The sequence below is a fragment of the Sphingomonas sp. S-NIH.Pt3_0716 genome, assembly GCF_003950715.1.
GTDB lineage: Bacteria > Pseudomonadota > Alphaproteobacteria > Sphingomonadales > Sphingomonadaceae > Sphingobium > Sphingobium yanoikuyae_A.
On the sequence record NZ_QLJK01000019.1, the window covers coordinates 1 to 114,029 of the forward strand.

At 65.3% G+C, this 114,029-nt stretch carries 102 protein-coding genes, 1 tRNA gene, 1 other RNA gene and 1 pseudogene; 45 read left to right on the forward strand and 60 right to left on the reverse strand.

Annotation, left to right across the window (positions count from 1 at the left end):
• From alaS to BRX37_RS15800, 4 genes are all read right to left on the reverse strand, one after another.
• Nucleotides 1-2,330: alanine--tRNA ligase (gene alaS / locus BRX37_RS15785; protein ID WP_125988122.1), on the reverse strand; the 2,330-nt coding region annotated here is incomplete at its 3' end.
• Between the two features lie 205 nt (nt 2,331-2,535).
• Nucleotides 2,536-3,795 (reverse strand): M24 family metallopeptidase, encoded by a 1,260-nt coding sequence (locus BRX37_RS15790; protein WP_125988124.1) that lies wholly within the window; start codon nt 3,793-3,795, stop codon nt 2,536-2,538.
• A complete protein-coding gene (locus BRX37_RS15795; protein WP_017500908.1) occupies nt 3,782-4,408 on the reverse strand; it encodes a glutathione S-transferase family protein in 627 nt (208 codons plus the stop codon). The genes BRX37_RS15790 and BRX37_RS15795 overlap by 14 nt, the downstream gene beginning before the upstream one ends.
• A gap of 65 nt (nt 4,409-4,473) precedes the next feature.
• On the reverse strand, nt 4,474-6,588 hold the full coding sequence (locus tag BRX37_RS15800) for a malate synthase G (RefSeq protein ID WP_125988126.1): 2,115 nt from the start codon (nt 6,586-6,588) through the stop codon (nt 4,474-4,476).
• 96 nt (nt 6,589-6,684) lie between these two features.
• On the opposite strand from BRX37_RS15800, the gene BRX37_RS15805 reads away from it, so the two are divergent.
• From BRX37_RS15805 to BRX37_RS15815, 3 genes are read left to right on the forward strand one after another with little or no spacing between them, the layout of a single operon-like run.
• Entirely contained in the window at nt 6,685-7,602 is a 918-nt protein-coding gene (locus tag BRX37_RS15805) for a LysR family transcriptional regulator (RefSeq protein WP_125988128.1), read from the forward strand.
• Between the two features lie 27 nt (nt 7,603-7,629).
• Entirely contained in the window at nt 7,630-9,897 is a 2,268-nt protein-coding gene (locus BRX37_RS15810) for an NADP-dependent malic enzyme (RefSeq protein ID WP_004207688.1), read from the forward strand.
• Between the two features lie 60 nt (nt 9,898-9,957).
• Entirely contained in the window at nt 9,958-10,638 is a 681-nt protein-coding gene (locus BRX37_RS15815) for a L,D-transpeptidase family protein (protein ID WP_125988130.1), read from the forward strand.
• A 6-nt stretch (nt 10,639-10,644) separates the two neighbouring features.
• Here the strand turns inward: BRX37_RS15815 and BRX37_RS15820 are convergent, their stop codons facing one another.
• Nucleotides 10,645-11,532, reverse strand: a complete 888-nt coding sequence (locus BRX37_RS15820) for an EamA family transporter (protein WP_486056637.1) — start codon at nt 11,530-11,532, stop codon at nt 10,645-10,647.
• A gap of 169 nt (nt 11,533-11,701) precedes the next feature.
• Here BRX37_RS15820 and BRX37_RS15825 point away from each other — a divergent pair, with 169 nt between their 5' ends.
• From BRX37_RS15825 to BRX37_RS15840, 4 genes are all read left to right on the forward strand, one after another.
• Nucleotides 11,702-12,898 carry an MFS transporter gene (locus BRX37_RS15825; protein WP_069338111.1) on the forward strand — a complete coding sequence of 399 codons (1,197 nt, stop codon included), beginning with the start codon at nt 11,702-11,704 and terminating at the stop codon, nt 12,896-12,898.
• 40 nt (nt 12,899-12,938) lie between these two features.
• Entirely contained in the window at nt 12,939-14,075 is a 1,137-nt protein-coding gene (locus BRX37_RS15830) for an aspartyl/asparaginyl beta-hydroxylase domain-containing protein (RefSeq protein WP_125988132.1), read from the forward strand.
• Nucleotides 14,076-14,168: 93 nt separating this feature from the next.
• Nucleotides 14,169-14,828 (forward strand): YitT family protein, encoded by a 660-nt coding sequence (locus BRX37_RS15835; RefSeq protein ID WP_004207693.1) that lies wholly within the window; start codon nt 14,169-14,171, stop codon nt 14,826-14,828.
• Nucleotides 14,829-14,900: 72 nt separating this feature from the next.
• The gene (locus BRX37_RS15840; protein WP_099233130.1) at nt 14,901-16,205 is read left to right on the forward strand and encodes a M20/M25/M40 family metallo-hydrolase; all 1,305 of its coding nucleotides are present in this window, start codon (nt 14,901-14,903) and stop codon (nt 16,203-16,205) included.
• Nucleotides 16,206-16,241: 36 nt separating this feature from the next.
• On the opposite strand, the gene BRX37_RS15845 is transcribed toward BRX37_RS15840, so the two are convergent.
• Complete coding sequence (locus tag BRX37_RS15845; protein ID WP_206434166.1) at nt 16,242-16,775, reverse strand: hypothetical protein; 534 nt, start codon at nt 16,773-16,775, stop codon at nt 16,242-16,244.
• Nucleotides 16,762-17,148, reverse strand: a complete 387-nt coding sequence (hisI, locus tag BRX37_RS15850) for a phosphoribosyl-AMP cyclohydrolase (RefSeq protein WP_004207696.1) — start codon at nt 17,146-17,148, stop codon at nt 16,762-16,764. The genes BRX37_RS15845 and hisI overlap by 14 nt, the downstream gene beginning before the upstream one ends.
• Before the next feature lie 240 nt (nt 17,149-17,388).
• Between hisI and BRX37_RS15855 the strand changes: the two genes are divergently transcribed.
• Nucleotides 17,389-19,665 (forward strand): TonB-dependent receptor, encoded by a 2,277-nt coding sequence (locus tag BRX37_RS15855; protein WP_010337130.1) that lies wholly within the window; start codon nt 17,389-17,391, stop codon nt 19,663-19,665.
• 192 nt (nt 19,666-19,857) lie between these two features.
• Here the strand turns inward: BRX37_RS15855 and BRX37_RS15860 are convergent.
• The 11 genes from BRX37_RS15860 to BRX37_RS15910 all read right to left on the reverse strand — a co-directional run bounded on the left by BRX37_RS15860 (nt 19,858) and on the right by BRX37_RS15910 (nt 29,469).
• Nucleotides 19,858-19,934, reverse strand: a tRNA-His gene (locus BRX37_RS15860).
• An 82-nt stretch (nt 19,935-20,016) separates the two neighbouring features.
• On the reverse strand, nt 20,017-20,601 hold the full coding sequence (locus BRX37_RS15865; protein WP_206434167.1) for a septal ring lytic transglycosylase RlpA family protein: 585 nt from the start codon (nt 20,599-20,601) through the stop codon (nt 20,017-20,019).
• A gap of 240 nt (nt 20,602-20,841) precedes the next feature.
• Nucleotides 20,842-21,114 (reverse strand): HU family DNA-binding protein, encoded by a 273-nt coding sequence (locus tag BRX37_RS15870; protein WP_004207699.1) that lies wholly within the window; start codon nt 21,112-21,114, stop codon nt 20,842-20,844.
• A 162-nt stretch (nt 21,115-21,276) separates the two neighbouring features.
• Complete coding sequence (lon, locus tag BRX37_RS15875; protein WP_004207700.1) at nt 21,277-23,676, reverse strand: endopeptidase La; 2,400 nt, start codon at nt 23,674-23,676, stop codon at nt 21,277-21,279.
• Nucleotides 23,677-23,831: 155 nt separating this feature from the next.
• Nucleotides 23,832-24,155 (reverse strand): YbaB/EbfC family nucleoid-associated protein, encoded by a 324-nt coding sequence (locus BRX37_RS15880; protein ID WP_004207701.1) that lies wholly within the window; start codon nt 24,153-24,155, stop codon nt 23,832-23,834.
• A complete protein-coding gene (locus BRX37_RS15885) occupies nt 24,152-25,777 on the reverse strand; it encodes a DNA polymerase III subunit gamma/tau (protein ID WP_125988136.1) in 1,626 nt (541 codons plus the stop codon). The genes BRX37_RS15880 and BRX37_RS15885 overlap by 4 nt, the downstream gene beginning before the upstream one ends.
• A gap of 73 nt (nt 25,778-25,850) precedes the next feature.
• Nucleotides 25,851-25,948, reverse strand: an RNA gene (gene ffs / locus BRX37_RS15890) — signal recognition particle sRNA small type.
• Nucleotides 25,949-26,010: 62 nt separating this feature from the next.
• Nucleotides 26,011-26,991, reverse strand: a complete 981-nt coding sequence (gene blaSGM / locus BRX37_RS15895; protein ID WP_125988138.1) for an SGM family class A beta-lactamase — start codon at nt 26,989-26,991, stop codon at nt 26,011-26,013.
• Nucleotides 26,992-26,994: 3 nt separating this feature from the next.
• Nucleotides 26,995-27,330, reverse strand: a complete 336-nt coding sequence (locus BRX37_RS15900) for a 2Fe-2S iron-sulfur cluster-binding protein (RefSeq protein WP_010337134.1) — start codon at nt 27,328-27,330, stop codon at nt 26,995-26,997.
• A gap of 19 nt (nt 27,331-27,349) precedes the next feature.
• Entirely contained in the window at nt 27,350-28,468 is a 1,119-nt protein-coding gene (locus BRX37_RS15905) for a cysteine desulfurase family protein (RefSeq protein ID WP_125988140.1), read from the reverse strand.
• Entirely contained in the window at nt 28,435-29,469 is a 1,035-nt protein-coding gene (locus tag BRX37_RS15910; protein ID WP_125988142.1) for a cysteine desulfurase family protein, read from the reverse strand. Before BRX37_RS15910 ends, BRX37_RS15905 begins: the two co-directional genes overlap by 34 nt.
• Before the next feature lie 152 nt (nt 29,470-29,621).
• Between BRX37_RS15910 and BRX37_RS15915 the strand changes: the two genes are divergently transcribed.
• Both BRX37_RS15915 and BRX37_RS27340 read left to right on the forward strand, forming a co-directional pair.
• Complete coding sequence (locus BRX37_RS15915; RefSeq protein ID WP_004207708.1) at nt 29,622-30,278, forward strand: alpha/beta hydrolase; 657 nt, start codon at nt 29,622-29,624, stop codon at nt 30,276-30,278.
• A gap of 20 nt (nt 30,279-30,298) precedes the next feature.
• On the forward strand, nt 30,299-30,421 hold the full coding sequence (locus tag BRX37_RS27340; RefSeq protein WP_318276713.1) for a hypothetical protein: 123 nt from the start codon (nt 30,299-30,301) through the stop codon (nt 30,419-30,421).
• Between the two features lie 310 nt (nt 30,422-30,731).
• Here the strand turns inward: BRX37_RS27340 and BRX37_RS15925 are convergent, their stop codons facing one another.
• From BRX37_RS15925 to BRX37_RS26775, 5 genes are all read right to left on the reverse strand, one after another.
• Nucleotides 30,732-31,130, reverse strand: a complete 399-nt coding sequence (locus tag BRX37_RS15925; protein WP_125988146.1) for a hypothetical protein — start codon at nt 31,128-31,130, stop codon at nt 30,732-30,734.
• A gap of 413 nt (nt 31,131-31,543) precedes the next feature.
• Nucleotides 31,544-32,092 carry a hypothetical protein gene (locus BRX37_RS15930; protein WP_004207710.1) on the reverse strand — a complete coding sequence of 183 codons (549 nt, stop codon included), beginning with the start codon at nt 32,090-32,092 and terminating at the stop codon, nt 31,544-31,546.
• 156 nt (nt 32,093-32,248) lie between these two features.
• Nucleotides 32,249-32,623: an STAS/SEC14 domain-containing protein gene (locus BRX37_RS15935; RefSeq protein WP_125988148.1), complete on the reverse strand. Its 375-nt coding sequence runs from the start codon at nt 32,621-32,623 to the stop codon at nt 32,249-32,251.
• Nucleotides 32,624-32,688: 65 nt separating this feature from the next.
• Nucleotides 32,689-32,940: a hypothetical protein gene (locus BRX37_RS15940; protein ID WP_017503401.1), complete on the reverse strand. Its 252-nt coding sequence runs from the start codon at nt 32,938-32,940 to the stop codon at nt 32,689-32,691.
• Nucleotides 32,941-33,044: 104 nt separating this feature from the next.
• On the reverse strand, nt 33,045-33,209 hold the full coding sequence (locus tag BRX37_RS26775) for a hypothetical protein (protein WP_164522474.1): 165 nt from the start codon (nt 33,207-33,209) through the stop codon (nt 33,045-33,047).
• Between the two features lie 158 nt (nt 33,210-33,367).
• On the opposite strand from BRX37_RS26775, the gene BRX37_RS15945 reads away from it, so the two are divergent.
• Entirely contained in the window at nt 33,368-34,477 is a 1,110-nt protein-coding gene (locus BRX37_RS15945) for a sensor histidine kinase (RefSeq protein ID WP_069338686.1), read from the forward strand.
• 5 nt (nt 34,478-34,482) lie between these two features.
• Nucleotides 34,483-35,232, forward strand: coding sequence for a LytR/AlgR family response regulator transcription factor (locus BRX37_RS15950; protein ID WP_125988150.1), 750 nt, complete (start codon nt 34,483-34,485; stop codon nt 35,230-35,232).
• 147 nt (nt 35,233-35,379) lie between these two features.
• Here the strand turns inward: BRX37_RS15950 and BRX37_RS15955 are convergent, their stop codons facing one another.
• From BRX37_RS15955 to BRX37_RS15970, 4 genes are all read right to left on the reverse strand, one after another.
• Entirely contained in the window at nt 35,380-36,678 is a 1,299-nt protein-coding gene (locus tag BRX37_RS15955) for an OprO/OprP family phosphate-selective porin (protein WP_125988152.1), read from the reverse strand.
• 160 nt (nt 36,679-36,838) lie between these two features.
• A complete protein-coding gene (locus BRX37_RS15960; protein WP_004207717.1) occupies nt 36,839-37,183 on the reverse strand; it encodes a UrcA family protein in 345 nt (114 codons plus the stop codon).
• Between the two features lie 579 nt (nt 37,184-37,762).
• The gene (locus tag BRX37_RS15965; protein WP_318276714.1) at nt 37,763-38,503 is read right to left on the reverse strand and encodes a phosphotransferase; all 741 of its coding nucleotides are present in this window, start codon (nt 38,501-38,503) and stop codon (nt 37,763-37,765) included.
• A gap of 197 nt (nt 38,504-38,700) precedes the next feature.
• Nucleotides 38,701-41,847, reverse strand: coding sequence for an autotransporter domain-containing protein (locus BRX37_RS15970; protein ID WP_125988154.1), 3,147 nt, complete (start codon nt 41,845-41,847; stop codon nt 38,701-38,703).
• A 220-nt stretch (nt 41,848-42,067) separates the two neighbouring features.
• Here BRX37_RS15970 and uvrA point away from each other — a divergent pair, with 220 nt between their 5' ends.
• From uvrA to BRX37_RS16000, 6 genes are all read left to right on the forward strand, one after another.
• Nucleotides 42,068-44,983 carry an excinuclease ABC subunit UvrA gene (gene uvrA / locus BRX37_RS15975; RefSeq protein WP_125988156.1) on the forward strand — a complete coding sequence of 972 codons (2,916 nt, stop codon included), beginning with the start codon at nt 42,068-42,070 and terminating at the stop codon, nt 44,981-44,983.
• A gap of 356 nt (nt 44,984-45,339) precedes the next feature.
• Nucleotides 45,340-46,053, forward strand: a complete 714-nt coding sequence (locus BRX37_RS15980; protein ID WP_125988158.1) for a hypothetical protein — start codon at nt 45,340-45,342, stop codon at nt 46,051-46,053.
• A gap of 144 nt (nt 46,054-46,197) precedes the next feature.
• Nucleotides 46,198-46,368 carry a type II toxin-antitoxin system RelB family antitoxin gene (gene relB, locus BRX37_RS15985; RefSeq protein ID WP_010336649.1) on the forward strand — a complete coding sequence of 57 codons (171 nt, stop codon included), beginning with the start codon at nt 46,198-46,200 and terminating at the stop codon, nt 46,366-46,368.
• Nucleotides 46,365-46,634, forward strand: coding sequence for a type II toxin-antitoxin system RelE/ParE family toxin (locus BRX37_RS15990; protein WP_125988160.1), 270 nt, complete (start codon nt 46,365-46,367; stop codon nt 46,632-46,634). Before relB ends, BRX37_RS15990 begins: the two co-directional genes overlap by 4 nt.
• Before the next feature lie 287 nt (nt 46,635-46,921).
• On the forward strand, nt 46,922-48,118 hold the full coding sequence (locus tag BRX37_RS15995) for a hypothetical protein (RefSeq protein WP_125988162.1): 1,197 nt from the start codon (nt 46,922-46,924) through the stop codon (nt 48,116-48,118).
• A gap of 111 nt (nt 48,119-48,229) precedes the next feature.
• The gene (locus tag BRX37_RS16000; protein ID WP_004207726.1) at nt 48,230-48,445 is read left to right on the forward strand and encodes a cold-shock protein; all 216 of its coding nucleotides are present in this window, start codon (nt 48,230-48,232) and stop codon (nt 48,443-48,445) included.
• 61 nt (nt 48,446-48,506) lie between these two features.
• Here BRX37_RS16000 and BRX37_RS16005 read toward each other — a convergent pair whose 3' ends face one another.
• Nucleotides 48,507-49,109: a hypothetical protein gene (locus BRX37_RS16005; RefSeq protein ID WP_037491660.1), complete on the reverse strand. Its 603-nt coding sequence runs from the start codon at nt 49,107-49,109 to the stop codon at nt 48,507-48,509.
• A gap of 136 nt (nt 49,110-49,245) precedes the next feature.
• Here BRX37_RS16005 and BRX37_RS16010 point away from each other — a divergent pair, with 136 nt between their 5' ends.
• Both BRX37_RS16010 and BRX37_RS16015 read left to right on the forward strand, forming a co-directional pair.
• Nucleotides 49,246-49,452, forward strand: a complete 207-nt coding sequence (locus BRX37_RS16010) for a hypothetical protein (RefSeq protein ID WP_010336653.1) — start codon at nt 49,246-49,248, stop codon at nt 49,450-49,452.
• A gap of 179 nt (nt 49,453-49,631) precedes the next feature.
• On the forward strand, nt 49,632-50,015 hold the full coding sequence (locus tag BRX37_RS16015) for a glycine zipper 2TM domain-containing protein (protein WP_004207729.1): 384 nt from the start codon (nt 49,632-49,634) through the stop codon (nt 50,013-50,015).
• Nucleotides 50,016-50,130: 115 nt separating this feature from the next.
• Here the strand turns inward: BRX37_RS16015 and BRX37_RS16020 are convergent, their stop codons facing one another.
• The 4 genes from BRX37_RS16020 to BRX37_RS16035 form a co-directional block, all read right to left on the reverse strand.
• On the reverse strand, nt 50,131-51,063 hold the full coding sequence (locus BRX37_RS16020) for an electron transfer flavoprotein subunit alpha/FixB family protein (protein ID WP_037512249.1): 933 nt from the start codon (nt 51,061-51,063) through the stop codon (nt 50,131-50,133).
• Nucleotides 51,060-51,809: an electron transfer flavoprotein subunit beta/FixA family protein gene (locus BRX37_RS16025; protein WP_125988164.1), complete on the reverse strand. Its 750-nt coding sequence runs from the start codon at nt 51,807-51,809 to the stop codon at nt 51,060-51,062. Before BRX37_RS16025 ends, BRX37_RS16020 begins: the two co-directional genes overlap by 4 nt.
• A gap of 112 nt (nt 51,810-51,921) precedes the next feature.
• Entirely contained in the window at nt 51,922-53,121 is a 1,200-nt protein-coding gene (gene sucC / locus BRX37_RS16030) for an ADP-forming succinate--CoA ligase subunit beta (RefSeq protein ID WP_097384050.1), read from the reverse strand.
• Between the two features lie 147 nt (nt 53,122-53,268).
• Nucleotides 53,269-53,595, reverse strand: coding sequence for a hypothetical protein (locus BRX37_RS16035; RefSeq protein WP_125988166.1), 327 nt, complete (start codon nt 53,593-53,595; stop codon nt 53,269-53,271).
• A 66-nt stretch (nt 53,596-53,661) separates the two neighbouring features.
• Between BRX37_RS16035 and BRX37_RS16040 the strand changes: the two genes are divergently transcribed.
• Complete coding sequence (locus tag BRX37_RS16040; RefSeq protein ID WP_017502013.1) at nt 53,662-54,060, forward strand: low affinity iron permease family protein; 399 nt, start codon at nt 53,662-53,664, stop codon at nt 54,058-54,060.
• Between the two features lie 24 nt (nt 54,061-54,084).
• Here BRX37_RS16040 and BRX37_RS16045 read toward each other — a convergent pair whose 3' ends face one another.
• Both BRX37_RS16045 and nhaA read right to left on the reverse strand, forming a co-directional pair.
• Nucleotides 54,085-54,267 (reverse strand): hypothetical protein, encoded by a 183-nt coding sequence (locus tag BRX37_RS16045; protein WP_010336659.1) that lies wholly within the window; start codon nt 54,265-54,267, stop codon nt 54,085-54,087.
• Between the two features lie 113 nt (nt 54,268-54,380).
• Nucleotides 54,381-55,595 carry a Na+/H+ antiporter NhaA gene (gene nhaA / locus BRX37_RS16050; protein ID WP_125988168.1) on the reverse strand — a complete coding sequence of 405 codons (1,215 nt, stop codon included), beginning with the start codon at nt 55,593-55,595 and terminating at the stop codon, nt 54,381-54,383.
• A gap of 195 nt (nt 55,596-55,790) precedes the next feature.
• On the opposite strand from nhaA, the gene BRX37_RS16055 reads away from it, so the two are divergent.
• The 9 genes from BRX37_RS16055 (at nt 55,791) to BRX37_RS16095 (ending at nt 65,956) form a co-directional block, all read left to right on the forward strand.
• Nucleotides 55,791-57,176 (forward strand): glycosyl transferase family protein, encoded by a 1,386-nt coding sequence (locus BRX37_RS16055; protein ID WP_125988229.1) that lies wholly within the window; start codon nt 55,791-55,793, stop codon nt 57,174-57,176.
• A 26-nt stretch (nt 57,177-57,202) separates the two neighbouring features.
• A complete protein-coding gene (locus BRX37_RS16060; protein ID WP_318276715.1) occupies nt 57,203-58,213 on the forward strand; it encodes a hypothetical protein in 1,011 nt (336 codons plus the stop codon).
• 57 nt (nt 58,214-58,270) lie between these two features.
• Nucleotides 58,271-59,185: a sulfite exporter TauE/SafE family protein gene (locus tag BRX37_RS16065; RefSeq protein ID WP_004207740.1), complete on the forward strand. Its 915-nt coding sequence runs from the start codon at nt 58,271-58,273 to the stop codon at nt 59,183-59,185.
• Nucleotides 59,182-59,940 carry a TIGR02186 family protein gene (locus BRX37_RS16070; RefSeq protein ID WP_125988170.1) on the forward strand — a complete coding sequence of 253 codons (759 nt, stop codon included), beginning with the start codon at nt 59,182-59,184 and terminating at the stop codon, nt 59,938-59,940. The genes BRX37_RS16065 and BRX37_RS16070 overlap by 4 nt, the downstream gene beginning before the upstream one ends.
• 224 nt (nt 59,941-60,164) lie before the next feature.
• Nucleotides 60,165-60,902, forward strand: a complete 738-nt coding sequence (locus tag BRX37_RS16075; protein ID WP_125988172.1) for an AcvB/VirJ family lysyl-phosphatidylglycerol hydrolase — start codon at nt 60,165-60,167, stop codon at nt 60,900-60,902.
• A gap of 3 nt (nt 60,903-60,905) precedes the next feature.
• Entirely contained in the window at nt 60,906-61,316 is a 411-nt protein-coding gene (locus tag BRX37_RS16080) for a DUF2147 domain-containing protein (RefSeq protein WP_125988174.1), read from the forward strand.
• Nucleotides 61,317-61,322: 6 nt separating this feature from the next.
• Nucleotides 61,323-63,866, forward strand: coding sequence for a bifunctional lysylphosphatidylglycerol flippase/synthetase MprF (gene mprF / locus BRX37_RS16085; RefSeq protein WP_125988176.1), 2,544 nt, complete (start codon nt 61,323-61,325; stop codon nt 63,864-63,866).
• A gap of 39 nt (nt 63,867-63,905) precedes the next feature.
• Nucleotides 63,906-64,298, forward strand: coding sequence for an SMU1112c/YaeR family gloxylase I-like metalloprotein (gene gloA2 / locus BRX37_RS16090; RefSeq protein WP_125988178.1), 393 nt, complete (start codon nt 63,906-63,908; stop codon nt 64,296-64,298).
• A 53-nt stretch (nt 64,299-64,351) separates the two neighbouring features.
• Nucleotides 64,352-65,956 (forward strand): family 43 glycosylhydrolase, encoded by a 1,605-nt coding sequence (locus BRX37_RS16095; protein WP_125988180.1) that lies wholly within the window; start codon nt 64,352-64,354, stop codon nt 65,954-65,956.
• A gap of 365 nt (nt 65,957-66,321) precedes the next feature.
• Here BRX37_RS16095 and BRX37_RS16100 read toward each other — a convergent pair whose 3' ends face one another.
• From BRX37_RS16100 to BRX37_RS16115, 4 genes are all read right to left on the reverse strand, one after another.
• Nucleotides 66,322-67,815 carry a PepSY-associated TM helix domain-containing protein gene (locus BRX37_RS16100; RefSeq protein ID WP_125988182.1) on the reverse strand — a complete coding sequence of 498 codons (1,494 nt, stop codon included), beginning with the start codon at nt 67,813-67,815 and terminating at the stop codon, nt 66,322-66,324.
• Nucleotides 67,812-68,378 (reverse strand): hypothetical protein, encoded by a 567-nt coding sequence (locus BRX37_RS16105; RefSeq protein WP_017502002.1) that lies wholly within the window; start codon nt 68,376-68,378, stop codon nt 67,812-67,814. Before BRX37_RS16105 ends, BRX37_RS16100 begins: the two co-directional genes overlap by 4 nt.
• Complete coding sequence (locus BRX37_RS16110) at nt 68,372-70,654, reverse strand: TonB-dependent receptor (RefSeq protein ID WP_125988184.1); 2,283 nt, start codon at nt 70,652-70,654, stop codon at nt 68,372-68,374. Before BRX37_RS16110 ends, BRX37_RS16105 begins: the two co-directional genes overlap by 7 nt.
• A gap of 189 nt (nt 70,655-70,843) precedes the next feature.
• Complete coding sequence (locus tag BRX37_RS16115; protein WP_125988186.1) at nt 70,844-73,717, reverse strand: TonB-dependent receptor; 2,874 nt, start codon at nt 73,715-73,717, stop codon at nt 70,844-70,846.
• Nucleotides 73,718-74,084: 367 nt separating this feature from the next.
• On the opposite strand from BRX37_RS16115, the gene BRX37_RS16120 reads away from it, so the two are divergent.
• Together BRX37_RS16120 and BRX37_RS16125 are read left to right on the forward strand one after the other, a co-directional pair.
• On the forward strand, nt 74,085-75,488 hold the full coding sequence (locus BRX37_RS16120; RefSeq protein WP_125988188.1) for a pectate lyase family protein: 1,404 nt from the start codon (nt 74,085-74,087) through the stop codon (nt 75,486-75,488).
• Nucleotides 75,485-75,871 carry a cupin domain-containing protein gene (locus BRX37_RS16125; RefSeq protein WP_125988190.1) on the forward strand — a complete coding sequence of 129 codons (387 nt, stop codon included), beginning with the start codon at nt 75,485-75,487 and terminating at the stop codon, nt 75,869-75,871. The genes BRX37_RS16120 and BRX37_RS16125 overlap by 4 nt, the downstream gene beginning before the upstream one ends.
• Nucleotides 75,872-75,880: 9 nt before the next feature.
• On the opposite strand, the gene BRX37_RS26780 is transcribed toward BRX37_RS16125, so the two are convergent.
• The 5 genes from BRX37_RS26780 to BRX37_RS16145 form a co-directional block, all read right to left on the reverse strand.
• Entirely contained in the window at nt 75,881-76,057 is a 177-nt protein-coding gene (locus BRX37_RS26780; protein WP_164522475.1) for a hypothetical protein, read from the reverse strand.
• A 74-nt stretch (nt 76,058-76,131) separates the two neighbouring features.
• A complete protein-coding gene (locus tag BRX37_RS16130) occupies nt 76,132-77,700 on the reverse strand; it encodes a carboxylesterase/lipase family protein (protein ID WP_125988192.1) in 1,569 nt (522 codons plus the stop codon).
• Nucleotides 77,701-77,787: 87 nt separating this feature from the next.
• Nucleotides 77,788-78,543 carry a 2-dehydro-3-deoxy-D-gluconate 5-dehydrogenase KduD gene (gene kduD / locus BRX37_RS16135; protein ID WP_125988194.1) on the reverse strand — a complete coding sequence of 252 codons (756 nt, stop codon included), beginning with the start codon at nt 78,541-78,543 and terminating at the stop codon, nt 77,788-77,790.
• A 49-nt stretch (nt 78,544-78,592) separates the two neighbouring features.
• Nucleotides 78,593-79,432: a 5-dehydro-4-deoxy-D-glucuronate isomerase gene (kduI, locus tag BRX37_RS16140; protein ID WP_017500956.1), complete on the reverse strand. Its 840-nt coding sequence runs from the start codon at nt 79,430-79,432 to the stop codon at nt 78,593-78,595.
• A gap of 75 nt (nt 79,433-79,507) precedes the next feature.
• Entirely contained in the window at nt 79,508-80,557 is a 1,050-nt protein-coding gene (locus BRX37_RS16145) for a LacI family DNA-binding transcriptional regulator (RefSeq protein WP_004207757.1), read from the reverse strand.
• A gap of 119 nt (nt 80,558-80,676) precedes the next feature.
• Here BRX37_RS16145 and BRX37_RS16150 point away from each other — a divergent pair, with 119 nt between their 5' ends.
• A complete protein-coding gene (locus BRX37_RS16150) occupies nt 80,677-81,474 on the forward strand; it encodes a 2-keto-4-pentenoate hydratase (protein WP_125988196.1) in 798 nt (265 codons plus the stop codon).
• 31 nt (nt 81,475-81,505) lie between these two features.
• Complete coding sequence (locus tag BRX37_RS16155) at nt 81,506-82,783, forward strand: MFS transporter (protein ID WP_010338012.1); 1,278 nt, start codon at nt 81,506-81,508, stop codon at nt 82,781-82,783.
• 66 nt (nt 82,784-82,849) lie between these two features.
• Here the strand turns inward: BRX37_RS16155 and BRX37_RS16160 are convergent, their stop codons facing one another.
• On the reverse strand, nt 82,850-83,716 hold the full coding sequence (locus tag BRX37_RS16160) for an SDR family NAD(P)-dependent oxidoreductase (RefSeq protein WP_125988198.1): 867 nt from the start codon (nt 83,714-83,716) through the stop codon (nt 82,850-82,852).
• Between the two features lie 282 nt (nt 83,717-83,998).
• On the opposite strand from BRX37_RS16160, the gene BRX37_RS16165 reads away from it, so the two are divergent.
• The gene (locus BRX37_RS16165; protein ID WP_125988200.1) at nt 83,999-84,775 is read left to right on the forward strand and encodes a sulfite exporter TauE/SafE family protein; all 777 of its coding nucleotides are present in this window, start codon (nt 83,999-84,001) and stop codon (nt 84,773-84,775) included.
• Nucleotides 84,776-84,785: 10 nt separating this feature from the next.
• Here the strand turns inward: BRX37_RS16165 and BRX37_RS16170 are convergent, their stop codons facing one another.
• Nucleotides 84,786-85,592, reverse strand: coding sequence for a LytTR family transcriptional regulator DNA-binding domain-containing protein (locus tag BRX37_RS16170; protein ID WP_318276717.1), 807 nt, complete (start codon nt 85,590-85,592; stop codon nt 84,786-84,788).
• 322 nt (nt 85,593-85,914) lie between these two features.
• Nucleotides 85,915-87,492 (reverse strand): hypothetical protein, encoded by a 1,578-nt coding sequence (locus BRX37_RS16175; RefSeq protein WP_318276718.1) that lies wholly within the window; start codon nt 87,490-87,492, stop codon nt 85,915-85,917.
• A gap of 282 nt (nt 87,493-87,774) precedes the next feature.
• Here BRX37_RS16175 and BRX37_RS26785 point away from each other — a divergent pair, with 282 nt between their 5' ends.
• Entirely contained in the window at nt 87,775-87,912 is a 138-nt protein-coding gene (locus BRX37_RS26785) for a hypothetical protein (protein WP_004207766.1), read from the forward strand.
• A 45-nt stretch (nt 87,913-87,957) separates the two neighbouring features.
• Here the strand turns inward: BRX37_RS26785 and BRX37_RS16180 are convergent, their stop codons facing one another.
• From BRX37_RS16180 to BRX37_RS16195, 4 genes are all read right to left on the reverse strand, one after another.
• Nucleotides 87,958-88,653 carry a carboxymuconolactone decarboxylase family protein gene (locus tag BRX37_RS16180; protein WP_125988202.1) on the reverse strand — a complete coding sequence of 232 codons (696 nt, stop codon included), beginning with the start codon at nt 88,651-88,653 and terminating at the stop codon, nt 87,958-87,960.
• Between the two features lie 83 nt (nt 88,654-88,736).
• Nucleotides 88,737-88,838: a cytochrome bd-I oxidase subunit CydX gene (gene cydX / locus BRX37_RS16185; protein WP_004207768.1), complete on the reverse strand. Its 102-nt coding sequence runs from the start codon at nt 88,836-88,838 to the stop codon at nt 88,737-88,739.
• An 11-nt stretch (nt 88,839-88,849) separates the two neighbouring features.
• Nucleotides 88,850-89,995, reverse strand: coding sequence for a cytochrome d ubiquinol oxidase subunit II (cydB, locus tag BRX37_RS16190; RefSeq protein WP_125988204.1), 1,146 nt, complete (start codon nt 89,993-89,995; stop codon nt 88,850-88,852).
• 24 nt (nt 89,996-90,019) lie between these two features.
• Nucleotides 90,020-91,600 carry a cytochrome ubiquinol oxidase subunit I gene (locus BRX37_RS16195; protein WP_004207770.1) on the reverse strand — a complete coding sequence of 527 codons (1,581 nt, stop codon included), beginning with the start codon at nt 91,598-91,600 and terminating at the stop codon, nt 90,020-90,022.
• 143 nt (nt 91,601-91,743) lie between these two features.
• Here BRX37_RS16195 and BRX37_RS16200 point away from each other — a divergent pair, with 143 nt between their 5' ends.
• Genes BRX37_RS16200 through BRX37_RS16210 form a run of 3 tightly spaced genes read left to right on the forward strand, consistent with a single transcriptional unit; the run spans nt 91,744 to nt 95,756 of the window.
• Nucleotides 91,744-93,258, forward strand: a complete 1,515-nt coding sequence (locus BRX37_RS16200; RefSeq protein WP_125988206.1) for an ATP-binding cassette domain-containing protein — start codon at nt 91,744-91,746, stop codon at nt 93,256-93,258.
• The gene (locus BRX37_RS16205; protein ID WP_125988208.1) at nt 93,255-94,880 is read left to right on the forward strand and encodes an ATP-binding cassette domain-containing protein; all 1,626 of its coding nucleotides are present in this window, start codon (nt 93,255-93,257) and stop codon (nt 94,878-94,880) included. Before BRX37_RS16200 ends, BRX37_RS16205 begins: the two co-directional genes overlap by 4 nt.
• Nucleotides 94,881-94,934: 54 nt before the next feature.
• Nucleotides 94,935-95,756 carry a universal stress protein gene (locus BRX37_RS16210; RefSeq protein ID WP_037522613.1) on the forward strand — a complete coding sequence of 274 codons (822 nt, stop codon included), beginning with the start codon at nt 94,935-94,937 and terminating at the stop codon, nt 95,754-95,756.
• Here the strand turns inward: BRX37_RS16210 and BRX37_RS16215 are convergent.
• The 3 genes from BRX37_RS16215 to BRX37_RS16225 form a co-directional block, all read right to left on the reverse strand.
• Entirely contained in the window at nt 95,753-97,489 is a 1,737-nt protein-coding gene (locus BRX37_RS16215; RefSeq protein ID WP_125988210.1) for an acyl-CoA dehydrogenase family protein, read from the reverse strand. The two genes, BRX37_RS16210 and BRX37_RS16215, sit on opposite strands and share 4 nt — an antisense overlap.
• 103 nt (nt 97,490-97,592) lie before the next feature.
• On the reverse strand, nt 97,593-98,186 hold the full coding sequence (locus tag BRX37_RS16220) for a TetR/AcrR family transcriptional regulator (protein ID WP_017502411.1): 594 nt from the start codon (nt 98,184-98,186) through the stop codon (nt 97,593-97,595).
• 58 nt (nt 98,187-98,244) lie between these two features.
• Nucleotides 98,245-99,171, reverse strand: coding sequence for a sugar kinase (locus tag BRX37_RS16225; protein ID WP_125988212.1), 927 nt, complete (start codon nt 99,169-99,171; stop codon nt 98,245-98,247).
• Nucleotides 99,172-99,318: 147 nt separating this feature from the next.
• On the opposite strand from BRX37_RS16225, the gene BRX37_RS16230 reads away from it, so the two are divergent.
• Together BRX37_RS16230 and BRX37_RS16235 are read left to right on the forward strand one after the other, a co-directional pair.
• The gene (locus BRX37_RS16230) at nt 99,319-101,280 is read left to right on the forward strand and encodes a hybrid sensor histidine kinase/response regulator (protein WP_125988213.1); all 1,962 of its coding nucleotides are present in this window, start codon (nt 99,319-99,321) and stop codon (nt 101,278-101,280) included.
• A 120-nt stretch (nt 101,281-101,400) separates the two neighbouring features.
• Nucleotides 101,401-102,285 carry an alpha/beta fold hydrolase gene (locus tag BRX37_RS16235; protein WP_125988215.1) on the forward strand — a complete coding sequence of 295 codons (885 nt, stop codon included), beginning with the start codon at nt 101,401-101,403 and terminating at the stop codon, nt 102,283-102,285.
• 9 nt (nt 102,286-102,294) lie between these two features.
• On the opposite strand, the gene BRX37_RS16240 is transcribed toward BRX37_RS16235, so the two are convergent.
• Complete coding sequence (locus BRX37_RS16240; protein ID WP_125988217.1) at nt 102,295-103,224, reverse strand: NAD(P)H-dependent flavin oxidoreductase; 930 nt, start codon at nt 103,222-103,224, stop codon at nt 102,295-102,297.
• Nucleotides 103,225-103,362: 138 nt separating this feature from the next.
• Between BRX37_RS16240 and BRX37_RS16245 the strand changes: the two genes are divergently transcribed.
• Nucleotides 103,363-104,418, forward strand: a complete 1,056-nt coding sequence (locus BRX37_RS16245; RefSeq protein ID WP_125988219.1) for a hypothetical protein — start codon at nt 103,363-103,365, stop codon at nt 104,416-104,418.
• A gap of 70 nt (nt 104,419-104,488) precedes the next feature.
• Here the strand turns inward: BRX37_RS16245 and BRX37_RS16250 are convergent, their stop codons facing one another.
• The gene (locus BRX37_RS16250; protein WP_125988221.1) at nt 104,489-105,712 is read right to left on the reverse strand and encodes a polyhydroxyalkanoate depolymerase; all 1,224 of its coding nucleotides are present in this window, start codon (nt 105,710-105,712) and stop codon (nt 104,489-104,491) included.
• A gap of 183 nt (nt 105,713-105,895) precedes the next feature.
• On the opposite strand from BRX37_RS16250, the gene BRX37_RS16255 reads away from it, so the two are divergent.
• Both BRX37_RS16255 and BRX37_RS16260 read left to right on the forward strand, forming a co-directional pair.
• Nucleotides 105,896-106,552, forward strand: a complete 657-nt coding sequence (locus BRX37_RS16255; protein ID WP_004207782.1) for a glutathione S-transferase — start codon at nt 105,896-105,898, stop codon at nt 106,550-106,552.
• Between the two features lie 43 nt (nt 106,553-106,595).
• Nucleotides 106,596-108,263 (forward strand): M28 family metallopeptidase, encoded by a 1,668-nt coding sequence (locus BRX37_RS16260; protein ID WP_125988223.1) that lies wholly within the window; start codon nt 106,596-106,598, stop codon nt 108,261-108,263.
• Between the two features lie 116 nt (nt 108,264-108,379).
• Here the strand turns inward: BRX37_RS16260 and BRX37_RS16265 are convergent, their stop codons facing one another.
• The 3 genes from BRX37_RS16265 to BRX37_RS16275 form a co-directional block, all read right to left on the reverse strand.
• On the reverse strand, nt 108,380-109,738 hold the full coding sequence (locus tag BRX37_RS16265) for a glycoside hydrolase family 27 protein (protein ID WP_125988225.1): 1,359 nt from the start codon (nt 109,736-109,738) through the stop codon (nt 108,380-108,382).
• Nucleotides 109,722-109,895, reverse strand: coding sequence for a hypothetical protein (locus BRX37_RS27090; protein ID WP_206434168.1), 174 nt, complete (start codon nt 109,893-109,895; stop codon nt 109,722-109,724). Before BRX37_RS27090 ends, BRX37_RS16265 begins: the two co-directional genes overlap by 17 nt.
• 356 nt (nt 109,896-110,251) lie before the next feature.
• A complete protein-coding gene (locus BRX37_RS16275; RefSeq protein ID WP_125988227.1) occupies nt 110,252-111,067 on the reverse strand; it encodes an IS5 family transposase in 816 nt (271 codons plus the stop codon).
• A gap of 898 nt (nt 111,068-111,965) precedes the next feature.
• On the opposite strand from BRX37_RS16275, the gene thpR reads away from it, so the two are divergent.
• Nucleotides 111,966-112,523, forward strand: coding sequence for an RNA 2',3'-cyclic phosphodiesterase (thpR, locus tag BRX37_RS16280; RefSeq protein WP_125988237.1), 558 nt, complete (start codon nt 111,966-111,968; stop codon nt 112,521-112,523).
• Between the two features lie 24 nt (nt 112,524-112,547).
• Here thpR and BRX37_RS16285 read toward each other — a convergent pair whose 3' ends face one another.
• Together BRX37_RS16285 and BRX37_RS16290 are read right to left on the reverse strand one after the other, a co-directional pair.
• On the reverse strand, nt 112,548-113,084 hold the full coding sequence (locus tag BRX37_RS16285; RefSeq protein WP_004207790.1) for a superoxide dismutase family protein: 537 nt from the start codon (nt 113,082-113,084) through the stop codon (nt 112,548-112,550).
• A 490-nt stretch (nt 113,085-113,574) separates the two neighbouring features.
• A pseudogene (locus tag BRX37_RS16290) lies at nt 113,575-113,904 on the reverse strand (OmpA family protein); the annotation flags it as partial.
• Nucleotides 113,905-114,029 lie beyond the last annotated feature (125 nt).

Genomic DNA, 114,029 nt, shown 5'->3' on the forward strand with positions numbered 1-114,029 from the left:
CTGCCGACCTTCTCGGGACCGGCCGCCTTGGCCGAACCGCCACCGCCCAGCGCAAGCGCCTTCTTGGCCTCGGCCAGTTCCCGCTCCAGCTTGCGGCTCTGCTCCACCAGCGCGGCGATGCGCGCGGGCACCTCTTCCGGCGTGGTCTTGAGCGCGGCTGCGGTCTGGCGCAGCTTCTCGTCACGCTCGACCAGCCACAGGCGCGCAGCCTCGCCGGTCAGCGCCTCAATCCGGCGCACGCCCGAAGACACGGCGCTTTCCGACACGATCTTGAACAGAGCAATGTCGCCCAGCGCGCGGACATGGGTGCCGCCGCACAGTTCGACCGAATAGCTATGCTCATCTCCCTTACCCATGGAGAGGACGCGGACTTCATCGCCATATTTCTCGCCGAACAGCGCCATTGCGCCGGCGGCGATCGCGTCGTCCGGCGTCATCAGCCGGGTCATGACCTCGTCATTATGACGGATCTGCGCGTTCACATCGGCCTCGACCTTGGCGATCTGCGCCTGGGTCAGCGCCTCGGGATGCGAGAAGTCGAAGCGCAGGCGGTCGGCCGCGACCATGCTGCCCTTCTGGGTGACATGGCCGCCCAGTTCCTTGCGCAGCGCGGCATGGAGCAGGTGGGTGGCGCTGTGATTGGCGCGGATGCGATCGCGACGCTCGACATCCACCGTCAGGTTGACGGTATCGCCAACCTTGACGCTGCCCGTGCTGATCGTCGCCTGATGCGCATGCAGGCGGCCGAGCGGCTTGGACGTATCGGCAACCTCGGCCACCAGGCCGCCCAGCGTGGTGATCGTGCCGGCGTCGCCATTCTGGCCGCCGCTCTCGCCATAGAAGGGCGTCTGGTTGGTGATGATCGTCACCTTGTCGCCGGCCGACGCCGCATCGACGCGCGCGCCATCCTTGATGATGGCCAGCACTTCGCCCTCGCCCTTGGTCGAGGCGTAGCCGATGAACTCGGTGCTGCCGAGCGTTTCGGCGATGTCGTACCAGATCTCGTCCGACGCCTTCTCGCCCGATCCCTTCCAGGCGGCGCGCGCGGCGGCCTTCTGCTCGGCCATGGCGGCATCGAAGCCAGCCCGGTCGACAGACAGGCCCTGGGTGCGCAGCGCATCCTCGGTCAGGTCATAGGGGAAGCCATAGGTGTCATAGAGCTTGAACGCGGTCTCGCCCGGCAGAGTCGCGCCCTCCGCCAGATCGGCGGTCGCCTCGTCCAGCAGCTTGAGGCCGTTTTCCAGCGTCTTGCGGAACCGGGTCTCCTCGCGCAGCAGCGTTTCCTCGATCAGCGGCTGGGCGCGGACCAGTTCGGGATAGGCGCCGCCCATTTCCGACACCAGGCTCGACACCAGGCGATACATCAGCGGATCCTTGGCACCGATGATGTGCGCGTGGCGCATGGCACGGCGCATGATCCGGCGCAGCACATAGCCACGGCCTTCATTCGCCGGCAGCACGCCATCGGCGATCAGGAAGCTGGTCGAGCGCAGATGGTCGGCGATGACGCGGTGGCTGGCCTGGAATTCGCCGTCGGTCGCGGTGCGGGTCAGCGCCCCGCTCTCTGCGATCAGCGCCTTGAACGTGTCGATGTCATAATTGTTGTGGACGCCCTGCATCACTGCGGCGATGCGCTCCAGCCCCATGCCGGTGTCGATCGAGGGCTTGGGCAGTTCCGAAACAATCTCGTTGGCTTCCTGCTCATATTGCATGAAGACCAGGTTCCAGATCTCGACGAAGCGGTCGCCATCCTCTTCCGGGCTACCGGGAGGGCCACCCCAGATATGGTCGCCATGGTCGTAGAAGATTTCCGAGCAGGGACCGCACGGGCCGCTGTCGCCCATCGCCCAGAAATTATCCTTGGTCGGGATGCGGATGATCTTGTGATCGGGCAGGCCCGCGATCTTCTTCCACAGGTCGAACGCCTCGTCGTCCGTGTGATAGACGGTCGTCGTCAGCTTTTCCGCGGGCAGGCCCCATTCCTTGGTCAGCAGGGTCCAGGCATGATGGATCGCCTGTTCCTTGAAATAGTCGCCGAAGCTGAAATTGCCCAGCATTTCAAAGAAGGTGTGGTGGCGCGCGGTATAGCCGACATTGTCCAGATCGTTGTGCTTGCCGCCGGCGCGGACCGACTTCTGGCTCGACGTCGCGGTCTTGTAGGGGCGCGTTTCCAGACCCGTGAAGACATTCTTGAACGGCACCATGCCGGCGTTCACGAACATCAGCGTCGGGTCGTTGTGCGGCACCAGCGGCGCGGACGGAACGATGGTGTGGCCATTGGCCCCGAAATAATCGAGGAAGCTGCGGCGAATGTCGTTGGTCGAGGTCATGCGCGCGATTTAGTGGGAAGCGGCCCGCCGCACAAGCGGGGGATTTGGTCTATTCCTCCCCGGCACGGGGAGGTGGCGGCGCGAAGCGCCGACGGAGGGGTATCGGCGGGCAGTCGGAGACTGTTAGTCACGCGAAGCGCTCATGGCGCCTGCCCCTCCACCACGCCCTTCCGGGCGCGGTCCCCATCCCCGTTCCTGGGAGGAATTACCCCATCGGCTCCTCAATCGACACCGGCGGTCTGGAGAACCATTGCGGCCCCTGTGCGGTCATGTGGAAGCAATCTTCCATGCGCACGCCCATCGCGCCGGGCAGGTAGAGGCCCGGTTCGTTGGAAAAGCACATGCCGACGTCCAGCTTCGTCGTTTCGCCATGGACGAGGTTGACCGGCTCATGCCCCTCCATGCCGATGCCATGGCCGGTGCGGTGGGACAGGCCGGGCAGCTTGTAGCCGGGGCCATAGCCCAGTTTCTCATAATAAGCGCGGACCGCATCGTCGACCGTGCCGGCCGCCACGCCCAGCTTCGCCGCCCGGATCGCGACCTGCTGCCCCTGCGCTACCTCGCCCCAGACCTTGCGCTGCTGCGCCGTAGGCGCCGCGCCGTAGACGAAAGTGCGACTGATGTCGGACTGATAATCCTCGACCGTGCAGCCGCAATCCATCAGCACCACCTCGCCCGCCCGCACCGACTGCGGCTTGCCCGAGCCATGCGGATAGGCGGCCGCTTCGCCGAGCAGGATCAGGTTGAACTCGCCCTTGCCGCCCAGCGCACTGGTCGCGGCCGTCATCAGCGCGCCGATATCGGCAGGGGTCATGCCCGCCTTCACCTGCGGATGGGTCCAGCGATAGGCGCCCATGGTGACATCCGCCGCCTTCTGCATCAGCGCGATCTCGGCCGCCGTCTTGCGCATGCGGATGGCGCGAGTGACGGGGTCTTTCACCAAAGTCGCGGCGGGCAGCGCAGCCTTCAGCCCATCGACCGCGAAATAGCGGACCGTCTCCTCGATGCCGATCCGCCCCTTGTCCAGGCCCCGCGCCTTCAGATAATCGGCGATCGGCGCATAGGGGCTTTCATGCTCCTGCCAGACGCGGACCTCGGCCGGAATGGCGAGCGATTCGTCGATCGAGGGCTTCTCGAAAAAGGGACAGACAACCAGAGGCGTGCCGCTGGCCGGAATGACCAGCGCGGTCAGCCGCTCGGAACGCCACCAGCGAATGCCGCTATAATAAATGAGGCTCGCGCCCGGCTCGACCAGCAGCGCGTCGATGCCCTGCGCCTGCATCATCTTCTGCGCCCGCGCCAGCCGGTCGGCGCGCTCGGCCTTGCCGATCGGGGTGACGTCGCGCGTGATCGACTGAAGCGCTTCGACCGCCTTTTCCTGCGCGAACAGGCGCGGACTGACCAGCGCGGTGGCGACCCCGGCGGCGGCATAGCGAAGCAAGGTGCGGCGATCAGGCGTAAGCATAATGTCCCCCGGTGCGCAGCGCAGCCTGATAGGCGGGCCGCGCCTGTATTCTCTCCAGCCACCCGATCAGATGCGGACGCGATTCGTCAAGCCCGCCGCGCGCCCGCGACGCCTCGATCGGAAAGCTCATCATCATGTCGGCAGCGGAGAAGTCCGGTCCGGCAAAATAGGGGCGGCTTGCCAGTTCGCTTTCCAGCCAGTCGAGATGATCGTCCAGCATCCCCTGAACCGTCGGCCGCGCCGGTCGGCCAAGCAGGCCCAGCTTGCCGACCACCAGCAGGGCCAGCAGCGGCGGCATCATCGATCCTTCGGCATAATGGAGAAACTGGCGCCAGCGGATCGCGCCCTCCGCCTCGGTCGGCGCGCCGAAGCGACCACCGGCCCGCGCGACCAGATATTCCATGATCGCCCCGGTCTCGATCAGCCGATGGCCATCCACCTCCACCACCGGCGACCGGCCAAGCGGATGGACGGCGCGCAGGGCAGCGGGCGCGCGCATCGTCTTGCGGTCCCGCTCATAGCGGCGCACGTCATAAGCCTCGCCCAGTTCCTCGAGCAGCCACAGGATGCGCTGCGAACGACTATTGTTCAGATGATGGACGATGATGGTCATGGCGCCTCTCCCATGCTGCGACCCAATCAGGGCTAACGCAGCATGGGAAAGAGTGACAGCGAAGTTTACGCTATCTCGAGGACTTCCTCCGCCTTGGCACGGGCGCGATAGGCGTGCAGCAGCGGCTCGGTATAGCCATTGGGCTGCGCGACACCCTCGAACACCAGGGCGCGCGCCGCCTGGAAGGCCAGGCTCTCGCCCTCCCGCCCGCTCATCGGCTGATAGAGCGGATCGGCTTCATTCTGCGCATCGACCTTGGCCGCCATGCGGGTCAGCGCGGCATCGACCTGTTCCGCGGTGCAGACGCCGTGCAGCAGCCAGTTGGCCATATGCTGCGAGGAAATGCGCAAGGTCGCGCGATCCTCCATCAGGCCGACATCATGGATATCGGGCACCTTGGAACAGCCGACGCCCTGGTCGATCCAGCGGACGACATAGCCCAATATGCCCTGCGCATTATTGTCCAGTTCCTGCGCGATCTCTTCGTCGGAGAAATTGCGGCCGACCGCGACGGGAATGGTCAGCAACTTGTCGAGCGACGCAATGCCCTCGCCCTTGCGTTCTTCCTGACGGGCGAAGACGTCGACGCGGTGATAATGGGTCGCGTGCAGCGTCGCCGCCGTCGGGGACGGAACCCAGGCGGTGTTGGCGCCGCTCTTGGGATGGCCGATCTTCTGCTCCAGCATGTCGGCCATGCGATCGGGCGCCGCCCACATGCCCTTGCCGATCTGCGCCCGGCCCGACAGGCCGCAGGCGAGGCCGATCTGGACGTTGCGGTCTTCATAGGCCGTGATCCAGTCGCTCGCCTTCATCTCGCCCTTGCGGATCATCGGCCCGGCCTGCATGGACGTGTGCATCTCGTCCCCGGTGCGGTCCAGGAAGCCGGTATTGATGAAGACGATCCGGTCGCGGACGGCATGGATGCAGGCCGCCAGATTGGCCGATGTGCGCCGCTCCTCATCCATCACCCCGACCTTGATCGTGTGGCGCGCCATGCCCAGCATATCCTCGATCGCGTCGAACAGGCGGTTGGTGAAGGCCGCTTCCTGCGGCCCGTGCATCTTGGGCTTGACGATATAGACGCTGCCCGCGCGGCTGTTGCCATCCGCCTTGGCCAGATCATGCAGCGCAATCAGGCTGGTGACGATGCCGTCGATGATCCCCTCGGGCGCGTCCTGCCCATCGGGCAGCGCGATCGCCGGCGTGGTCATCAGATGACCGACATTGCGGACGAACAACAGGCTGCGGCCCGGCAGCGTGAAGGCACTGCCATCGGGCGCAGCATAAGCGCGATCGGGATTGAGCGCGCGGGTCATCTGCCGCCCGCCCTTCTCGAACGTCTCGGTCAGGTCGCCCTGCATCAGCCCCAGCCAGTTGGCATAGGCGGTGACCTTGTCCGCCGCATCGACCGCCGCGACCGAATCCTCCAGGTCGCAGATGGTGGTCAGCGCGGATTCCAGGATGACGTCGGATATGCCCGCCGGATCGGTCGCGCCGATCGGATGCGCGGTATCGAAGACGACCTCGATATGCAGGCCATTATGGCGGAACAACCTGCCCTTCGCACTCGTGCCGACAAACTGCGCCGGATCGGCCAGGACGATTTCCTCGCCCGCCAGATCGGCCCAGCTTCCCATAGCCAGTGGAACGGCATCGTCCAGAAACGCCTTGGCCCAGGCGATGACCTGCGCCCCGCGCGCCGCGTCATAGCCCTTGCCCGAAGCCGCGCCCGCAATGGCATCCGTGCCATAGAGCGCATCATACAGGCTGCCCCAGCGCGCATTGGCGGCGTTCAGCAGGAAACGGGCGTTGAGGATCGGGACGACCAGTTGCGGCCCGGCCATGCGGGCGACTTCGGCATCGACATTCTTGCTGCCGATCCCGAACGGCGCCGGTTCCTCGACCAGATAGCCGATCTCGCGCAGGAAAGCCTGATAGGCGGCGGCATTATGCGCCTGTCCCCGGCGCACCTGATGCCAGGCATCGATCTGCGTCTGCAGCTCATCGCGTGTGCGCAGCAGCGCCGCATTGTCGGGGGTGAAGCGCGCCAATATGTCGGCAGTGCCCGCCCAGAAGGCGTCGGCATCAATGCCCGTGCCCGGCAGCGCGCGCTGCTCGATGAAGTCGGCCAGCGTTTGCGCAACCTTCAGGCCGGCGCGTTCGATCATGCGGTCGGTCATGCAATCCACTCCTTGCTATGCCGTTCTTTTACGCCTTTCCAATTATGCCGTGTAGACGCTATTATTCGAATAGAGACTTTCCTGTGGTGAACGAATATGATGGACCCGGACCATGAATTGTTCGTGAGCATCGTTGATGAAGGCGGGCTGGCGGCCGCTGGACGGCGGCTCCACATCTCGCCCGCAATGATGTCCAAGCGGCTGGCCCGGCTGGAGGACAGGCTGGGCGCCCGGCTGATCCACCGCACCACCCGCCGGCTCGCGCTGACCCCGGCGGGCGAGCGGCTCCATGGCGACCTGCGCGCGATCCTCGCCTCTCTCGACGAAGCCGAACGTCGCGTGTCGGGCGTGTCGGCGATTGCGTCCGGCCCGCTGCGAATCACCGCCCCGACCTCCTTTGGCCGCATGCATCTTGCCCCCTATCTCCAGCCTTTCCTGGACGATCATCCGCGCATCGACCTGCGGCTCGACCTGTCCGACGACTATGTCGACCTGATCGAAAGCCGGGCGGACCTGGCCATCCGCATCGCCGCCGATCCGGGCGCCGGCCTCACCGCCCGGCAGCTGGCGCCCAATCGGCGCATCCTGTGCGCCGCACCCGCCTATCTCGACCGCTTCGGCACGCCGCGCCGCATCGCCGACCTCAAGCAGCACCGCCTGCTCGCCGCCGATGGCCAGTTGCCCTGGCGCCTGATCGGTCCCAAGGGGCCGGTCGCGATCGACGGTCACAGCCATATCCGCACCAACAGCAGCGAAGTCGTGCGCGAACTGGCGTTGTCGGGCAGCGGCATCGCGCTGCGTTCGCTGTGGGACATCAGCGACGCGCTGGCGCAGGGCGACGTGCGCCAGATCCTGCCCGATCATGAAGGGTCGAGCGACGTCGCCCTCTATGCCGTGCAACTGCCACAGGCCAATCCGCCGCTGGCCATAACCGCCTTCGTCGACTTTCTTGCTGCGCAATATGCCCTTGCGCCGCCGTGGGAGTCGCGGACGGACCGCACTGGCTTGCCCTAGCGGAACACAGTCTCTAAGGCGCATCGCATGGACGATAACACCCGCCGCGCCGCCCTAGACTATCACCGCCTTCCCCAGCCCGGTAAGCTCGCGATCGAGCCGACCAAGCGCATGGTGAACCAGCGCGATCTGGCGCTGGCCTATTCGCCGGGGGTGGCCGCCCCTTGCGAGGAGATCGCTGCCGATCCCGCCAAGGCGCTGGACTATACCGCGCGCGGCAATCTGGTCGCGGTCATCTCCAACGGCACCGCCGTCCTCGGCCTCGGCGCGATCGGCGCGCTGGCGTCGAAGCCGGTGATGGAGGGCAAGGCCGTCCTCTTCAAGAAGTTCGCCGACATCGACGTGTTCGACATCGAAGTCGACACCACCGACACGGACAAGTTCGTCGAAGCCGTCGCCCTGCTGGAGCCGACCTTTGGCGGCATCAATCTGGAAGACATCAAGGCGCCCGAATGTTTCGAGATCGAACGGCGCCTGAAGGAACGGATGAACATTCCGGTCTTCCATGACGATCAGCATGGCACCGCCATCGTCGTCGCCGCCGCCGTGCGCAACGCGCTGGTGCTGCAGGGCAAGACCCTGGCCGACGCCAAGCTGGTCACTTCGGGCGCCGGTGCCGCCGCGCTCGCCTGCGTCGACCTGCTCGTCTCGATGGGCCTGCCGATCGACAATGTGACGATGACCGACAAGGACGGCGTCATCCATTCGGGCCGCGAAGGCATGCTGCCCAACATGGCGCGCTATGCCCGCGACACCAACGCGCGCACCCTGCCCGACGTGCTGCCGGGCGCCAACCTGTTCCTGGGGCTTTCGGCGCCGGGCGTGCTGAAGCCGGAATGGCTGCCGCTGATGGCGCCCAATCCGCTGATCTTCGCGCTCGCCAACCCGGAACCGGAAATCCGCCCGGAAGCCGCACGCGAAGTGCGCCCGGACGCGATCATCGCCACCGGCCGGTCGGACTATCCGAACCAGGTCAACAACGTCCTGTGCTTCCCCTATATCTTCCGCGGCGCGCTGGATTGCGGCGCGACCCAGATCAACGAAGCGATGAAGGTCGCCGCCGCCGACGCGATCGCCGCCCTCGCCCGCATGCCCGCGCATGACAGCGTGGCGCAGGCCTATGGCGGTCGCAAGCTGGTGTTCGGCGCCGATTACATCATCCCGACCCCGTTCGATCCGCGCCTGATCGGCGAGATTGCCGGTGCCGTGGCCAAGGCGGCGATGGACAGCGGCGTCGCCACCAAGACGCTGGACCTGGAAGAATATAAGCGCGCCCTGTCGCACCAGAACACCCGTTCCGGCCAGTTGATGCTGCCGGTCTTCCATGCCGCACGCGGCAGCCAGTGCCGCATCGTCTATGGCGAGGGCGAGGATGAGCGCGTGCTGCGCGCGATCCAGGACGGACTGGACGAAGGCATCGTCAAGCCGACCATCGTCGCGCGCCGCCGCCTGCTGGAACAGAAGCTGGCCGACATGGGCCTCAGCTTCCAGCTCGACCGCGATGTCGAGGTGATCGATCCCGAGACGGATCATGATATCATGCGTGAACTGGTCGAGGCCTATCGCGCGATCGCCGCGCGCAAGGGCGTGCCGCCAGACGAAATCCTGCGCCATGTCTATCGCCGCCCGACCGTCACCGCCGCCATGCTGCTGCGTACCGGCCGGGTCGACGCCGCGCTGGTCGGTGGCCGTTCCGAATATTGGGGCCAGGTCGAACATGTGCTGCGCATCATCGATCGCGCGCCCAACCACAGCCGCATCTATGCGCTGTCGGGCCTGATCCTGGACGCCGGCGCGCTGTTCATCACCGACACCCATATGGTGCCGGACCCGACGCCGGACCAGATTGCGGAAATGACGCTGCTGGCGTCGACCGAATTGCAGCATTTCGGCCTGAAGCCGCGCGTGGCGCTGCTGTCGCACTCCAACTTCGGTGCGTCGAACAGCCCCAGCGCCCGCAAGATGCGCGCCGCGCTCGACCTGGTGCGCCAGGCCGCACCAGAGCTTGCGGTCGATGGCGAAATGCACGCCGACGCCGCGCTCAGCCAGGCGCTGCGCGAACGGCTGATCCCCGACTCCCGGTTCGAGGGGCCGGCCAACCTGCTGGTGATGCCGAACCTCGACGCGGCCAATATCACGCTGACGGCGCTCGGCGCCTCGTCCAGCTCGCCCACGGTCGGGCCGATGCTGATCGGCACCGCCCAGCCGATCCATGTGCTGACGCCCGGCGTCACCGCGCGCGGCATCCTCAACCTGACCGCCATCGCCGCCGCCGAAGTGGCGCGCGAAGGCTGACCTTAACCTTTGCCGGTTAGGCTGTTAGCTTGACCGGCAAAGGATGAAGCGAGGAAGATCATGGCAGGCGTCATCGGCACATTGGCTCGCAGCCTTGGCCCGAAACTGCTGATCGGCGCCGTCCTGGGCGGCGGCGCGCTGCTGCTGACCGACAAGATCGATCGCAACGCCGGCACCGCGACCCAGGCCAAACCGGCCGAGGCCGCCGCCGTGCCCAAGCCGCTGCCGCTGGTCGAACGGCGCAGCGACCAGGGCATGAAGGTCGATCCCCACGCCCTGGCGGTCAAGCGCGTGCTCAAGATCGAGGGGCCTTTCGAGCATGGCGACTATGCCTGGGACGAGGAAGGCGCCCCGGCCAAGGGGCCGGTCATCATCACCGTCGACCTGAAAGCCCAGACCCTTTCCGTCTTCCGCGACGGCTATGAAATCGGCGCAGCCGTCATCCTCTATGGCGCGACCGACAAGCAGAGCCCGCTCGGCGCCTTCCCGATCATGCAGAAGGACGCCGACCATTATTCCAGCACCTACAACAACGCGCCCATGCCCTATATGCAACGGCTGACCAGCGACGGCGTCGCCATCCATGGCAGCGACGTCAAATGGGGCTATGCCACCCATGGCTGCATCGGCGTGCCCAAGGAATTTGCGCAGAAGCTGTTCGGCGTCACCAAGGTCGGCGACATGGTCATCATCACCAACGGCAAGATGCTGGATACCAGCAAGGCCGTCGTCAGCGGCTGACCGGCCCTATTGCGGCGCATCCTCGATCGCGGGCGCATGACGCACCGTCAGCGCGCTGCCGCCTGATGCCGCGATGATGCAGAATATCGCCACGCCCTGCAGCGCCGTCAGCCGCTCGCCCAGCACGACGAAGCCGGCCAGCGCGCCGATCGCCGGCGCCGCGCTCAGCAACAGGCCGAACACCGGCGCGGGCAGGCGCCGCATCGCCTCCATCTCCAGCGAATAGGGCAAGGCGCTCGACAGCAGGGCGATCGCCAGCCCGACCATCAGCACCCAGGGCGAAAAGAGCGACGCGCCGGCATGGGTCAGCCCGACCGGCAGCACCAGGATCGCCGCCGCCAGCATGCCCCAGGCAACCGCATCGCCGCGCAGCGCGCCCGACACCCGCTTGCCGGTCAGGATATAAAGCGCCCAGCAGGCCGCCGCCCCGACAGCGAAGATGACACCCAAAGGATCAAGCACCGCGTCGCTGCGCAGCGGCAAGAGCAGCAGCAGGCCGATCACCGCCGCGCCCAGCCACAGGAAATCACGCGGCCGGCGCGACCCGAACAGCACGATCGCCAGCGGCCCCGTCACCTCGATGGCCATAGCGATGCCCAGCGGAATGCGGGCGAACGCCTGGTAGATAAGCAGGTTCATCAGCGCGAGGGTCGCGCCATAGATCAACAGCGGCCAGCGCACATCGGCCGGGATCGGTCGGCGCCATGGCCGCCGGAACAGCATCAGCAGGATCGCCGCCAGGAAGATGCGCAGCGCCGCAATGCCATAGGCACCGACGATCGGGAACAGCGTCTTGGCAAAGGCCGCGCCCATGTTCATCGACAGCAGCGACGCCAGCACGGCACCCGCCCCCGCCAGCACGGCACCCTGCCCGTTCATCTCATTCCTGCCCATGCCTGTCGAATACCATATACGATAAAATGAAAAAGCGTCATTCGATACCGCGTTGCACCAGATGCGTTGCCAGTTGCAAGAATCTCATACGTATGCAGCCTTGACCATCGCTGTCACTCGGCCCATCTGGCGGACTTCCGTCATTTTGCATTGCAGCATGGAGCTTGTCATGGGCAGCCAGTCCCACAAGGCGCACCCCGCGCTCGTCCTTTTCGCGCTGTCCGTGGGCGCCTTTGCGATCGGCACGACCGAATTCGCCTCCATGAGCCTGCTGCCCTTCTTCGCGCGCGACCTCCACATCGACCTGCCGACCGCCGGCCATGCGATCAGCGCCTATGCGCTGGGCGTGGTAGTCGGCGCGCCGCTGATCGCCGCCTTTGCCGCGCGCCTGCCGCGCCGCACGCTGCTGATCGCGCTGATGGCGATGTTCGCGGTCGGCAATGGCCTGTCGGCGCTGTCGCCCAGCTATCACTGGATGCTGCTTTTCCGCTTCCTTTCGGGCCTGCCCCATGGCGCCTATTTCGGCGTCGCGGCCCTGGTCGCGGCCAGCCTCGTGCCGATCGAAAAGCGCACCCTGGCGATTGCCAAGGTGATGTCGGGCCTCACCATCGCCACGGTGCTGGGCGTGCCCGTCGCCAACTGGATGGGCCAGATACTGGGCTGGCGCTCGGGCTTCTTCGTGGTCTGCGCGCTCGCCGTGCTGACCATGAGCCTGGTCGCGCTCTACGCCCCGCGCGACGCCGGCGATCCGAAGGCCAGCCCGATGCGTGAACTGAGCGCGCTCGGCAAGTCGCAGGTCTGGCTGACCCTGCTGACCGGCGCGATCGGCTTTGGCGGCCTGTTCGCGGTCTACACCTATGTCGCCTCGACCATGATCGAGGTGACCCATGTGTCCGAAACCCTGGTGCCGCTGATCCTGATCGTCTTTGGCTTGGGCATGACGATCGGCAATCTCGTCGTTGCCTGGCTCGCCGACCGTGCGCTCAACCGCACCGTCATCGGCATCCTCGTGTGGAGCGCGGTTGCGCTGGCTCTCTTCCCCTTCATGGCCGGCAATATCTGGAGCCTCAGCCTCATCGTCTTCCTGATCGGCATTGGCGGCGGCATGGGCACGCCGTTGCAGGCGCGACTGATGGACGTTGCGGGTGACGCCCAGACGCTGGCCGCCGCACTGCACCACAGCGCCTTCAACATCGCCAATGCGCTCGGCCCCTGGCTCGGCGGCCTGTCGATCGCGGCGGGCTATGGCCTGGTGTCGACCGGCTGGATCGGCTGCGCCTTGTCGCTGGGCGGCCTGGCCATCTATCTGGTCGCGATCGCCACCGCACGGCGCAGCGCCCAGCCCGCGCTGGTCCCCTGCGAATAAGCCGCTTCCTTCCATCCGTTCCGCTGGCTAAGGCGGGCGGATGACGGATCGGGCACGCGAACAGACCTTACAGGACGCGGCAATCGCCGCATTGCGCCGCGGCGACGCGGCAGTGGCGCGCGCCACCCTTTCCGAAATGGCCGATCCGCCGGCCATGCTGCTGGCCCAGGCCTGCAATCGGCTGGGTGATCTGGACGGCGAACAGGCGGCGCTCAACCGCATCCTGCAACAGGATATGCGCAACCTGCCCGCCATGCTGGCAATGGGCCAGAATCTGATCCGGCGCGGCGACGAGCGCGGTGCATCGATCTGGTTCCGCGGTGCCCTGGCGCAGGCGGCGGCCATCGGCGCGCCCCCCGCGCTGCAACCGCTGCTGCAACAGGCACAGGCCAGCATTGCCCAGTCCGGCCGCAAGTTCGAGGATCATCTGAGCGCCGCCATCGCCGACCTGCCCGCCCTGCCCCGGATTGCGCAGGCGACCGACCTGCTGCTGGGGAAAAGCGAACTCTATCTGCAACAACCCAGCATGTTCTATTTCCCCGGCCTTCCGCAGCGCGCCTTTTACGAGCGCAACGAATTTGCCTGGGTGCCAGCAATAGAGGCGGCAACCGACGCCATCATCGCCGAACTCAACGACGTCCGTGCCGGCGCCCCCGATTTCGCGCCCTATGTCCAGACGCCGACCGATCGCCCGGCGCCCAACAACCCGCTGCGCGACGATCCCTCCTGGGGCGCCTATTATTTCTGGCAACAGGGCGAGATCGTGGCGGACCATGCCGCCCGCTGCCCCGCCGTCATGGCCGCGCTCGACCATGCCGATCGCCCGATGATTGCCGGCCGTTCGCCCATGGCGCTCTGGTCGCTGCTCAAGCCCGGCACCCATATCCAGCCCCATCATGGCCTGCTCAACACCCGCCTGATCTGTCACCTGCCGCTGATCGTGGCCGACAATTGCGCGCTGCGGGTTGGCGCCGAAACCCGCGCCTGGGCGCCGGGCGAGATGCTGATCTTTGACGACAGCATCGAACATGAGGCCTGGAACCGGGGCAATGACACCCGCGTCATCCTGCTGTTCGAAGTCTGGCGCCCGGAAATCCACGCGGAGGAACGGATCGCGCTCACACGCCTGTTCGAAGCGATCGACCAGTTCGGCCCGAAACAGGTCGACGCCGGTTAACGCCCCTTTTCAGAATGCCCGTCTGCGACTATGGGCGCGGACAAAGACGACAAGAGAGGATGGCACGGGGCGCTCACGCTTTTCGGACATGCCATGACCTCGATCGACCCGACGCCCCCGGCGCCGTCGCCTGCCCTGCCCGTTCCGCCCGCCCATGTCGCGCGGCCGCATAGTCCTGCCGAGGATTTCTATGCGATCGCCATCGGCTGCGCCTTCATCGCCATGGGGCTGATGCTGCTGAAACAGGCAAAGCTGGTGACCGGCGGCATGGCCGGCATCGCGCTGCTGCTGTCCTATCTGATCCATCTGTCGCCCGCGACGCTGTTCCTGCTGATCAACATCCCCTTCTTCCTGTTCGCCGGGCGGGCGATGGGCATGGCCTTCGGCCTCAAGACCCTGTTCGCCAATATCGCGATCATGGGCGTCGGCCTTGCCATGCCCTATGCGATGGAGATCGCCCGGATCAGCCCCTTCTTTGCCGCGCTGTTCGGCGGCTCGATCATCGGCTTCGGCATCCTGGCCATTGCCCGCCATGGCGCGGGCGTGGGCGGCGTCGGCGTGGTCGCGCTGATCCTGCAGAAGTCGCGCGGCTGGAATGCCGGTCGCACCCAGATGGCCTGCGATGTGCTGATCCTGCTCGCCTCGCTGCCGATCCTCAATGCCGAGCGCTTTGGCCTGTCCGTCCTGTCGGCCGCCGCGATCAACGCCGTGCTGTTCGTCAACCACCGCCCTGGCCGCTATATCGGCCATTGATGCGCGCCGGCCTCCCCGGTTAGACGGACCCCGGCGCCCATGCCGGTGCGCCCATCATAAAAGGGGTCCAGAATGAAGCGGTTCGCGCTCTGTATAATATTGGCCAGCACGGCCCTGTCGGTTCCGGTCCGTGCCGCCACGCCCACCAGCGCGACCGCACCGGCCGATGCCCGCGCCATTGCCGCGATCCGCGCGCGCCCGGCGGTCAAGGCTGCCTTCGCCGCGCTGGAGGCCGAACATGACCAGTGGGTCGACAATATCGTCACCCTGACCCAGATTCCGGCGCCCCCCTTCAAGGAAGAGGCGCGGGCCAAGGCCTATGCCGACATGTTCCGCGCCGCCGGCCTTACCGATGTGGAGATTGACGAGGGCGGCAATGTGCTGGGCCTGCGCCGTGGCAGCGGCAAGCCGGGCGGCAAGCTGATCGTCGTGTCCGCCCATCTCGACACCGTCTTTCCCGAAGGCACGCCGGTCACGGTCCGGCGCGAGGGCAACAAGCTCCACGCGCCCGGTGTCGGGGACGATGTCGCCGGCCTCGCCACCCAGTTGAGCCTGATCAAGGCGATCGTCGGCGCCAACATCAGCGCGCCGATGGACATATTGTTCGTCGGCGATGTCGGCGAGGAAGGCCTGGGCGACCTGCGCGGCATGAAGCAGCTGTTCCACAAGGGCAAATACAAGGACCGCATCGCCAGCTTCTTCTCGATCGACGATGGCTCGGTTGATGGCCTGATCAATGGCGGCGTCGGATCGAAGCGCTATCGCCTGACCTTCACCGGCCCCGGCGGCCACAGCTTCGGCGCCTTCGGCCTGGTCAATCCGATGACGGCGATGAGCCAGGCGATCGTCGATCTCTACAAGATCCCGGTGCCCCAGTCGCCCAAGACGACCTACAGCGCCAGCGTCGTGGGCGGCGGCTCGTCGGTCAACGCCATCCCGCAGGAAGTCTGGCTGCAGGTCGACATGCGATCGGAAAGCGCGGCTGAACTGGCCAAGCTGGAACAGGCGTTCCTCGCCACGGTGGACAAGGCCGTCGAGACCGAAAATGGCGCCCGCTCGATCAAGGAAGGCCCAATCCGCGTCGACAAGAAGGTCGTGGGCGATCGTCCGGCCGGCAGCACCGCCGCCGACACGGCGCTGGTCCGCCAGACCGCCGCTGCCTATGCCGCCGAAGGCGTCACCGCGCGGATGAGCTTCAGCTCGACCGACGCCAATGTGCCGATGAGCCTGGGCATCCCGGCCATCACCATCCCGCGCGCGGCGACCGGCGGCCGGGGCCATTCGCCTGACGAATGGATCGACGTGTCGGCGCCGGAATCGCTCAAGGTCAAGCGCATGGACCTGGTCGCCCTGCTCGCCGCAGCCGGCTATCGCTGATCAACCTGATGGGGCTGGCAGATATGCCGGCCCCGTTCAGTCCGCCTCGCACAGCGGTTCATCCTCGCGATCGCGCGCACGCAGGGCCGAGCCCGCATCATTGGCGATGCGCGGGAAGGTCACCCCTTCCAGATTGCCGCGCCCGTCGCACAGCCGGTCACAGGCCATGTCGACCACGCCGGGCAGCGCCACCTGGTCGCCATCATATTGGGCGACGATGATGCACTTCCTGCCGCCGGAAAAGCTCAGGATCAGCTTGTCGCCGGCCCGCCGCGCCGTACCCGCGCCATGGCAGCTCTGTTCGGTGCCGAAGATCGCCTCCAGCCCGAAACGATAGTCGCCCGACTTGGCGGGAAGGACGCAGAGCGAATCCCGGCCCGCCTCATGCCGCCGCTGGAACAGCCCGACCGGCGCGATCCGCGACGCGTCGGCAATGGCGCCGGTCGCGATCGCCGCGCGCTCCAGCCCCGAAGCCGCGGCCCCGCTGCGATCGGGCGCGGCGGCGCCCGGCGTCGCGGCCTGCTGACACCCGGCCAGAAGACATGCGAGAAAAAGGCTAGTGCGCCGCATCGACACCCGGTTCATCGACCGCGCTCAGCCCATCGGGTCCGATCCGGCGGAAGAAGCAGGACCGCGCGCCGGTGTGGCAGGTCGGTCCCGCCGGCTCGGCCAGCACCCAGACGGCATCCTGGTCACAGTCGATCCGGATGTCGCGCACGCCAAGCATATGGCCGGAACTTTCGCCCTTCTTCCACAGTGATTGGCGGCTGCGCGACCAGAAATGGGCCAGGCCCGTCTCGACCGTCAGCGCCAGCGCCTGCGCATTCATATGCGCCACCATCAGCACTTCCCCCGAGGTGACATGGGTCACCACCGCGGTGATAAGGCCATGATCGTCATATTTGGGGTTGAGGGTCAGCCCCCGGTCGCGTGCGTCATCCATCCGCGCGCTATAATCGGCAATGCGGCCCGTGCGAAGTCCCTTCGGCGCTTTGCATTGGGGCACGGCCTGACAGCGCCATGGGGTCGGACTGTCGCATTTTGGCAAATCTGTTGCACGAATGCTACAGAATGGCGACAGTCCTGCTTGCCCCAAGCCCCGCGCGCGCATAGCCTCGCGCGCGATCCGCAACAGCGGACACAAGCAGGGAAACGGATGCCAGGCCAATCAAGGGGGCCAAATATGACATCTTCGCATATCTTCACCAGCATTTCGCGCGGCGCGCTCGCCGTCGCTCTCACCGCTCTGGCGCCGATCGGTGCCGCCCACGCCCAGACCGAAGCGCCCGCCGCATCGGGCGAAGGCCTGGGTGAAATCGTCGTCACCGCCTCGCGCCGGGCTGAAAATGCCAAGGACGTGCCGGTCGCCGTGACCGCCATCGGCGGCGAAAAGCTCGACGCGCTCAACAGCAGCGGCCTCGACGTCCGCTTCCTCGCCGCGCGCACGCCCAGCCTTCAGGTCGAAAGCTCGTTCGGCCGCACCTTCCCGCGCTTCTACATCCGGGGCCTTGGCAACACCGATTTCGATCCCAACGCCGCCCAGCCGGTCTCGGTCGTGCTCGACGATGTCGCGCTCGAAAATCCGATGCTCAAGAGCTTCCCGGTGTTCGACCTTGCCAGCGTTGAAGTGCTGCGCGGCCCGCAGGGCACGCTGTTCGGCCGCAACACCCCGGCGGGCGTCGTCAAGATGACCTCGGCCGCGCCGACCGATCATTTCACCGGCTATGCCAGCGCCTCTTGGGCCACCTACAACACCGTCAATGCCGAAGCCGCGATCGGCGGCCCGATCGCCGACGGCCTCAGCTTCCGCGTGTCGGGCCTGCTCCAGCGTCGTGACGACTGGGTCAAGAACGACAATGAAGGCGGCAACGCCGCCAGCGAGCTGGAAGGCTATCGCGACATGGCCGGCCGCGTGCAGCTGGCCTATGAAGCCGGCGACTTCAAGGCGGTGCTGAGCGGTCATTATCGTGACCTGGACGGCAGCCCGCGCGTGTTCCGCGCCAACATCTTCAAGCAGGGCAGCAACCATTTCGTCGACGGCTTCGACAAGGATCATGTGAACCTGGACGGCTATACCAGCCAGTCGATGAAGCAGGGCGGCGGCAATCTGCGCATGCAGCTCCATGTCGACGGCCTGGGCACCTTCTTCTCGACCACCGGCTATGAGAAGGCCAGCGTCGAAAGCACCGGCGACATCGATGGCGGCGGCTGCTACCCCTATACCGGCTGCACCGCCGGCCAGCTCGGCGTCGGCTCGTTCGACTCCAACACCGGCGGCGTGACCAAGCCGGAGGAATTCAGCCAGGAATTCCGCTTCGCGACGGACGACATGAACGGCATCCGCCTGCAGGCGGGCACCTATTTCTTCCACCAGCGCCTGAAGTATAACGAATATGCCTATGATCTCGCGGGCAACCGGGTGAGTGCGATCCTGCACAACAACACCAACGAGAATATCGGCCTGTTCGCCTCGGGCGAAGCCAAGGTGACGTCGGCCCTGACGCTGCGCGCCGGCGTGCGTTATTCGCACGACGACAAGCGCGACACGATCACGCTCGATCCGGCGCTCGCCGCCAGCAGCATCTCGTCGCAGCTGATCGGCGTCGACCTGCCGCTCAGCAACACCGCGCAGGGCAGCAACCTGTCCTGGGACGTCAGCGCCACCTATGCGCTCAGCCCCGACGTGAACCTCTATGGCCGCGTCGCCACCGGCTATCAGGGCCCGGCGATCCAGGACCGCGTGACCTTCTTCAGCGTCCCCTCGGTCGCCAAGAAGCAGACCACCATCTCCTATGAGGGCGGCATCAAGGGCGCGATCGCCAACATGGTCCGCTTCGACCTGTCGGCCTATTACTGGAACACCGACGATCTGCAGCTGACGGCTGTCGGCGGCGTCGGCAACTCGGCCCGCCTGATCAACGTGAACAAGGCGGTCGGCTATGGTCTGGAAGGCAATCTGGAGGCACAGCCGCTGGATCACCTGAACCTGACCGTGGGCGGCAGCTACAACTTCACCGAAATCCGCGACAAGAACGCCTTCGTGGCGGTCTGCGGCTCGGGCATGTGTACGCCCACCGGCAACACCTTCGTCGATGGCGGCACCACCTACAGCTATCTGGACGGTAATGACCTGCCCCAGGCGCCGCGCTACATCGCCAATGCGACCCTGCGCTATGGCATTCCGGTCGGCGACGCGGGCGAAGTCTTCGCCTATACCGACTGGGCCTATCGTAGCAAAATCAACTACTTCCTCTACTCGGCGGCCGAATTCCGCGGCCGTTCGTCGCTGGAGGGTGGCCTCAAGGTCGGTTACAAGTCGAACCATGGTTATGAGATCGCGGCCTTCGCCCGCAACATCACCAACCAGATCCGCGCCGTCAGCGCGATCGACTTCAACAACCTGACCGGCATGATCAACGAACCGCGCATCATTGGCGGCATGATCAAGGCCAGCTTCTAAACCTGGGTCTCAACGCCCCATAGGCGTTAGTCGGCAGAGGAAGGGCGTCCCGCAAGGGGCGCCCTTTCTTGTTGCGCCCAGGGCAGCGGAAAGCCGCCGCCACGCGCCAGGAAAATCACCGAAGCCAGAAACGCGAAAACCCCATCCTGCCGAGGCAGGACGGGGTTTCATTTCGCGCATTCCCGAAGGAAATGGGGCGATCGACGGGATCCGAACCCGCGACCTCCGGTACCACAAACCGGCGCTCTAACCAACTGAGCTACGATCGCCACAGGGGCTGTTGCCCCGCGAGAAGGGCCACATATGCGGCCGCCCCTCCCCCGTCAAGCAGCTTATGTCAAAGGATGAAAATTATCGCCCGGCATCGTTGCCGGACGCTGCCAGACGGGCGCGCAGCACGGCCAGTTCGTCCGCCCCGACGCGCGGCCGCCCCTCCGCCGGCTTGCCCTTGCGCAGCTTCTTGCGATCCTTTTCCGGGGGATCGACGGCGCGAACCCGGACCGCGGCATGGCCCTGCCCGCGAATCCCCAGTTCCTCCGCCGCGCCGCGCGACAGGTCGATGATCCGCCCACGCGAAAAGGGGCCACGATCGTTGATCCGCACCAGGATCGTGCGCCCGGTATCGAGCGCCGTCACCTCGACATAGGCGGGCAAGGGCAGGCTGGTATGCGCCGCCGTGATCCAGCCCGGCCGGAAGCGTTCGCCATTGGCGGTGCGATTGCCCGATTCCGACCCATACCAGCTGGCATAGCCGACCAGGTCATAGCCCGGCTGGTCGGCCGGTACATAAGTGGTGCCACGCACCGTATAGGGCTTGCCGATGCGCACCGGCATGTCGCTCACCGGACGGAAATTTCCCCCGCCACAGGCCGACAATGCACCCAGCAGCGCCAAGGCCGCCCCCGAAGTCCCGATGCCCCGTCTGATCGCTCTCATGCCCCCTCCTACCCCCGCAGGCGGAGCAGGTCGAGGGCAGCGGGCCGATCATCACCGCGATCCGCCGCGCAAGGCCATGAAAAAAGGGGCAGAGGCCCCCGGCCCCTACCCCTTCCTTTCGACATGCATGCGCCGGGCGGGTTTCCCCTGCCGCAGCGCCACTCTCCCTCACTCTGTCCCGACCGCGACGCCGGCAAAATCATCGAATGACAAGGCGCCCGAACGGGCGCGCCTGCATCCTTAGTTGACCGAATCCTTCAGGCCCTTGCCGGCCTTGAACTTCGGCTGCGACGACGCCTTGATCGTCATCGTCTCGCCGGTGCGCGGGTTGCGACCGGTCGAAGCCTTGCGCTGCGACACGGAGAAAGTGCCAAAACCAACCAGGCGCACTTCGTCGCCCTTCTTCAGCGCGCCGGTGATGGCGTCGAACACGCCCTCGACCGCCTTGCTGGCGTCGCTCTTGCTGAGACCGCTGCTTTCAGCGACCGCGCTGATAAGATCCTGCTTGTTCATGCCTTGGGAACCCCCTTTATAGATGTTGGATAGTCAAGGAATCGCGGCGTAGGCGGGGCAATAAGGCCCAGCTTTCAAGCGGTGTCAAAGGGAAAGCGTCAAAAAACCCGGCTCCGGCGCGTTTTTACCCCCATGGGCATAAACGCGCCGAAAACCGGGCTTTTAGTGACGGATAGCGGGATCGCCGTCGCGACCCTGGCCGGCGCTGGGCTGCGCCGCCAGATCATCTTCCTCGGTCCAGGTGATCGCTTCGGGCTTGGACACCAGCGCGCGCGCCAGCACCTCGTCGACGTGGGACACAGGAACAATCTCCAGCCCCTCGCGAATGTTGGCCGGAATTTCCGCTAGGTCTTTCTCGTTTTCCTGCGGGATCAGCACCGTCTTGATGCCACCACGCAGCGCCGCGAGAAGCTTCTCCTTGAGGCCGCCGATCGGCAGCACCCGACCGCGCAGCGTCACCTCGCCGGTCATCGCCACATCCTTGTGGACGGGAATGCCGGTCAGGGTCGACACGATGGTCGTGACCATGCCGATACCGGCCGACGGACCATCCTTGGGCACCGCGCCCTCGGGCAGGTGGATATGGATGTCCTTGCGGTTGAACAGGCTCGGCTTGATGCCATAGCCGGGCGAACGCGCCTTCACATAGGAGAAGGCGGCCTGCACCGATTCGTTCATCACTTCGCCCAGCTTGCCGGTCGTCTTGATGAGCCCCTTGCCGGGCACGGTCACCGCCTCGATCGTCAGCAGTTCGCCGCCCACCTCGGTCCAGGCCAGGCCGGTGACGGCGCCGATCTGGTTTTCCTCTTCGCCCACGCCATGGCGGAATTTCCGCACGCCGGCATAGTCGGCTAGGTTTTCGGGCGTAATCTCGACCTTGTCGAACGCGCCTTCCAGGATCTTGCGCAGCGCCTTGCGGGCCAGACGCGCCACTTCCCGCTCCAGCGTGCGGACGCCGGCCTCACGGGTATAGTAACGGATCAAGTCGCGCACCGCGGCCTCGGTAACCTCGAACTCGCCATTCTTCAGGCCATGGGCGTCGATCTGCTTGGGCACCAGATGGCGCTGGGCGATCTCGACCTTCTCGTCCTCGGTATAGCCTTCGAGCCGGATGATCTCCATGCGGTCGAGCAGCGGCTGCGGCAGGTTCAGCGAGTTGGCCGTCGTCACGAACATCACGTCGGACAGGTCGACGTCGATCTCCAGATAATGGTCCTGGAACTTGCTGTTCTGTTCAGGGTCCAGCACCTCCAGCAGCGCCGACGCCGGATCCCCGCGGAAATCCTGGCCCAACTTGTCGATCTCGTCGAGCAGGAACAGCGGGTTCATGGTGCCCGCCTTCTTCAGGTTCGACACGACCTTGCCCGGCAGCGATCCGATATAGGTGCGGCGATGACCGCGGATCTCGGCCTCGTCGCGCACGCCGCCCAGCGACTGGCGCACGAATTCGCGGCCGGTCGCCTTGGCGATCGAACGGCCCAGCGACGTCTTGCCGACGCCCGGCGGGCCGACGAGGCACAGGATCGGCCCCTTCAGCTTGTTGGTGCGCGCCTGCACCGCCAGATATTCGATGATCCGGTCCTTGACCTTCTCCAGCGCGAAATGATCCTCATCCAGGATCGCCTGCGCCTTCTTGAGGTCGGTCTTGACCCGGCCCTTCTTGCCCCAGGGCAGGCCCAGCAGCACGTCGAGATAGTTGCGCACCACCGTCGCTTCGGCCGACATGGGCTGCATGCCCTTGAGCTTCTTGAGCTCGGCCGTCGCCTTGGCGCGCGCTTCCTTGCTCAGCTTCGCCTTGGCGATCTTGTCGGCCAGTTCGGCAAGCTCGTCGCCTTCCTCGCCCTCGCCATTGCCCAGCTCGCGCTGGATCGCCTTGAGCTGCTCGTTCAGATAATATTCGCGCTGGGTCTTTTCCATCTGGCGCTTCACGCGGCCACGGATCTTCTTCTCGACCTGCAGCACGCCCAGCTCGCCTTCCATGAAGGCGAACACCATCTCCAGCCGCTTGACCGGATCGGGCTCGACCAGCAGCGACTGCTTGTCGGCAACCTTGACGTTGATGTTGGCGGCGACGGAATCGGCCAGGCGACCGGCATCGTCGATCTCGCGCAGCTGCACCGGCGTTTCGGCCGGCAGCTTCTTGTTGAGCTTGGCGTAATTCTCGAACTGCTCGGCCACCGAGCGCATCAGCGCAGCGGCTTCCGGACCTTCGGCGACGATCTCCTCGACCGGCGCGACCTCGGCGACCAGATAGCCCGCCTCGGCCGGCGCCAGATCGGCCAGCTGGGCGCGATGCTTGCCTTCGACCAGCACGCGCACCGTGCCGTCAGGCAGCTTGAGCAGCTGCAGCACCACCGACACCACGCCGGTGTCATACAGCGCGTCCTTGCCCGGATCATCCTCGGCCGGGTCCAGCTGGGACACCAGGAAAATTTCCTTATTGCCCTCCATCGCCGCTTCCAGCGCGGCGACGCTCTTGTCGCGACCGACGAAGAGCGGGACGATCATCTGCGGGAAGACGACGATGTCGCGCAGCGGCAGAAGGGGATATTGCGTAGTCATTCACTCTCCAGGGCCGGACTTGCGGCCCGTCATGCGGTTCATCGCCTTTATGGGGATGCCCGTCGCGTCAATCAATCAGCGATCACCATATTGCTGCAACGATGAACAAGGGCTTATCCGCCAGCAGCAGCCCCGGAACGGCAGTGCGCGCCGGCTCAGAAGGGCAGCTTGAAGCCCGGCGGCAGCGGCAGGCCGGCGGTCATCTTGCCCATTTCGGTGTTGCTGACCTCGTCCGCCTTCTTGCGCGCATCGTTGAACGCGGCGGTGATAAGGTCTTCCAGCATCTGCTTTTCCGACGGCGCCAGCAGGCTGTCGTCGATCGACACGCCCAGGATGCGGCCCTTGGCCGACGCCTTCACCTTGACCAGGCCGCCACCGGCCGCGCCCTCGACTTCCAGCTTGTCCAGATTGTCCTGCGCGCGCTGCAGCTCTTCCTGCACGCGGCTGGCCATCCCCAATATTTCGTTCAGATCCTTCATGCTTCGGCACTCCATTGTTCCGGCTCGTCCGAATGGACCAGCTCGGCATCGGGGAAGGCGTCCATTGCCGCCTTGACCACCGGGGTTTCCAAAATTGCGGCGCGGCTGTCGGCCAGCTGGCGCTGTTCATTGGCCAGCAGGGTCGGCTTGGCCTCCCCCTCGCCCTGCGTCACCGTCCAGGCGACGCCGGTCACCTCGCGCAGCGCCGGGATGATCCGGGTAGCGAAGTCGGGCGACAGGCTGGCGGTGCCGCGATACTCCAGCATTGGCGGATCATAGCGGATGATCCCCACGCAATCATGCATTTCCTGCGCCAGATGCCCCTTGCTCTTCTGCCAGAAGGCTTCGATCAGATCCTCGAAGGTGGCGGGCAGGCTGGACGCGGGTTCCGGCGCGGGCGCGGCAGCAGCGGGCGCCTGACCCGGCATCGCCGGCGCGGCCGCCGGCACCCCGCCCTGCAGCATCCGGGCAAGGTCGCTGGGATCAGGCATGGTCGCGGCATGCATCACGCGCAGCAGCGCCATCTCGCACGCCTCGATCGGCAGGGCGGCGGTCGCCACCTCGTCATGCCCCTTGAGCATCAGCTGCCACAGCCGATGCAGCGGGCCAAAGCCGATCTGCGACGCCCAGTCGGCCAGCGCGCCGCGTTCCTCGTCGGACTGGCCCGGCGTCGCAATGTCGCGCCCGGCCTTCACCAGCGTGACCGCATGCACCAGTTCCAGCAGACCGCGCATCAGCGACAGCGGCTCGACCCCCAGCGCATATTGATCGCGCACCCCGCCCAGCAGCGCAGCGGTATCGCCCTCCAGCAGCAGGCCGAGCAGCCGGCGCGTCGAGCCGCGATCCGACAGGCCCAGCATCTCGCGCACCTGCGCGGCCGTGACCATCGGCTCGCCCTCGCCCATTTCGGCATGGGCGATCGCCTGGTCCAGGATCGACAGGCCGTCACGCACGGAGCCTTCGGCCGCCTGCGCAATCAGCGACAGCGCATCGGGTTCGGCCGCGACCTGTTCGGCCTCGACCACATGGGCGAAATGGCCGGCCAGCATCTCGGCCGGGATGCGGCGCAGGTCGAACCGCTGGCAGCGCGACAGCACCGTCACCGGCACCTTGTTCACCTCGGTCGTGGCGAACAGGAATTTCACATGGGCCGGCGGCTCCTCCAAGGTCTTGAGAAGCGCGTTGAACGCGTTCTTCGAAAGCATATGGACTTCGTCGATGATGTAGATCTTGTAGCGCGCCGACACGGCGGCATAGCGCACCGCCTCGATGATCTCGCGCACGTCGTCGACGCCGGTATGGCTGGCGGCGTCCATCTCGACCACGTCGATATGCCGGCCCTCGGCGATCGCCATGCAGGGTTCGCACACGCCGCACGGGTCGATCGTCGGGCCGCCCTGCCCATCGGGGCCGATGCAGTTCAGCGCCTTGGCGATCAGCCGCGCGGTCGACGTCTTGCCGACCCCGCGCACGCCGGTCATCAGAAAGGCATGGGCGAGGCGCCCGCGCCGGATCGCATTGCCCAGCGTCTGGACCATGGCGTCCTGCCCGATCAGCTCGCGAAAGTTGCGCGGACGATATTTGCGCGCAAGCACGCGATAGGGCTGAGGGGAATCGGACATGCCTGTTTCCTAACCGTTCAGATGCGGCTTGTCGAAGCCCGTTCGGACCTTGCGAAGAGATGATGCTGTGCGGAAAGGTGGGAGCCGGAACGACCCGCAGAAAAATCGTTGTGGCTGCTTCCGTCAGGACCTGACCAGGTTGGCGACGACTACGTCCGCCCGACTCCCGGCCGGGCATATGGCGAAGTCATGACAGGAAGGCAAGGGCTTCCATGCCCTTGCCTTCCTGAAAGCTAGTCCAGCCCGCTCTTCTGCGCCTTGCTGACGAATTCCAGCGCCGAATGGGCGGCCTCGGCGATCGCTGCCTCGGCCTTCTTGTCGTCCACGGTCGGCCGGTCGAGATAGATGGCCAATATATATTCCTCGCCCGCCGGCGACTTCACCAGCGCGATGTCATTATAGGCGGTGCCGCAGCTGCCGGTCTTGCTGCCCGACGTCCAGCCTTCGGGCAGACCAGCCTTGATCCTTTTGTCGCCGGTGGTGCTGGCATTCAGCCAGCCGCGCAGCCTGTCGGCATCGGCCGCAGCCATGTCGCGGAACAACAACCGTCCCATCAGCCCGGCCATCGCCGCCGGACTGGTCGTGTCGCGCGGATCGCCAGCGACATTCTCGTTCAACTCGGGTTCGATACGGTCGAGCCGCGTGATCTTGTCGCCATGGGCACGGATGAAGGAGGTCAGCCCCTCCGGCCCGCCCAGCATCGGCAGCAACAGGTTGGCGGCACTATTGTCGCTGACCTCCACGGCCGCCGCGGCCAGTTCGGCCATCGACATGCGGCCACGCTTCTTGTTCTTCTTCACCACCGGCGCGTAATCGAGAATATCGTCCTTGGTGAAGGGTATCTCCCCCTCCAGCCCAAACTTGCCGCCCTGCGCACCGATCAGCACGGCAGCGGCCAGCGGCGCCTTGAAGGTCGAGCACATGGCAAAGCGATCATCGCGGTTGAAGCCCAGGATCAGCGCACCGTCGCGATCGACCAGCGCGATGCCCATGCGCCCGCCGGTCTCCTCCTCGATCTCCTTGGGATTGCGGACGGAGGTGAGCGCGGATTGCGGCACCAGATAGCGCGGTGCGGGCGGCATCAATGTCGGCAAGGTCGGCACCTCTTCGGCCTTCTTGGCCGGCGCCTTCTTCTTGGGCGCGGCCGACAGCGGCAAGGCCACGACCAGACAGGCGGTCAGCGCCACGAGCGAGAGGGATTTGCGCAGCGCCATGGCTTACATACCTTGCATATTGTTGAATTCGCCAGGGATACGGACGGTCAGCGCGTCCAGTTGCTCGGACAGAATGATCTGGCAGGCCAGGCGGCTGGTGCGGGTCGCCGCAGCGGCCAGGTCCAGCATATCCTCCTCATCCTCGCTCGCGCGCGGCAGGCGGTCGAAATCGGCGGCATCGACGATGACATGACAGGTCGAACAGGCCATCTGCCCTTCGCATGTTCCTTCCAGCGGCTGACCCGCCGCCTGTGCAACCTCCAGCAGGACGGACCCGGCAGGCGCATCGACCTCCAGTCGATTTTCGCCGTCGGCGCTGATGAAGGTGACCATGGTCATGCTATGCGATGCTCCCTGCTCACGGCGCCGCTTGTGCGGTCGCCGCCCCGTTAATCACCTTCGCAGCCTCCTCCAGTTCGGCCGGTGTCGTGTATCGGCCAAAGCCGATCCGCACCGATCCGCGCGCCTGACTGTCTGAAAGACCCAAGGCGCGCAGCACATGGCTAGGCCGCCCGGACCCGCTCGCGCAAGCGCTGCCGAGCGAAAAAGAAACATTGCGGCAATCGGACAACAATCGCGCGCCGTCGATCCCGGCGCGACGAATGTTGAGATTGCCGGGATAACGCGCGTCGGCGCTGCCGTTCAGCGTCCAGTCGGCAAACAGCGCGCGCGCCTGCGCAGACAGCGCCGCCAAATGCGCTTGATCGGCCTCCGCCTGCTCCCGCATCAGGCGCGCCGCCACGCCAAAGCCCGCGCACAGGGCGGGCGACAAGGTGCCCGACCGCAGCCCGCCTTCCTGCCCGCCGCCATGGATCAGCGGGTCGATCTTCATCCCGTCGCGCAGCCACAGCGCGCCGATCCCTTTTGGCCCATGGATCTTGTGCGCGCTGATCGCCACCATGTCGCACGGGTCGGGGATCGGCACCCGGCCATAGCCCTGCACCGCGTCGCACAGGAACAGCGCGCCCGCACCATGGGCCAGTTCCGCCAGCGCGCCGACCGGCTGGATCACGCCAATCTCGTTATTGACCAGCATCGCGACAACGAGAGCGACGCCCGGCACGATCGCCCGCGCCGCGACGTCCAGATCGACCAGCCCGTCGCCATCCACCGGCAGGACCGTCACCGCCCGGCCCATCCGCCGCATCGCCGCCACCGTATCCAGCACGGCGGCATGTTCGGTCGCGATGGTGACGATGTCGCCCGCCGGCGCGCCCTGGATCGCGATGTTCAGCGCCTCGGTCGCGCCGGAGGTGAAGAGCAGCCTGCCGCCCGGTGGCAGCAACTGGCCGATCGCGTCGCGCGCCAGTTCCACCTGCGCCGCCACCATGCGGCCGGCGCGATGCGCGCTGTGCGGATTGGCGAACTGGTCGCGCAGCAGCGGCACCATCGTCTCGAAGGCTTCGGGCGCCAGCGGCGTCGTCGCCTGATAGTCGAGATAGATCACCGGCTCGCCCGCTCCGCCATGGCGGTCCATGTGGCCAGGAAGCGATCGACATCCGCCGCGCTCGTCTGCGGGCCGAAACTCACCCGCACCACTTCGCCGGCCTCCGCCGCGTCCCAACCCATCGCGCCCAGCACATGGCTGGTCTTGAGCGAACCGGACGAACAGGCGCTGCCCGCCGACACGGAAATGCCGGCCAGGTCGAACTGGATCAGTTGCGCCCGCGCCGACAGGCCGGGCATGCGATAGCTGGCGATCGCCGGCAGGCGCGGCGCGTCGCGCGCGACGATCTGCCCGCCTGCCGCCTCGATCCCGGCGTCCAGCCTTGCCCGCAGCGCGGCCGCCACCGGCCCCCAGTCGCCCCGTGCCTCCAGCGCCGCCGCCATCGCCATGATCGCCGGCAGATTTTCGGTGCCGGCGCGATAGCCCTGCTCCTGCCCGCCGCTCGGTTCGACCAGCGCCAGGTCGCGGATCAGCAGCGCGCCGATCCCCGGCGGCCCGCCGAACTTGTGCGCGCTGATCGCGATCATGTCGGCGTCGGGCAGGGCCAGCTTGCCCGCACTCTGGGCGCAATCGGCAAACAGCAGCAACCCCGCGCGCCGGAAATCCGCCAGTGGCTGGATCACGCCCGTTTCGTTGTTCACATGCTGGATCGCGACCAGACTGCCCAGCGCCAGCTCCGGCAACAGCACCCGGCCATCGCCGTCCACCGCCAGCCGCTCGGCCTCCCTGGTCACGCGCAGCACCGCATCATGCTCGACCGGCGAGGTGATGATTCGCGCCGCCTTGGCGCGGGTCAGCGCGATGGCGATCGCCTCGCTCGCGCCGGAGGTGAAGAGGACATGGCCATCCCATCCCAGCGCCGCCGCGATCCGCCGCCGCGCATCCTCCAGCATCGCCCGCGCCGCGCGCCCGTCGCTGTGCGGGCTGGACGGGTTGGCCCAGCCCGCCATCGCGGCGACCATCGCGGCCTGCGCCTGCGGCAGCATCGGGGTGGTTGCGGCATGATCGAGATAAAGGCGGTCGGCGGCCAAGCGGAACTACTCATTGATTGCGGAAATGGCGGCGGCATCTATATAGGCGGATTGCCGCGCTGCGCCAGCGTGAAGGCCATATGGCCAAGCCCCGGCGCGCGCACGGACCCTTTCCTCGCTGCCCCGTGGCAGCCCAGACCATAACAGGTGCCATGCCCGACGTCATTTTCCCCGGACCCGAAGGTCGCCTCGAAGGCCGCTTCAGCCCCCCGCCCCGCCCGCGCGCGCCGGTCGCCATGATCCTGCACCCGCATCCGCAGGGCGGCGGCACGATGAACGACCGCATCACCCAGGCGCTCTACAAGACCTTCGTGAAGCGCGGCTTTGCCGTGTTGCGCTTCAACTTCCGCGGCGTCGGCCGCAGCCAGGGCACGTTCGACAATGGCATCGGTGAACTCAGCGATGCCGCAGCGGCGCTCGACTGGGTGCAGAGCTTCCACCCCGAAGCGCAGACCACCTGGATCGCCGGCTTCTCCTTCGGCGCCTGGATCGGCATGCAGCTGCTGATGCGCCGCCCGGAAATCCGCGGCTTCATCTCGGTCGCGCCGCCGGCCAACATGTATGACTTCTCGTTCCTGGCGCCCTGCCCCTCGTCGGGCATCATCGTCCAGGGCACGGCGGACGAAGTGGTGACCGCCAGCGCGGTGCAGAAGCTGGTCGACAAGCTGCGCACCCAGAAGGGCATCACCATCCATCATGACGAGATCAAGGGAGCCAACCACTTCTTCGAGCATGAGCTGGACCAGCTGATGAAGTCGGTCGACAATTATCTCGACATGCGCCTGTCGCCGGACTCGCCGATCCGCTGAGGACCGGCCCGATCGGGATCATGGAGGGGCTGCCGCCGCGCAGCCCCTTTTTCTTTGCCCGCACGATCCGCCTGGCCGCCAGGACCGGAAATCTGCCGAGCCGCATCCAGTACCGGCCCGCAACCGAATGTAGATCAGCCTGACCTTCGCGATCTCCAGCCCCCGCCTCTGGCCTTTTGCAGCGGGACGCCCACCGTCTCCCGCCATGAAGCCTTGATGGCTCCCCCCCAGAAAGAGCGCCCTCCACTTACTCCACGGCTTCTCCCAAAAGCTGACCTTGGCATATCCGTCATCCCGGACTTGATCCGGGATCCATTCAGCACTCCCTATCTGGCGTAGTGCAAAATGGATCCTGACCTTCGTCAGGATGACGCCCGTGACGATTGGCAGGTTTGCGACCAATTGAGGACGCCAAACACCATTCATCTGACACCCAATAGCAGACTTAACAGGCTAGCGTGTTGGCAACATGCTGATCCAGAGGTCGTTCTGCCAGTCCTCATATCCAAGCAACGCCCCAAATTGCCATTCGCGCTCATGCGTCCAATCTCCAGGCCTATCGAGAAGTTCGATCATCGCAACAACACGCCATTGCTCGCCCGGAAGCGTGTAGAAAATCCTATCTAGGAACCGATCTGCAAGTTGTGTGGGCCTTGTTTGAACTGTCTTTTCAAAGCGTCCAGTGGCAACATGACGATCAAACATCGCTAGGTAGCGGGCAACGCATTCTGGCTGATCTTCTTGGCCAAAAGACGCGAAATAGGAGAGCGGCTTGCTACCCCTCAGCATGAGACCCAATTCCCGATTTGTATGAACAAGATAAGGAAGGTTGCGGAGGCTTTCTGGCAGCATTGCCAATCTTACCTCTCAAATACAGCGTATCCAATGTCCTCTTTCCGCGAACTTCCATCCGTAAGCCGCCGTTCCGCTACCCACCCCAAATCCGTCATTCCCGCGCAGGCGGGAATCCATCTCCTGACCTCGCATCTGGTCCGAAGCTGGTGAGATGGATCCCCGCCTGCGCGGGGATGACGCTGTGAAACAGGTGGCCAGCTTCCCACCCAAATCCCACCCGGTGAAGGCTGTGATTTTCCTGTTCTTCGAAAGCAAGAGATGATGGAGGACGGTCGAGCGCCGCGCGGTTCATGCGCGCGGCGCCGTGAAGAAGGCGGAGGAAGGACAGGTCGCACGCCGCCGCCAGACCAGCAGCCAAGCCGCCATCCCGCCCGCGCCCTCCCCAGGGGCGCCGGCAGGATTAGATCGGATCAGTTGGCCTTGGACAGGTCCACCTTCTCGACCCATTCGGGGTAGAAGGTCGGTTCGCGGTTGGACCAGCCGACCGCCGTGGCGGCCGCCTCGCTGATCGACTGCAACAGCAGCCGGCGCTTTTCCGGGTGAAGATGCGGCAGGCTCGCCGCCGCGCAGAAGGCGCCCGGCAGCCAGGGCCGCGCCCCCGCCCCCAACAACCGCTCATAGAGGAAGCGATAGGCCGAGAAGCTCGCCAGCCGGTCCTGCCCCAGGTCAAAGGCGGACACCGTCACCAGCGGCGCCATGAACGGCTCCACCTGGTCCAGCCCGCTATCGTCGGGAACATGCGCCTTGATCTCGTCCAGCCGGCCATAGATGCGCGCCTGGGCGCGGATGCTGGCTTCCTCAACCATGTCGCGCGACCATAGCTTCATCGCGTCGCGGCGATGCAGCCCGATGTCCAGCGATCTGCGAATATATCTTTGCGTGGCCGACGGGAAACTGGCGAATTCCCGCAATTCCGCCAGGGTAATGGCCCCGTCCGCCGGTCTTGCACTCGTGCCCATTGCTCATGCCCTCCGACTTGAAGTCGATCAGCAGAACATGCGCCTCACATGGTTAGCAAAGGCTTAACGGGCACCTGTCCCACCGATTGTCACAAGGGACCAGATTTCGTTTTGCAGTGCAACATGATATTTTTGTGAAATGCGACGGACGGAGGATTATGCCCGCGCTTCAACCGCTTCGGGCGCCAGCAACCAGGCGAGGCCGGCCGTCGCATCATCGAAGATCCGCAGATAGGGCTGCGTCATTTCGCGCTTCACCTGCAACCGGGTGATCGCGCTGCCGGTGATGATGGCGATCCGCCGCGCCTTGGGGAAATCGCCCAGATTCGCGCGGAAGGACGCGACCGCCTCCTGCGGCTGGGCGCTGCTGGCGCTCATGTCCATGCGCAGCAGATAGCCCGGCTTGAACCCCTCGGCCAGGAAGCGGGCCTTGCACTCGCGGGCATAGGCCGCGACTTCCTCCGCGGTGAACAGCTTGGACCATTTGATGTCCAGCAGGTTCAGATCATGGCGAAATTCGATGTGGTACATGGCGCAGTCTCCTGCGCGCTCCCTGCCATGACCGGGTTAATATTTCGCCTCCGGGGCGCCCCTGCTCAGGCCGGGCGCCGCTCCAGCACCGCGCCGATCATGCTGCGCCACACCGCCACGTCGCCGGCCCGCGCCATGTCGGCATCGGGTTCGCGCAGCGTGTGCAATATCGCATAGGCATCGTCGACATGGTCGGGCCAGGCCGCATCCACCGCGCCCGCCGCATGGGGATCCTGGCCGCCGCCATTCAGGCTGAGCTGGCGCCCGGCCAGCACGCGGGCAATGCGTTCGATCGCGGGGGTGGTGGAAGTCGGCATCGTCGTCTGCTCCTCTCGCGCGGGAAGCCGGCCTGCCGCCTGATGGCGGTCGGGGCCGCGCTTGCCCGACTGGAATAACATGGATTTTCGCGGTCCGCTATCGGTCAGCGCTCGGGCTTTTCGGGCCGGGGCTTTTCGGGAAACCCCGAAGACGGCACCGGTTCGCCGTCATCGTCCGGCCGGCTGGTCGCGGGCGGGTCCGACGCGTCCATGCTGTCTTCCAGCGCCTCGTCCAGCTTCTTCTCGCTCTCGCGCTTCGTATCGCTCATCTGCGCGTCTCCTTTTCTCCTGCTGGATCAACCGACAGGAGCCAGCGCCGGTTCCCCGCCAGTGCCCCACGCCGCCGCTTCGACCAACCGCCAAGCCGCTTCGACCAGCATCGCGCGCAGGGGGCGACAGCGCCGGCAAGCTGGCGTAGATATCATCCATGACACTTCCCACCGAAGAGGGGCCGCGCGGCGTTTCGCCGACCGCCGCCCTCTATTCCATCATCGGCTTCTGGTTCTTCTACGCGATCCTCATCAGCGTGCGGGCGCTGGTGGTGGGCTTCGACTATCAGGGCGAAATGGCCGCCCGCCGCGCCGTGGTGACATTGATCGGCATCATCGTGACCTGGATTCTCTATCTGGCGATACGCCGGTTCGATGCCAAGCCGCTGGCGGTCCGCATCGTCGCCGCCTTCTCGCTCGCCGCGCCCTTCGCGCTCGCGATGGCGGTCGCCAACTATTATGTCTTCAACATCTATGACCCGATGGGCATGTTTCCCGACATGGACCAGCAGAAATATGAGGCCCAGTCCCATGCGCTGATCTATATCGTCGATGACGCCGTCAGCCGCTATTTCTTCCTGTCTGCCTGGGCCGGTCTCTATCTCGGCCTGTCCTATGCCAGCGAGGCGCATCGCACCGAACGCCGCGCCGCCCGCCTCGAACGCGCCGCGCAACAGGCAGAACTGCGCTCGCTGCGCTATCAGGTGAACCCGCATTTCCTGTTCAACACGCTGAACTCGCTTTCCTCCCTGGTGATGAAGGACCGGCGCGACGAGGCCGAACAGATGATCATGTCGCTCTCCAATTTCTACCGCACCAGCCTCACCGGCGATCCGCTCGATGACGTGCAACTGGAAGAGGAAGTCCATCTCCAGAAACTCTATCTGGATATCGAGGCGGTGCGCTTCCCCGACCGCCTGGCCACCCGGATCGACATTCCCGCCGACCTGCTGACCGCCTGCGTGCCGGGCCTGATCCTTCAGCCTCTGGTCGAAAATGCGATCAAATATGGCGTCTCGCGCACATCCAGCCCGGTCGCCATAACCATCCGCGCACGCGAGGAGCATGGCCTGCTGCACCTCACCGTCGCCGACAATGGCGACAAGCCGCCCAGCCCCGGCGATGGCGGCAGTGGCATCGGCCTTGCCAATGTACGCGATCGCCTGTCCGCCCGCTTTGGCGATCAGGGCCGGATCGACTATGGTCCGCAGGCCGATGGCGGCTTTGCCGTCAATCTCTTCCTTCCGCTCAACCGCCGGGGGTGCTGACGCCCATGTCCATCCGCACCATGATCGTCGATGATGAGCCGCTCGCGGTCGAGCGATTGCAGATGTTGTGCGCGCGCGAACCGCGCATCGCGCTGGTCGGCACCGCCAATGATGGCGAGGCGGCGTTGCGCCTGGTCGAAGGGCTCAAGCCCGACCTGCTGCTGCTCGACATCGCCATGCCGCTGCTCGACGGCATCGGCGTCGCCCGTGCGATCAGCCAGATGGGCATCCGCCCGGCGATCATCTTCGTCACCGCCTTCGAAAGCTTCGCGGTCGAAGCGTTCGATCTTGCCGCGGTCGATTATCTGCTGAAACCCGTCGCCCATGATCGCCTGACCCGCGCGGTCGACCGGGTCGAACAGGCGCTGCGCAGCCGCGATGGCGAGGATGGTGCTACGCCCGCCCCGGCCGAACCCGCGCCCGAATGGGCCGAGGAATTCTGGGTGCCGCACCGCTCCGAACTGGTCCGCATCGCCGCCGACCAGATCGACCGGATCGAGGCGGAGCGCGACTATATGCGCCTCCATGTCGGCGCCCACTCCTATCTGCTGCACCAGACCATCAGTTCGTTGGAGGAACGGCTCGATCCGCAGGCGTTCGTCCGCCTGCACCGCTCGCACATCGTCCGCCGCCCGCATATCGCGCGGCTGCGTCACGATGGCAGCGGCGTCTGGTTCGCGGCGCTCGCCGACGGCAATGAGATCCGCATCGGCCGCACCTATCTCGCCAATGCGCGGGCCATGACCGGGCGCTGAGAGGCCTTTTAGGAATGTCCTGACGGGTCCGCACCCCCAGCCGACCACCCATCAGGATAGAATGTCCGGGCGGTCGGGTGGGGGTGCGGGCCGGCGCCGAACTGAAAATGCGCCCTTCCGCGCATTTTCCAAACGCCCGCTACCCGATCAGTAGATCCACTGGATGCGGGTCAGCACCGTGTCGCTCTCGCCGCGCTCGCCGAACCGGTCGAGCCAGCTATGGCCCCAGGTCGCGCCGAATTTCCAGCGCGTCGTCGCCCACCAGTTGAGGCCCAACATCGTCTTCTTGAAGCGGCCACCCTCGATGCCATTATCGTCCAGGTCCATTTCCGAATAGCGCGCCACCAGTTCCGGCGCGCCCCAGCGGCCCCTGGGAATGACGCGCCGGGCATAGCCGACATTGCGGTCATAGGGCCGGGTCTCTCCGGTCAATATCCAGCTGCCGGTGACATACCAGCCATGGAAGACCGGATCGCGAAATTCGCGCGAATTGGTCCGGTTCAATATATATTCGCCCAGGAACGAGACCGGCCCGACATTCAGCAGCGCCTCGCCGGCAAAGCCGTCGCTGCTCTGCGCCGCGAATTTCCCGGTGTCGATCGCGACGTCGCCGACATTGGTTTCCGCTCGGCCGCTATAGCGGATCGTGCCGTCCGCCGCGGCATGGCGATAGGCCACGCCGACATGCAGGAACTCGTTGCGGTCCGGCACGTCCCAGATCAGCCCGGTCATGCGCGCCGAATAGTCCCAGCCACGATCGGTCGAGCTGCCGAAATCCCAGCTATCCTTGTAGGCCCCCGCCGAAAAGGTCGCCGCCTTGTTCGCGCCCAGCACCTGGACGAAGCGGACGCCGAAATTGCGCGACGTGAAAAAGGGCGTCAGCACGCGCTCGCTATGCGGCAGGTTCGCCGAATCCCCGACCATTTCGTAGGAGAATGTCTCCTTGGTCTTCCCCAGTGTCATCTTGGTGCGGCTGCCCAGCGGAAAGGTCAGCGACGCATCGGTCAGCTTCCATTTCTGCTCGGGGTTGGTGTCGAACCCCTTATATTCGCCGCTGACCTGATAACTTACCCGATAATCGCCGCCGACCGATCCGATCAGGCTGAGCCGCGCCGATCGCACCTGAAACTCGTCCTCCTGCCGGCCGATCTGGCTTTCATTGACCGCATCCTGGCTGAAATCGGTCCAGTCGCCGATCAGCGACAGGCCCAGGCGGATCTTGAAGAAGGGCAGTTCCTTGTTCGGGTCGGCGGGCTTGGCCGGCGCGAAATCGGGGACGACATAGCTCGGCGTGTCGTCCACCGCATGCACGTCGCCGCCGCTATGATGGCCGATCGGCTCATAGAGCGATTCCGTGCTCTGCGCTCGGACATCGGGCGCGCATAGCCCCCCGGCCATCAGCATTGCCATGATGACGGGCGAAGTGCCGGGAAGACGCGCGCGCATGATCTATTTCCCCTTGAACCTGTCCCTTCTGATCGTCGCAAATCCGGGGTTCCGCCATCGGGGGAAATACCGAGAATGGCCGGGGCGACGGGCCTTTTCCCACGCAAAAAGGGCCCGGCTCGCGCCAGGCCCTCTCCCTCCCTTGGCGGGATGATGGGCGTCAGTTGCCGACCACCGGCCGGGCATCCTTGGCATCGGCATAGCGTTCGTTGGTCTGGGCGCGGGCGATGGCGGTCGCGATCGGCGCCTCGACCTGGGCGATCGCCGCCGCGCGGCACGCGCTCATGGTGTTGATGTCGGTGCTGAAGCAGACCCGGCTGGCCGCACGGGAGATGCGGGTGCGCAGTTCCTGCTGGTCGGCGTGGCGCGTGAGGTCCAGGTCACCGAAGCGGACCTCGGTGGTGCGGCCGTTGGACGTGAACTCCTCGGCCGAAGCGATGCCGGAACCGGCCAGCAGGGCGGCGGCGGCACTCAGGGCAGTGATGATCTTGGCGGTGGCGAACATGGCGTGTCTCCTCAAAACTGTCATGGCATCCGGCCTGCGTCGTCAGGGGGCATCGACATGCCGGATGCGAACGGTTCGGCGGGGGTCTTGTGGGGGCGTTGCGCCATGTCCCGTTCGCCCATCCTGTGTACACGCCCGGCCGTCTCGCCGCTCGTCCGCTTCGACCGGCAACCCTCGGCATCGGCCAACGACCGATCCATCGACCAAGCGCGGATTTGCGGGGACGAACGACCGGACGAATGGCATTCGCCTGCGAAACGACAGCCTATTCCCTAGGGGAAATTACGGATATCCAAGGAAAGCGGACATGAAAACGCCCCCGGCGCAAGGGAATGCCGGGGGCGTATCCGGATGCTGTCGGGCACTCCAGATCTTGTCTCAACTGTTACCGTCAACACGGCACCATCGGCCGTGAACCGTCGCTTAACGCGCTGCTCTCTGGCCTGTTTCCATGTCAGAATAACGACAGGACCAGCGCTGCGCACGCCGCTTCGATGACCGGGGCACAGCATCCGCCGGGCGGCATCGGGCGCGGACGAACCGACCACCCCCATCCACCAACGACATCGCGCGCCGTTATCAGGCGTCCAGCGGCGGCAATCCGGCGCGCGCCAACGCGTCCGCCAGATAGGCAGCAAAGGCCGCGTCCCGCCCCGGCAGCCGATGCCGCAGCCAGGCCAGCCCCACCAGTCCCCGCCAGGCATTGAGCGCATCCGGCTCCATCCCCGCCAGCTTGCGATAGCGCCCGACATAATAGGCCGTCGTCGCGTCGCGCAGCTTACCCTCCAGCCGGCCGGCCGACTGCCCCGGCCCGAAGCGCATCAGCATCTCGCTGCGCACCACATCGGCCGCCGGCGCCGATCGCGCCGCCTTGGACCAGTCGATCACCGCCAGCCCGTCGCCGCTGACGATCAGATTGGCCGGATGCAGGTCGCCATGCGACAGCCGGTCACCCTCGATCAACTGGTCCAGCCGGTCGATCGCCGCCGCACGCAGCCGATCGCCGATCGGCGCCATCTCGATATCCTCGGCCAATATCGCCTTGCGGCTGCGCAGCGCGGGCAGGTCATGCCCATGGATGGCCCGCTGCAACGCCGCCATCGCGCCCATCGCCCAGCCGATCCGATGGGGATGGCGGACGATATGATGGAGCAGGTTCGGCCCCTCTATCTCGCTATAGATGATGCCCTGCCGCCCGCCAGCCTCCGCGCGCCCGAACACGCGCGGCACCGGCAGACCGGTCGCCTGGATCGCCTGCGCCGTCGCATGTTCTCGCGCGATGATCCCGGCATCGACGCCGTCATGGAACAGCTTGAGCACCCTGCCCCCCTCCAGCCGATAGACCGCGGCGGAAGCGCCCTCGGCATGAAGGTGGAAGGATCGGGCAGGCTCATGCCCCTCGCCTGTGCCGCACCCGAACAGGCTTGACCAGTGTTTTTGCGCCGATACGCGCCATCAGCGACGCGACCGCCATGTCCGTTCCCATCGCCCGCAGCCCGAGGCCCCGTCCCGCCGCGCTAGAATCGGAAGGACAGATTTCCCCGCCACTGCCAGCTCGACAGGCCGCCCGATCCGATCCCGTAATATTCGCCCGATCCGATCAGCGCGACATTGCCGCGCAACTGGATACGCGTGCCGAACCGGACCGATCCGGTCGCCGGCGTGGTCGCGATCAGGCGCAGGTCCGGCCCCAGGACACGGCCGCCATTGGGGCGCAGATAGGCGAAATCGACGCCACCCTCGACATAGGGGGTGATGACCATGTCATCCGATCGGAACGGCCGGCTGATCTCCAGCGACGTCGCCACCGCGCCATAATCATAGCGCGCATCGCCCTGCAGCACGCGCAGGTCGATATTGCCCACCTGCCCCTGCAGCACATAATCGTCGTGCCAGATGCTGGCATAGCTCCACGACAGGCGGGGCCGCAGCAGGAAGCTGCCGATCGGGCGCTGCGCGCTCATCCCGACCGTGCCCGACAGGGTGAAGCTGTCATGCTTGCCCGACAGCATCAGCACATGCTGTTCATATTCGCCGAAGTTGAAGCCGATGCTGGCATCCAGCACCACGTCCGAATCTGCCATCCGATGCACCATGTATGGCTTCACCGTGATGGAATCGGCCTGCTGGCGCATGCCGCCATTGAAGGATTTATAATCCGAATTGCCGAACTGGATGGCCAGGCCGGCAACGGTGCGCTTGTCGATCCAGCGATCCAGGCCAATATTATACTGGTTCGCGCTGCCCCTGGTCCGGGCGCCGGAACGGTCATCCTTCAGCGTCGAATAGCTCCATTCTCCCCAGGCGGTCCAGCGCCGGCGGGCATTGGCCGCAATCCGGCAGGCCTTCTCGACCAGTTGCGGATCGCCCCGCAGCCGGCCGTCACGCCCGGCCCGGCAGACCTCATCGGCGGTCATCAGCATCGGGCGCCGCTCATCGCGGCCCGGCGCGACACCGGTCGGCGCGATCGGCGGCAGCGTCTCGGGGCGCGGCCGCTGTATCGGCCGCACGGTCGGCCCGCCTACATCCGGGTCAGGACGCAAGCCCGGTATCACCGTGTCGGGATCAGGTCGCAAGCCCGGCGTCACTGTATCCGGATCGGGTCGCAAGCCCGGCGTCACCGTATCCGGGTCAGGCCGCAGGCCCGGCGTCACCGTATCCGGATCAGGTCGCAGCCCCGGCGTCACCGTATCCGGGTCAGGCCGCAGACCCGGCGTCACCGTATCGGGATCGGGCCGCAAACCCGGCGTCACCGTATCGGGATCAGGCCGCAGGCCCGGCGTCACCGTATCGGGATCGGGCCGCAAACCCGGCGTCACCGTATCCGGGTCAGGCCGCAGCCCCGGCGTCACCGTATCCGGGTCAGGCCGCAAGCCCGGCGTCACCGTATCCGGGTCAGGCCGCAGACCCGGCGTCACCGTATCCGGGTCAGGCCGCAAGCCCGGCGTCACCGTATCCGGGTCAGGCCGCAGACCCGGCGTCACCGTGTCCGGATCGGGTCGCAAGCCCGGCGTCACCGTATCCGGATCAGGCCGCAGCCCCGGCGTCACCGTATCCGGGTCAGGACGCAAGCCCGGTGTCACCGTATCCGGATCAGGTCGCAAGCCCGGTGTCACCGTATCCGGATCAGGCCGCAAGCCCGGCGTCACCGTGTCCGGATCAGGACGCAGTCCCGGCGTCACCGTATCCGGGTCAGGACGCAGTCCCGGCGTCACCGTATCCGGGTCAGGTCGCAGTCCCGGCGTCACCGTATCCGGATCAGGCCGCAGACCCGGCGTCACCGTGTCAGGATCAGGACGCAGACCCGGCGTCACCGTGTCAGGATCAGGCCGCAGTCCTGGCGTCACCGTATCCGGATCGGGCCGCAAGCCCGGTGTCACCGTATCCGGGTCAGGTCGCAGACCCGGCGTCACCGTATCCGGATCAGGACGCAAGCCCGGTGTCACCGTATCGGGATCAGGCCGCAGGCCCGGTGTCACCGTATCCGGGTCAGGCCGCAAGCCCGGCGTCACCGTATCCGGATCAGGACGCAGCCCCGGCGTCACCGTATCCGGATCAGGGCGCAGGCCCGGCGTCACCGTATCGGGATCAGGTCGCAGACCCGGCGTCACCGTGTCCGGGTCAGGCCGCAGACCCGGCGTCACCGTGTCCGGGTCAGGCCGCAGACCCGGCGTCACCGTGTCCGGATCAGGACGCAAGCCCGGCGTCACCGTGTCAGGATCAGGCCGTATTTCAGGTGTTGGCGTATCCGGGTCCGGGCGGACTTCCGGTGTCACCGTATCGGGGTCTGGTCGCGCCTCGGGCGTAATGGGAACGGGCACCGGCCGCAGTTCGGGCGTGACGATTTCGGGATCGGGGTGCCGTTCCGGGGTCACCGTGTCGGGGTCAGGCCGCAAACCTGGCGTCACCGTATCCGGATCAGGCCGCAGCCCCGGCGTCACTGTATCGGGGTTCGGGCGCAGTTCCGGCGTCACGGTCTCGGGCAAGGGCCGCAATCCGGGCGTGATCAAATCCGGATTGGGGCGCAACCCCGGCGTTACCGTATCCGGCAAGGGGCGCAGCCCCGGCGTCACCGTATCCGGGTTCGGCCGCAATTCCGGCGTCACGGTCTCGGGCAAGGGCCGCAGGCCGGGCGTGATCAAATCCGGATTGGGGCGCAACCCCGGCGTTACCGTATCCGGCAAGGGGCGCAGGCCGGGCGTCACCGTATCCGGGTTCGGCCGCAATTCCGGCGTCACCAGATCAGGCAGTTCCGGGTCCGGCCGGTTCCAGTGATCGGGGAAATTGATGCCGCCCGGATGCTGGTCGGCCGAATCGACGAAATTGTCATATTCCGCATATTCGGTGCGAATATGGGCGAACAGATTATGGGTGCCGCCATTTTCCCGCACGATGGGCGATACCGTCAGGTGCAGGCCGGTATCGGGCTGGGTCCAACTGTCCACCCGCTCCGCGGTCTCGGGAAAGACGACGAAAAACTCGCCCGGATCGACGCCGGACAGCCACACCGAATGGTCCTTGCCCTCGGTCCAGCCCAGGAAGATGATCCGCCCCGCGGGCGTCTCGCTCTGGGCCATGGCCCCCGTCGTCGCCAATGTCATGCCCGCGACGCTGCCCGCCACGCTCAGGACGCCCGCATGCCAATGGAGCCGCCAATAGGTCATGCCCCGTTTCTACGTGCGATCCCATAGCCGCTGCCATCCATGGAAATCCCGAGACAGGCCGAGACGCCCCCGCAGCCGAACCAGAAACGCCCTCCGGCCGGCGCAGCGCGCCATCGTCCACGCCCGGCCATCTTCCCCTGGCCGCTCCCCCTTCCTATCTTGCCTCCCGACCGGGCAACGCCCCCTTGCCCCCACGGAACAAATCTGGAACAACGCCCCCATGAGTCTGACCCATATTTCGGTGCGCGGCGCGCGCGAGCACAACCTCAAGGGCGTGGACGTCGATCTGCCCCGCGACAGCCTGATCGTCATCACCGGCCTCTCGGGCTCGGGCAAGTCCAGCCTCGCCTTCGACACCATCTATGCCGAGGGGCAGCGCCGCTATGTGGAGTCGCTCTCCGCCTATGCGCGCCAGTTCCTGGAGATGATGCAGAAACCCGATGTCGAGCATATCGAGGGCCTCTCCCCCGCCATCTCGATCGAGCAGAAGACCACCAGCCGCAACCCGCGCTCCACGGTCGCGACCGTCACCGAGATATACGACTATATGCGCCTGCTCTGGGCGCGCGTCGGCATCCCCTATTCGCCCGCCACCGGCGAGCCAATCAGCGCGCAAACTGTCTCGCAGATGGTCGACCGGGTGATGCTCCTGCCCGAAGGCACCCGTTTCTACCTGCTCGCCCCGGTCGTGCGCGGGCGGAAGGGCGAATATCGCAAGGAACTGGCCGAGTGGCAGAAGGCGGGCTACACCCGCGTCCGCATCGACGGCGAGCTCTACCTGATCGAGGATGCCCCCGCCCTCGACAAGAAATACAAGCATGACATCGAGGTCGTGGTCGATCGCCTGGCGGTCAACGCCGACATGGCCACCCGCCTCGCCGACAGTTTCGAGCAGGCGCTGAAACTCGCAGACGGCCTCGCCTTTGTCGACCTGGCCGAGGGCGTGGTCCCCGGCCGCGAGGATGAAGCCCAGTCCGCGGGCAAGATGAAGAATGCCGGCATCCCCGCCAACCGCATCGTCTTTTCCGAGAAATTCGCCTGCCCGGTCAGCGGCTTCACCATATCCGAGATCGAGCCGCGCCTCTTCTCCTTCAACGCGCCCATGGGCGCCTGCCCGGCCTGCGACGGCCTGGGCGAGCGGCAGGAGTTCGACCCCGAACTGGTCGTCCCCAACGAAGCCCTCTCCCTGAAGAAGGGCGCCGTCGTCCCCTGGGCCAAGTCCAACCCGCCCAGCCCCTACTACATGCAGGTCTTGGGCTCCCTCGCCAAGGAATTCGGCTTCTCCCTCGACACCCCCTGGGCCGAGCTGCCGGGCGAAGTGAAGCTCATCATCCTCCACGGCACCGGCGGCAAGCCCGTCACCCTGCGCTTCGTCGACGGCAAGAAGAGCTACGAGGTCAAGAAGCCGTTCGAGGGTGTGATCGGCAACCTCAACCGCCGCCTGCTCCAGACGGAATCCGCCTGGATGCGCGAGGAACTGAGCAAATATCAGACTGCCATGCCCTGCGAGACCTGCCATGGCGCGCGCCTCAAGCCCGAGGCGCTCGCGGTCAAGATCGCCGGCGAGGACATCTCCGTCTCCACCCGCCGCTCGGTGGTGGACGCGCTCGCCTTCTTCACCGCGATGCCCGACGCGCTCAATGACCAGCAGAACCAGATCGCCCGCGCCATCCTCAAGGAAATTGTCGAGCGCCTCGGCTTCCTCAACAATGTCGGCCTCGACTATCTGAACCTCGACCGCACATCAGGCACCCTGTCGGGCGGCGAAAGCCAGCGCATCCGCCTCGCCAGCCAGATCGGCTCGGGCCTCTCGGGCGTCCTCTACGTCCTCGACGAACCCTCGATCGGCCTGCACCAGCGCGACAATGACCGGCTGCTCGTCACCCTCAAGCGCCTGCGCGACCTCGGCAACAGCGTCATCGTCGTCGAGCATGACGAGGATGCGATCCGCGCCGCCGACTATATTGTCGACATGGGGCCGGGCGCCGGCGTCCATGGCGGCACCATCGTCGCCCAGGGCACCCTGCCCGAACTGCTGGCGCACAAGGACAGCCTGACCGCGGACTATCTCAACGGCACCCGCCGCATCGAAGTCCCCGCCAAGCGCCGCAAGGGCTCGGGCAAGAAGCTCACCGTCCACAATGCCCGCGCCAACAACCTCACCGGCGTCACCGCGTCGATACCCTTAAGCACCTTCACCTGCATCACCGGCGTGTCGGGATCGGGCAAGTCCAGCTTCACAATTGATACGCTGTATGCAGCATCGGCGCGCGCCCTAAATGGAGCCAGAATAATCGCCGGCCCGCATGACAAGATCACGGGCCTGGAAAATTGCGACAAGGTCATCGACATCGACCAGTCGCCGATCGGCCGCACCCCGCGCTCCAACCCGGCCACCTACACCGGCGCCTTCACCAATATCCGCGACTGGTTCGCGGGCCTCCCCGAAGCGCAGGCGCGCGGCTACAAGCCGGGCCGCTTCTCCTTCAACGTCAAGGGCGGCCGCTGCGAAGCCTGCCAGGGCGACGGCGTGCTCAAGATCGAGATGCACTTCCTCCCCGACGTCTATGTCACCTGCGACGTCTGCCACGGCGCCCGCTACAACCGCGAGACGCTGGAGGTGAAGTTCAAGGGGATGAGCATCGCCGACGTGCTCGACATGACGGTCGAGGATGCGGTCGAATTCTTCAAGGCGGTGCCGCCGATCCGCGACAAGATGGCGATGCTCGCCGAAGTGGGCCTTGGCTATATCAAGGTCGGCCAGCAGGCCACGACCCTGTCGGGCGGCGAAGCCCAGCGCGTCAAGCTCGCCAAGGAATTGTCGCGCCGCGCCACCGGCAACACCCTCTATATCCTCGACGAACCCACCACCGGCCTGCATTTCGAGGATGTCCGCAAGCTGCTGGAAGTCCTCCACGCCCTGGTCGAACAGGGCAACAGCGTGGTCGTGATCGAGCATAATCTCGATGTCATCAAGACGGCGGATTATATTATCGACATGGGCCCCGAGGGCGGCGTCAAAGGCGGCGAAGTCGTCGCACAGGGCACGCCGGAGCAGGTGGTGAAGGAGCCGCGCAGCTTTACCGGGCGCTATCTGGCGCCGTTGCTGGGGCTGGAGGCTGTGGCGGCGGAGTAATTGGATCCATCTCGCGACGGAAGCAACAGCAGCCTAAAATAGTGCTGCCTTGCCGCTTAGATTAATATAGCCTATTTAATCGAGGCCGGGTGTGGACCCCGGCCTCTATCGCTAGTGGTGACTCAGGTCGTTCCGCGTATGGACCGCGGCCTGAGTCCCAAGCGCACTATCCACCAGCAAACAAATCGTTGCAAGCGCAAATTCAAATTAAAGCGCCAAATCCGTCGCGCCCACAAAGCTTGTTCTAGCTATCTTTTTACAAAACCAAGGCGATTGCTGGATTTAAAGGCCCATGCTATAAGCTTCAATTGACTGGAATTGTCACATTTCCGGGGTCAAAGCTAAGGAGCACCTCAATGTCCAAGCGCAGCCCACGTTATCCGCGCCACAATCTTTCAAAAGCAATTGAAATGACTAAGAAACTTTTTGATGGCGCACATCAATCCAAGATCGACGTTGACTCTGCCGCCAAGGTTATTGGCTATTCCGGCAGCAGCGGTGGAGCCGCAGCGAGCGCCCTAGGGGCATTGCGCCAGTACGGGCTTGTCGACGGACTGCGCGGCGATATGGCTGTGAGTGATCTAGCCATGAGAATTCTTCAGCCCATGGACGCGAGTGAGTTATCCGCAGCGATCAGAGAAGCAGCCATGAAGCCCGATATTTTTGAGCGCATCATTGCTCAATTCGGAGGCCGCCTTCCCGGATCGGATGAGCCAATTCGATCATTCCTAATTCGACAGGAGGGCTTTTCGACTAGTGGCGCTGACGAACTGATCGACACACTTCGATCAACTTTATCGATGACTGCTCAAACGATTGATACATCGGCTCAGACTGCGACGGCGGAACCTGAGACCGAACAAGGCGCACCTCCAGCGGATAATACACGCCGCAATCAGCTTCAACCTTCTGAGTTCCCAGAACGCGGTGAGCTTATAACGCTTCCGCTTGGCCTATTCTGTAAAGCGGAATTGAGACTGATAGGAGAGGTGACTGACGCCTCATATGCTCGGCTCATCAAACACCTTGAACTACTCCGCGAAATTGCAGCCGAGGAGGGAAGTCAATAACCATTAAATATTCGATGGAGGCCGCGATCACGATTCAGCGCAACAGCTTACTAGACTCCAAAATAATCCCAAACACTCTCCAAACCGGACCAATCCCTACCGCCTTCAATCGACACCACCCCACATCCCTGATACCCTGCCCGCATGACCAAACTCACCCCCATCGAGTCCGAGTTCGCGACGACCGAGGATGCGGAAGCCCATGACGCATGGGTCCGAGCCAAGGTGGAACGCGCACTGGCCTCCACCAAGCCGCGCATCCCGCATGACGCAGTCATGGCCAAGGCGCAGGCCGTTCTCGACAAATATAAATGACCCTGCCGGTCGTCTGGGATGACGAAGCCGAAACGGCCCTCCTGACCATCCTCGACTATATCGGGCCGCGCAACAAAGCGGCGGCCGATCGCCTCTATGCCGCCATCCGCCACACCGCCGACAATCTGCCCAGCCACCCCTATGCGCATCGCCCCGGCCGCACGCCCGGCACGCGCGAAGCCGTAGTTCACCCCAATTATATCCTCATCTACCGCGTCGCGATCGAGATATTGACGCTCGTCCACGCCCGCCAGCAATATCCCTGATCCCGCGAACAGCCGCGACGCAGGAATTGGCCTCCAGTGCGCCCAGACGGAGCCGGAGTCGAAGACGACCGCAGGGCAAAAGGGCGTTTTTCGAGTAACTCTAAACGAGACAAGGGGCTCGGTTCGACGCAGCGAACTCAAAGTACGTGAGCACCGGAACGCAGAAAGGCGCGCTTTGCAGGCCCGCATGGGCGCATTGGTGGCCAATTCCTATTCCGCTGTCCTACACCCCGCCTTTCTGCCTACCCTTCCGGCAACGCGTCCTCTTTCCCTGAAAGGGCCTTGCCATGTCCTGCGCATTTCCGCCGATCACGCCGCCCCTGCCGGACACCATCCCCACGCCCGATCCGCAGCGGCGGGTCGATGGCTGGAGCCCGGCGCGCCAGCGGCGCTTCCTGGAGATACTCGCCGCCACCGGCGTCATCATGCTCGCCTGCGAAGGGGTGCGCATCACCGCGCGCTCGGCCTACACGCTGCGCATCCGCCATGACGGCGCCGCCTTTCGCCTCGGCTGGGACGCCGCGATCCTGATCGCCCGCGCCCGCCTTGCCGACGATCTCCTGTCGCGCGCGATCATGGGCAGCGAGGAGACGATCCGCAAGGATCCCGACAATTATGAGGTCCGCCGCCACCGCCATGACAATCGCCTCGCCATGTCGATGCTCGCGCGGCTCGATCGCATGGCCGACAGCCCGCCCGAAGGGTCGGATGCCGCGCTCGCCCGTGTCGTGGCCCAGGATTTCACCGCCTATCTCGACCTCATCTGCCCGGCCGAGGAGGCCGACAAGGAGTCCGAACTGATCGGCCTGCCGCGCACCGGCATGGAGCGCATGGCCCGCGACATGGCCGACGCCCGCCTGCTCAACGGCGACCAGCCCGAGACGCCCGAACCCGTCGCGCCGGAAGCCGCACCCGCCCTCGCCCCCGCCGCCTCGGTCGCGCTCTTCATCGCCGCCCGGCTGGCGCTCCAGCCCGGTGCGAAACGCCCGCCTGTGCAGCCCGGAATCTCGCCCTTTTCCGACCGGAATGAACGGTGTGAACTTCCGCCCCATATCCACCGCGCCGACCTGCCGCCGGAGGAGGCCGCGACCCGTTTGCGCGGCGTCTGGTGGGATGAGGATCGCGAGCAACTCCGCACCGATTACCCCGCCCCGCCCGGCTTCACCGGCGACCAGAGCGAGGATTATTACGATATCGACGAGTATGACCGCGCCCTGACACAAGCCGAGGAGGCCGCCTATGCCGCGGAGTTGGAGGCGCAGGCCCGCCCCTATGAGGAGGCCGCCACCCGCGCCCGCGACGCCCGTTTCGGCTTCGCGCCGGGCAGTGACGAGGAAATCGCCGTGCTGGAAGCGGCCGGTTACGAGCTTCTGAGCGAGGATGAGGAAGACGAGGAGGAAGAGGAGGATGCGGCGGCAGCCCCCGCCGAAACGGCCAGTGATTTGCCAGGACGCCCGCAATGCCGTACAAGGGCGCTGCTATAGTCGCAAATCGACGGTCTTCGGCGCTTTGCGGCACCTATCTCCCTCTTTCCCTGCCCCTCTAGCGACCCGGCGTGCCCGCCATGGGTCCGCCGCATGAAAGAAGGAAATATCATGAGCAGCATCACCGGAACCGTGAAGTTCTTCAACGCCGACAAGGGCTATGGCTTCATCGAGCCCGACACCGGCGGCCAGGACGCGTTCGTCCACATCAGCGCGGTCGAGCGCGCCGGCCTCGCCACCCTGCGCGAGAAGGACCGCGTCACCTATGACCTCGAGCAGGACAAGCGCGGCAAGATGGCCGCGGTGAACATCGCCCACGCCGAATAATCGGCCGATCAGGCCGGGCGCCGCCGCGCGGTGGCGCCTGGTCCCGATTTATCCGGCCCGGTCAGATATAATCCTCGGCAATGCTGGCGCCGAGCAGGATCAGGTTCGCCGCGATCAGCATCGCCATGTTCGCGCGCCGGCTCCGCACCCGCAGCAGCGCGACCAGCAGGGTCAGCAGCCCCACCAGCCCGCCCAGCAGGATCGGCGCGGCATAGGGGGCAAGCGGTCCGGCGGGGGCATCGGCCACCGGCCTCACCTCCTCCAGCACGCCCTGGCCGATCGTGACCGCGACATTGGCCAGCAGCAGCCCGCCGATCACCATCCGCTTCTGCCGGTCATACCAGTCGTCGAAATCGGGCCATTGTTCCGGCTCGTCGGGAAAGATCAGCGACGCGGCAAGATGATAGACGCCCACGATCGCGAGCACCACGACCAGCGTCAGATAGCTCGCATCCATCTGGTCCCGCATGATATAGGCGCTGCCCCAAAAGCTGGTGAGGTCCAGCAGCACGAACAGTCCCAGCAGCGGCGTCAGCCAGCCGATCCGCACCGGCTTGGCGGTCCGCTTGAGCTTGAGCGCGCGGGCAAAGCCGCCCAGCACCTCGGCGATCGCCAGCCCCAGCAGCAGCCCGAACACCGCGAACACCAGATCGAATGCCGACATTGCCACCCCCTTGTCACGGCGGCCCCCGCCACCGTCCGTCGCAAGACTAGCAAGGCCCGTCGCGGACGCAATCACGCTCGGAACCCTTGCCGCCGACGCCGGTTCTTTTCCCCGACTGGCAACCAAGGAGTTCCCCATGATCCGCACCCTGATTTTCGGCGCCATCGCCGGCTATGTCGGCAAGAAGCTCTATGACGACGGCAAGCTCACCGAGTTCAAGGACGACCTCGTCGCCCGTTACAACGACGCCAAGGCGAAGCTGGAGGACCAGCGCATCCAGGACAGCCCGGCTCCGGTCGTCACCCCGGCCACGGCCAGCGGCGCCTCGCCCCTGGCGCACTGACACCCATCCTCTCGGCGGCGCGCCTCCTCGACGCGCCGTTGATGCCGTCCGCTCGCTGCCGCACTCCCCTCTCGATGGCAGCGGCGGGCGGTTTCGCGTTTCCGATCAGTATCTTGGCGCAACCTTCGCGTCGCTTGCGGGTTCTCCTCCCGACAGGGAAAAGAAGAGGAGACTATCCCGTGCGTACCCCCATAATGGCGCTTGCCGCCCTTGCCATGCTCCCGCTCGGCGCCTGCGCCTCGGACAATTATGGCGGCGGCTATGGCTATGACCGCCCCGGCGGCTACAACCGCCCGCCCGGCGGCCGTGACCGCGACCGGGATCGCCGCCCGCCGCGCCGCCATCTCGGCGACAATGACCAGATCTACCGCGACCGCGACGGCCGCTATTATTGCAAGCGGGATGACGGCACCACCGGCACCATCGTGGGCGCCATCGCCGGCGGCGTGCTCGGCAATGTCATCGCTCCCGGCGGGTCCAAGACGCTCGGCACCATCCTGGGCGGCGCCGGCGGCGCCCTTGCCGGCCGGGCCATCGACAAGAACGACATCAACTGCGAATAAGCATTTCCAAGTCAGATGGTCACATCTGACGACCAGGGAAATGCGGCAAACAAGCAATCAAAAAAAGGGCGTGGGGATCGCTCCCCACGCCCTTTCCTACTCAGGCCAATTCGGCTTACAGCTTGCCGGTCAGTTCCGGCACCACCTTGAACAGATCACCGACCAGGCCGATGTCAGCCACCTGGAAGATCGGCGCATCTTCGTCCTTGTTGATGGCGACGATGGTCTTGCTGTCCTTCATGCCGGCCAGATGCTGGATCGCACCGGAAATGCCGACGGCGATATAGACTTCCGGCGCGACGATCTTGCCGGTCTGGCCGACCTGATAGTCGTTGGGGACGTAGCCCGCGTCGACCGCAGCGCGCGAGGCACCGACGGCCGCGCCAAGCTTGTCGGCCAGCGGCATGATATATTCCTCGAAGGTCGGACCGTCCTTCAGCGCGCGGCCACCCGACACGATGATCTTGGCGCTGGTCAGCTCGGGCCGTTCCAGCTTGGCGATCTCGGCGCCGACGAAAGAGGAAATGCCCTTGTCGCCGGTCGAGGCCACGGCTTCCACCGCGCCATTGCCGCCTTCCTTGGCCGCCTTTTCAAAGGCCGTGCCGCGAACGGTGATGACCTTCTTGGCATCCTTCGACTTGACCGTCGCAATCGCGTTGCCGGCATAGATCGGACGGGTGAAGGTATCTTCGCTTTCGACCGACAGGATGTCGCTGATCTGCATGACGTCCAGCAGGGCGGCGACGCGCGGCGCGATATTCTTGCCGTTGCTGGTGGCCGGCGCGACGAACGCGTCATGATGGCCCATCAGTTCGACGATCAGCGGCGCGACATTCTCTGCCAGCGCATGACCAAAGGCCGCGTCGTCGGCGACATGGACCTTGCCCACGCCGGCAATCTTGGCGGCTTCGGCGGCAACGCCGTCGACACCCTGGCCAGCGACCAGCAGATGGACTTCGCCCAGCTTGGCTGCGGCGGTCACGGCGGAAAGGGTCGCGTCCTTGACGGCGCCGCCCTCATGTTCAACCCAAACGAGCGTCTTCGTCATGCTGCAACTCCCAGAGCCTTGAGCTTGGCCACCAGTTCATCGACATCGGCAACCTTGATGCCGGCCGAACGCTTGGGCGGTTCAGAGACCTTGAGCGTCTCCAGACGGGCGGCGATATCGACGCCGTAATCAGCCGGGGTCTTGTTCGACAGCGGCTTGGACTTGGCCTTCATGATGTTCGGCAGCGAGGCATAGCGCGGCTCGTTGAGGCGCAGGTCGGTGGTAATGATCGCCGGGGTGTTGAGCTTCACCGTCTCCAGGCCGCCATCGACTTCGCGGGTGACGTTGACCTTGTCGCCCTCGACCTCGACCTTGCTGGCAAAGGTGCCCTGCGGCAGGTTCAGCAGCGCGGCGAGCATCTGGCCGGTCTGGTTGCTGTCATCGTCGATCGCCTGCTTGCCCAGGATGATCAGGCCAGCGCCTTCCTCTTCCTGAACCTTGGCGAGCAGCTTGGCAACGCCCAGCGGTTCGACTTCGTCATCGGTCTGGATCAGGATGGCGCGGTCCGCGCCCATCGCCAACGCCGTGCGCAGCGTTTCCTGCGCCTTGGCGACGCCGATCGATACCGCCACCACCTCGGTCGCCGCGCCCTTTTCCTTCAGGCGAATGGCTTCCTCGACGGCGATCTCGTCGAACGGGTTCATGCTCATCTTGACATTGGCCAGGTCCACGCCCGTGCCATCCGCCTTCACGCGCGGCTTTACGTTATAGTCGATAACCCGCTTCACGGGCACAAGGATCTTCATTTCAACATCCTCCATTTTCACGCCATCGCCCGCCAACGCGAACACGGACGTGGGCGACCCGTTTCCAGGTCACCCACGCCCTATGGCGTATCTTCTCAGGTGATTAGGGGGCTCAGGCCGCCTTCCTCACTTCTGCCACGATCTTCTTGGCCGCATCGCCCAGATCATCGGCGGGGACGATCGGCAGACCCGAATTGGCCAGAATGTCCTTGCCCTGCTGGACGTTGGTGCCTTCCAGGCGGACAACCAGCGGGACCGACAGGTTCACTTCCTTGGCAGCTTCGACGATGCCATTGGCAATGATGTCGCACTTCATGATGCCGCCGAAGATGTTGACCAGAATGCCCTTAACGGCCGGGTCCTTCAGGATGATCTTGAACGCTGCGGTCACCTTTTCGGTGGTGGCGCCGCCACCCACGTCCAGGAAGTTGGCGGGGAATTCGCCATTCAGCTTGATGATGTCCATGGTCGCCATGGCGAGGCCAGCGCCGTTCACCATGCAGCCGATGTTACCGTCGAGCTTGATGTAGGCGAGGTCATACTTCGACGCTTCGACTTCGGCAGCATCTTCCTCGGTCAGGTCGCGCAGTTCGGCGATGTCCTTGTGACGGAACATGGCGTTGCCGTCGAAACCGACCTTGGCGTCGAGGACGAGGAGGTTGCCCTGCTCGGTCAGCGCCAGCGGGTTGACTTCGATCTGCTCGGCGTCGGTGTCGAGGAACGCGGCGTAGAGCGATGCGGCAACCTTCGAAGCCTGCTTGGCGAGGTCGCCGGTCAGGCCCAGGGCAGCGGCAACGGCGCGGCCGTGGTGCGGCTGGAAGCCGGTGGCCGGATCGACCGAGAAGCTGTGGATCTTTTCGGGGGTCGAGTGAGCGACCTCTTCAATGTCCATGCCGCCTTCGGTCGACACGACGAACGCGATGCGGCTGGTGGCGCGATCGACCAGCAGCGCCAGATAGAATTCCTTGGCGATGTCGGCGCCGTCGGTGATGTACAGACGGTTGACCTGCTTGCCTGCGTCGCCGGTCTGGATGGTGACCAGCGTGTTGCCGAGCATGTCGGTGGCGTGGGCCTTCACCTCGTCCAGGTTGAAGGCCAGGCGGACGCCGCCCTTGGCTTCGGGGGCCAGTTCCTTGAACTTGCCCTTGCCGCGGCCACCAGCGTGGATCTGCGACTTCACGACATAGAGCGGCCCGGGCAGCTTCTTGGCGGCCTCGACGGCTTCCTCGACGGTGAAGGCAGCGTGACCGGCGGCGATCGGCGCGCCATACTTGGCGAGCAGTTCCTTCGCCTGATATTCGTGAATGTTCATGGGCTAGCCCGTCCTTTGTTCACAGGAAAACTGTTGAGGCGGGTTAAGCACAGGCGAGGAAGCAGGGCCAGAGCCATTTCGCAAAACGACTTTGCAAAATTGCAAAACCCTTGCGAAGCCCGACCCTGCTTTATTGTGAAATCGGCGTCAGAAGGAGCAGTGAATGGCGGCCTTGCTGGTCACCAGGAAAATCTCCGGATCCTCCAGCGCACGGACTTTATAGAGCAGTTCGTCCATGCTCATCTTGCCCATGTGCGACTTGTGGAGCGAGGCGATCGACTGGAGCCGCCTCAACTGCACCAGGCTGAGCCGATCGACCATGCGTTCGGCCATACAGCCCGCCATTCGCGGCGAAAGACCAGCATCGATCAGCCCGGCGCGCACGCGTGATTCGGGGGAAACGCTGGCGCAGGAGGCCAGCAGAAGGGAGCCGGCGAGCGCGCCGATCGTTGCACGAAAAGATATGATTGCCATGGACATGGCCATGACAGCAGATGGCTGAACAGAGTCTAAATGCGCAGGACAGCCAAAGGAGTTTGCATGGATCGGATATTTTCCGCCCTGTCGGCACGGATCGCCAGTTGGACTGGCCAGCCGCTCGCCTTCATCCTGGCGGTCGGCGTGGTATTGATCTGGGGCGTGACCGGCCCGCTCTTCCACTATTCCGACACTTGGCAACTGGTGATCAATACCGGCACGACCATCGTAACCTTCCTGATGGTCTTCCTGATCCAGAATGCCCAAAACCGCGACGGCGCCGCGATCCAGGCCAAGCTCGACGAACTGATCCGTTCGATCGAGACCGCGCGCAACGACTTCATCGGCATCGAACATCTGACCGAAGCCGAACTGGAGAAAATCAAGAAGATACTGGAGCGCGAATGCGGTGCCGATGGCCCGCATCAGGACGTGATCGATCGCCTGATTTCCCGTCGATAGCGCGATGGCGCAACGATCGGAGGATCAATGCGCCGGAATGATCAGCCTTTCCTGCTGCTCATTCCGCCTGCGATATGCTTCAACCTGATCGATATAACCGCGTGCCAAACCTTCATAAGCAGCGCGCCCCTCGGGCGATGCTGTTGCCTGCGCATTTATCAGCGACATCTGCTGGCGATGCAGCAGATAGTTGACGTCCGTCTCCATCGGTTCGCCCTCCTCCCGTATTTTTCGAAAGTGCGGTCGGCACGCTGACGCGATGCGAGTCGCGGCAACGGCAGGGCGATAGTAGCATGAAGGTTAATGCTACGCGATTCCCCTCACCCCGCGCCCCGCGCGACCGATCGCGGCGTTGGCGCGCAACGGAGGACCGCATAACCGCACAGCGCGGACAGCAAGGATCCGCCAAGGATGCCGATCTTGGCCTCCTCGACCAGCAATGGCTGCCCCGGAAAGGCGAGCGCACCAATGAACAGGCTCATGGTAAAGCCAATGCCGCACAGCAACGCCATGCCGTAAATCTGCACCCAGGTCGCACCCGAAGGCCGCGCCGCGATGCCCAGCTTCTGCGCCAGCCAGATACTGCCGAACACACCCAGTTGCTTGCCAAGCAGCAGCCCCAGCGCCACGCCGATCGGCAAGGGGCTGAGCAGAGCGCCGATCGCCTCGCCATTGAGCGTGATGCCGGCATTGGCGAAGCCGAAGAGCGGCACGATCAGATAGGCGCTCCAGGGATGGATCAGATGTTCCAGACGATGGAGCGGACTGTCCACCGCATCCGGCGCCCCCGGCGTGCGATTGACCGGAATGGTGATGGCGGCAAGCACGCCCGCGATCGTGGCATGCACGCCCGACAGCAGCATCAGATACCAGAGCAGCAGGAAGCCGATGAGATAAGGTGCCAAGGCCCGCACACCGACGCGGTTCATGCCGAACATGACCAACAGGACGGTAAAGGCACCGGCCAAAGCCATGACATCCAGCCCTTGGCTATAGGCCAGCGCAATGATCGCGACCGCGCCCATATCGTCGACGATCGCAACCGCGGTCAGGAACAGCTTGATCGATGCGGGAGCCCGCGATCCCAGCAGCGCCAGAACCCCAATCGCAAAGGCAATATCGGTCGCTGCCGGGATCGCCCAGCCGCGCGCCAGGGCCGGCTCCCCAGCCGTAACGGCCAGATAGACCAGCGCCGGCGCGATCATGCCCGCCCCCGCCGCGATGAAAGGGAGGCGCCGCCTCTCCCAGGTGGACAGGCCGCCATCGACGAACTCACGTTTGATCTCCAACCCGACGAGCAGGAAGAAGATCGCCATCAGTCCGTCATTGACCCACAAATGGATCGTCATGGGACCGAGTGCGGGAGCAAGCACCGGCCCCGTCACCATATGGAAGATGTCATGATAGACATGGCCGGCAGCACCCGGAAGATTCGCCATGATCATTGCGATCGCGGCCGAAATCATCAGCAAGACGCCACTGCCTGCTTCTCCCTTCAGGAAATTCCTGAGGGCGGACACGGGCCGTTCGGTCACGTCTCTTCTCCATAAGTGCTTGCCGGTATTGCCATTCTTCCCCCTTAGGGAAATTTCCGCTCAGGTCCAACCCAGATCAGCCGGCCAATGTTGACAGCCTTTCTCCAAAATACTTGGAAGACCGCTGTTCTCATGACATAAATTCGCCCTGCCGCATGGCGATCGGGACAGGGGAAATCCGGGATCGTGGGGGACATGCTCTTTGGCGCGCTACAGGCGCTGCATTATGAGATATTGTTGTTCGCGGTCATCGGCTTCGCCTTGGGCGGGCTGGATGATCTGGCGATCGACCTTCTGTTCCTGATCCGCCGAGCCTGGCGGGCGGTCCGGCATCCTCGCCGCCTCCGCATGACGATGGCGACATTGCCACCTTCATCGACGCCCGGCCGTATCGCCATCTTCATTCCTGCCTGGCAGGAAGCGGACGTCATCGGCGCGATGCTGCGCCATGCCGTACATTGCTGGGGCGATGCCGATTATCGCATATTCGTCGGCGCCTATCCCAATGATCCCGCAACGATCGACGCGATTGCGTCCATCGCCATCGATCAACCGCATATCATATTGTGCGTGAATGACCGCCCCGGCCCGACTACCAAGGCCGATTGCCTGAACATCAACTGGCGCAGCATGCTGGCGGAAGAAGGCCGAAGCGGCATCCGGTTCAAGGCCGTCGTCATGCACGACGCAGAAGATGTCGTGCATCCCGATGAAATCCGGCTGTTCGATCATATGATCGACCGGTTCGCGCTCGTGCAATTGCCGGTACTCCCCCTACCGGGTCGCGGCACCTGGTTTTCCCGTGCGATCGCCAATCATTATTGTGATGAGTTTGCTGAAGCCCATGGCAAGTCCCTGACAGTGAGGGAATTTCTTGGCGCATCCATTCCCTCTGCCGGCGTCGCCTGCGCCTTTGAAAGAAATATATTGGCCGCCCTCGCCCCGCACCCCGGTGCGGGGCCATTCGATCCGGGATCATTGACCGAAGATTATGAAGCGGGGTTGCGGATCGCCGACATGGGCGGCCGGGGCATCTTCCTGCGCATCCGTGACGCACAGGGCCGACTGGTCGCGACCCGCGAATATTTTCCCGACAGCGCCCCGGCCGCCATCCGCCAGAAGGCACGCTGGATCATCGGCATTTCGCTTGCCGGATGGGACCGGATGGGCTGGCAGGGTGGCCCGGCCGAATGGTGGATGCGGATCAGGGACCGGCGCGCCACCCTTGCGGCCCTGATCATCGTCGCCGCCTACGTCACGCTGCTGTTCTGGAGCATATTGGAACTGGCGCGCCCATTCCTGGCACCGCAAGTGCGCCCGTCGACGCCGCTGATCGACAGCTTGCTGACACTCAATCTCTGGCTCATGGCATGGCGCATCACGATGCGCGCAATCTTTGCCGGCCATGCCTATGGCTGGCGGCATGGACTGGCGGCCGTGCCGCGCATGTTCGTCGGCAACGCGATCGCTATCCTCGCCGCCCGGCGCGCCGTGATCCTCTATGTCCAGTCGCTGCTGGGCAAGCCGCTGGTGTGGGACAAGACGCAACATCGCTTCCCCGACATGGAGGAGCAGGCATGATCGGATCATCGGCCGATGGACGGCCGGTGCGCTTCTTTTTCATGCTGTGCATCGGCTGGACCGGCATGCGTCTGTTCGGCACGATCGCATCGACAGCGCCGCTACCAGCGACAGTGCCAACCCCGGCCAAAGGCAGTCGGATCGGCTCCCCCACCCGTCAGGAGCGCATGATCCCGATCATCCACAGAACAGAGACAGCAATATATTCTGGCAACAAGTGGCAACCCATCCGTGCGAGTTCGCCCTTCAAGCCAGTCAGGACCGCTTATGCCATCGCGCCACTATCGACTGCATGGTCGTTGGCCTCTGGCACCTCCAGACAAAGACCTCCCCTAACCCGACCCAAAGCCATGGAACCGCTTGCCATTTCGGTATCGACCATATCGCTCGTCGGTCATGATCGCTGGCAAGGCAGCGCCTGGCTGCTCTGGCGCTCCGGCGGTGGTTCTTCGGCAGACCTCGCCACTGTGGGGCGCCTTGGCGGGTCGCAGGCCGGGGCACGGATCGACTTCGACCTGATGCCCCGATCCTCGGGGCGCCTTGCAGCTTATGGTCGGGCCACGACGGCCCTCCAGTCGCCAGAAGCGCCCGAAACCGCGATCGGCCTGTCCTATCAGCCAATACGCCATATTGCCGTCAGCCTTGCCGCCGAACGACGGATCGCGCTCGATACCCAGGCACGCGACGCCTTCGCGCTGCTGTTCGTTGGTGGTTTTGGCCCCAGACCCATTGCCGGACCGATAGAGGCCAGCCTTTATGCCCAGACCGGCATGGTAGGACTGCGCAAGCGCGACCTTTTCATCGACGGAAAATTCTCGCTGCTCGCGCCGATCAAGGACAGCCCTCTGCGCGTTGGCCTCAGCCTGTCTGGTGGTGCGCAACCCGATGTCGAACGACTGGATATCGGCCCCGAAATCCAGTTTCGTCTGCCCCTTCCAGCGATCGCCGCACGCATCGGGATCGAATGGCGTGAACGTGTCGCCGGTCAAGCCAAACCGGCTTCAGGCCTGGCGGTCACACTCGCCGCCGATTTTTAGCATGCCAGCCATCTCCCGGCTTTCGCTCGGAGTCTTTTGTCTCTAACCCGATGGGGCATGGATCTATACCTGCCCATCGCCAATCTGTCGGTGAACGCCCTGGTCATCATCGGACTGGGTGGCGTCGTCGGCCTGTTGTCGGGCATGTTCGGCGTGGGTGGCGGCTTCCTCACCACGCCGTTGCTGATCTTCTATGGCATCCCACCCACGGTCGCGGCCGCCTCTGCCGCCAGCCAAGTGACCGGCGCCAGCGTATCGGGCGTCGTTACCCATATGTCCCGTGGCACCGTCGATTTCCGCATGGGCGGCGTACTGATCGCCGGCGGCGTGGTCGGCGCGGGCCTTGGCGTCCTCATCTTCCGCCTGCTCCAGTCGCTGGGGCAGATCGATACCGTGATCGGCATCCTCTATGTGCTGATGCTGGGCGGCATCGGATCGCTGATGGCGAAGGAATCGATCCAGGCGCTTATCGCGCTCAAGACCGGCAAGCGCATGCAGGCGCGCAAGCGCCGCCACCATCCGCTGGTCGCCGCACTGCCGATGCGCTGGCGCTTCTATCGCTCGGGCCTCTATATCTCGCCGCTGGCGCCGCTGCTGCTGGGCATGGCGACCGGCATCCTGACCATGTTGCTGGGCGTGGGTGGCGGTTTCATCCTGGTGCCGGCAATGCTCTATCTGCTCGGCATGAACACCCAGTCGGTGGTCGGCACATCGCTGTTCCAGATCCTGTTCGTCACCATGGCGACGACCATGATGCATGCGATGACGACCAAGGCGGTCGATCTGGTGCTGGCGATGCTGCTGCTGATCGGCAGCGTCACCGGCGCGCAGGTCGGCACCCGGCTGTCGATGACGATCCGCCCGGAATATCTGCGCATCCTGCTCGCCGCGATCGTGCTGCTGGTCGCCGCACGCATGGCGCTGGGGCTGGGCTGGCGGCCTGACGAAATCTTCACGATCGACGTAAAATGAGGATATCCCGCCTCATCCTGCCGGCCCTGCCCCTGCTGCTGAGTGCCGCGGACGAACCGCAACTGGTGCCCGACGTGTCGCAGCGCGAGGTCGAAATCCAGTACAGCTTCACCGGCGCGGACCTGCTGCTGTTCGGCGCCATCGTCTATCCCGACGGTCGGCGTCCGGACAAGCCGGCGGACATCGTCGTCGTGCTGAAGGGGCCCGAACAGTCGATAACCATGCGCGAGAAGCAGAAGGTGGCCGGCATCTGGGTCAATGCCGACCGCGCCCGATTTCGCTCTGCGCCCAGCTTCTACGCCATGGCCTCCTCCCGACCGATCGCCCAGATCGTCGATGAACGCACGGCGGCGATTTACGAACTGGGCGTCGACAAGCTGCAACTCTCCCCCTCCTCGCTCAACGACAGCGCGGAGCTGGACCGATTCCAGGCTGGCCTGGTCGATCTGCGCCAGCGCAACGGCCTGTTCGTTGAACGCCCCGGCACAGTGGAGATCAGCGACGGCGTGCTCTATCGCGCCCGCCTGCCGCTCTCGGCCCGTGTGATCGTGGGCGATTATACCGCCGAAACCTTCCTGGTGCAGGATGGCCGCGTCGTGGCCGCGGCCGTGCGCGACATCCATGTCCGCAAATCGGGCTTCGAACAGTTCATGGCCGTCGCGGCCGAACGCTGGTCTTTCCTCTATGGCCTGACCGCCATCGCCCTGGCCGTCGGCATGGGCTGGGCCGCCGGCGCAGTCGCCCGCCGCATCTGATCGGCCGCCTCTCCAAAAGTTCATCTTCCAGCCACGCTACCGCAGGCCGTCATCGACCATATCGGTCGTGCCACCTCCCCTCCCCCTTGGGTGGCACGAAACAGGCCAGCTTGGACCAGCTGGCCGAACGGTCGGAACGCGTGGGTCTTGTTCCGACCGCTCACAGCCCGGCACGTCGGTCTCCTCCCGACGTGCCGGGCGCTCGGGTCTATCGAGGAGACGGCATGATGGCGCGCAGCGGCAAGAGCATCCGATATATCCTGCCCATCCTGATCCTCGCTTTGCTGACAGCGTCCTTCCAATGGCTCGGTTATCTGGGCGGCGATCCCTTTTCCCTCTCCCGCCCACAGGGCTATCGGCCGGGCCATGGCACGCCGATCGTCATCATCCTGTCGGGCGACATGGGCATGAAGGTCGGCATGGGGCCGGGCATCATGGCCCGCCTGACGCGAGACGGCATGCCGACCGTCGGCGTCAATTCGCTGACCTATTTCCGCAAGACCCGCAGCCCGGCGGAAGCCACCGCGCTGATCGGCCGAGCCCTGGCCCAGGCCCACAGCATCGATCCCGCTGCGCCGGTCATCCTGATCGGCCAGTCCTTCGGCGCCGACATGGCGCATGTCGGCCTTGCCACGCTGCCCGCTGCCCAACGCCATGCTATCGCCATGGTGGCGCTGGTCGTGCCAGGCGCCACGGTCGAATATCGCGCTTCGCCCGGTGAGATGTTCACATTTGCCATGGCGGAGGCGAATGCCCTGCCGACCGCGCGCAAGCTCGACTGGGCGCCTTTGCTCTGCGTCCATGGACAGGAGGAAACGGCCAGCCTGTGCCCATTGCTGCACCAGCCCAATGTGCAGACCGTCGCGCTGCCGGGCGGGCATCCATTGCACCATGATGTCGATGCGCTCTACCATGTCCTGCACGCGGCCTTCGCCCGGCAGGGATTGATCCGGAAGACCTGACCCATGCATCACGCCCTGCGCCTGTTCCTTGCCGGCATCAGCCTGATCATCGCCGTTCCGGCGATGGCGGCCGATCCGGTGCTGGGTTCCTGGATCAATCCGCGCGGCAGCGTCACGGTAACGACCGGCGCCTGTCAGGACAGATTGTGCGGCTGGGTCAGCCACGCCAATGCCGAGGCGCTGGCCGATGCCAGCGATGCCGGCATCCCGCATCTGGTCGGCACCACCCTGTTGCAGGATTATCGCCCCAAGGGACCGGGCCATTGGGCCGGGCGGGTCTATGTGCCCGACATGGGCCGGACCTTCTATTCCACCATCGATCAGCAAGGGCCGGACCAGCTGAAGATTTCCGGCTGCATTCTGGGTGGGCTTTTCTGCCGCAGCCAGCTCTGGCACCGGGTCAAGACGGGGTAGCGGCGGATGGGGGCCATGACATATTTGCGCCGTTACCAGACGCCCTTGTCGGTCGGGCTGGTCGTGCTGCTCGCCGCGCTCGGCTTCGTCGCACTCTACCATCTGCTGCACGATGTGCATGTGCGCGACATCCGCGCGGCCTTTCATGCACTTGGCCCGACAGCCCTAATCCCCGCCCTGCTGCTGACCGCGATCAGCTATGTCACGCTCACCTTCTACGACGTGCTGGCGCTGCGCTCGATCGGCCGCCCCTTGCCCTATGGCACGGCGGCGCTCGCTTCCTTCACCAGCTATACGCTCAGCCATAATCTGGGCCTGTCGCTGCTGACCGGTGGATCGGCACGCTACCGCATCTACAGCGCGGCGGGGCTGGGTGTTGCCGATGTAGCGCGGGTGGTCGCGATCGCTGGCGCCACCTTCTGGGGCGGCGTCCTGACGCTGGCGGCGGCCATGCTGGTCTGGCGGCCGGAGACGCTGTCGATGGGCGATATCCGCCTGTCCGCGCCAGCATTGCGTGTGGCCGGAAGCCTGACCCTCACGGCCATCATCGGCCTGATCATCTTTGCCGGCCGGCAGGGACGGATGCTGCATTTTGGCCGCATGTCCCTGCCGCTGCCGCCTGCCTCGCGCATATTCTGCCAGATCGGCATCGGCGTGATCGATCTCGCTGCGGCCAGCGCTGCGCTGTTCGTCCTGGTGCCCGGCGTCGGCCTGCACGCCTGGCCTGCCTTCTTCCTGGGCTATGCGCTCGCCATCGTCGCCGTGCTGCTGACCCATGTGCCCGGCGGCGTCGGCGTGTTCGAACTGGTGATGCTCGCCGCCCTGCCGGGCGTCGATCGGCCGCAACTGGTCGCCGCGCTGCTCGCCTATCGACTGGTCTATTATATCCTGCCGCTGCTGATCGCGGTCGGCATCATCGTTGCGCAGGAGGGCTGGCGCTGGCGGCAGCCGCTGCGCCGCACCCTGCGCGGGCTGCAAGCCGTCACCACTGGCCTCGCACCGATCATGACGGCGGCGCTTGTCTTCCTGGGCGGCGCCATCCTGCTGGTATCGGGCTCGCTCCCGGCCATCCCGCACCGGGTCGCCACCCTCAACAGCGTCGTGCCCTTGCCCTTCCTCGAAGCCTCCCACATGGCCGGCAGCCTGGTCGGCGCGGCGCTGCTGATCCTTTCGGCCGGCCTCTACCGCCGGCTGGACGGCGCCTTCTGGCTGACCCGCATCCTGCTGCTGGCCGGCGCGATCTTCTCGCTGCTCAAGGGGCTGGATTATGAGGAAGCTGCGGCGATGCTGCTGATCGCCGCGCTGCTGCAATGGGCGCGCCCGGCCTTCTATCGCCGGACCCAGCTCATCGCCGACGCCTTCACCCCCGGTTGGCTGGCGACGGTCGCAGTGGTTCTGGGCCTGTCGGTCTGGATCGGCTTCTTCGCCTACAAGCATGTCGAATATCAGAACGACCTCTGGTGGCATTTTGCCGCCCGCGCCGATGCCTCCCGCTTCCTGCGCGCCAGCCTCGCCGTTGCCGTCCTGCTGATTGGCGTGGCGCTCTGGCGCCTGCTGCGCCCGGCCGCGACCATTCCCGTCTTGGCGAGCAATGCCGCCGTCCCGCCGGAGGCTGCGCTGGCGCTGGCCGAGCGCACCGACGCCAATCTTGCCTATATCGGCGACAAGGGCTTCCTGGTGTCGGATGGCGGCACCTGTTGCCTGATATACCAGATCAGAGGGCATAGCTGGATCGTCATGGGCGATCCGATCGGCACCCGAAGCGAATGGGCGGACCTGCTCTGGCGCCTGCGCGAACAGGCCGATGCGGCGCAGGGCCGCCTGCTGCTCTACCAGATCAGCCAGGACGTGCTGCCGCTGGCGATCGAACTGGGGTTGCAGATCGTCAAATATGGCGAGGAAGCGCATGTCGACCTGGCCAGCTTCACCCTGGACGGCCCGGATGCCAAGCCGCTGCGCTATGCCGAGCGGCGCGCGGCGCGGGAGGGTGCCAGTTTCGAGATCATCCCCGCCGCCATGCTGGACAAGGAAATGGACCGGCTGGCCGAGATTTCCGCTCATTGGCTCCAGGCCAAGGGGCACAAGGAAAAATGCTTCAGCGTCGGCCGCTTCGATCGCGCCTATATGGCGCGGTTCGACTGCGCCGTGGTGCGGCAGGAGGGCAGGATCGTCGCCTTCGCCAATATCTGGGCCGCGGCCGACCGGTCCGAACTGTCGGTCGACCTGATGCGCCATGATGACGGCGCGCCCTATGGCACGATGGACTTTCTGTTCATCCACCTGATGCTGTGGGGCAAGGCGCAGGGCTATCGCTGGTTCAACCTCGGCCTCGCCCCGCTTTCCGGGCTGGAGGCGCGCCGACTGGCACCGCTCTGGTCGAAGCTGGGCGCGCTGCTCTACCAGCATGCCAATGCGCTCTACGGTTTTGAAGGGCTGCGCGCCTACAAGGACAAGTTCGGGCCGGAATGGGAACCCCGCTTCGTCGCCGGGCCGCAGGGCCTGTCCTTCGGCCGGGCGCTGCTCGATCTTCAGGCACTGATCGCCGGATAGCCATTGCGCGGTGGATGCATCCCGCGATAGCGCTGGGCGATGCACGCCATCCATCATATCGCCATCATCGGGTCCGACTATGCCCGGTCCCGCCATTTCTATGTCGACATTCTCGGCTTTCCCGTGCTGAACGAGGTCTATCGCGCCGAACGCGACAGCTGGAAATGCGATCTGGCCGTCGGCGACGCGCAGATCGAGCTTTTCTCCTTCCCCAATCCGCCGCCGCGCCCCTCGCGCCCGGAAGCCTGTGGCCTGCGCCACCTTGCCTTTGCCGTCAGCGACCTGGATGCGGAGGTTGCCCGGCTCGAAAGCCATGGCGTGGCGTGCGAGCCGGTGCGGGTGGACGAATATACCGACCGGCGCTTCACCTTCTTCGCCGACCCCGACGGATTGCCGCTGGAGCTTTACGAAGATCGGGTCCGCGCCATTTGACAGCATCAGGTCATGCCCCTTAGGTAACCGGTATCAATAATCGGGAGAGGGTCATGGCAGTCAGCCGACGGGACGCATTGCTGGCGACGGCTTCGGCGGCGCTGGCAGGTAGTTTGAGCGAGGCGCGGGCGGCGCCCCCTGCTCCACCGGTCACGCCTGCCCCCGCGCTTGACTGGCGCCGCGGCTTCGACAATCAGCGCATCGCCGACCTGGGCGATGGCCGCTTCCTCAATCCGCTGATCGCGGGCGACCATCCCGATCCCACCATCCTGAAGGATGGCGCGGATTATTACATGACCTTCTCGACCTTCGATTCCTATCCCGGCCTCATCATCTGGCATTCGCGCGATCTGGTGAACTGGCGACCGGTCGGCCCGGCGCTGCACAAGAATATCGGATCGGTCTGGGCGCCTGAACTGTGCAAGCATAAGGGCCGCTATTATCTCTACATCCCGGTCAAGGCATCTCCCAACACCAGCTATGTGATCTGGGCCGACCGGATCGAGGGGCCGTGGAGCGATCCGATCGACCTCAATCTGCCCAACCATATCGATCCGGGCCATGCGGTGGGCGAGGATGGGTCGCGCTGGCTGTTCCTGTCGGGCGGCGACCGGGTGCGCCTGACCGACGATGGCCTGGCGACCGTCGGCCAGCCCGAACATGTCTATGACCCCTGGCACTATCCCGACGACTGGGATGTCGAGGGTTTCTCGCCCGAAGGCCCCAAGATTTTGCGCCATAAAGACTGGTTCTATCTGGTGACCGCCGTGGGCGGCACCGCCGGGCCGCCGACCGGCCATATGGTGATCGCCGCCCGGTCGCGGTCGATCCATGGCCCGTGGGAAAATTGCCCGGCCAACCCGATCGTGCGCACCGTCGATCGCGCCGAAAAATGGTGGTCGCGCGGCCATGCCACCTTGGTCGAGGGACCGGATGGCAGCTGGTGGTCGGTCTATCATGGCTATGAAAATGGCTATTGGACGCTGGGGCGGCAGACTTTGCTCGACCCAGTCGAATGGACCGCGGACGGCTGGTTCCGCATGACCGGCGGCGACCTGTCGCAACCGATCGCCAAGCCCAGGGGCGGCCAGGCCGGGCCGCATGGCCAGCCACTGTCGGATGATTTCAGTGTGTTGCGCCTGGGATCGCGATGGAATTTCTTCAAGCCTTCGCCGCAGGAGGCGCAGCGGGCGCGGGTCGAGGGCGGATCGCTGGTCCTGAAGGCCAGCGGCACCGCCCCCTCCAGTTCGTCGCCGCTGCTGCTGGTGGCGGGCGATCAGGCCTATCAGTTCGAATGCATGATCGAGATCGCGCCGGGTGGCGTCGCCGGACTGCTGCTCTTCTATGACGAGCAGCTTTATTGCGGGCTTGGCTTCGACCAGGAGCGGTTCGTCACCCATCAATATGGCATCGAACGCGGCCGCCCCGCCAATCCCCATGGCCGCCGGATGCGGATGCGCGTCACCAACGACCGGCATATCATCCGCTTTCACGTCAGCGGTGACGACGGCAGGAGCTGGAAACGCTTCGACCGGGGGATGGAAGTGTCGGGCTATCACCATAATGTGCGCGGCGGCTTCCTGATGCTGCGCCCCGGCCTCTATTCCGCCGGTGCGGGTGAAGCGCGCTTCACCGACTTCCGTTTTCGCGCACTCTAGGCCGATTGGGGCCGACACGGGACGCGACAGTCGAAGTTCACAGTGTCGTGCGGGCTATTTCGGGCCAATGCGCCGCTAAAGCGCCTGCGACGCGCCTGTGACGCGACAGCGGCGTGAGAAACGGGTCACGCCCGCGCACCTTCGATGCGACGGCGAGGCGACAGTGAAGCGACAGCTGCGCGACAGGAGGATGGTCTGGCAAGGAGATGGGGCGGCGCTTGCATGCCCAAGGATAGAGCAGAGAAGGGGCGAGTAGGAAAGCCGAGGCGGGCGTCGCGAAAGCCCACCCCGCTGCGACTGGCGCGCTGCGCGCGCAAGTCTCGCTGCCCCTTTCGTTTACGGGAGGGGAATGGCAAGTTTCTGCCCTAGACCTTTGCCGGAGCGCGGCTGCGCAGCAGCGCGAGCAATAGGCCGATGCCGCCGATCAGCAGCAGCAGGTCGATCAGCAGCCCCTGCCCGCCTGCCAGCAGTGGGGCGCCGTGAAGCAGCGCGACCGCCAGCAGGCCCGCGACCAGCGCCCATTGCAGACCGCGCGACAGGCGCGGACCGGGCAGCGCCTTGGCCATGCCGGCGGCCAGCACCGACAGGATAGTGAGGCCCAGCCAGACCAGCGGCAGCGGCGCTTGCGGCAGGGCGAAGGCCAGAACGGCGGTGAGGACGAGGATGACCGGCTGGCCCCAGCAGATCGCAGCCCAGATCCGTTCCCATTGCGGCGCGGGCCGGCCGCGATCGCGGCGCCGGGCCAGCCAGATGGTCACGCCGCTGGAGGTAACGATGCAGAGCGCAATGCCGAGCAGGCCATAGGCGATCCGCACGGGCAGCCCGCCGAACCAGCCGAAATGCAGCTGGCCGATGCCGCTCAGCATTCGGGTGCCGGCGACCAGATCCTGCGGCTGTTCCTGATGGAGCAGTTGCCCGCGCGCATCATATTGCACCTCGTCCTGCTGGGTCAGCAAGTGCGGCCGGCCGCTGTGGATCGAGATGCGCATATCGGCGCGGCCGGGCCGTTCGACCATGATATTGTCCGCTACGGCCGCCGGCGCGCGGGCGCGGGCATCGGCGATCAACCGGGCGATATCGGGAATGGGCACGGCGCGCGCATCAACCTTGGGCGGCGGATCGAGGAAGAGTTCATAGACCTTCCCCATGTCGCCGCGATAGAGCAGCATCGCCAGCATAGCGACGATGATGGTGCTGAGGCCCAGCAGCGCGCCGGTCAGCGCCAGGGTGAAGTGAAAGGGCAAGGCCCAGATACCGAGGCGATTGTGCAGATCCGCCTCCTGCAGGCGGCGCGAACCGCCCAGGCGCAGGTGGAAGGCATCGCGCAGGACGCGCGGATGCGCCAATATGCCCGACACCAAAGAGGAGAGCAGCGCCACGCCGGTCAGGCCGACGATGAACTGCCCCCAACTGCGCGGCAGATGCAGGTTGATATGGAGGTGGATCAGGAATTCGGTCCAGACCGCTTCGAGATCGGACAGCGCACCATCGGCCGCCACGGCCCATTTATGTTCATAGGTCGCGCTGAAGGCCGTGAGGCTGGCGCCATCCTGTTTCGCAGTGGGCAGCGACAGATAGAGGGTGGTGTCGGCCGGCGCGCGTCTGGCCGCTTCGGCGATGGCGCGGGCGGCCGAGGCATCCGACAGGCTGGTCACCACCGGCGTCGCCGGCACTTCCCACCGTTCCAGATCGGGCGCGAACACGGCGACCGTGCCGGTCAGGCAGACGATATAGATGATCGCGGCAAAGGCGAGGCCCAGCACCGAATGGCTGCTGAGCACCGATCGCACCGTTTCGGGCGACAAGGGCCAGCGCCATTTCTTCGCCCGGCTGTTGGTCTGGACGCTCTGGTCGTTCATGCGGCCCCTCCCAAGGCGGCGAGGCCGAAGCCGATGATGCTGGTGCCGACCAGCACGGCGGTGGCGCGGAGCAGGCGACGGTCCGCCAGGGTCCAGGTCATGGCCAGCCCCCACAGGATAGGCAGCAACAGGCCGCCAAGCACGATCCGGGTGCGCGGATCACCGGGCAGATAGACGGTGACGCAAAAGGCGACACCCATCGCCGCCGTCATGCCGAGCGGCCCGGCGAGCAAGGCGCGGAGCACCCCGCGCCAGAAGCGGCCGGGCTCCTCCAGCGGCTCGGGCGCGACATCGCCATCGCGCACCCGCGCAGCCTTGCGCCGGACCCGGCCGAACCAGATGATGGCGAGCGCGCCGATCCCCTCCATCGCCAGTCCCAAGGCCAGCCCCTTGACCGGCCCGATCAGCAGGAAGGCAGCGACCAGCAGGCCGATCAATATGGCCCATCCCGCCAGCAGCAGGCCAAGCACGGAGCGGTCCCGCCGCACCCAGGAGCGGCGCAACAGGGCAGCGCCCAGGGCGCCGCCCGCGATGAGCAGCAGGCTGGCGAGCGCGATCACCAATGGACGCTCGCGCCGACGCCGACGGTCTGGGGTTCGCCCAGGATCGCCTGATGAATCGCGGCATATTGGTACTGCATATAATCCTCGTTGAGGATGTTGCGGGCGAAGACGAACAGCGACCAATGATCGGTCTCATAACCGATCTTGCCATTCACGACCGTGCGGCCGCCGACCTTGTACTGGCCCTGATCCTGACCGACGCCGGTGAAGACCGACGAACGGTAATTGGCGTTGAGATTGGCGACGAAGCCCGGCCCGAACTGCGCATTGACGCCGCCCGACAGGGTCCAGCGCGGCGCATAGGGGAATTGGGTGTCGGTAAGATCAACCGTGCTGGTCGCCCCGGCGGGCAGGACGAAGTCGGTGAATTTGGTGCGGACATGGCCGACCGAGCCATAGAGATCGATGCCGCGCGCGATAGTGGCATTCGCCTCCACCTCGAACCCGTAAAGATGCGATCCGGCGGCGTTCACCGTGTTATAATCATAGGCATTCTGGCCGAAATAGGCGGTGACCTGCTGGTCCTTCCAAGTCATGTAGAAGGCATTGGCATTGAGCGTCAGGCGCCCGTCCAGCCATTTGGAGCGCAGCGAGCCTTCATAATTCCAGCTATATTCCGGATCATAGGCGACCAGCAGGGCGCGGGCCGGGTTCTGGCTGGAGCCGCCCGAGCGATAGGCGCGCTGGACGGTGAAGGCGGTGGTGAGGTCCGGCGTCCAGTCCATGCTGATCCCGGCCTTGGGCAGGAAGGCGTTGAAGCTGCGGCTGTTGGACGCCAGCGGCGAGGAAGCATCGTCAACCAGCCCCAGAACGCCCTGGTTGATCAGCGAAATGATCGGGGCATAGGCCGCGCCGAGGAAATTGGCATCGGGCAGCGTGCCGTTGAAGGTCGCCACGGTTTGCGCAGCATAGCGGTTGCGCTCATGATCGTAGCGGAAGCCGCCGATCAGGGTCAGGCGGTCGGTCAGCTTGAAACGGGCGTCGCCGAACAGCGCCATCGTCTCCACCTTTTCGGGCTGATCGGCCGAATAGGCGACCGGAATGACCGGCAGTTGTGCCGCATAGGCATTGCTGAGGAAGGTCGCCTGCGCCGCGGTCGCGCCATTGGCGCGCAGCAGGGCGGCGATGGTGGCGGTCGGCGTATCGATGTTCACCCGGCTATTCTGGTCGATGCTGCCGGTGCGGCGATAATACCAGGCGCCGAGCAGGCCGCTCAGCCGTTCGCCATCATAGTTGAGGCGCATTTCCTGGGTCAGGGTGCGGTAATTATAGCGATTGTCGATCGCCTGGATATCCTGCGGCGTGCCATCGGTATCGATCACCGAATGAACGCGCGAGCGGTTCCAGGAGGTGACGCTCGACAGTTTCAGCCCATGGGCCAGCGGATAGCTGATGTTGAAGACGGCAAGGTCGCTGTCGATCTTGCCCCGGCTGGGCTGGTCGCCGGTGGCGACGCGATGGTTGAAATAATTGGGCACGTCGGTGCGGGCATATTCGTAGAGATAGCCGCCGTCGCGCCGGACGCGATTATAGCTGGCGACCGCCTCCAGCCCCGGAATCGCCTGCGGCGTCCATTTGATCTTGCCGCGCAGATTGAGCGACTCCAGCGCATCGCTATATTCGTCGCGGGTGACATTGTAGATGAGGCCACGATCGTTGCGGCGCTCGGCCGACAGGCGGATGCCCAGTTCATCCTTGATGATCGGTCCGCCGATCGCGGCGGAGAAGGTGCGATCATCATATTCGCTCCACAGCACGCGCGCGTCGCCGCCCCAGCGGGTCAGCGAGGGATCCTTGCTGGTGATGACGATGCCGCCGGCCAGCGCATTGAGGCCCTGAATGGTCGATTGCGGGCCACGCAGCACTTCCACCTGCTGCACATCCCACAGGTCGGTCGGGCCGCCATAGAGCGCCCATTTGGGCACCGGTGCGCCATCGACATAGACGCTGGCGGCGTCTGCCTGCCCGCCCGCGCCGACGCCGCTGTTGCTGATGCCGCGGATGGTGAAGCCGGACGAGCCGTAGGTTTCGGACAGGTTGGCCGTGCGGTTATAGACGTCCTGGATGGTGATCAGCGCCTCGCGCTCGATCTTTTCGGGCGTCACGACCGCGATGCTGGTCGGCGTCTGCTGCAGGGTGCGGGCGCTCTTTTCGCCGGTGACGATGATGTCGACGCGGGCCTGGTCCATATCGGCATCCGGCGCCTGTTGCGCCATGGCTGGGCTTGCCAGCGCGACGATCGCCGCCCCGGAAAAGAAGAAAGACGACCGCACCATATAATCCCCCAAATATTCTTGGCGGCGCCATATTTGAGAACGCTAACGCGAGTCAATGTCATTGTATGAATGGACTATTGCTGTCGTCTGCCCGGCACCATGCCTACCCCACTGCGGACCCAAGAAAAAGGGCCAGCCACCTCGTGCAGAAGGCGGCTGGCCCGTGACGGCGCGACCCGAAAGAACAGGCTACATCTTCACGCGCGCGCCGAACTGGAAGGTGCGGCCGAAATGGTTGTACTCATAGTTGCGATTGGCATCGAGGTCGGTGTAGCGGCCGCGATATTCATCGGTCAGGTTGATGCCGTCGAGAGTGAATTCCAGCCAGTCGGTCGCCTTGTAACGGACCGAGGCGTCGACGTTGACGGTCGAATTATAGCCTTCGAAGACGTTGCCGGTGCCGCTGTTCTGGTCGCTATAAGGCCCGCGATAGCTGGCCGAGACGCGCGCGCTGAAGCGGTTGTCGTCATAATAGAGGGTGCCGTTATAGGCCCGCTTCGACACGCCGAACAACGTGTTCTCCCGCGCGACATTGACCAGGCCGCCACCCGGCACGACCGCCGGCCCCGACACATTATAGGTGGCGTTGGAGTCGATGAAGGTCGCGTTGGCCAGGATGCCGAAATGCTTGAAGATGCCCGGTAGGAAGGTGAAGGGCAGTTGCAGCGCGATTTCCGCCCCCTTGAGCGAGGCACCGGTGCCGTTGACCGTGGTCGCGATGGTCCAGATCGGTTCGGCCTGCAGCGCGGGATTGAGCGCGGCGGGCGAGGAACTGACCAGCACCGAAGCCGGCAGGCCGGTTTCCGCGAAGGTCGCGTTGGAAATGGTCGCGGCGACCGGGAAGCTCTGCACATCCTTCTTGAACAGGGCGACCGAGAAGAGCGACTGGGGCGCGAAATACCATTCGACGGCGAGGTCATAGGCGGTCGCGCGATAGGGGTTGAGATAGGGGTTGCCGTAGCTGACACGATATTGGAAGCCGTCGGCCGAGCCGCCCGGCGTCAGGCTGCCTAGCGTCGGGCGGGTCATCACATCGGCCACCGCCGCGCGAATGACCAGCTTGTCGGTCGGGAACAGGGCCAGGTTGGCGGCCGGCAGCCAATCCTCATAGCTGCGCTTGATCGTCACCGGGATGCCGCCATTGAGGCCGGTCGAGCGCTGATCGGTCTTGGCATAGCGCATGCCCGCGTTCAGCGCATATTCGAGGCCGAACAGGTCGCCCTTGGCATCGAACTGGAAATAGCCGCCGGTCACTTCCTCGCGCACCGACCGGTTGTTGCCGACGTCGAGCGCCAGCGCGCGGTCATAGAGCTTGGTGTAAGCGGTCGCCGTGTCCAGATTGGGGATCAGCCACTGGGTGGTGGTGCCCGACGGCTGGCCCGCCTTGCCCAGGGTGAAGAGTTCGCTCAATTCCGGCGTCGCCTGGAAGCCATAGACGGCGCTCGGGCCGAACAGGCTGGTCGGCGAACAGGTGATGGTGCCCAGCACCAGATCCTTGCCGCCATTGCCGCAGACCGCGGTATCGCGCTGATAGCCGACGGTCTTGAAGTCGAACCGGCGCCACATCGAACCGACCTTCACGGTCAGCCCCTCGGCCGCGTCCCATTCGGTGCGCAACTGCGCAGTCTTGAACCGGTTGGTGGTGTTGGACGGACGGTCGCGGATTTCGGCGAGCTGGAAATTGGCCGGATCGGTCACGCTGGTGCCGAAGGTCAGCTTGGGATGCTTCATGTCGCTATAGTCATAGCTATAGCCCTGGGCATCGCGATCGTCGAAGACCACCGTGGTTTCGACCGGAATGTCGGCGTTGGACTTGGACAGGCCGCCCAGCAGGGTGAAGCGGAACTTGTCCGTCACATCCTGGTCCCAGGTGCCGCCGACCTGATAGAATTCGGTGCTCGACTTTCGCAGATAATGTTCGGTGCGGACCCAGGCATCGTTGAGCGTGGCCGAGATCATGTTGCCATTATCGTCATAGACCGGATTGACGACATTGATCGACCGCTCGTTGGAGCGCAGCAGCACCTCGCCCCACTTCTCCTCGCGGGTTTCCTTGAAGCGCGAATAGAGGCCATCGATCGAGATCTTGGTCGCGTCGGTCGGAGCGAACTGGATCGATCCGGTCAGGCCCAGCCGCTCGCGATCATGACGCACCTCGCCATAGCGCGGGATGCGGGGGTGGAAAGACAGGGCTGCCTGATCGCAGGCTGCGCTGGCGCGATAGGTGCCGCCCGAATTGGGCTGGGTGAAGCAAGCCGTGCCATCGACATTGTCGAAGCGGGCCTGGGCCCAGCGCACGCTGTTATTGCCCAGTTCCTTGGTATCGAGCGTCGAATAGGCCGCCGACAGGGCGACGCCGAAGCGGCCGTCGGCCGATTTCCAGGACGCGATGCCGGCCAGGCGCGGTCCCCAATTCTTCGCCAAGTCATTATAGGAGGCGGTCGCCGACCCGACGAGGGTCAGCCCTTCCTTGCCACCGAGCGGATTGCCGGTGTTGAGATCGACCACGGCGCCGAGCGAGCCTTCGTCCAGCGAGGCTTCGGCGGTCTTGTGAACGACCAGCGAACTGAACAGCTCGGACGCGAAGACGTTGAAATCGAAGGAGCGATCGCGGTTCGAGCTGGCACCATCGGTCGAGGTGGCGACCGTTTCCAGCCCGTTGACGCGCACGCGGGTGAACTGCGCGCCCAGGCCGCGCACGGTGATCGCGCGCCCTTCGCCGCCGTCACGCTGGATCGAGATGCCGGGGATGCGCTGCAGGGATTCGGCGAGATTCTGGTCGGGGAACTTGGCGATATCCTCCGCCACGATCGCGTCGACCGAGCTGACCGACTGGCGCTTGAGGTTGATCGCCGCGCCCAGCGACTGGCGGAAACCGGTGACGATGATGTCGGATTCCTGGGCTGCGGCATCCGCCTGCCCCTGATCCGGCGCAACCGCGGCATCGCCCTGCACGGACTGGGCTTGAGCCTGAGCGGCGGAAACGCAGGCGATGGCGCATGCCAGGGTCGAGGCTGCGGACAGCCATTTCCGGGCGGACGAAGCCTGTACGAACGCAATCATAGAAACATCCCTCCATATTTCCGCCACGCCTCTTTGGGGGTGCGGCCCGATGTTGTCCCCTTGAAGACACCGGTGTCAGAAACTTGTGACCCGACTGCGGATCAATGTCAATGATCATTGCGGCAATTATGTCTGAAGCTGCCAGGCCAGCGCTCGCGGCGATTTTCCGCACCCTCCCGTCGGAAAAGCGTCCATATCGAGCCATTTTGCACCGCAATATGGGCCACATGGCGTAGAATGACGGAGCGCAGCCCGCGCCTTAGCCTCGCTGTCACAATGACCGCAAACAGATTCGACACCGGTGTCAAATTGCTTGCATCATCGCCGCCTCGGTGCAAGTCTGGCCAGGAGAGGAGCCTTCGGAAGCATGAAAATAACCGCCAGACTGATCGCCCTGCCGCTTGCCGGCCTTGCCCTGATCCCCCTGCCCGCAACCCTATCCGCCGCCTCGGCCAAGACCAGCGCATCCAGCGCAACGACTGCGTTTCCGGGCGCCGTCGGCTGGGCATCGACCACGCCCGGCGGCCGAGGGGGCCGCGTCATCCGCGTGACCACGCTGGCGGCCGATGGCCCCGGCAGCCTGAAGGCGGCACTGGAGGCAAAGGGCCCGCGCATCGTCGTGTTCGAGGTCGGCGGCGTCATCGACATGGCGCGCCAGACCATCACCATCCGCGAACCCTATCTGACCATTGCCGGCCAGACCGCCCCCTCCCCCGGCATCACCCTGATCCGGTCGGGCATCGACATCGCCACCCATGACGTCATCATGCGCCACATCCGCGTGCGCACCGGGGTGGACGACCAGCCGCTGCTGAGCGGATGGGAGGCGGATGCCATGTCGGTGGTCGGCGGCCATGACATCATCGTCGACCATTGCAGCTTCACCTGGGCGATCGACGAGAATATGTCGGCGTCCGGCCCGCGCTTCAATGGCAAGACGCCCGACGAATGGCGCGCCAACACGGCGCACAACATCACCTTTTCCTATAATCTGGCGGCCGAGGGCCTGGCCAATGCCAGCCATCCCAAGGGTGAGCATAGCAAGGGGACGTTGATCCACGACAATGCGACCAACATCCTGATTTATCGCAACGTCTACGCCCATAATGTCGAGCGCAACCCGCTGCTGAAGGGCGGCGTCCATGCCGCCGTGGTCAACAATATCATCTATGATCCGGGCGAGCGCGGCGTGCATTATAATCTGATGGCGCTGGAATGGGGCGAGCATCCCTATCAGAATGGCAAGCTGGCGGCGGTCGGCAATGTCATGCGCGGCGGCGTATCGACCGCGACCGGCCTGCCCTTCCTGACCTTGGGTGGCGATGGCGACCTGGAATATTATGCCAAGGACAATCTGGCCGTCGACAAGTTCGGCAAGCCATTGCCGATGTTCGGCCGCTATGGCGAGACCCAGGCCAAGCTGATCGAAACGCAGACGCCGCCGACCTGGTGGCAGGGGCTGGACGTTCTGCCGGTGCGCGATGTCGAGACCCATGTGCTGTGGCGCGCGGGCGCCCGCCCGTGGGACCGGGATGCCGATGATCTGCGCGTGCTGTTCTTCGTGGCGGAAGGGCGCGGCGAGATCATCGACAATGAGAAGCAGGTGGGCGGCTATCCCAAATTCGCGCCGACCCGCGCGCCCTTTGTCGAGGGCGACTGGAACCTCGACACGATGGAGCCGAAATCGGGGCGCTATCCCGGCCAGAAGGACGAGACGACCGAGCATCTGTCGGACCGCGACAAGATGATGCGACAGGAGCCAAAGCCATGAGCCTGATGCTGTTGCTGGCGGCGGCCGCAGCGCCGCCGATGGTGGTAGTCGACGAGCGCGAGGTGATGCGCGACGAGCCGCCGCCCCATGGCGAGATCGGCATGTCGACCGCATATCGCATCAGCGATGCCGTGCCGCAGCCGCGCAGCATGGAGTTCCGCAAGCGCGTGCTGCATGTCGGCGCGGCGATCGGCGTCCATCCGATCGCCCATGACGAGGTCTATTATGTCCTGTCGGGCGAAGGGGTGGTGACGTCCGACGGCGTGGAAAAGCCGCTGACGCCGGGCATGGCTGCCTATCTGTACAAGGATGCCCAGGTCGGCATCCGGCAGGTCGGCAAGGAACCGCTGGCGCTGATCATCACCTATCCGGTGGTTCACTGAGCAGGCAAGTTACCAAGCGCGCGGCACATTGCCGATGCGCTTGGCGACATCGGCCTCGATCGCGTTGAGTTCGGCCTGGCTGAGCACGCCCGACAGCATCAGCCGGCGCATCAACTCATCGACCAGAGCAGCGAGAAAATGCAGCTCGCCGCGTTCCGAGACATAATCGATATACTGCGTATCCATGCGGTTCCTCCAACTGCATGGGCGGACTCAACGCACCCGCCCCCTTTTGGTTGCGGCCCGGCAACGAACGGCGTTCAACTGCCCGGCTGGATATAGGGGACGCGGGCGAAGAGTTCCCGCTCCCAGCCGCGCGGATCGCTTTCCACATGGCTGTCGACATCGACGATCATCGTCTGCCGCCGGTCCAGCCGATATTGCGGCCAGGGCGCCATTCCGCTGCCATTGGGATCACCGCGCCGAGCGAAGGCGAGGAAACGCTGCATCAGCGCGCGCGACGCGGCCTGGGCACCCGCGCCCGTGCCGGTGAAGCTGCCCGGCGCATCGAGCGTGCCGAAGGCGAGCGCGATATCCATGGTGTGCGGCGCGCCGCGTTCGGGCTGGGTCGGCGAAGCGAAATCCACCTGATAGACCCAGGTCGGCGCATCGGCGCGGGCGCGCGCCTCCGCCTCCAGCACCTGCCCCGGCCAGCTGCGCCCGGCCGTGGTCGCGGCATAGAAGATACGCTCCGCTGACCAGTCGGGATAGCGGGCGCGATATTGAGCGACGATCCATTCGGGCGAGAGGTCCATGCGCAGTTCCGGCGCCATCCGGGCGGCGAGGTTGGACCATTCGAGCCCCTTGAGCCTGGGGCCATGGGGATCGATGAAGGCGCGGGTCTCGTCATGGGTGTTGCCCAGCATCATCGGGATCGCCTGCGACTGGGGCGGCGCATCGGGCCAGAAGGGATGGCGCGCAAGATGCGTCATGTCGAGCACCGGGCCCATGTAGAGACCGCCGCCCAATATCGGGTCTTGCGCTGCCAGCCCCTCCACCAGTTGCGCGGTCGATCGTGACAGCAAGGATGACAGGTCATCGGCCTTCACGCCCAGTCGGGCGAGATAGGCCTGCGCCCGCTTCGTCGCGTTGAGCGGGCCCGACGCCGTCACCTGCTGCCCGCTCATGGTGATGGCGCGATGGAACAGGCCGATAGCGGCCGGCATTGCCATCATCGTCGCGATCTTGGCCCCGCCGCCCGACTGACCGAAGACCAGGATATTGCCGGGGTCGCCGCCAAAGGCCGCGATATTGTCGCGCACCCATTGCAGCGCGAGGATAAGGTCGAGCTGGCCTGCATTGCCGCTGTCGGCGAAGCGCGGATCGAGCCGGGCGAGATAGAGATAGCCGAAGATGTTGAGGCGGTGGTTGACCGTCACCACCACGACATCGCCCTGCGCCGCAAGCCGGTCGCCATAGGTCAGCGGATCGACCACGCTGCCGTTGGAATAGGCGCCGCCATGGATATAGAGCATCACCGGTCGCCTGGCGCGCGGGTCCGGGCCGGGGGTCCAGATATTGAGGAACAGGCAATCCTCGCTCTCCGGCTCCTGCTTGCCCTGTTGCGGGCAGGACGGCGCGAAGGCGCCGGCATCGACGGTGCCGGCCCAGCCATCGGGCGCAAGCGGTGCCTGAAAGCGGCGAGGCGCGGTATCCTGGCCGTAGCGCAGGCCACGAAAGACATGGAGGCAGCCCTCGCGGGTGCCGGCGACCCGGCCCTTGCGCGTGGCCACGATGCTGGCGGTGGCGGCATGGGCCGGGCGAACGAGGCTGGCGCCCAGCAGGGCCGCAGCCCCGGTCAACGCGCTCCGCCGGTCGATATCGGGCATCCGTCCTCCTGTGATGGGTCGGGAGGCTGAGCCCTCCTCTGGATGTTCCTCCGTTCGCGTTGGAATCGCGAACGGAGGTTAGTCAGTTCAGCGGGCCAGCCAGCCGCCATCGACGGCGAGGACATGGCCATGGATATAGTTTGCCGCCGGCGAGGCCAGGAACACGGCCGCGCCGCCGATATCGCTCGGGTCGCCCCAGCGGCCGGCCGGGATGCGTTCCTGGATCTGGCGGTTGCGGGTCTCGTCGGCCTGCAGCGCGGCGGTGTTGTTGGTCGCGATATAGCCCGGCGCGATCGCGTTGACGTTGACGCCCTTGGCCGCCCACTCATTCGCCAGCAGCTTGGTGAGGCCGGCGACGCCGCTCTTGGACGCGGTATAGCTCGGCACCCGGATGCCGCCCTGGAAGGAGAGCAGCGAGGCGATGTTGACGATCTTGCCGCTGCCCTGTGCCAGCATATGCCGCCCGGCCGCCTGGGCGAGGAAGAAGGTGGACTTCAAATTGGTGTCGATCACCGCATCCCAGTCTGCCTCGGTGAAGTCGACGCTGTCGGCGCGGCGGATGATGCCGGCATTGTTGATCAGGATGTCGAGGCCGCCCAGTTTCGCGATCGTCTCGTCGACGACGCGCTGCACCGGCTCGATGCTCGACAGGTCGGCCGAGACGATCTCCGCCTTGCGGCCGAGCGCGCGAACCTTCTCGACGGTCTCTTCCGCCGGGGTGCGGCCGACCGCCGCGATGTCGGCGCCGGCCGCCGCGAGCGACAGCGCGATCGCCTGGCCAATGCCGGTATTGGCGCCGGTGACGATGGCGACCTTGCCGCCAAGATCGAAGATAGTGCTCATGTCAGGACTCCCTGGCCCCTCCCGCTTGTGCGGAAGGGGCGAAAAACCGTCAGGCCAGCTGGCAGATGTCCAGCACGTTCATGTCGGTATAGTCCTGATTCTCGCCGGCCATCGCCCAGATGAAGGCATAGGCCTTGGTGCCCGAACCCATATGGATCGACCAGGGCGGCGAGATCACCGCTTCCTCATTGGCCATGACGATGTGACGCATCGCGTCGCCCTCACCCATATAGTGGAAGACACGGTCGGCATCGCCATCCAGCTCGAAATAGAAGTAGATCTCGCTGCGGCGCTCATGGATGTGCGGGGGCATGGTGTTCCACACCGAACCGGGCTTCAGGACCGTGAGGCCCATCACCAGCTGCGCGCTGTCGCAGATGCCGGGGATGACGAGCTGGAAGATGGTGCGCTCGTTGGATTCCTCCAGGCTGCCGCGTTCCAGCGCATTGGCGTCGGCGATGCCGAGCTTGCGGGTGGTGAACGCCTTGTGCGCCGGGCAGGAGGCGAGATAGAAGCGCGCGCCGGCGCCGGCGAACTCCACGTCCTTGGCGCCCATCGTCACATAGAGGCAATCCTTGTTGCCCAGCGTGAAGACTTCGCCGTCGACGGTCACGGTGCCTTCCACGCCCGAGACATTGACGATCGCCAGTTCGCGCCGCTCCAGGAAGGGATGACCCGCCGCCGAGGCCGGCTCGGTCTGCGCCGGCAGCTTCACCGGCGCATCGGCCACCGCCACGCCGCCGATCACGAAACGCTCGGCATGGGTGTAGTTCAGCACGCATTCGCCGTCACGGAACAGCCCGCCGATCAGATAGCGATCCCGCAGCTCCTCGTTCGACACGCACTCCATCATGTCGGGGTGGGTCGCATAATAGGTCTTGTCGAACATGATATCCTCGCCCGTTTGTCTGAAATTTCTCCCTTGGGAAGCAAATTCGGAAACCGGTGTCAACCTTCGCGTGGATCAGCCCGAAGCAGGCGCCACCGAACTGCGCCGGATCAGGGTCGAACTGAACAGCGACGGCTCGCTGACCTCCGCCTCCTCGCCGATGGCAGTGCCGATCAGCTTGAGTGCGGCGGCGCGGCCCATGGCCGCGATCGGCCAGCGCACCGTGGTCAACGGCGGCCAGACGCGGGTGGTGAGCGGCGTATCGTCGAAGCCGATGATCGACAATTGCTCCGGCACCTCGATCCCGCGCAGCCGGGCCGCATAGAGGACGCCGGCCGCCATCTCGTCATTGCTGGCAAAGATGGCGGTGGGCGGCGAGGTCAGGTCGAACAGGTTTTCCGAAGCAGAAACCCCTGATTCAAAAGTATATTGTCCGTCCGCAACCAGGCTGCGCGGCAGGCTGATGCCGGCTTCCGCCAGCGCCATTTCAAAGCCCTCGCGCCGTTCCTTGGCCGAGCGGAAGCCATGCGGCCCGGCGATCAGGCCGATCCGCCGATGCCCCTGCGCGATCAGATAGCGCACCGCATCGGCCACCGCGTCGCGGTCATTGGAGGCCACCATATGTTCCGGATCATCGAGCAGCGCCGAACCCATGCGCACATAACGACAGCCGGCATCGTCGAACAGCTTGGAAAGACTGTCATTTTCGGAGAGTGGCGGCAGCACGACAACGCCGAACAGGCGCTGGCGCGTCACGAAATTATGAATGTCCTCCATCACCATCGCCGCACCCCTGTCCACCGGGCGCACCACCAGTTCGAACTCGGTGCCGTGCAGCGCTTCCAATATCCCCTTCTGCATGCTGAGCACCATCTGGGCATTGGGATTGTCGTAGATCAGGCCGATCAGGAAATTGCGTCCCAGCGCCAGCGCGCGCGCCTGCGGATTGGGAACATAGCCGGTCTGGCGGATGATTTCCTCCACCTTGCCGCGGGTTTCCTGGTTCAGCAGCGGCGATCGGTTGATGACGCGGCTGACCGTCTTCTTCGACACGCCGGCCATGCGGGCAATGTCGTTGATCGTCAGCTTGGCGGTGGCGCCCTCGTCCCTGGGTGTCTTTGTCATGGCCCTTTTATAGCGCGCTTATGGCCCGCAACCAGCGCAATATGCGTCACTCGGCAAATCTATTGACACCGGTTACTCTTGCAGGCATCCCGAGAACAGAACCAGCCGAGAGGATCATCGTGACCGCCGCTTCCCCTGCCGCCATTGCGCGCGCCTTCGTCACCGCCCGACAGCAGGCGACGGGCTTTTCCGACTATCCCGGCCCGATCCCGCCCAGCCTGGCCGACGGCTATGCGATCCAGGCGGAGGCACTGGCGCTGGTCGATGCGCCGGTCGGCGGCTGGAAGGTCGGCCGCGTGCCCGCCCCGCTGGTCGAGCGTTTCGGCGCGGATCGGCTGGCCGGGCCGATCTTCACCCCGACCATCCATGAACTGACCCCCGATGCCACCGGGCTGGTCTTTGCCCAGGGCTTTGGCGCGGCGGAGGCGGAATTCCTGCTGCGCATCGGCCAGGCGCCCGACCCGGCCCAGACCAGCTTCACCCTGGAGGAAGCCGCCGCGCTGGTCGACTCCGTGCATATTGGCCTGGAAATCGCCAGTTCGCCCTTCACCGGCATCAACGAGCATGGTCCGGCCGTCACCGTTTCGGATTTCGGCAATAATAACGGCCTGCTGATCGGCGCGGCCGTGCCGGACTGGCAGAGCCTGACCTTTGCCGAGATCGACATCAGCCTGAGCATCGACGGCGTCGTCGCCGGCACCGGCCGCGCGGTCAGCTTCCCCGACGGGCCGATCGGCTCCGTGCGTTTCCTGCTCGAAAATCTCGCCGCGCGCGGCATAAGGCTGCAACCGGGCGCATGGATATCGACAGGCGCCGTCACCGGTGTGCATGAAGTGCGCGTCGGGCAGACGGTGGTTGCGGACTTCGGACCGCTCGGCACCGCACACTGCGTCATCCGCCCCCAAGCGGCCGCCTGACAAGGCCGCAGGGCAAGAGGAGAGGAAGAGAATGAACGAGGCCGTCGCCGGAGCAACCCAGAGGGTCGGGCGCTATCGCTGGGTGGTCGTCGGGCTGTTGTTCGCCGCCACCGCGATCAACTATGTCGACCGACAGATGATCGGCGTGCTGAAGCCCACTTTGGCAGCCGAGATGCACTGGTCGGAAACCGACTATGCCAATATCGTCTTCTGGTTCCAGGCGGCCTATGCAATCGGTTATCTCGGCTTTGGCCGCTTGGTCGACGCGATCGGCGCGCGGCTGGGCTATACCGTCGCGATCATCATCTGGACGATCGCCCATGTCGCCCATGGCGGCGTGCATAGCGTGACCCAGTTCGCCTTCGCCCGCTTTGGCCTGGGCGTCGGCGAATCCGGCAATTTTCCCGCGGGCATCAAGGCGGTGGCCGAATGGTTCCCGCAGAAGGAGCGCGCCTTCGCGATCGGCCTGTTCAACGCCGGCGCCAATGTCGGCGCGATCATCACCCCGTTGCTGGTGCCATGGCTGACCATCCAATATGGCTGGCGCTTCGCCTTCATCGCGACCGGCATATTCGGCGTCGTCTGGCTCGCCGCCTGGCTGATCTTCTATCGCCGGCCCCAGGAACATCCGCGCGTCGGCGCCGCCGAACTTGCCTATATCCAGCAGGATCCGGCCGACCCGGTCACGCCGATCGGCTGGCGCCGGCTGATTGCCGTGCGCGAATGCTGGGCCTTTGCCATCGGCAAATTCTGCATCGACCCGATCTGGTGGTTCTTCCTCTTCTGGTTGCCGGGCTATCTGGGCGAGCGCTATGGCCTCGACCTCATCAGCTTCGGCCCGCCGCTGGTCGCCATCTATCTGTTGTCGGACCTTGGCAGCGTGGCCGGCGGCTGGCTGTCGGGACGACTGATGAAGGCCGGGCACAGCGTCAACGCCGCGCGCAAGCTGACCATGCTGGTCTGCGCCGCCGCGGTCACGCCGGTATTCTTTGCCCAGTCGATCGACAATCTATGGGTCGCCGTGCTGGTGATCGGCATCGCCACCGCCGCGCATCAGGCCTTTTCCGCCAATCTCTATACCCTGCCGTCGGACATGTTCCCGCGTGCGGCGGTCGGATCCGTGGTCGGCATCGGCGGCACGGCCGGTGCCATCGGCGGCATGCTGATGGCCAAATATGCGGGCTATATCCTCGACAGCATCGGCAGCTATGCGCCGCTCTTCGCGGTCGCAGGTAGCGCTTATTTCATCGCCCTGCTGGCAATCCACCTGCTTTCGCCGCGCCTGGCGCAGGTGAAGGTGCCGGAATAAGTTCCCTGGGGGAGGGACTGCCCCGGACCGGCGATGGGGATTGCCGGTCCGGGGCGCCTTGCGTTCTCAGCGGCCATGCGCCGCGATCAGCTTTTCGCTTTCCTGCCAGAAGCGATCGACGATCGCTGCATCCTCAACCAGCTTATTGGGCGTGCGCGGTGCGCGGCGATACCAATAGCCGCCATTGCTGGCCGCCCCTTCGGGGGCAGTCGCCAGCCAGACCAGCGTGTCCGCTCCGTCCGCCTCGCTCGCCTTGTCCAGCCCGCGCGAGCGCTCCTGCGTGTCGGCCGGCGCATGGGAAAAGAAGTTGGAATCGACCGCGCCGGGATGGACCGCATGGGCGACGATCCCCTCCCCCGCCAGCCGATCCGCCAGCGCGCGGGCGAACAGCACATTGGCGAGCTTGCCGGTGCAATAGGCCATGCCGGGGCTGAACCGTTCCAGATTCTGCATGTCGTCCAGGTTGATCGCCGGGATCATCTCGCTGGCGTCGGAGGCGGTGTTGAGGATGCGCACGGCGCCCGCCGGCTGATCCTGCGCCGCCTTGCGCAACAGCGGCAACAGGCGCTGGGTCAGCAGAAACGGCCCCAGATGATTGCCGGCGAAATTCGCCTCCAGCCCCTCGTCCGTCATCACCAGCTTGTCGGTCATGCCGCCGGCATTGTTGAACAGCAGGTCGACCCGGTCGGTCAGCGCAGCGATATCCTGCGCCAGTTGGGCGACTCCGCCCAGCAGCGACAGGTCGGCGCGCAGCATGGTGACGGGCGCTCCGGCAGCCTCCGCCGCTATCTCCGCTTCGGCAGCTGCCAGCCGTTCGGGATCGCGGCCGGTGCCGATCACCCGCCAGCCCTGTCGCGCCATGGCCTTGGCGATCGCCTTGCCGATGCCCGAACTCGCGCCCGTCACCACCGCCACCCGTGCCCGTTCCACCATATCCTGCTCCTGTCGCTTATCCCGGCACGCTAGGCGCTCAGATGCAGGCCAGACAGACGCGGGAGCGATATGTGGCGCGCGCCGTCCATAGCAAAGCTATCACCCCCCTCAAGCAAGGGGCGGGTTTCACCCCGCCATGGCGTCCGCTATGTCCCACCGCGAAACATAAGGGGGACGCAGGGATATGGATCGAGTGCAGGGACTTGCATGGGCAGCGCAAACGCCCTTAGGTGATGCCATGATGGGTCGCACCGCCTGTCGTCATGCACCGCAGGAGCGGCCGTGACGATCAATCCGCTCTATTCCCTGACGGGCTTCATCGTCGGCACGCTGGTCGGGCTGACCGGCGTTGGCGGCGGATCGCTGATGACGCCGATCCTGGTGCTGCTGTTCAATTTCCACCCGGCTGCGGCCGTCGGCACCGACCTTCTCTATGCCTGCGTCACCAAGAGCGTGGGCAGCCTGGTCCATGGCTGGAAGCGATCGGTCGACTGGGCGATCGTCGGCTGGCTGGCGCTGGGATCGATGCCGGCCGCGATCGGCGCGCTGATGGCGCTGCGGGCGATGGGGCCACCGTCGGCCGCCGTGGTCGATCCGATCAAGGTCACGCTGGGGGTGATGCTGTTCCTCACCGGCCTGGTGCTGCTGTTCCGCGATCGGATCACGGCCTGGTCGCGTACCCATGGCCAGGATCGCAGCCCCGCCACCACGCGCAACCTCACCATATTGCTGGGCGTTGTCGTGGGCGTGGCGGTGACCATCACCTCGGTCGGGGCCGGCGCGATCGGCGCGACGGCGCTGCTGATCCTCTATCCGCGCACGCCGCTCGCCCGGATCGTCGGCAGCGACGTCGCCCATGCCGTGCCGCTGACGCTGGTGGCCGGCATCGGCCATTGGTGGCTGGGCACGGTCGACATGTCGCTGCTGGCATCGCTGCTGATCGGGTCGATCCCCGGCATCATCGTCGGCAGCCTGCTCGCCTCGCATGTGCGCGAAGCGGTGCTGCGCACGATCCTGGCGATGATCCTGATCATCGTCGCGCTGAACCTGATCCTCTGATCCTGCCGCTTCAGTCCGGCAGGAAACCGGACTGACGCAGCCGATCGACGGAATCCCGCGCAACCGGCGCGGACAGGCCGTTGGTCAGCCGGATTTCCCGGCCCTTGCCCACGCTTGCTCCGTCGGCAAGCGCCGCCTTGGCCACCCACCAGCTGCGATGGGTCTGCGCGCCGGGCACATCGTCCATTTCGGCAATGGCATCGCGCAGCCGCATCAGGATCAGTTCGCTGCCATGCGGCCCATGGATGCGGACATAATGATCCTCGCTCTCCAGGGCGATTATGGGACCGGTGAAAGCCGGGCTGAGACGCTGATGAAGGCGAACCTGCTTTCCCGCCATCGGCGTGAGCGGCGGCGCACCATCGGTCGATGGCGACACGAAGGGTGAGGCCGGTCCCATATGATCGTCATAATAGCGCAGCAGATGCGCGTCTGCCCGCTCCGCCCACCAGGCGATGGTCATCACCAGCAGGCAACAGAGCAAGGTGAAGGGCAAAAGGCCGGCATAGCCGCCCAGCAGTCGCACCTCATCCCGCCCGACCAGCCGCCAGATCAGCGCCATGGGAAAGCTGGAGGCGACCATACCCCAGAAGACCAGCGACCCGCGCGGCAACCGCGTCGCCCGCGCAATCGCCCGCCAGGCGATCAGCGTCGGCCGCGCGAGGATATAGGCGCCCATCAGCATGATCCACCATCGCCCGGCGCGCAGCAGGAAATCGCCCGACAAATAGGTGCCAAAGGGGCCAAGAAAGCCGATCACCGCCGCGACCGGCAGCATCGCCCAGAGTTCGAGCAGCACACGGCGGAGACGTTTCACGCAATCCCCCTCTCCATTCGCGAAACGCGAACCGGGAATGGCCCGGTTTTCCGCGCTTTTTCTTCTATTCCTCCTGCGTGACGAAAAGCCGCTTGCCCGTCAATCGTGGGCTGCCATCGCTCCCTCTCATACCGGCGGGCCGATGAATGGATCATCCGCGCCGACCGGCCAAGGAGACAGACCATGACCGATTTTCTGAGCACCAAGGGCGCGATCGCCATCATGTGCTGCGCCATCATCGCCCATATGGGCGCCTTTGCCCTGGCCCTGGCCTGATGCGCCGAACAGCCCCTGCCCGGCCCGCCCGGCGCCGTATCAGGCGTCAGGGACAGGCCGGGTTGCGGGCATCGGGATAGGCGAGATAGCTTATGCTCGCCGCTGGTAGCGACTGCATGCCTCGCGCGGCGACGCCCTTGAGATTGGGCAAGACGCCATCCTGCCCCACCGCCAGCGTCCGGCCGTTGAGCTTCACGCTGCCCGCGTCCAGATTGTCGGCGGTCAGAGTGTAGCGGGTCGCCTTGCCGGCGAGCGACAGGCTGGCGGGATTGGCGGTATCGAGATTGATCGCGACCAGCGCGACGCCGCCCGGTGTGCCGCGCAGACACTGGCTGTAGAGATGCAGCTTGCCTTCATCCCGGCCCGCATCCAGCACGACATTGCCCATCAGCCGCGCCCATAGGACCGCCGCCCAATAGCTCGGCCGCGGCATCATCGTCGCCTCATCGATCAGCGCATAGTCGCTGGCCGCCAGCGTATTGTGGAAGACCACGGTCACGCCCTGCTTCGCCTGCCGCCCCAACTGATCGACATAGCGGAAACTGTCGCGCCAGGTCGCTGCCCAGGCGTCGCCGCCGCAGGCCGCCTGCGCCGTTTCGGTGATCCAGATATCGGTGCCGGGCGCGAAACGCTGCTGCCGTTCCTTGTAATAGGTCGCCGTGCTGTCGGCGCGCGCCAGCCAATCCTCGTCCAGTGCCCGGTCCGGGCTGATCCCCGCGCTCTTGTCCATCGCGGCGCAGCGTTTCGAGACGGTGCCGTAGAAATGATAGGAGAAGATATCGACCCTGGGGCGCGGCTCGGCGCTCATCAGTGCGTCGGTCGGCACCACGCCGATATTGCGCGGCATGATGACGAAGCCGGCCTCGCCCGTGCTGCCCGGCCCGACGATCTTCATCTGCGGCGCATCGGCATCGCGGAAGGCGCGAAAGACGGCCATGTCGCGGGCGAAGGCGGCCGCGTCATAGCCCTTGGGCAGGCCGACCATAGATCCCGCATTGGGTTCGTTGATGAGTTCGGCGGCGTAGATATGGCCGCCTAGCTTCTCGGTATAGGCGTTGAGGCGGCGCGCCTGATCGGGATCCCACACGCCCGACGCGTCGCGCGCGCCGTCGCTCACGGGGAAGGATACGACCAGCTTGCCGCCGACGGTCTTCACGAAGTCGACGACGCCGGCCCATTGGGCACGGGTCAGGACGCTCTGATAGCCCTTGGGCGGCGTGGCGGGCGGCGGCGTATCGCTGTCATGGAAATAGACGGCATTGGCCCAGCCGCCACTCACGCGCACATAGGTCGGCCCCAGCGCGCGGGCGAGATTGCGCAGCCGCGTGTCACCGGTCAGGTCGATCGGCTCGCGCTTGCGGAACATGACGGCGGCGATGTCGACGCCGCCGCTGCCGCCGGCCGCCGGCTGGGGCGGCGCCTCGCCCGGCTTGGGATAGGGCGCCCAGAAGCGACCGCCAACCACCTCCACCATCTCGACATTATAGGCCTGATACTGGTCATCGACCTTCGCGACCTGAGCAAAGCGACCGGGGTCGGCGGGAGGCGTGGCAGCGCCCAGCATCACGCCCGTCATCGCCAGCAGGGGAAGACTTCCTACCATCAACATGCGGCCCTTCGTCACGGCATCCTCCCTCGATTTTGCGGGAGGCTAACCCGGCGCCTGCACGCCCACAAGTTGGCATGACCAATTTGGACAAACCAATCACAGCGGCGATGCACCCAAACCATGCGAATTTTGCGATTTTCCTTAGGAACAAAAGGGGCACTTGTGAATTTGCATTTCAAGGCCGCAATAATATCCAATCCGACAAAATATCCCGAAAATAGACGATCCCCGTACTATTCCCGAGGTTCGTTCAGCGTGATTTTGGATAGAATGAAAAGGAACAGGGAGTATCCAGCCATGAAGCCAATTCGTAGCGCTAGCAGCCCCCAAGCCCGCGTCGCCTTCACGCCGACCAGCAAGAAGGCCGGCCAGTGGGTCCAGACCCCGCACGGCTTCGTCAGGGTGGACAGTCCCGCCCCGAAACATGCCGAGTGAACGGATCGGCTGAACCGGCCAACTGAACCGATCTGACGGCCGGGCTTATCGGGCGGACAGCCCCTTGTTGCCGCCGTGCAGGCGCAGCTTGAGGCTGTTCTGATAATAGGCCACGGCCTGATATTGGCCGATCAGGACCGTCAGTTCGATCGGTTGCGCCTCGTCCAGACGCGCAGCCAGCACGGCCCAGGTTGCGTCGGCGATCATGGCGTCGCCATGCAGTTCCTCGACGGCGCGCAGGATCGCCCGGTCATGGTCGTTCCAACCCGGATCGGCCGAACCGGTCACGATCCGCTCCACCTCGTCCCGACCGATGCCGGCATGGCGCGCGATCATCACATGCTCGCCCCATTCATAGGGCGCCTGACAGAGCCAGGCGACGCGCAGGATCGCCATTTCCCGATCGCGCGCAGAAAGCTTGCCCTGCGTCAGCAGCGTGACGCCAACATCGGTCTGGCGGGCGAACAGCGCGGGATGGCGCATCATGGTGCGAATGATTTCGGGCAGACGCGCCAACACAACGGACATGTCGCCCTGCCCCTGCGCCTGGGCTTCGGTTACGTCGGTCAGCAGGTCCGCCTCGCGCGCGTCGATGCTCTGGTTGATGGCGATCATCTGCCGGATCAGCGGGTCGAGATCGGCGCTATATTCGTCGATGCTCAGCGCTTCGATGCGGGGCGCATCGCCCAATATCTGGGCATGGCGGCGCGCGATGCGGGCGGTTGCGGCCTCTTCGTCCATGCCCTTCCCCTGCGTTCTTCTGGCCGCGATGGGGTGGCGCGACGCCCCGGCTGTGTCAAACCGCCGGGGCGCTATCTGTCAGCTCAATATTCGCCGGGTTCCGAATGAAACTCGTGCCAGACGCCATTGAGGATGCCGAAGCCGACGGCCAGGCCGACGCCCAATATCCAGGCAAAATACCACATAGGTCGGATCCTTAGTAAAAGTCGGGGTTGAGGCGGATTTCCCGCTCGGTCACCCGGCCGAACATCACCTTGTAGGCCCAGGCCGTGTAGGCCAGCACGATCGGCAGGAAGATGACGGTGCAGATCAGCATGGTAAACAAGGTGCCGTGGCTGGACGAGGCATTCCAGGCGGTCAGGCTGGAACCCGGATCGATCGAGCTGGGCAGGATGAAGGGGAACATCGACAGGCCGACGGTGCTGATGATGCCGACATTGGCGATCGACGAGCCGGCAAAGACCAACGTGTCGCGCCGGCCACGAATGCCCAGCAGTGCCAGCACCGGCCCCGCAAAGCCCAGGATCGGCGCCAGCAGCATCCAGGGATGCGCCGCATAATTGTCGAGCCAGGCGCCCGCCGCCGCGACCGCGCCGCCCAGATGCGGGTTGGACGGGCCATTGGGATCGATCACGCCATCGACGCGATAGCCCATGCCGCTCCAGGCGACGAACAGCCCGCCGATGGCGAACAGCAGGATCGACAGGATCGCCGCGCCCTGACCATAGAGGCGCACGCGCTGCAGCACCGGCCCTTCGGTCTTGAGGCTGAGCCAGCCGGCGCCATGCAGCACCAGCATCGCGACCGACAGCAGGCCGGTCAGCAAAGTGAAGGGCGTGAAGAGGCCCAGCAGCGATCCTTCATAGAACATGCGCAGGTCGCCATCGAGACGGAAGGGCGCGCCGGCGAGCACATTGCCGACCGCGACGCCAAAGACGAGCGCGGGCACCAGGCCGCCCACGAACAGCGCCCAGTCCCAGCCGGCCCGCCAGCGGGCGTCCGGCTTCTTCGAGCGATATTTGAAGCCGACGGGCCGCAGGATCAGCGCCGACAGCACCAGGAACATAGCGAGATAGAAGCCGGAAAAGCTGACGGCATAGACGAAGGGCCAGGCGGCAAAGATGGCGCCGCCGCCTAGGATGAACCAGACCTGGTTCCCTTCCCAGGTGGCGCCAACGCTGTTGATGATCATGCGCCGTTCCTCGTCGGTCCGGCCGGCAAAGGGCAGCAGCGCCGCCGATCCCAGGTCGAAGCCATCGGTGAGGGCGAAGCCGATCAGCAGCACGCCCAGCAGCAGCCACCAGATGACGCGCAGCGTTTCATAATCGAGCGGAATGGTCATTGTCCTAACTCCGGTTGGCGGGCGTCATTCGGCGGGCACGGCGCGGAAATCCGGGGCCGGCTCGGCAGGGCTGTCAGGCCGCCAGGGGACATAGCGTTCCGGCCCCTTGGCGATGGTGGCGAGCATCAGCTTCACCTCGATCACCGCCAGGATACCGTAGAGCAGGGTGAAGCCGATGATGGTGGTCCACAATTGCGGCACCGTCAGGCTGGAGGCGGCAAGGAAGGTCGGCAGCACACCGTCCACCGCCCAGGGCTGGCGCCCGATTTCCGCCACGGCCCAACCGACCTCGATCGCGATCCAGGGCATCGGCATCATGAACAGGGCCAGTTTCAGGAACCAGCGCGCATCGAACCGCCGCATCGACGAGAAGGCAAAGGCGGTCGCGAAGAAGGCGATGAAGGCAAAGCCCAGCCCCGCCATGATGCGGAACATCCAGAAGATCGCCGGCACATTGGGCACGGTGCTCCAGGCCGCCTTCTCGATCGTCGCGGCATCGGCCTGGCGCGGATCCGCGATGAAGCGCTTCAGCAGCAGGGCATAGCCCAGATCCGCCTTGTTCCGCTCGAACGCTTCCCGCGCGACCAGGTCGTTGCGATCGACCTTCAGCGTCTCGACCGCATCATAGGCGATGATGCCGGCGGCAATCCGCACCTTGGCGGTGTCGACCAGTTGGTTGATGCCGGTGACTTCGCCGGTCAGGCTGCGGGTGGAGATGAGGCCCAGCACATAAGGCACCTTGATCTCATGCGTGGTCTCGCGCCCGCTGTTGGACGGCAGGCCGAACAGGGTCAGGCCGGCCGGTGCAGGCTCGGTCTGCCACATGCCCTCGATCGCGGCGAGCTTCATCTTCTGGTTCTCGGTCAGCGCATAACCGCTTTCGTCACCCAGCACGACGACCGACAGCGATGCGGCAAGGCCAAAGGCGGCTGCGACGGTGAAGGAGCGCTTGGCAATGGCGATATGCTTGCCCTTGAGCAGATAGAAGGCCGACACGCCCAGCACGAAGACGCTGGCGCAGACATAGCCGGCGCTGACGGTGTGGACGAACTTCGCCTGGGCGACCGGATTGAAGATCACCGCCATGAAGTCGGTCACTTCCATCCGCATCGTCTGCGGGTTGAAGGTCGCGCCGGTGGGATGCTGCATCCAGCCATTGGCGACCAATATCCACAGCGCCGACAGGTTCGACCCCAGCGCCACCATGAAGGTGGTGAGCAGATGGCCGCGCTTCGACAGGCGATCCCAGCCGAAGAACATGAGGCCGACGAAGGTCGCCTCCAGGAAGAAGGCCATCAGGCCCTCGATCGCCAGCGGCGCGCCGAAAATGTCGCCGACATAGTGCGAATAATAGGCCCAGTTGGTGCCGAATTCGAACTCCATGGTGAGGCCGGTGGCCACGCCAAGGACGAAGTTGATCCCGAACAGCTTGCCCCAGAAGCGGGTGATATCCCGCCAGATCGGGCGGTCCGTCATGACATAGACGCTTTCCATGATGACGAGCATGAAGGAAAGGCCCAGCGTCAGGGGCACGAACAGGAAATGGTATAAAGCTGTGAGAGCGAATTGCAGCCTGGATAATTCAACGACGGCCATGCTTATCATCGCGACCCCCTTTCTTCCCTGAACCAAGTTGGCTGGCGAAATATGGACGTGACGGCGCTACATCATTGAGACAGATCAAATTATATTCTGCCGCCAACCCTAAATGAACGGGACGCAAGGTCTAGCTAGGGAAAACCGCAGGCATGGGTTGGGTCATCGACATCATCGGCGCCGCTCTTTTCGCGGCGGGACTGGCGCAGGGCGTCAGTGCGCTGGCCGATGGCGGCGCGATCGGCTGGCTGTCGCCGCTGTTGCTCTTGGCGGGCGGGCTGGTGCGTGCGGCCGGGCTGATGCTGGCCCATGTCCAGGCGGTCCGGTCGGCCCAGCGCATCGTCGCCGCGCGGCGATCGACTTTGCTGCCCCGGCTGCTGGGCGGACGGCTGGCCCGGCCGCTGCTGGCGGGCGAGAATGCCACGCTGGCGATCGACCATCTCGCCGCGATCGAGGCGCATGGCGCCCGCTTCCTGCCGATCCGCAAGGCGGCGGTGCTGGGGCCGCTGCTGGTCGCCGCGATCGTTGCGACCGCAAGCTGGGTTTGCGCCGCGATCATGCTCGCGACCTTGATCCCCTTCGCCTTTGGCATGGTGCTGGCGGGCACGGCGGCGCGGGCGGCGGCGGAGCGGCAACTGGCGGCCTTGGCCGAATTGTCGGGCCTGTTCGTCGACCGACTGCGCATGCTGCCGCTGATCCGTCACCATGGCGCGCAGGCACGGATCAGCCGGCAGGTGGCGGGCGCCGCGCAGGAGGTGGCGACCCGCACCGGCGCGGTGCTGCGCATCGCCTTCCTGTCGGGTGCCGTGCTGGAATTTTTCGCGGCCCTCTCGGTGGCACTGGTCGCGGTCTATTGCGGTTTTGCGCTGCTTGGCCTGCTGCCCTTCCCTGTCACCGAAACACTGGACCTGCGCGCCGCGCTGTTCGCGCTGGCGCTGGCGCCGGAATTCTACCTGCCGATGCGCCGCTTGGCCGCGGCCTATCATGACAAACAGATGGGCGAAGCGGCGGACAAGGCGATCGCCGCCGCCCTGCCAGACGTGGACACCACGCCGCATCCGGCCAGCCCCCCGTTCGATGGCCTCCATCTCAAGGATTTGCGCATCGGCATCGGTTCGGGGATCGGCCCGGTCAGCCTGACGCTCAAGCCGCATGACCTGATCGCCCTCACCGGCCCGACCGGCAGCGGCAAGACCAGCATGCTCGCCGCGATCGCCGGACAGATTGACCCGGCCTCGGGCGAACTGTCTCCGGTCGATCCCGCCCGCATCGCCTGGGCGGCCCAGCGGCCGCTGCTGCTGCCCGGCAGCCTGGCCGACAATATCGCCCTCGCCCGCCCCGATGCCGACCGAGCCGAGATCGCGCAGGTTGCCGCGCGTGTCGGTCTGACGCCGATGCTGGCCGCGCGGCCCGAAGGGCTGGACCTTGCCATCGATCATCAGGGGGCTGGCCTGTCGGGCGGCGAACGGCGGCGCATCGGCCTCGCCCGCGCCATCCTGTCCGAACGGCCCGTTCTGCTCTGCGACGAACCCACCGCCGATCTGGATGCGGAGAGCGCCGCCGACATCATCGCTCTGCTGGTCGCCTTGTCGGCCGAGCGGGCGATCCTGGTCGCCACCCACGATCATCGCCTGACCGCCGCCGCGCGGATGGAGGTGATGCTGTGAACCCGATCCGGATCGCGCTCGACAAGGCGACAGGCTCCGCGATGCTGCTGCGCCGAGCGACGCTGTGCGCCGTCATCGCGGCGCTGGCCGGCATTGCCTTGCTCGCGCTGGCCGGCTGGTTCCTGACCGCCGCCGCCATGGCCGGCGCGGCCGGCACCCTCGCCGTGCAGGCGTTCAACTATCTGGTGCCCAGCGCCGCGATCCGGCTGCTCGCCATATTGCGCACCGTCTCGCGCTATGGCGAACGGCTCTGGTCGCATCGCGCCGCGCTCGAAGCCATGGGCGGCCTGCGCGCCAGCCTGTTCGCGCGCCTCGCCGCACAGGACAGCCGCACCGCCCTGCCCTTGTCCAGCGGCGACGCCGCCGCGCGGCTGACCGGCGACATTGACGCGCTGGAGGATATGGTCGTGCGCCGGCCGAGCCGGATCGCCGGATTGATGGCAGCGCTGGCGGGCGTGATGCTGGCGGCGAGCGGCGGCTGGCTGTCGGCCCTGCTGCTGGCGGTCATGCTCGCCGCCTTGCCGCTCTTGCTGCGCAGCCTCGCCCGCCGCCTGACCGAAAGCCCCGCACAGCAGGCCGCCGATGCGCTCGGCGCGCTCCGCGCCCGCTATGTCGAACTGGCCAGCGCCCGCGCGGAAATCGCGGCCTATGGGCTGGGGGACCGGGTGATGGCCGAACTGGCACCGCTCACGCGCCGGCTCGACCGGGCCCGCGCCCGCCTGTTCATCGGCGAAGGCGTGCAGGCCGCCCTGCTCGCGGCCTATAGCGCGCTCGCGGTCATGCTGGTGTTGCTCGGCGCCGATGCCCCCGCGCCGCTGGTCGCGCTTGCCTTACTCGCCAGCGCCGGCGCGGTCGAGGCGATGGCCGGACTGTCGCGCACCGCCTTCCGCCAGGCCAGCGTCGATGCCGGCCTCGCCCGGCTGGCCGCGCTTGATGCACTGCCGCTGGACGATGCGCCTGCACCATCCGCCGCGACAGCCCAAGTCATCCGATTGGGCGACGTCGAATTGCGCCCCGGTGCGCGCGTCGCCGTCACTGGCCGCTCCGGTTCGGGCAAGAGCCTGCTTGCGGAGGGACTGGCCGGGCTGCGTCCGGTTACGGCCGATGTCGCGCTTGGCGGCCATCCGCTGGCAGCCTGCTCCGGGGCGGCGCTGCGCGACCAGTTCGCCCTCTCGCACCAGGACGCGCCGATGCTGGCCGGCAGCATCGCCGACAATCTGCGCATCGCCCGGCCCGGCATCGATGCGGCCGATATGGCCGATGCGCTGCATGTCGCCTGTCTCGACCAGCGCATCGCCAGCCTGCCCGGTGGCATCGACTATCGGCTGGGTGAAGCCGGCGGCACCTTGTCAGGCGGCGAACGCAAGCGGCTGTCGCTGGCACGCGCGCTGCTGACCGGTCGTCCCTGGCTGTTGCTGGATGAGCCGACCGAGGGGCTGGACGCCGCGACCGAGGCGCTTCTGATCAGCCGGCTGCGCATCTGGCTCGACCGGACCGGCACCGGCCTGATCCTGATTTCGCACCGCCCCGCGCCACTCACGCTGACCGACCGACAGGTGCCGGTGTCGGCCATCGCCCCCCTGCCGGGCCAGGGTCTACCCGGAGTGGCAAGCGCGGCGTGAGGATGATAGGCTTTGTCTTGCAAGCGCTTAGCCACCGCCCGACACAAGAGGGAGATGTTCGTGCCGCCAACAATCCTCATCGCCACCGATCTGACCGCCCGCAGCGACCGGGCCTTTGACCGGGCCGTCGAACTGGCGACCGATCTGGGCGGTACGCTGCTCGTCGCCCATGCGCTGGACAAGGGCGATGCCGCCCATGTCGCCCGCGCCTCCGATCGCGCCAAACGGGTCATCGCCAAGCTGACCGAGGGCGTCGCCGCGCCGGTCGAACCGGTGCTGATCCAGGGCCGCGCGCCCGAAACCATCGCGGAACTGGGCAAGGAGCGGGGCAGCGCGGTGATCGTCGTCGGCCCGGCTCGCCACAATCATGTCGGCGACTTCATCCTGGGCACGGCGGTCGACTATCTGGTCCGGCGTTCGCCCGTGCCGGTGCTGGTGGTCAAGGAACGGCCGCGCCATCCGTATCGGCGCATCCTGATCGCAACCGACTTTTCCGACTGTTCGCTCCATGCCGTGCAGATGACCGCGATGCTGTTTCCCAAGGCGCGGCTCGATCTGGTCCATGTCTATGATGGCGGCTTCCCCTCCCGCCTCGATCCCGACCAGACCTTGGCCTTCGCCCGGTCGGAAGCGGAACGGGAAAGCGCCGAATTTGCCGCGCGTCCGGAACTGGCCGGCCAAGCCCGCCCCTTCCAGGTCGAACTGATCGAGGGACGTGCCGGCGAGGTCCTGCCAACCCTGATCGCACAGCGCGACATCGACCTGCTGGTGCTGGGCGCCCATGGTCGCAGCGGCTTCGTCCATGCGCTGATCGGCAGCCGCGCCTCCGAATTGCTTGAAGGCGCGCCCTGCGACGTGTTGATGGTGCGCAATTAGAAGGCGTCGATCTCCAACGCCATGATCGACGCTTCACCGGCGGCGATCGTGGCGGCCAGGCCCTGCGCCTGAGGCAGGACGCGTAGCGCGAAATAGTCGGCCAGCTTCAGCTTCGCCTGATGCAGCGGGCTGTTGCCCTGCGCGGCCGCCTGCGCCATGCGGGTCCACATCCAGCCCATCGAGACCAGCGCGAACAGGCGCAGATAATCGACTGCCGCCGCGCCGGCTGCATCCGTGTCCGCGCCCTGCAGGGCCGCCGTCGCCGTGCGCAGCGCCTCAAGCGCCGTGCAGGTGCTGCGCGCGATCACGCTCCCACCGGCCGCTTCCACATCGGCCGCGATCAGGGCGAAATAGCCTTCGACCACCGCGCCGCCCGCCATCGGCAGCTTGCGCCCGACCAGGTCCGCCGCCTGCACGCCATTGGTGCCTTCATAGATCTGGGCGATGCGCGCATCGCGCACATATTGTTCCATGCCCCATTCGCGGATGTAACCATGGCCGCCAAAGACCTGCTGCGCCTGCACCGCGCTTTCGAAGCCGAAATCGGTGAAGGATGCCTTCACCACCGGCGTCAGCAGCGCCACCAGCGCGTCGGACCTGGCGCGCTCGCCGGCATCGCCATGGTGCTGCGACCGGTCATGCTGCAGCGCGGTCCAGCCCGCCAGCGCGCGCCCGGCCTCCACGAAACTGCGGATATTGAGCAGCATCCGGCGGACATCGGCATGTTCGATGATGGCCACCGGCGCGCGCTGATTATCCGCGCTGCGACCCTGCAGCCGTTCCTTGGCATAGCCCGCCGCCTGCTGATAGGCAGCGCCAGCGATGCCCAGTCCCTGGATGCCGACCATCAGCCGCTCGGCATTCATCATCGTGAACATGGCGGCCAGGCCGCGATGCGCCTCACCCACCAGCCAGCCGGTCGCGCCGTCATAATTCATGACGCAGGTCGGCTGGGCATGGATACCCATCTTCTTCTCCAGCGCGCCGACCGACATGCCGTTGCGCTGATCGAAGGCGCCATCCGCGCCGGGCAGGAATTTGGGCACCAGGAACAGGCTGATCCCCTTCACCCCGGCCGGCGCATCGGGCAGGCGCGCCAGCACCAGATGGACGATATTGCCGCCAAAATCATGATCGCCCGACGAGATGAAAATCTTCGTGCCGGTCACCGCATAGCTGCCATCGCCCTGCGGCTCGGCCTTGGTTTTCAGCAGGGCAAGGTCGGTGCCCGCACTGCTTTCGGTCAACGCCATCGCGCCGGTCCATTCGCCGCTCACCATACGCGACAAATAGGTCGCCTTCAGTTCCTCGCTGGCATGGGCGGCGATCGCCTCGCAAGCGCCACGGGTCAGGCCGGGGAACAGGCCAAAGGACAGGTTCGCGGCCGACAGCATCTCGTCCAGCCACAGCTGCAGGATGAAGGGCAGCCCCTGCCCGCCATGGTCGGGATCGGCCGACAGCGCCGCCCAGCCGGCATCGGCAAAGTCGCGATAGGCCTGGGCAAAGCCGGGCGGCGTCCGCACCGCGCCGTGGATCAACTGGCTGCCATGCTCGTCGCCTTCGCGGTTGAGCGGCGCCAGGCGCTCGGCGCACATGCGCCCGGCCTCGTCCAGCACGGTCACGGCCAGGTCGGCGTCGACATCCTTGTTCAGCTCCGCCATCGCCTGGTCGAAGCCCAGCACCTCGCTCAGCAGGAAGCGATAATCGTCGATCGGCGGAACATAGCTGTACATCGAACCTCTCCAATATTGCTGCGGACCAGCTATACCAAACATCTGTTACAGTCAAACGCGCACGGTGTCCCTGCCGCTGCGACACGCCCCGCTGATGCCCTGACTATAACCGATCGTGGCGAAAAATGGCGACGATCTGCGCGGCGATCTGCGCCCGCGCCAGCCGGCCATCGCGATACCAGTCGGCCGCCGAATTGAGCTGGCTCAGCAGCAGCGTGCGATAGAGCGAGCGGTCGATGTCGACGGGCAGTGGCAGCGCCGCCACCAGATCCCGGAACAATTGCTCGAACCGGTCGCGGCGCGCCACAAGCTGATCGCGCACGCCATCCGGTACGGCGCGAAAATCATTCATCATCGGCATGGTCAGCGAATCCGCCGCCAACTGGATATCCAGCAGGCTGGCGCATGCTGCCTCCAGCCGCGCCCAGGGATCGGCCTGTGTCGCGACCGCCGCCGCGATCCGCGCCTCGGCCGCATCCAGCGCGCCATTATGCAGTTCGACGAACAGCGCGTCCTTCGACTTGATATGGTGGTAGAGCGATCCGCCCAGTACCCCGGCCTGCTCGCCAATGTCGCGCATCGACGTGCCGCGATAGCCCTTGCGCGCAAACAGTTGCGCAGCAATTTCCAATATCTGGCGGCGGCGGCCCGATCCTTCGTCGCGCCCGCCCGCCGATGCGGCATCCCCGATCGTCATGTCAGCGCGCTAGCACAGGGCGGGACCACAGGCCACGCCCCGTGCGATCGCTCCCGGCTCAGGCCGGCACCTTCTGGCCATAGGGCGCATCGGCGTCGCGCGCCGGGATCGCACCGCGCCGACCGATATTCCAGCCGGCCAGACGGTGCCCGGCCAATGCCGCCTCGGCCGGCGCAGCGCCGGTCAGCCGCGCATGCAGATAGCCGCCGTTGAATGCATCGCCCGCGCCGCTCGAATCCACGACATCGACGCGCGCCGGCGGCGGCACCAGCGCGCCACCGACCAGACAGCCTTCGGCGCCCAGCTTGACCACGATCTCGCGGCCCTCGCCCAAGCCCCAGCGGGCAGCGGCATCGGCGGCATCATCCGCCTCGCCCATTTCCACTTCGTCCGCCAGGGTCGGCAACCCGATGTCGCACAAAGCGATCGCCCGGTCGCGCCAGGCCCGCGCGGTCGCGGCATCGCTCCACAGGCGCGGCCGGTAATTGCCGTCGAAGGCGATCCGGCCGCCCCGCGCCTTCACCCGTTCGCACAGTGCCAGCAGCGCCTCGCGCCCGGCGTCCGGCAGGATGGCCAGGGTGATGAGCGAAAAATAGAGCAGGTCCGACTGAGCCGCCGCGTCAACCATCGCGCCGCTTTCGGGCAGGTCGAACATCGCCCGCGCCGCCGCTTCGCCGCGCCAATAATGGAAGCTGCGCTCGCCGGTCTCATCCGTCTCGATCGCATAGAGGCCGGTGGTCCGGCCGGGTGTGCCGATCAGCAGGCCGGTATCGACGCCTTCCGCTTCCCAAGCCTTGCGCAAATCCTCGCTCATCGGATCGGCGCCGATCGCGCTGGCAAAGCGCACCTTGTCACCCGCACGGGCCAGGTGGATCGCGGTGTTGATGACATCGCCACCATAGCGCAGGTTCCAGCCATCGCCGCTGCCCCGGCTCAGTTCCAGCATTGCCTCGCCGATGACGGTGATAGTCGCGTCGCTTGCCATGTGATCCTCTCTGATTGAAGCAGCGTCGTGCGGGGCCTGCCCCATGAAGTCAAGCCGTTGCGATCCCGTCCCATATGGCGGAACAGATTGCATCGTTCCGCGTTTGCCATAGGCAAAGATACAGGATCGAAAATGTCAGGGGCGGAAATGGGGACGACAGAGACAGGCCAGCCGGTCAACCGGTTCGAATTGCTGGTCCAGAGCGTCACCGACTATGCGATCTTCATGCTCGATCCGGCCGGCTTCGTCGTCAGCTGGAATAGCGGGGCGCAGCGCATCAAGGGCTACAGCGCCGACGAGATTATCGGCCAGCACTTTTCCGCTTTCTATACGGAGGAGGACCGCGCCGCCCATGTGCCCGCCGCCGTGCTGCGCACCGCCGAGGTCGAAGGGCGGTTCGAGGCGGAAGGCTGGCGCCTGCGCAAGGATGGCACCCGCTTCTGGGCCAATGTGGTGATCGATCCGATCCGCGATCCCGCCGGCCATCTGCTCGGCTTTGCCAAGGTTACCCGCGACCTCACCGAACGTCGCGCCGCGCAGGAGGAACTGCGCCGCAGCGAGGAACGCTTCCGCCTGCTGGTGCAGAGCGTCACCGACTATGCCATCTACATGATCGATCCGGTCGGCACGATCACCAGCTGGAACAGCGGTGCCGAACGGTTCAAGGGCTATAGCGCCGAAGAGATTATGGGCCAGAATTTCGCCCGCTTCTATTCGGAGGAAGACCGCATGGCGGGCCTCCCCTCCCGTGCGCTCGATACCGCCCAGCGCGAAGGCCGGTTCGAGGCGGAGGGCTGGCGCATCCGCAAGGATGGCACCCGTTTCTGGGCCAGCGTCGTGATCGATCCGATCCGCGATCCGGCCGGCGAACTGCTGGGCTTCGCCAAGATCACCCGCGACCTTACCGAACGGCGTCAGGCGGCCCAGGCGCTGGAGCAGGCGCGCGAGGCGATCTTCCAGAGCCAGAAAATGGACGCCATCGGCAAGCTGACTGGCGGTGTCGCCCATGATTTCAACAATCTTCTGGCCGTGATCGTCGGCAGCCTCGATCTCGCGCGGCAGCGTCTTGCGGCCGGCGCTGATATCAGCCGCTATCTCGACAATGCCATGACCGCCGCCGATCGCGGCGCCACCCTGACCCAGCGGATGCTCGCCTTTGCCCGCAAGCAGGAACTCAAGCTGGAACAGGTCGACTGCATCGGCCTGATCCATGGCATGGCCGATCTGCTCAAGACCACCATCGGCAGCAGCGTCGCGATCGAGACGCGCTTCCCGCTGTCGCTGCGCCCGGCCCATGCCGACCCGGCCCAGTTGGAACTGGCGCTGATCAATCTGGCGGTCAATGCCCGCGACGCCATGCCCGACGGAGGCCGCCTGTTGATCGAGGGCAGCGAAATCACCCTGGCGCTGGGCGACCAGCCCGATCTCGCCGCCGGCAGCTTCATCCGCCTGACCGTGACGGACGAAGGCGAAGGCATGGATGAGGCAACGCTGGCCCGCGCCCGCGAACCCTTCTTCACCACCAAGGGGGTGGGCAAGGGAACCGGCCTTGGCCTGTCGATGATCCACGGTTTCACCCAGCAATGCGGTGGCGCGATGACCATCGCCAGCCAGCCCGGCAAGGGGACCAGCGTATCCATCTGGCTACCCGTCGCCCTGATCGACGCCAGCAACGAACGGACAGCGATCCCGTGCGAACCAGACGAGCTGAAAACCGAACCGCTGGTCATCCTGGCGGTCGATGATGACGATCTGGTGCTGACCAATACCGCCGGCATGCTGGAAACGATGGGCCATACCGTGTTCCAGGCCGGATCGGGGCGAGAAGCGCTGCACATGCTGGAGCAGGGGCGCATCGACCTGGTCGTGACCGATCATGCCATGCCCGGCATGACCGGCGCGCAACTGGCCGACGCGATCGAGCAGGCCTATCCAGACCTGCCCGTGCTCATCATCACCGGCTATGCCGAACTGCCCGCCGATGCCAGCCGTCGCCTGCGCCTCGACAAGCCTTTCCGCCAAGCGGAACTGGCGATGATGGTGCATCGCATCCGCCACGACAGCGCTCTCCGCCGACTGGTTCCCATCGGCACGGACAACCATCCCTAAAGTCATCCCCGACAACATGTGACAGAATTTCACATATTTTCTTGGCCTTATGTCTTGCCATCGTCATGCGCATGCCCGATGGCAATTGCATCCTGACCGCCAGCAACTCCACCGGATCGCATGAACAAAGCCACACAGCCGACGCCGACATCGCATTTCTTCACATCCCTGCGGACGCGGCTTCACTATCTCGACTGGGGCAATCCGTCGGCACCGCCGTTGATCCTGGTTCATGGCGGCTTCGACCATGCACGCAGTTGGGACTGGACGGCCCGCACGCTCGCCCGAGACTATCATGTCATCTGCCCCGACCTGCGCGGTCATGGCGACAGCGGCTGGTCGTCGGACGGCTCCTACATGATGGCCAATTATGTCTATGACCTGGCCCAGCTGGTCGAATTGCTCGATCGCCGGCCGGTCACCATCGTCGGCCATTCGCTCGGCGGATCGATCAGCCTGCGCTACACCGGCCTCTACCCCGACAGCGTCGCGCGCGTGGTCGCGATCGAGGGGCTGGGCCTGTCGCCCGACCGCATCGCCGAACAGGGCAAACGCAGTACCGAAGAGACATGGAAGGGCTGGATCGACACCCGCCGCACCAATGCTCGCCGCTCGCCGCGCCATTATGCCACGATCGAGGCCGCGGTCGCCCGCATGCGCGAACGCAACGACCATCTGTCGGTCGAACAGGCACTGCACCTCACCCTCCACGGCGTGAACCGCAACGAGGATGGCAGTTATAGCTGGAAGTTCGACCCCTATCTGCACGGCGCCGCGCCCCAGGCCGGCACAGACGAAAATCTGCCCGACTTCTGGCGCCGCATCACCTGCCCGACGCTGTTGTGCCTCGGCCTCGACAGTTGGGCGTCAAACCCGGTCAAGGATGGCCGCATCGCCCATTTCCAGCAGGCCCGGCTGGTGGAATTTCCCCATGCCGGCCACTGGCTGCATCACGACCAGTTCGAGATGTTCGTCAAGGAACTGCGCGTCTTCCTGGCGGAGTGAGGCGCGTCCTCAGGCAATGAAGCCTGAAACCGCCGCCTGATATTCCGCCTTCAGCTGGGCAATGAAGGCGCCCGCCGGCTGCACCGCCTTGATCGCGCCAATGCCCTGGCCCGCGCCCCACACGTCGCGCCACGCCTTCTTGTCGCCGGCCAGGCTGGCGAAATCCATGTCGGCCGCCTTGGGCAGCTTGTCCGGGTCCAGCCCCGACGCGACGATGCTGGGGCGCAGATAATTGCCCAGCACCCCGGTGAAGACGTCGGAATAGACGATGTCGGCCGATGCGCTATCGACGATCATGTCCTTGTAGGCGTCGAGCGCGTTCGCCTCGGTCGTGGCGATGAAGGGCGACCCCATATAGCCAAGGTCCGCGCCCATCATCCGCGCCGCCGCGATCGACCGACCGGTCGCGATCGCGCCCGACAGCGCCAGCGGCCCGTCGAACCATTCGCGGATTTCCTGGACCAGGGCAAAGGGCGACAGCGTGCCGGCATGCCCGCCCGCGCCCGCCGCCACCGCGATCAGGCCATCGGCGCCCTTTTCGATCGCCTTCCTGGCAAAGACATTGTTGATGACGTCGTGCAGCACGATGCCGCCATAGCTGTGGATCGCCTCATTCACCTTCTCCTGCGCGCCCAGCGAGGTGATGACGATCGGCACCTTATATTTGACGCACAGCGCCAGATCCTCTTCCAGCCGCGCATTGGTGCGATGGACGATCAGGTTGACGGCAAAGGGCGCGTCCTGATCGGTCAGTTGCGCCCCCAGTTGCTGCAACCAGGCCTCGAACGTGCCGGACGGGCGCGCATTGAGCGATGGAAAGGCGCCGACGATGCCGGCGCGGCATTGGGCGATCACCAGTTCCGGCTGCGAGATGATGAACATCGGCGACCCGATCAGCGGCAGGGACAAACGGCCTTGAAGCGAAGCCGGCAGGGTCATGATCGGGGTCTCTCCTTTATCTGTCCGAACCGCGCTATCATCGCTCCGCGCCCGGAAAAAGGCCAAAATCAACCGTATTGCTCAAGCAATACAGTGATGCTATGATCCCGATCCAGGCCCGACAAGGAGTGCCCCAGAATGTATAGCGAGAGCGATCTGCAAGATGCCGTAGCGGCCGGCGCGCTGACGCCCGCCAGCGCCCAGGCGCTGCGCGACCATGTCGCCGGGCTGCGCGCCAGTTCGGTGGACGAGGAACATTTTCGCCTGCTGACCGGCTTCAACGATATTTTCGTCGCCATCGCCTCGGTGATCCTGCTGGTCGCGGTCGCGAGACTCGGTAGCGAGATCCGCCTCGGCATCACCACCCCGCACCAGCCCTCCTTCGTGTCCGGCCTGTTCGTCGCCGGCACCGCCTGGGGCCTGGCCGAATATTTCACGCGACGCCTGCGCATGGCGCTGCCTTCGATCCTGCTGCTGCTCGCCTTTGTCGGCGGCATAGCCTTCGCGGTTGCAATGGCGATCGGACCGATCATCCTCCACGGGCAGAATGATGGCGCGGGCCTGGTCGCCTCGCTCGCCGGCCTCAGCGCCGCGATCGCCGCCTGGTTCCACTGGCGCCGCTTCATGGTGCCGATCACCGTCGCTGCCGGTGCTGCCGGCGCGGCCGCGATCGTCGGCGGCCTTGCCATGTGGCTGATCCCGTTCAGCCAGACCCTTTTCTTCATCCTGCTGCTGGTCACCGGCCTCGCCATCTTCGCCCTCGCCATGCGCTGGGACATGAGCGATCCGGGCCGCACCAGCCGCCGCTCCGACGTCGCCTTCTGGCTGCACCTGACCGCCGCACCGATGATCGCCCATTCGCTGTTCCAGTTGCTGGGCATCAGCCATGGGCTGGTCGATGCGGGACAGGCCTTCCTGGTGATCCTGCTCTATCTTGCCTTCGGCTGGGTCGCGCTGGCGATTGACCGACGCGCACTGCTGGTCTCCAGCCTCGCCTATGTCCTCTATGCGCTCTACAGCCTGTTCCAGAAGGTCGGCACAGTCGACCTCTCGGTGGCGCTCACCGCGCTGGTGATCGGTGGCGGACTGTTGCTGCTCTCGGCCTTCTGGCACCGTGCCCGCGCCGCGATCGTCACCGGCCTGCCGCCGGCGCTCGCCAGCCGCCTGCCCTATCTCAATCGCGCAGCTGCCTGATCAACCCAACGAAAAGGGGCCGCTTCCTCCACAGGAAGCGGCCCCTTTTTCACACCCATTCCCGGTGATGTCAGTTCATCGCCAGGATCATGTTGCGCACCTGGGGATAGACCTGCTTTTCCCATTTGCTGCCGGAAAAGACGCCATAATGGCCAACGCCGGGCTGCAGATGATGGCGCTTCAAATGCGGCCGCAGGCCGGTGCAGAGGCTATGGGCGGCCGACGTCTGGCCAACCGCACAGACATCGTCCTTTTCGCCCTCGACCGTCAGCAGCGCGGTCTTGCGGATCGCGCCGGGGTTCACCGCCCGGCCATGGACCGTCAATTCGCCCTTGGCCAGCAGCATGCGCTGGAACACCATGTCGACCGTTTCCAGGTAGAATTCCTTGGTCATGTCGAGGACCGCGAAATATTCCTGGTAGAAGGTCTTGATCTTGTCGGCCTCGATCGTCTTGCCGTCGGCCAGCAACTGATAGAGTTCGCGATGCTGCGACCCGTGCCGTTCCATGTTCATCGACATGAAGGCGGACAATTGCAGGAAGCCGGGATAGACCTCGCGCCCGCGCCCGGCGTAGCGGAACGGCACGGTGGAGATCAGATTCTCCTCGAACCATTCGATCGGCTTCTCGTTCGCCAGTTCGTTGACCACCGTCGGCGCCGCGCGCGGATCGATCGGCCCGCCCATCAGCGTCATCGACCTGGGCGTCGCCGCATCCTCATCCTCGGACATCAGCGCCACGGCGGCCAGCGCCGGCACGCAGGGCTGGCACACCGACACCAGATGGGCGCCGGGGCCGATATCCTGCAGGAACTGGATCACATAATCGACATATTCGTCGAAACCGAAGCGCCCCGCTTCCATCGGCACGTCGCGGGCATTCTTCCAGTCGGTGATATAGACGTCATGGTCCTGCAACAGCGTCGCCACCGTGCTGCGCAGCAGGGTTGCGAAATGACCCGACATCGGCGCCACCACCAGCACCTTGGGCTGGGCGGTCTCGACATCGTCCTTCACGAAATGCAGCAGGTCGCCGAACGGCAAGTCGAGCACGATCTCCTCGCGCACCTCGACCTCGGCATTGCCGGTCTGGACGCGGTCAATGCCATAGGCCGGTCGCTTGTGGGTCATTCGCGCGCCCTGGAACACGTCCATCAGCGCGAACATGCGGCGCGGCATCGGCCAGTCGGCGACCGGACCCATATGGTCGCGCATCGCCAGCGCCATCTGCGCCCCGAAGCGGGCCGGGGCCAGCATGTCTTCCATGGCCTGGTAACCGTCGTAAAGCATTCGCATATTACCAAAACAACCTTGTTCAACCTGGAGGAGACGACTCGGTTCTTCCCTTAAACGCTATACATGCTTTTCATGTTGCACTGCATCATGAATGATGGAAAATAACATTCGGCATGTCTGCCAGGGAACCGCCCCTGCGATTTTGCGTTTGGGGGCCGGGAACCGTGTATCGGGAGAGCATGGATGGCCGTCGCGGAACTCACTCTATCCAGCAAGAACTATTCCTCCTGGTCGCTGCGCGGCTGGCTTTTGTGCCGGCTCGCCGGGCTGAAGGTGGAGGAAAGGATCATCGCTATCGATGATCCGGAAAATCGCGCCGAACTGTTGCTCTTGTCGCCATCGGTGCTGGTGCCGCGCCTCACCCATGAAGGGGCGAGCGTCTGGGACACGCTCGCAATCGCGGAATATCTGCACGAACTCTATCCCCAGGTCGGCATGTATCCCGCCGAACGCATCATCCGCGCCCATTGCCGGTCGGTCTCGGGCGAAATTCATTCGGGCTTCGCCAATCTGCGTTCTGCCCTGCCGATGAACCTCAAGGTGCGCCATGACCGCTTCCCGATCTTCTCGGGTGCCAAGCCCGATATCGAGCGGATCGAGACGATCTGGACCGAATGCCTCGACGCCTATGGCGGCCCCTGGCTGTTCGGCGAAAAGCCCACCGTGGCCGACGCCATGTTCGCACCGGTGGCGCAGCGCTTCCTCACCTATGCCGTGCCACTCTCACCCAGGTCGGCGGCCTATTGCGACACCATCAACGGCTGGCCGCTGATGCGCGAATGGATCGACGCCGCCCGCGCCGAACCCGATGATATCGAGGAACTGGATATCGAGTTCTGAAACGGCCCTTTCCCCCGCCCTGTGCGGGGGTTAAGGCACGGGGATGAAACACGCCCTCCCCCTCCTGGCCCTCGGCCTTGCCACCCTGTCCTTCCCCGCCAATGCCCAGACCGACCCGGCGAAAACCGATCCGGCCAAGCTGGAACAGTCGGTCCGCACCATGGCGTCCGACCTGTTCGAAGGGCGCGCGCCCGGCACCGTGGGGGAAGAGCGCACGATCGGCTATCTCGTCGCCCGCTTCGAGCAACTGGGGTTGGAGCCGGGTGGTCCCGACGGCCAGTGGGTGCAGACCGTGCCGCTGCTACACACCCGCCTTGGCCAGTCGGAAAGCCTGTCGGTCGCGCAAAATGGCGCCGCCACCCCCTGGACCTTCGGCAAGCAGGTTTATCTCTCCACCCTTCAGCCCAAGGACAAGGTTGCCGTCGCCAATGCGCCGATGGTCTTTGTCGGCTATGGCGTCTCCGCCCCGGAACGCGGCTGGGACGATTTCAAGGGCGTCGATCTGAAAGGCAAGATCGCCGTCTTCCTGATCAACGACCCGGACTTTGAAGCCGCGAAGGGCGAAGACCCGTTCGGCAAGTTCGGCGGCAAGACCATGACCTATTATGGCCGCTGGACCTACAAGTTCGAGGAAGCCGCCCGGCGCGGTGCGATCGGCGCGCTGATCATCCATGATACGCCGGGCGCGGGCTATGGCTGGAATGTCGTCACCAGCCCCGGCGGCGAGAATTACGACCTCGTCCGCCCGGCCGACAAGCTGACCAGCCTGCAGGTGCAGGGCTGGGTCGAGGGCGAGGCGGCAAAGGCCCTGTTCGCTGGCGCCGGTCAGGATCTGGCCGCGCTGCGCAAGCAGGCCCGCTCAGCGAAATTCAAGCCGGTCGAACTCAAGGGCGCCAGCTTCTCCGCCGCCTTCCCGGTCACCCAGGAAGTGGTGAAGAGCGCCAATGTCATCGCCCGCATCCCCGGCGCCAAGCGCCCGGATGAGACGGTCATGTATGGCGCCCACTGGGACGCCTATGGCAAGGGCGCACCCGACGCACAGGGCCGCATCTATCGTGCCGGCGCCAATGACGACGCGCTCGGCATGGCCGGCCTGTTCGAGATAGCCCGAACCTTCAAGGCCGGCCCCGCCCCCGATCGCTCGATCGTCTTCGCCGCCTGGACGGCGGAGGAACGCGGCCTGCTGGGGTCAGAATTTTATGCCCAGAACCCGGTCTACCCGCTCGACAAGACGGTCGCGAACCTCACCATCGACGTGCTCCAGACCGCCGGCAAGGCCAAGGACGTGATCCTGATCGGCAAGGGCCAGAACGTCCTCGAGGACGATCTCGCCAAGTTCGCGGCCAAGCAGGGTCGCGTCATCACCCAGGAAAGCCTGCCCGAACGCGGCCTCTTCTACCGCGCCGATCATTTCTCCATGGCCAAGCGCGGCGTGCCCGTGCTGCTGATGATGGGCCTCGCCGGCGCATCCGACATGATCGATGGCGGCCGCGCCGCCGGCCAGGCCTGGATCGATGCCTATACCGGCAAATGCTATCACCAGGCCTGCGACGCGGTCGACGATACATGGAAGCTGGACGGCGCCGCGCAGGATGTCGACCTGATGTATGACATCGGCCGCGACCTCGCCTTCTCGGCCCGCTGGCCCGAATGGAAGGCCGGCTCCGAATTCAAGGCCATCCGCGACAAGAGCGCGGCGGTCCGGAAGTAATCCCCTTCTACTCCCCTCCCTTTTAAGGGAGGGGCCGGGGGTGGGTGCCTCCGCAGGAGGCTCACTTCGTTCGCCACCCACCCCTTGATCCCCTCCCTTGCAGGGAGGGGAGATACTTATGCAGCGCTCAACCGATACAGTCCCGCCCCATGCGGCGGCAGCGTCACCGCAATCCGGTCCGCCTGCGGCCCCAGCGCCTGCCCGACCCACAGGTCGCGCACCGCCACCGGACCGTTCAGCCCCAGATCGCGCAGCCTGATCCAGACCTCGCGTGGCTTGTCGCTGACGTTGAACAAGGCGACATAGCGATCCGCGCTCCCTTCCGCCTTCGCCGACCAGATGCGCCCGCCATCCTCGATATAATGGGGCTGGTTGTCATGGCTCGCCTGATTGACCGCGATCACCTCCTTGTTGGTCAGCAGCGCCAGCGTCGCCGCGTCCAGATGCCGCAGATCGCCGCCCATGATCAGCGGCGACCGCGCGATCGCCCACAGGGTCATCAGCGTCCGCTGCTCGTCCGGCGTGAAGCGCGTATCCCGCTCGCCCAGCGCCAGCCGCCCCAGCGGCAGCATGTCCGCATCCGGCCATGATCCCGGCCCACGATAGGGCGTCCAGTTTTCCAGCCGGGTGAACTGCGCATCCAGCATCGCCCAGTCATCCCAGAAATCGTCGGAAATGCGCCACATCTGCGCATATTTGCGGACATGGTCGCCGCGCATCACCGGCGTCTCGCCCGGTGAAAGGCTCAGGATGATCGGCCGCCCGGTCGCAACGATCGCCTTGTGCGCCGCCTCGATCTCCGCCGCATGAGCGTCATAGGGCCGGCTCATATCGTCCATCTTGACGAAATCGACGCCCCAGTCGGCATAGAGGCGGAAGATGCTGTCGTAATAGGCCTGCGCGCCCGGCCGCGTCATGTCGACGCCATACATGTCCGGGTTCCAGCTACAGATGCTCTTCCTGTCGGCAATGTCCGCCGCGCGATATTTCGTCCCCAAGATCGGCAAATTCTGTTCCACCGCCGCGCGCGGAATGCCACGCATCACATGGATGCCGAATTTCATGCCCAGCGCATGCACTTCCTTGGCAAGCTGGGTGAAGCCCTTGCCCCCGACGCTGGAGGGAAAACGGTTGGGCGCCGGGATCATCCGGCCATAACCGTCCATCGCCGGCCTGGGCTTGGCGTTGTAGGTATAGCTCGACGCCTCGGGCTCATACCACTGAATGTCCACGGTGAAGATGTCATAGCCGAAGGGCAGCAGCTTTTCCGCCATGATCCCGGCGGTCTCGCGCGCCTGCGCCTCGGTGATGGTGGTGGCAAAGCTGTTCCAGCTATTCCATCCCATCGGCGGACGCGGCGCCAGCACCGCTTTTCCCGCTTCCGCCGGTGCTGCCCCCGCCCGCACTGCGCCAGCAGCCGCAAGCCCCGCCACGCCGCCCGCGAGCATATCGCGGCGGCTAGCCTTCCATGTCATCCTCATCATTTGTCGGAGTTAATAGGAAGGCGACAAAAATAGCAACAGCCGTTCGTTTCGAGCCTGTCGAGACATCCGGCTCCAAGCCGCCTGGACAAGTGCGCCAGCCGCCGAAATGGCCAAGATTGACGGGGAACGGCCTCTTTTCGTTCGTCATTCCCGCGAAAGCGGGAACCCATCTCCCAACGACGCGTCGGGCGGCTAGGCCGGGAGATGGATCCCCGCCTGCGCGGGGACGACAAAATGGGGTGGCTAGGCGATGGTCCGGTTTGGAGGAGATAATCGACCATAGCTGACGCTGCGCGAAGAAAAATCGTTCGGCAACATTCACCCCAAGTCGGTCGTTCAGTCTAGCGCCGCTCTGGTGCGAAGAAAGGACAGGTATCGTTGATCTTCGGTGGCAAACAATTCCGCTCCAGCACCCATATAAGCCCGCATCAACTCGTCGGCAGCGCGATCATGCTCACCCATATCGAGTAGCACCTGACCCAGCCTAAGAGTCCGTTTGGAAAATCAGGGGTGAACGTTTCGGCGTAGGAGATTGCCGCCCATGGCGACGAGGATCATGGCCTGCGAGACGTCGATGCGCTTCTCGTAATCGCGGACCAATCGGCGCCATCGGATCATCCAGCCAAAGGTCCGCTCGACGACCCATCGTCGGGGCAGAACCTTGAAGCCCTGCTGCTGATCGCTGCGTCGAATGACCTCGACGACGAAATCCAGATAGCTTGCCTTGTCCATGAGCTTGAGGCGGTCATAGGCGCCATCGGCGAAGAGATGTTTGATCCAGGGCCAGCGGCCATCGAGGATGGCCTGGGCACCCGCGCTGTCCGAAATGTCCGCAGTGGTCAGGTTGACCATCAGCAGCCGCCCATCGGTATCGACGGCGATATGCCGCTTGCGCCCGACAACCTTCTTGCCTGCGTCGAACCCACGCTTTTCTGCTGATGGCGCCTTGACCGACTGGCTGTCGATCACTGCTGCGCTCGGACTGGCCTCCCGACCTTGGCGCTCGCGATCGAGCATCAGTTCGATGTCGTGGATTGTCTGGAACAGGAACCTGCGAGCCAGTTCCCGGAACCAGCCATAAACCGTCTGCCATGCCCCGAAATGGATCGGCAGCATCCGCCAGCCACAGCCCGACCGAACAAGGTAGCGCACGGCGTTGATTACCTCGCGAAAATCCACCTCGCGTGGGCGGCCCCGGCGCCCCGGCTTGGGCATCAGGGGCGCCAGGCAATCCCATTCCTCATCGGTCAGATCACTGGGATAGCGCTTCGTCTTCTTGGCAATCTGGGCCATGCGCCCTCGGCTCTGATGGGTCCACATCCAGAGCCTGAATCAGACGCAGAGCCTCGCGACAACCCCCGCCGCCGATTTTCCAAACGGTGTCTTAGATGAAGGAATGGATTGCCTACCGCGTCGGGACAAACCATCGCGTATTCCAGCGCCTCTTTCGCTGAGGTGTTGTAGTTTGCGAGAAGCGCCGCGTCACCGATTGCCGCCAGTATCCAAGTGGACGCATTCCATTGGCTCTTTGGTTCGGGAACGATCTCCCATGCTCGATTATATTCGGCGATGGCTTCTTCATACCTTCCAGCAGAGGCGAGTGCATCACCATCGGCGCAAAAATGCTGGATCGCGTCATGGACGGTCGATGATAGTTCTGCGGTCGTCATTACGACTAAGGGTAGTCGGATGCTGCCCATCACTCAATGACTGCTTTCCACCAGATTTGGCTATTCGGCGTTCGACCTGCCATTTTGATGAGCGGCAGGTTTCGGGATGCGGATAGCAATGATCAAGTGCCTGCGTCTGGTCGCAAGCCGCCCTACCCACATCCGTCATGCAGGGCTTGACCCGGAATCCCGCTTTTCGACGCTATAGATAAAAAAGCGAGACACCGGCTCAAGGCCGGGGTGGCGATGATGGTCAGGGCTGCTCTTGGTCGCTTTCAGACCATCCTCCCCTGCAAGGGGAGTTCAAGGGAGACCCGTGTCTCCCTTGAACTGGCCGTAGGCCAGACGGAGGGATCTCCCCCTCTTTATAGGGCGCGTGCCTCCACCACCTCATAGTCCCTTCCGCAGAGTTGCGTGCCTCTGCGGAGCCTCGCAGGGGAGGAACTTACCGCCGCAAATGATCGTCAGCCTTGAAAGCCCGACGCCCGCATTGCCGCCGCGCCACCCCGCCCCTATCCGCACGCCACCTTTCTCCCTATCTACCGCTCATGCACCGCCTGTTCGTCGCCATCCGTCCGCCCGCCACGATCCGCAGCCAGCTTCTGGCCCAGATGGCCGGCAGCCCAGGCGCGCGCTGGCAGGATGATGGCCAGTTGCACCTGACCCTGCGTTTCATCGGGGAAGTGGATCGCCATCTGGCGGACGATATCGCCGATGCGCTCGCCGGCGTCCGCTTCCAGCCATTCGCCATCGCGCTCGCCGGCACCGGCTATTTCGACCGGCGCGGCGTGGTCGACACCTTATGGGCCGGGGTACAGCCGCGCGATCCGCTCGCCCATCTTCATGCCAAGGTGGATCGCGCCTGCATATCGGCCGGCATCGCGCCCGAAGCCCGCGCCTATCTGCCGCACATCACCCTCGCCCGCTTCAGCCGCCACGGCGGCGATATCGCGCCTTTCCTGGCGCTGCACGCCGGCCTTGTATCGCCCGCCTTCACCGTGGACGAATTCAGCCTCTATGAAAGCCGGCTCGGCCATGCCGGCTCGAGCTATCACGCGGTCGAAACCTATCGCGCAGACGGTCATCCCGGCGCCCGCGACGATTGACGCGGACACCGGGGCAATCAGGCCTCAGCCAACGCTCAGCACGCCACAGGCGACGCGGCCGCCCGCATTACCGGTCGGGTCGCTCTTGTAGTCGTCGGCCTGGGCATGGATCACGATGGCCGCGCCATCGGCATCCAGCAGCGGCGTCGCGCCGTCGCTGATCGCGCCGCCCGGCACCACATATTCGATCTCGCCGCTGCCGTCGGGCTTGGCCTGCATGTTGGGCATGTCGCCCATATGCATGCCCTGCGGATTATCCTTGCCATGCTGATGGCTGGTCGGGTTCCAATGGCCACCCGCGCTGGTGAAGTCCGGCCCCGTGCAGACGCCGGTAGTGTGGATATGCACCGCGTGGATGCCCGGCGTCAGCCCCTGCGCCTTGACCACGACATGCAGGCCATCGCCTGCCTGGGTCACCACGGCGGTGCCGCGCGCGCTGCCATCGCCAGCGGCCAGCTTGGCCTTGGCGGTCGGCGCGGCGGGCGCGCTCTGGCTGGTCGCGGCACAGGCCGTCACGGCAGCGAGCAGAGGCAGGGCAAGGAACAGGGCGGCGGTCTTCATGGCAAACTCCCGATCACGGAAACAACTGCGCGAACGCGGCAGACGCGTCTTTGTTGCCGATCCGATCCGGTTTGTCATGACCCTTCTGCATATCGTTCGCAATAAAAGCAGGGGGATAGCATGGCATTCGTCTTGATGCCCCTCCTTCACCGACCCAAAGGGCTGTCCGGAGGCAATAGCCTGAGATCGCGATGTGTCGCATGTCAGGCCCCAGCCCGGTAGCAATGCAGATCGCAGCGTTATCGGTTCGCCCCGGCAAATAGCTGGCCGGCCATGAGCGCAGACATGATCAACCGCCCATGCGCCGATCGTCTACGCTGCCCAGCACATGACATGCCGGACAGATATCCATTCCCCCCGGATCGCAACAGACTCCAACGCACGACAGGTCAGCGCCCGACAGCCCAGCGCGCGCGACGCAGGACAAGAAAAAGGGGCCGATCTTGCGACCGGCCCCTCTTCATATTCCATCCCGAAGGACGGAAATTTCTTACTGACCCGAACCCGGACCGTAGCTGATTTCCACGCGACGGTTCTGGACTTCGCGAACGCCGTCCGCGGTGTCGACGCGCGGCTTCGATTCACCGAAGGCCTGGGTGGTCATCACGCCGTCAGGGATACCCTTCGAGGCGAGATAAGCCTTGGCGGCGTCAGCGCGACGCTGCGACAGACCAACGTTGTACGAGGCTGCGCCCGAACGGTCAGCGTGACCGGCCAGCATGACCTGGGCGTTGCCGCAAGCGCTGTAGGCCGAAACCGCGTTGTCCAGAATGGTGGCGGCGTCAGGCGTGATGTCCGACTTGTCCCATTCGAAGAAGACTGCGCGAACGCGGCAGACGCGTCTTTGTTGCCGATCCGATCCGGTTTGTCATGACCCTTCTGCATATCGTTCGCAATAAAAGCAGGGGGATAGCATGGCATTCGTCTTGATGCCCCTCCTTCACC

What these genes read in the sequence shown, in the direction of transcription:
- kduI (WP_017500956.1), bottom strand. Translation starts at nt 79,432, where the DNA reads ATGTTCGACAAGACCTATTATGCGACCCACCCCGACATGATGGAGTGC.
- BRX37_RS15945 (WP_069338686.1), top strand. Translation starts at nt 33,368, where the DNA reads ATGACACTTCCCACCGAAGAGGGGCCGCGCGGCGTTTCGCCGACCGCC.
- BRX37_RS16005 (WP_037491660.1), bottom strand. Translation starts at nt 49,109, where the DNA reads ATGTCGGCATTCGATCTGGTGTTCGCGGTGTTCGGGCTGCTGCTGGGG.
- BRX37_RS15870 (WP_004207699.1), bottom strand. Translation starts at nt 21,114, where the DNA reads ATGAACAAGCAGGATCTTATCAGCGCGGTCGCTGAAAGCAGCGGTCTC.
- BRX37_RS16230 (WP_125988213.1), top strand. Translation starts at nt 99,319, where the DNA reads ATGGGGACGACAGAGACAGGCCAGCCGGTCAACCGGTTCGAATTGCTG.
- BRX37_RS16110 (WP_125988184.1), bottom strand. Translation starts at nt 70,654, where the DNA reads ATGGTGCGGTCGTCTTTCTTCTTTTCCGGGGCGGCGATCGTCGCGCTG.
- BRX37_RS15800 (WP_125988126.1), bottom strand. Translation starts at nt 6,588, where the DNA reads ATGACCGACCGCATGATCGAACGCGCCGGCCTGAAGGTTGCGCAAACG.
- BRX37_RS15935 (WP_125988148.1), bottom strand. Translation starts at nt 32,623, where the DNA reads ATGTACCACATCGAATTTCGCCATGATCTGAACCTGCTGGACATCAAA.
- BRX37_RS16125 (WP_125988190.1), top strand. Translation starts at nt 75,485, where the DNA reads ATGAGCCTGATGCTGTTGCTGGCGGCGGCCGCAGCGCCGCCGATGGTG.
- BRX37_RS15960 (WP_004207717.1), bottom strand. Translation starts at nt 37,183, where the DNA reads ATGTTCGCCACCGCCAAGATCATCACTGCCCTGAGTGCCGCCGCCGCC.
- BRX37_RS27340 (WP_318276713.1), top strand. Translation starts at nt 30,299, where the DNA reads ATGGAGGGGCTGCCGCCGCGCAGCCCCTTTTTCTTTGCCCGCACGATC.
- BRX37_RS15915 (WP_004207708.1), top strand. Translation starts at nt 29,622, where the DNA reads ATGCCCGACGTCATTTTCCCCGGACCCGAAGGTCGCCTCGAAGGCCGC.
- BRX37_RS15835 (WP_004207693.1), top strand. Translation starts at nt 14,169, where the DNA reads ATGACCTCGATCGACCCGACGCCCCCGGCGCCGTCGCCTGCCCTGCCC.
- BRX37_RS16195 (WP_004207770.1), bottom strand. Translation starts at nt 91,600, where the DNA reads ATGATAAGCATGGCCGTCGTTGAATTATCCAGGCTGCAATTCGCTCTC.
- BRX37_RS15955 (WP_125988152.1), bottom strand. Translation starts at nt 36,678, where the DNA reads ATGCGCGCGCGTCTTCCCGGCACTTCGCCCGTCATCATGGCAATGCTG.
- gloA2 (WP_125988178.1), top strand. Translation starts at nt 63,906, where the DNA reads ATGCACGCCATCCATCATATCGCCATCATCGGGTCCGACTATGCCCGG.
- BRX37_RS15980 (WP_125988158.1), top strand. Translation starts at nt 45,340, where the DNA reads ATGTCCAAGCGCAGCCCACGTTATCCGCGCCACAATCTTTCAAAAGCA.
- BRX37_RS16275 (WP_125988227.1), bottom strand. Translation starts at nt 111,067, where the DNA reads ATGTGGACCCATCAGAGCCGAGGGCGCATGGCCCAGATTGCCAAGAAG.
- lon (WP_004207700.1), bottom strand. Translation starts at nt 23,676, where the DNA reads ATGACTACGCAATATCCCCTTCTGCCGCTGCGCGACATCGTCGTCTTC.
- cydX (WP_004207768.1), bottom strand. Translation starts at nt 88,838, where the DNA reads ATGTGGTATTTTGCCTGGATATTGGGCGTCGGCCTGGCCGTCGGCTTC.
- BRX37_RS16130 (WP_125988192.1), bottom strand. Translation starts at nt 77,700, where the DNA reads ATGCCCGATATCGACCGGCGGAGCGCGTTGACCGGGGCTGCGGCCCTG.
- BRX37_RS16040 (WP_017502013.1), top strand. Translation starts at nt 53,662, where the DNA reads ATGGATCGGATATTTTCCGCCCTGTCGGCACGGATCGCCAGTTGGACT.
- BRX37_RS16065 (WP_004207740.1), top strand. Translation starts at nt 58,271, where the DNA reads ATGGATCTATACCTGCCCATCGCCAATCTGTCGGTGAACGCCCTGGTC.
- BRX37_RS16255 (WP_004207782.1), top strand. Translation starts at nt 105,896, where the DNA reads ATGGCCGTCGCGGAACTCACTCTATCCAGCAAGAACTATTCCTCCTGG.
- BRX37_RS16095 (WP_125988180.1), top strand. Translation starts at nt 64,352, where the DNA reads ATGGCAGTCAGCCGACGGGACGCATTGCTGGCGACGGCTTCGGCGGCG.
- BRX37_RS15830 (WP_125988132.1), top strand. Translation starts at nt 12,939, where the DNA reads ATGACGGATCGGGCACGCGAACAGACCTTACAGGACGCGGCAATCGCC.
- cydB (WP_125988204.1), bottom strand. Translation starts at nt 89,995, where the DNA reads ATGACCATTCCGCTCGATTATGAAACGCTGCGCGTCATCTGGTGGCTG.
- BRX37_RS16215 (WP_125988210.1), bottom strand. Translation starts at nt 97,489, where the DNA reads ATGTACAGCTATGTTCCGCCGATCGACGATTATCGCTTCCTGCTGAGC.
- BRX37_RS16285 (WP_004207790.1), bottom strand. Translation starts at nt 113,084, where the DNA reads ATGAAGACCGCCGCCCTGTTCCTTGCCCTGCCTCTGCTCGCTGCCGTG.
- BRX37_RS16075 (WP_125988172.1), top strand. Translation starts at nt 60,165, where the DNA reads ATGATGGCGCGCAGCGGCAAGAGCATCCGATATATCCTGCCCATCCTG.
- hisI (WP_004207696.1), bottom strand. Translation starts at nt 17,148, where the DNA reads ATGGATGACGCACGCGACCGGGGGCTGACCCTCAACCCCAAATATGAC.
- BRX37_RS15845 (WP_206434166.1), bottom strand. Translation starts at nt 16,775, where the DNA reads ATGCGGCGCACTAGCCTTTTTCTCGCATGTCTTCTGGCCGGGTGTCAG.
- BRX37_RS16200 (WP_125988206.1), top strand. Translation starts at nt 91,744, where the DNA reads ATGGGTTGGGTCATCGACATCATCGGCGCCGCTCTTTTCGCGGCGGGA.
- BRX37_RS15810 (WP_004207688.1), top strand. Translation starts at nt 7,630, where the DNA reads ATGGACGATAACACCCGCCGCGCCGCCCTAGACTATCACCGCCTTCCC.
- relB (WP_010336649.1), top strand. Translation starts at nt 46,198, where the DNA reads ATGACCAAACTCACCCCCATCGAGTCCGAGTTCGCGACGACCGAGGAT.
- BRX37_RS15995 (WP_125988162.1), top strand. Translation starts at nt 46,922, where the DNA reads ATGTCCTGCGCATTTCCGCCGATCACGCCGCCCCTGCCGGACACCATC.
- BRX37_RS15805 (WP_125988128.1), top strand. Translation starts at nt 6,685, where the DNA reads ATGATGGACCCGGACCATGAATTGTTCGTGAGCATCGTTGATGAAGGC.
- BRX37_RS15970 (WP_125988154.1), bottom strand. Translation starts at nt 41,847, where the DNA reads ATGACCTATTGGCGGCTCCATTGGCATGCGGGCGTCCTGAGCGTGGCG.
- BRX37_RS16265 (WP_125988225.1), bottom strand. Translation starts at nt 109,738, where the DNA reads ATGACATGGAAGGCTAGCCGCCGCGATATGCTCGCGGGCGGCGTGGCG.
- BRX37_RS15815 (WP_125988130.1), top strand. Translation starts at nt 9,958, where the DNA reads ATGGCAGGCGTCATCGGCACATTGGCTCGCAGCCTTGGCCCGAAACTG.
- BRX37_RS16245 (WP_125988219.1), top strand. Translation starts at nt 103,363, where the DNA reads ATGTATAGCGAGAGCGATCTGCAAGATGCCGTAGCGGCCGGCGCGCTG.
- BRX37_RS16025 (WP_125988164.1), bottom strand. Translation starts at nt 51,809, where the DNA reads ATGAAGATCCTTGTGCCCGTGAAGCGGGTTATCGACTATAACGTAAAG.
- BRX37_RS26785 (WP_004207766.1), top strand. Translation starts at nt 87,775, where the DNA reads ATGAAGCCAATTCGTAGCGCTAGCAGCCCCCAAGCCCGCGTCGCCTTC.
- BRX37_RS16260 (WP_125988223.1), top strand. Translation starts at nt 106,596, where the DNA reads ATGAAACACGCCCTCCCCCTCCTGGCCCTCGGCCTTGCCACCCTGTCC.
- BRX37_RS16115 (WP_125988186.1), bottom strand. Translation starts at nt 73,717, where the DNA reads ATGATTGCGTTCGTACAGGCTTCGTCCGCCCGGAAATGGCTGTCCGCA.
- BRX37_RS16180 (WP_125988202.1), bottom strand. Translation starts at nt 88,653, where the DNA reads ATGGACGAAGAGGCCGCAACCGCCCGCATCGCGCGCCGCCATGCCCAG.
- BRX37_RS16240 (WP_125988217.1), bottom strand. Translation starts at nt 103,224, where the DNA reads ATGACCCTGCCGGCTTCGCTTCAAGGCCGTTTGTCCCTGCCGCTGATC.
- BRX37_RS15795 (WP_017500908.1), bottom strand. Translation starts at nt 4,408, where the DNA reads ATGACCATCATCGTCCATCATCTGAACAATAGTCGTTCGCAGCGCATC.
- BRX37_RS15905 (WP_125988140.1), bottom strand. Translation starts at nt 28,468, where the DNA reads ATGGACCGCCATGGCGGAGCGGGCGAGCCGGTGATCTATCTCGACTAT.
- BRX37_RS27090 (WP_206434168.1), bottom strand. Translation starts at nt 109,895, where the DNA reads ATGACGAACGAAAAGAGGCCGTTCCCCGTCAATCTTGGCCATTTCGGC.
- sucC (WP_097384050.1), bottom strand. Translation starts at nt 53,121, where the DNA reads ATGAACATTCACGAATATCAGGCGAAGGAACTGCTCGCCAAGTATGGC.
- thpR (WP_125988237.1), top strand. Translation starts at nt 111,966, where the DNA reads ATGCACCGCCTGTTCGTCGCCATCCGTCCGCCCGCCACGATCCGCAGC.
- BRX37_RS16045 (WP_010336659.1), bottom strand. Translation starts at nt 54,267, where the DNA reads ATGGAGACGGACGTCAACTATCTGCTGCATCGCCAGCAGATGTCGCTG.
- BRX37_RS15880 (WP_004207701.1), bottom strand. Translation starts at nt 24,155, where the DNA reads ATGAAGGATCTGAACGAAATATTGGGGATGGCCAGCCGCGTGCAGGAA.
- BRX37_RS15885 (WP_125988136.1), bottom strand. Translation starts at nt 25,777, where the DNA reads ATGTCCGATTCCCCTCAGCCCTATCGCGTGCTTGCGCGCAAATATCGT.
- mprF (WP_125988176.1), top strand. Translation starts at nt 61,323, where the DNA reads ATGGGGGCCATGACATATTTGCGCCGTTACCAGACGCCCTTGTCGGTC.
- BRX37_RS15930 (WP_004207710.1), bottom strand. Translation starts at nt 32,092, where the DNA reads ATGGGCACGAGTGCAAGACCGGCGGACGGGGCCATTACCCTGGCGGAA.
- BRX37_RS16010 (WP_010336653.1), top strand. Translation starts at nt 49,246, where the DNA reads ATGATCCGCACCCTGATTTTCGGCGCCATCGCCGGCTATGTCGGCAAG.
- BRX37_RS15790 (WP_125988124.1), bottom strand. Translation starts at nt 3,795, where the DNA reads ATGCTTACGCCTGATCGCCGCACCTTGCTTCGCTATGCCGCCGCCGGG.
- BRX37_RS16080 (WP_125988174.1), top strand. Translation starts at nt 60,906, where the DNA reads ATGCATCACGCCCTGCGCCTGTTCCTTGCCGGCATCAGCCTGATCATC.
- BRX37_RS15825 (WP_069338111.1), top strand. Translation starts at nt 11,702, where the DNA reads ATGGGCAGCCAGTCCCACAAGGCGCACCCCGCGCTCGTCCTTTTCGCG.
- BRX37_RS15855 (WP_010337130.1), top strand. Translation starts at nt 17,389, where the DNA reads ATGACATCTTCGCATATCTTCACCAGCATTTCGCGCGGCGCGCTCGCC.
- BRX37_RS16220 (WP_017502411.1), bottom strand. Translation starts at nt 98,186, where the DNA reads ATGACGATCGGGGATGCCGCATCGGCGGGCGGGCGCGACGAAGGATCG.
- BRX37_RS16250 (WP_125988221.1), bottom strand. Translation starts at nt 105,712, where the DNA reads ATGCGAATGCTTTACGACGGTTACCAGGCCATGGAAGACATGCTGGCC.
- BRX37_RS15925 (WP_125988146.1), bottom strand. Translation starts at nt 31,130, where the DNA reads ATGCTGCCAGAAAGCCTCCGCAACCTTCCTTATCTTGTTCATACAAAT.
- BRX37_RS16235 (WP_125988215.1), top strand. Translation starts at nt 101,401, where the DNA reads ATGAACAAAGCCACACAGCCGACGCCGACATCGCATTTCTTCACATCC.
- BRX37_RS26780 (WP_164522475.1), bottom strand. Translation starts at nt 76,057, where the DNA reads ATGGATACGCAGTATATCGATTATGTCTCGGAACGCGGCGAGCTGCAT.
- BRX37_RS16055 (WP_125988229.1), top strand. Translation starts at nt 55,791, where the DNA reads ATGCTCTTTGGCGCGCTACAGGCGCTGCATTATGAGATATTGTTGTTC.
- kduD (WP_125988194.1), bottom strand. Translation starts at nt 78,543, where the DNA reads ATGAGCACTATCTTCGATCTTGGCGGCAAGGTCGCCATCGTCACCGGC.
- BRX37_RS26775 (WP_164522474.1), bottom strand. Translation starts at nt 33,209, where the DNA reads ATGAGCGATACGAAGCGCGAGAGCGAGAAGAAGCTGGACGAGGCGCTG.
- BRX37_RS16155 (WP_010338012.1), top strand. Translation starts at nt 81,506, where the DNA reads ATGAACGAGGCCGTCGCCGGAGCAACCCAGAGGGTCGGGCGCTATCGC.
- BRX37_RS15840 (WP_099233130.1), top strand. Translation starts at nt 14,901, where the DNA reads ATGAAGCGGTTCGCGCTCTGTATAATATTGGCCAGCACGGCCCTGTCG.
- BRX37_RS15940 (WP_017503401.1), bottom strand. Translation starts at nt 32,940, where the DNA reads ATGCCGACTTCCACCACCCCCGCGATCGAACGCATTGCCCGCGTGCTG.
- BRX37_RS16070 (WP_125988170.1), top strand. Translation starts at nt 59,182, where the DNA reads ATGAGGATATCCCGCCTCATCCTGCCGGCCCTGCCCCTGCTGCTGAGT.
- BRX37_RS15820 (WP_486056637.1), bottom strand. Translation starts at nt 11,532, where the DNA reads ATGGGCAGGAATGAGATGAACGGGCAGGGTGCCGTGCTGGCGGGGGCG.
- BRX37_RS15990 (WP_125988160.1), top strand. Translation starts at nt 46,365, where the DNA reads ATGACCCTGCCGGTCGTCTGGGATGACGAAGCCGAAACGGCCCTCCTG.
- BRX37_RS15900 (WP_010337134.1), bottom strand. Translation starts at nt 27,330, where the DNA reads ATGACCATGGTCACCTTCATCAGCGCCGACGGCGAAAATCGACTGGAG.
- BRX37_RS16225 (WP_125988212.1), bottom strand. Translation starts at nt 99,171, where the DNA reads ATGGCAAGCGACGCGACTATCACCGTCATCGGCGAGGCAATGCTGGAA.
- BRX37_RS16020 (WP_037512249.1), bottom strand. Translation starts at nt 51,063, where the DNA reads ATGACGAAGACGCTCGTTTGGGTTGAACATGAGGGCGGCGCCGTCAAG.
- uvrA (WP_125988156.1), top strand. Translation starts at nt 42,068, where the DNA reads ATGAGTCTGACCCATATTTCGGTGCGCGGCGCGCGCGAGCACAACCTC.
- BRX37_RS16100 (WP_125988182.1), bottom strand. Translation starts at nt 67,815, where the DNA reads ATGAACGACCAGAGCGTCCAGACCAACAGCCGGGCGAAGAAATGGCGC.
- BRX37_RS16145 (WP_004207757.1), bottom strand. Translation starts at nt 80,557, where the DNA reads ATGACAAAGACACCCAGGGACGAGGGCGCCACCGCCAAGCTGACGATC.
- BRX37_RS16210 (WP_037522613.1), top strand. Translation starts at nt 94,935, where the DNA reads ATGTTCGTGCCGCCAACAATCCTCATCGCCACCGATCTGACCGCCCGC.
- BRX37_RS16160 (WP_125988198.1), bottom strand. Translation starts at nt 83,716, where the DNA reads ATGGTGGAACGGGCACGGGTGGCGGTGGTGACGGGCGCGAGTTCGGGC.
- blaSGM (WP_125988138.1), bottom strand. Translation starts at nt 26,991, where the DNA reads ATGGCGCTGCGCAAATCCCTCTCGCTCGTGGCGCTGACCGCCTGTCTG.
- BRX37_RS15865 (WP_206434167.1), bottom strand. Translation starts at nt 20,601, where the DNA reads ATGAGAGCGATCAGACGGGGCATCGGGACTTCGGGGGCGGCCTTGGCG.
- BRX37_RS16035 (WP_125988166.1), bottom strand. Translation starts at nt 53,595, where the DNA reads ATGGCAATCATATCTTTTCGTGCAACGATCGGCGCGCTCGCCGGCTCC.
- BRX37_RS16000 (WP_004207726.1), top strand. Translation starts at nt 48,230, where the DNA reads ATGAGCAGCATCACCGGAACCGTGAAGTTCTTCAACGCCGACAAGGGC.
- BRX37_RS15950 (WP_125988150.1), top strand. Translation starts at nt 34,483, where the DNA reads ATGTCCATCCGCACCATGATCGTCGATGATGAGCCGCTCGCGGTCGAG.
- BRX37_RS16120 (WP_125988188.1), top strand. Translation starts at nt 74,085, where the DNA reads ATGAAAATAACCGCCAGACTGATCGCCCTGCCGCTTGCCGGCCTTGCC.